This is a genomic window from Archangium lansingense (assembly GCF_026626635.1).
Lineage (GTDB): Bacteria > Myxococcota > Myxococcia > Myxococcales > Myxococcaceae > Archangium > Archangium lansingense.
In genome coordinates this window covers 11,487,975-11,603,317 of sequence record NZ_JAPNKA010000001.1, presented here as the reverse complement: position 1 = coordinate 11,603,317, position 115,343 = coordinate 11,487,975, and the positions used below count along the sequence as shown (strand labels likewise).

Annotated in this window: 82 protein-coding genes (2 of these 82 cut by a window edge); 33 read left to right on the top strand and 49 right to left on the bottom strand. The window is 68.3% G+C overall.

The window, feature by feature from the left end:
• Nucleotides 1-267, top strand: partial view of a signal peptidase I gene (lepB, locus tag OV287_RS46350; protein ID WP_267540478.1) — the 3' portion only. 303 nt of this gene lie to the left of the window's left edge; only the last 267 of its 570 coding nucleotides appear in the window; its start codon lies beyond the left edge, outside the window; its stop codon occupies nt 265-267.
• Between the two features lie 47 nt (nt 268-314).
• Here lepB and OV287_RS46345 read toward each other — a convergent pair whose 3' ends face one another.
• The 7 genes from OV287_RS46345 to OV287_RS46315 form a co-directional block, all read right to left on the bottom strand.
• Nucleotides 315-536 carry a hypothetical protein gene (locus tag OV287_RS46345; RefSeq protein WP_267540477.1) on the bottom strand — a complete coding sequence of 74 codons (222 nt, stop codon included), beginning with the start codon at nt 534-536 and terminating at the stop codon, nt 315-317.
• Nucleotides 537-706: 170 nt separating this feature from the next.
• Nucleotides 707-2,530 (bottom strand): AMP-dependent synthetase/ligase, encoded by a 1,824-nt coding sequence (locus tag OV287_RS46340; RefSeq protein WP_267540476.1) that lies wholly within the window; start codon nt 2,528-2,530, stop codon nt 707-709.
• 34 nt (nt 2,531-2,564) lie between these two features.
• A complete protein-coding gene (locus tag OV287_RS46335; protein WP_267540475.1) occupies nt 2,565-4,046 on the bottom strand; it encodes a hypothetical protein in 1,482 nt (493 codons plus the stop codon).
• Complete coding sequence (locus OV287_RS46330; protein WP_267540474.1) at nt 4,043-4,402, bottom strand: hypothetical protein; 360 nt, start codon at nt 4,400-4,402, stop codon at nt 4,043-4,045. The genes OV287_RS46335 and OV287_RS46330 overlap by 4 nt, the downstream gene beginning before the upstream one ends.
• A complete protein-coding gene (locus OV287_RS46325) occupies nt 4,399-6,864 on the bottom strand; it encodes an Hsp70 family protein (RefSeq protein ID WP_267540473.1) in 2,466 nt (821 codons plus the stop codon). The genes OV287_RS46330 and OV287_RS46325 overlap by 4 nt, the downstream gene beginning before the upstream one ends.
• Nucleotides 6,865-7,175: 311 nt before the next feature.
• Nucleotides 7,176-7,406, bottom strand: a complete 231-nt coding sequence (locus OV287_RS46320) for a hypothetical protein (protein ID WP_267540472.1) — start codon at nt 7,404-7,406, stop codon at nt 7,176-7,178.
• 249 nt (nt 7,407-7,655) lie between these two features.
• A complete protein-coding gene (locus OV287_RS46315) occupies nt 7,656-8,318 on the bottom strand; it encodes a hypothetical protein (protein WP_267540471.1) in 663 nt (220 codons plus the stop codon).
• Nucleotides 8,319-8,449: 131 nt separating this feature from the next.
• On the opposite strand from OV287_RS46315, the gene OV287_RS46310 reads away from it, so the two are divergent.
• The 5 genes from OV287_RS46310 to OV287_RS46290 all read left to right on the top strand — a co-directional run bounded on the left by OV287_RS46310 (nt 8,450) and on the right by OV287_RS46290 (nt 16,761).
• On the top strand, nt 8,450-9,874 hold the full coding sequence (locus tag OV287_RS46310) for a WGR domain-containing protein (protein ID WP_267540470.1): 1,425 nt from the start codon (nt 8,450-8,452) through the stop codon (nt 9,872-9,874).
• Between the two features lies 1 nt (nt 9,875).
• The gene (locus OV287_RS46305; protein ID WP_267540469.1) at nt 9,876-12,953 is read left to right on the top strand and encodes a hypothetical protein; all 3,078 of its coding nucleotides are present in this window, start codon (nt 9,876-9,878) and stop codon (nt 12,951-12,953) included.
• Complete coding sequence (locus OV287_RS46300) at nt 12,943-14,586, top strand: SWIM zinc finger family protein (protein WP_267540468.1); 1,644 nt, start codon at nt 12,943-12,945, stop codon at nt 14,584-14,586. The genes OV287_RS46305 and OV287_RS46300 overlap by 11 nt, the downstream gene beginning before the upstream one ends.
• Nucleotides 14,587-14,865: 279 nt before the next feature.
• Nucleotides 14,866-16,470, top strand: coding sequence for a reverse transcriptase family protein (locus OV287_RS46295; RefSeq protein WP_267540467.1), 1,605 nt, complete (start codon nt 14,866-14,868; stop codon nt 16,468-16,470).
• 27 nt (nt 16,471-16,497) lie between these two features.
• Nucleotides 16,498-16,761, top strand: a complete 264-nt coding sequence (locus OV287_RS46290) for a hypothetical protein (protein ID WP_267540466.1) — start codon at nt 16,498-16,500, stop codon at nt 16,759-16,761.
• A gap of 196 nt (nt 16,762-16,957) precedes the next feature.
• Here the strand turns inward: OV287_RS46290 and OV287_RS46285 are convergent, their stop codons facing one another.
• Entirely contained in the window at nt 16,958-17,545 is a 588-nt protein-coding gene (locus OV287_RS46285) for a GAF domain-containing protein (RefSeq protein ID WP_267540465.1), read from the bottom strand.
• A 363-nt stretch (nt 17,546-17,908) separates the two neighbouring features.
• On the opposite strand from OV287_RS46285, the gene OV287_RS46280 reads away from it, so the two are divergent.
• Entirely contained in the window at nt 17,909-18,538 is a 630-nt protein-coding gene (locus OV287_RS46280) for a hypothetical protein (protein WP_267540464.1), read from the top strand.
• Nucleotides 18,539-18,832: 294 nt separating this feature from the next.
• A complete protein-coding gene (locus OV287_RS46275) occupies nt 18,833-20,008 on the top strand; it encodes a phospholipase D-like domain-containing protein (protein WP_267540463.1) in 1,176 nt (391 codons plus the stop codon).
• 12 nt (nt 20,009-20,020) lie between these two features.
• Here the strand turns inward: OV287_RS46275 and OV287_RS46270 are convergent, their stop codons facing one another.
• On the bottom strand, nt 20,021-20,743 hold the full coding sequence (locus OV287_RS46270) for an endonuclease III domain-containing protein (protein ID WP_267542557.1): 723 nt from the start codon (nt 20,741-20,743) through the stop codon (nt 20,021-20,023).
• A gap of 169 nt (nt 20,744-20,912) precedes the next feature.
• Here OV287_RS46270 and OV287_RS46265 point away from each other — a divergent pair, with 169 nt between their 5' ends.
• Both OV287_RS46265 and OV287_RS46260 read left to right on the top strand, forming a co-directional pair.
• Nucleotides 20,913-21,881: an aldo/keto reductase gene (locus OV287_RS46265; RefSeq protein WP_267540462.1), complete on the top strand. Its 969-nt coding sequence runs from the start codon at nt 20,913-20,915 to the stop codon at nt 21,879-21,881.
• 109 nt (nt 21,882-21,990) lie between these two features.
• On the top strand, nt 21,991-22,554 hold the full coding sequence (locus OV287_RS46260) for a hypothetical protein (RefSeq protein WP_267540461.1): 564 nt from the start codon (nt 21,991-21,993) through the stop codon (nt 22,552-22,554).
• Between the two features lie 6 nt (nt 22,555-22,560).
• Here OV287_RS46260 and OV287_RS46255 read toward each other — a convergent pair whose 3' ends face one another.
• The gene (locus OV287_RS46255) at nt 22,561-23,055 is read right to left on the bottom strand and encodes a GNAT family N-acetyltransferase (protein ID WP_267540460.1); all 495 of its coding nucleotides are present in this window, start codon (nt 23,053-23,055) and stop codon (nt 22,561-22,563) included.
• A 211-nt stretch (nt 23,056-23,266) separates the two neighbouring features.
• Here OV287_RS46255 and argC point away from each other — a divergent pair, with 211 nt between their 5' ends.
• Together argC and argB are read left to right on the top strand one after the other, a co-directional pair.
• Nucleotides 23,267-24,331, top strand: coding sequence for an N-acetyl-gamma-glutamyl-phosphate reductase (argC, locus tag OV287_RS46250; protein ID WP_267540459.1), 1,065 nt, complete (start codon nt 23,267-23,269; stop codon nt 24,329-24,331).
• Nucleotides 24,328-25,176 (top strand): acetylglutamate kinase, encoded by an 849-nt coding sequence (gene argB / locus OV287_RS46245; RefSeq protein ID WP_267540458.1) that lies wholly within the window; start codon nt 24,328-24,330, stop codon nt 25,174-25,176. The genes argC and argB overlap by 4 nt, the downstream gene beginning before the upstream one ends.
• Before the next feature lie 1,055 nt (nt 25,177-26,231).
• On the opposite strand, the gene OV287_RS46240 is transcribed toward argB, so the two are convergent.
• The 5 genes from OV287_RS46240 to OV287_RS46220 all read right to left on the bottom strand — a co-directional run bounded on the left by OV287_RS46240 (nt 26,232) and on the right by OV287_RS46220 (nt 32,580).
• Nucleotides 26,232-28,103: a serine/threonine protein kinase gene (locus OV287_RS46240; protein ID WP_267540457.1), complete on the bottom strand. Its 1,872-nt coding sequence runs from the start codon at nt 28,101-28,103 to the stop codon at nt 26,232-26,234.
• Nucleotides 28,100-28,972 carry a DUF2381 family protein gene (locus OV287_RS46235; RefSeq protein ID WP_267540456.1) on the bottom strand — a complete coding sequence of 291 codons (873 nt, stop codon included), beginning with the start codon at nt 28,970-28,972 and terminating at the stop codon, nt 28,100-28,102. Before OV287_RS46235 ends, OV287_RS46240 begins: the two co-directional genes overlap by 4 nt.
• A gap of 134 nt (nt 28,973-29,106) precedes the next feature.
• Nucleotides 29,107-29,913, bottom strand: coding sequence for a hypothetical protein (locus OV287_RS46230; protein ID WP_267540455.1), 807 nt, complete (start codon nt 29,911-29,913; stop codon nt 29,107-29,109).
• Nucleotides 29,914-29,918: 5 nt separating this feature from the next.
• A complete protein-coding gene (locus OV287_RS46225) occupies nt 29,919-30,671 on the bottom strand; it encodes a hypothetical protein (protein WP_267540454.1) in 753 nt (250 codons plus the stop codon).
• A 325-nt stretch (nt 30,672-30,996) separates the two neighbouring features.
• Complete coding sequence (locus tag OV287_RS46220; protein WP_267540453.1) at nt 30,997-32,580, bottom strand: CotH kinase family protein; 1,584 nt, start codon at nt 32,578-32,580, stop codon at nt 30,997-30,999.
• Between the two features lie 665 nt (nt 32,581-33,245).
• Between OV287_RS46220 and OV287_RS46215 the strand changes: the two genes are divergently transcribed.
• Nucleotides 33,246-38,663, top strand: a complete 5,418-nt coding sequence (locus tag OV287_RS46215) for a hypothetical protein (protein ID WP_267540452.1) — start codon at nt 33,246-33,248, stop codon at nt 38,661-38,663.
• Nucleotide 38,664: 1 nt separating this feature from the next.
• On the opposite strand, the gene OV287_RS46210 is transcribed toward OV287_RS46215, so the two are convergent.
• The 4 genes from OV287_RS46210 to OV287_RS46195 form a co-directional block, all read right to left on the bottom strand.
• Nucleotides 38,665-40,191, bottom strand: coding sequence for a lipopolysaccharide biosynthesis protein (locus tag OV287_RS46210; RefSeq protein WP_267540451.1), 1,527 nt, complete (start codon nt 40,189-40,191; stop codon nt 38,665-38,667).
• Complete coding sequence (locus OV287_RS46205; RefSeq protein ID WP_267540450.1) at nt 40,188-41,396, bottom strand: glycosyltransferase family 4 protein; 1,209 nt, start codon at nt 41,394-41,396, stop codon at nt 40,188-40,190. Before OV287_RS46205 ends, OV287_RS46210 begins: the two co-directional genes overlap by 4 nt.
• A 242-nt stretch (nt 41,397-41,638) precedes the next feature.
• Nucleotides 41,639-43,252: a right-handed parallel beta-helix repeat-containing protein gene (locus tag OV287_RS46200; RefSeq protein WP_267540449.1), complete on the bottom strand. Its 1,614-nt coding sequence runs from the start codon at nt 43,250-43,252 to the stop codon at nt 41,639-41,641.
• A gap of 142 nt (nt 43,253-43,394) precedes the next feature.
• Nucleotides 43,395-44,918: a right-handed parallel beta-helix repeat-containing protein gene (locus OV287_RS46195; RefSeq protein ID WP_267540448.1), complete on the bottom strand. Its 1,524-nt coding sequence runs from the start codon at nt 44,916-44,918 to the stop codon at nt 43,395-43,397.
• A gap of 269 nt (nt 44,919-45,187) precedes the next feature.
• Here OV287_RS46195 and OV287_RS46190 point away from each other — a divergent pair, with 269 nt between their 5' ends.
• From OV287_RS46190 to OV287_RS46175, 4 genes are all read left to right on the top strand, one after another.
• Entirely contained in the window at nt 45,188-46,462 is a 1,275-nt protein-coding gene (locus OV287_RS46190) for an O-antigen ligase family protein (protein ID WP_267540447.1), read from the top strand.
• A gap of 201 nt (nt 46,463-46,663) precedes the next feature.
• Nucleotides 46,664-48,262: a PAS domain-containing sensor histidine kinase gene (locus OV287_RS46185; RefSeq protein WP_267540446.1), complete on the top strand. Its 1,599-nt coding sequence runs from the start codon at nt 46,664-46,666 to the stop codon at nt 48,260-48,262.
• A 204-nt stretch (nt 48,263-48,466) separates the two neighbouring features.
• Nucleotides 48,467-49,144, top strand: coding sequence for an NlpC/P60 family protein (locus OV287_RS46180; RefSeq protein WP_308809796.1), 678 nt, complete (start codon nt 48,467-48,469; stop codon nt 49,142-49,144).
• A gap of 62 nt (nt 49,145-49,206) precedes the next feature.
• Nucleotides 49,207-49,626 (top strand): hypothetical protein, encoded by a 420-nt coding sequence (locus tag OV287_RS46175; RefSeq protein ID WP_267540444.1) that lies wholly within the window; start codon nt 49,207-49,209, stop codon nt 49,624-49,626.
• 31 nt (nt 49,627-49,657) lie between these two features.
• On the opposite strand, the gene OV287_RS46170 is transcribed toward OV287_RS46175, so the two are convergent.
• Nucleotides 49,658-52,324 carry a protein kinase domain-containing protein gene (locus tag OV287_RS46170; RefSeq protein WP_267540443.1) on the bottom strand — a complete coding sequence of 889 codons (2,667 nt, stop codon included), beginning with the start codon at nt 52,322-52,324 and terminating at the stop codon, nt 49,658-49,660.
• Nucleotides 52,325-52,589: 265 nt separating this feature from the next.
• On the opposite strand from OV287_RS46170, the gene OV287_RS46165 reads away from it, so the two are divergent.
• The gene (locus tag OV287_RS46165; protein ID WP_267540442.1) at nt 52,590-52,814 is read left to right on the top strand and encodes a hypothetical protein; all 225 of its coding nucleotides are present in this window, start codon (nt 52,590-52,592) and stop codon (nt 52,812-52,814) included.
• 18 nt (nt 52,815-52,832) lie between these two features.
• On the opposite strand, the gene OV287_RS46160 is transcribed toward OV287_RS46165, so the two are convergent.
• Nucleotides 52,833-53,234, bottom strand: a complete 402-nt coding sequence (locus tag OV287_RS46160; protein WP_267540441.1) for a VOC family protein — start codon at nt 53,232-53,234, stop codon at nt 52,833-52,835.
• A 31-nt stretch (nt 53,235-53,265) separates the two neighbouring features.
• On the bottom strand, nt 53,266-54,084 hold the full coding sequence (locus OV287_RS46155; RefSeq protein ID WP_267540440.1) for a DUF4190 domain-containing protein: 819 nt from the start codon (nt 54,082-54,084) through the stop codon (nt 53,266-53,268).
• 146 nt (nt 54,085-54,230) lie between these two features.
• Here OV287_RS46155 and OV287_RS46150 point away from each other — a divergent pair, with 146 nt between their 5' ends.
• The 5 genes from OV287_RS46150 (at nt 54,231) to OV287_RS46130 (ending at nt 66,986) form a co-directional block, all read left to right on the top strand.
• A complete protein-coding gene (locus tag OV287_RS46150) occupies nt 54,231-63,773 on the top strand; it encodes a flagellar hook-length control protein FliK (protein ID WP_267540439.1) in 9,543 nt (3,180 codons plus the stop codon).
• 14 nt (nt 63,774-63,787) lie between these two features.
• On the top strand, nt 63,788-64,408 hold the full coding sequence (locus OV287_RS46145) for a hypothetical protein (protein ID WP_267540438.1): 621 nt from the start codon (nt 63,788-63,790) through the stop codon (nt 64,406-64,408).
• The gene (queC, locus tag OV287_RS46140; protein WP_267540437.1) at nt 64,395-65,096 is read left to right on the top strand and encodes a 7-cyano-7-deazaguanine synthase QueC; all 702 of its coding nucleotides are present in this window, start codon (nt 64,395-64,397) and stop codon (nt 65,094-65,096) included. Before OV287_RS46145 ends, queC begins: the two co-directional genes overlap by 14 nt.
• Before the next feature lies 1 nt (nt 65,097).
• Nucleotides 65,098-65,739, top strand: a complete 642-nt coding sequence (gene ddpX / locus OV287_RS46135) for a D-alanyl-D-alanine dipeptidase (protein WP_267540436.1) — start codon at nt 65,098-65,100, stop codon at nt 65,737-65,739.
• A 941-nt stretch (nt 65,740-66,680) separates the two neighbouring features.
• Nucleotides 66,681-66,986, top strand: coding sequence for a hypothetical protein (locus OV287_RS46130; RefSeq protein ID WP_267540435.1), 306 nt, complete (start codon nt 66,681-66,683; stop codon nt 66,984-66,986).
• Between the two features lie 56 nt (nt 66,987-67,042).
• Here the strand turns inward: OV287_RS46130 and OV287_RS46125 are convergent, their stop codons facing one another.
• From OV287_RS46125 to OV287_RS46100, 6 genes are all read right to left on the bottom strand, one after another.
• Nucleotides 67,043-68,248, bottom strand: coding sequence for a threonine synthase (locus OV287_RS46125; protein WP_267540434.1), 1,206 nt, complete (start codon nt 68,246-68,248; stop codon nt 67,043-67,045).
• A gap of 9 nt (nt 68,249-68,257) precedes the next feature.
• The gene (locus OV287_RS46120; RefSeq protein WP_267540433.1) at nt 68,258-69,094 is read right to left on the bottom strand and encodes an aldose epimerase family protein; all 837 of its coding nucleotides are present in this window, start codon (nt 69,092-69,094) and stop codon (nt 68,258-68,260) included.
• Between the two features lie 71 nt (nt 69,095-69,165).
• Nucleotides 69,166-69,963 carry an endonuclease/exonuclease/phosphatase family protein gene (locus OV287_RS46115; RefSeq protein WP_267540432.1) on the bottom strand — a complete coding sequence of 266 codons (798 nt, stop codon included), beginning with the start codon at nt 69,961-69,963 and terminating at the stop codon, nt 69,166-69,168.
• Between the two features lie 79 nt (nt 69,964-70,042).
• Nucleotides 70,043-71,650 carry a S8 family peptidase gene (locus tag OV287_RS46110; RefSeq protein ID WP_267540431.1) on the bottom strand — a complete coding sequence of 536 codons (1,608 nt, stop codon included), beginning with the start codon at nt 71,648-71,650 and terminating at the stop codon, nt 70,043-70,045.
• A gap of 116 nt (nt 71,651-71,766) precedes the next feature.
• A complete protein-coding gene (xdhC, locus tag OV287_RS46105) occupies nt 71,767-72,531 on the bottom strand; it encodes a xanthine dehydrogenase accessory protein XdhC (RefSeq protein ID WP_267540430.1) in 765 nt (254 codons plus the stop codon).
• A 29-nt stretch (nt 72,532-72,560) separates the two neighbouring features.
• Nucleotides 72,561-73,598, bottom strand: a complete 1,038-nt coding sequence (locus tag OV287_RS46100) for a 6-phosphofructokinase (RefSeq protein ID WP_267540429.1) — start codon at nt 73,596-73,598, stop codon at nt 72,561-72,563.
• A 236-nt stretch (nt 73,599-73,834) separates the two neighbouring features.
• Between OV287_RS46100 and nagB the strand changes: the two genes are divergently transcribed.
• Nucleotides 73,835-74,575 (top strand): glucosamine-6-phosphate deaminase, encoded by a 741-nt coding sequence (gene nagB / locus OV287_RS46095; protein ID WP_267542556.1) that lies wholly within the window; start codon nt 73,835-73,837, stop codon nt 74,573-74,575.
• 29 nt (nt 74,576-74,604) lie between these two features.
• On the opposite strand, the gene OV287_RS46090 is transcribed toward nagB, so the two are convergent.
• The 5 genes from OV287_RS46090 to OV287_RS46070 all read right to left on the bottom strand — a co-directional run bounded on the left by OV287_RS46090 (nt 74,605) and on the right by OV287_RS46070 (nt 79,564).
• Nucleotides 74,605-75,447, bottom strand: a complete 843-nt coding sequence (locus OV287_RS46090; RefSeq protein WP_267540428.1) for an eCIS core domain-containing protein — start codon at nt 75,445-75,447, stop codon at nt 74,605-74,607.
• The gene (locus OV287_RS46085) at nt 75,444-76,151 is read right to left on the bottom strand and encodes a TIGR02466 family protein (RefSeq protein WP_267540427.1); all 708 of its coding nucleotides are present in this window, start codon (nt 76,149-76,151) and stop codon (nt 75,444-75,446) included. Before OV287_RS46085 ends, OV287_RS46090 begins: the two co-directional genes overlap by 4 nt.
• Before the next feature lie 212 nt (nt 76,152-76,363).
• Nucleotides 76,364-78,061 carry a vWA domain-containing protein gene (locus OV287_RS46080; protein WP_267540426.1) on the bottom strand — a complete coding sequence of 566 codons (1,698 nt, stop codon included), beginning with the start codon at nt 78,059-78,061 and terminating at the stop codon, nt 76,364-76,366.
• Between the two features lie 58 nt (nt 78,062-78,119).
• Nucleotides 78,120-78,806 carry a lytic transglycosylase domain-containing protein gene (locus tag OV287_RS46075; RefSeq protein WP_267540425.1) on the bottom strand — a complete coding sequence of 229 codons (687 nt, stop codon included), beginning with the start codon at nt 78,804-78,806 and terminating at the stop codon, nt 78,120-78,122.
• 11 nt (nt 78,807-78,817) lie between these two features.
• Entirely contained in the window at nt 78,818-79,564 is a 747-nt protein-coding gene (locus OV287_RS46070; protein WP_267540424.1) for a TetR/AcrR family transcriptional regulator, read from the bottom strand.
• A 115-nt stretch (nt 79,565-79,679) separates the two neighbouring features.
• On the opposite strand from OV287_RS46070, the gene OV287_RS46065 reads away from it, so the two are divergent.
• Complete coding sequence (locus tag OV287_RS46065) at nt 79,680-80,177, top strand: sterol desaturase family protein (RefSeq protein ID WP_267540423.1); 498 nt, start codon at nt 79,680-79,682, stop codon at nt 80,175-80,177.
• A 53-nt stretch (nt 80,178-80,230) separates the two neighbouring features.
• Here OV287_RS46065 and OV287_RS46060 read toward each other — a convergent pair whose 3' ends face one another.
• Complete coding sequence (locus OV287_RS46060; protein ID WP_267540422.1) at nt 80,231-80,860, bottom strand: VOC family protein; 630 nt, start codon at nt 80,858-80,860, stop codon at nt 80,231-80,233.
• A 157-nt stretch (nt 80,861-81,017) separates the two neighbouring features.
• On the opposite strand from OV287_RS46060, the gene OV287_RS46055 reads away from it, so the two are divergent.
• Nucleotides 81,018-81,368 carry a hypothetical protein gene (locus tag OV287_RS46055; RefSeq protein WP_267540421.1) on the top strand — a complete coding sequence of 117 codons (351 nt, stop codon included), beginning with the start codon at nt 81,018-81,020 and terminating at the stop codon, nt 81,366-81,368.
• Between the two features lie 35 nt (nt 81,369-81,403).
• Nucleotides 81,404-82,162: a sterol desaturase family protein gene (locus tag OV287_RS46050; RefSeq protein WP_267540420.1), complete on the top strand. Its 759-nt coding sequence runs from the start codon at nt 81,404-81,406 to the stop codon at nt 82,160-82,162.
• Here OV287_RS46050 and OV287_RS46045 read toward each other — a convergent pair.
• The 3 genes from OV287_RS46045 to OV287_RS46035 are packed head-to-tail and all read right to left on the bottom strand — an operon-like array spanning nt 82,102 to nt 85,430.
• Complete coding sequence (locus OV287_RS46045) at nt 82,102-83,259, bottom strand: class-II aminoacyl-tRNA synthetase family protein (RefSeq protein ID WP_267540419.1); 1,158 nt, start codon at nt 83,257-83,259, stop codon at nt 82,102-82,104. The two genes, OV287_RS46050 and OV287_RS46045, sit on opposite strands and share 61 nt — an antisense overlap.
• A 55-nt stretch (nt 83,260-83,314) precedes the next feature.
• Nucleotides 83,315-84,334: a hypothetical protein gene (locus OV287_RS46040; protein ID WP_267540418.1), complete on the bottom strand. Its 1,020-nt coding sequence runs from the start codon at nt 84,332-84,334 to the stop codon at nt 83,315-83,317.
• A gap of 25 nt (nt 84,335-84,359) precedes the next feature.
• A complete protein-coding gene (locus OV287_RS46035; RefSeq protein WP_267540417.1) occupies nt 84,360-85,430 on the bottom strand; it encodes a ketopantoate reductase family protein in 1,071 nt (356 codons plus the stop codon).
• Nucleotides 85,431-85,632: 202 nt separating this feature from the next.
• On the opposite strand from OV287_RS46035, the gene OV287_RS46030 reads away from it, so the two are divergent.
• Entirely contained in the window at nt 85,633-86,706 is a 1,074-nt protein-coding gene (locus tag OV287_RS46030) for a 3-deoxy-7-phosphoheptulonate synthase (protein ID WP_267540416.1), read from the top strand.
• Nucleotides 86,707-86,809: 103 nt separating this feature from the next.
• Here OV287_RS46030 and OV287_RS46025 read toward each other — a convergent pair whose 3' ends face one another.
• From OV287_RS46025 to OV287_RS46005, 5 genes are all read right to left on the bottom strand, one after another.
• Nucleotides 86,810-87,778, bottom strand: coding sequence for an alpha/beta hydrolase (locus tag OV287_RS46025; protein ID WP_267540415.1), 969 nt, complete (start codon nt 87,776-87,778; stop codon nt 86,810-86,812).
• A 106-nt stretch (nt 87,779-87,884) separates the two neighbouring features.
• Nucleotides 87,885-88,958 carry a radical SAM protein gene (locus tag OV287_RS46020; protein WP_267540414.1) on the bottom strand — a complete coding sequence of 358 codons (1,074 nt, stop codon included), beginning with the start codon at nt 88,956-88,958 and terminating at the stop codon, nt 87,885-87,887.
• Nucleotides 88,959-89,797: 839 nt separating this feature from the next.
• Nucleotides 89,798-90,499: a YoaK family protein gene (locus OV287_RS46015; protein WP_267540413.1), complete on the bottom strand. Its 702-nt coding sequence runs from the start codon at nt 90,497-90,499 to the stop codon at nt 89,798-89,800.
• A gap of 67 nt (nt 90,500-90,566) precedes the next feature.
• A complete protein-coding gene (locus OV287_RS46010; protein ID WP_267540412.1) occupies nt 90,567-92,414 on the bottom strand; it encodes an amidohydrolase in 1,848 nt (615 codons plus the stop codon).
• 76 nt (nt 92,415-92,490) lie between these two features.
• Entirely contained in the window at nt 92,491-93,162 is a 672-nt protein-coding gene (locus OV287_RS46005) for a hydrolase (protein WP_267540411.1), read from the bottom strand.
• Nucleotides 93,163-94,436: 1,274 nt separating this feature from the next.
• On the opposite strand from OV287_RS46005, the gene OV287_RS46000 reads away from it, so the two are divergent.
• Together OV287_RS46000 and OV287_RS45995 are read left to right on the top strand one after the other, a co-directional pair.
• A complete protein-coding gene (locus tag OV287_RS46000; RefSeq protein WP_267540410.1) occupies nt 94,437-96,539 on the top strand; it encodes a TonB-dependent receptor plug domain-containing protein in 2,103 nt (700 codons plus the stop codon).
• A gap of 13 nt (nt 96,540-96,552) precedes the next feature.
• Nucleotides 96,553-97,806, top strand: coding sequence for an ABC transporter substrate-binding protein (locus tag OV287_RS45995; RefSeq protein WP_267540409.1), 1,254 nt, complete (start codon nt 96,553-96,555; stop codon nt 97,804-97,806).
• Nucleotides 97,807-97,899: 93 nt separating this feature from the next.
• Here OV287_RS45995 and OV287_RS45990 read toward each other — a convergent pair whose 3' ends face one another.
• From OV287_RS45990 to OV287_RS45970, 5 genes are all read right to left on the bottom strand, one after another.
• The gene (locus tag OV287_RS45990) at nt 97,900-99,006 is read right to left on the bottom strand and encodes a hypothetical protein (RefSeq protein ID WP_267540408.1); all 1,107 of its coding nucleotides are present in this window, start codon (nt 99,004-99,006) and stop codon (nt 97,900-97,902) included.
• A 12-nt stretch (nt 99,007-99,018) separates the two neighbouring features.
• On the bottom strand, nt 99,019-101,220 hold the full coding sequence (locus OV287_RS45985; protein WP_267540407.1) for an amidohydrolase family protein: 2,202 nt from the start codon (nt 101,218-101,220) through the stop codon (nt 99,019-99,021).
• A gap of 45 nt (nt 101,221-101,265) precedes the next feature.
• Nucleotides 101,266-103,755, bottom strand: coding sequence for a type VI secretion system Vgr family protein (locus tag OV287_RS45980; RefSeq protein WP_267540406.1), 2,490 nt, complete (start codon nt 103,753-103,755; stop codon nt 101,266-101,268).
• Between the two features lie 146 nt (nt 103,756-103,901).
• Complete coding sequence (locus OV287_RS45975) at nt 103,902-104,345, bottom strand: proton-conducting transporter transmembrane domain-containing protein (RefSeq protein ID WP_267540405.1); 444 nt, start codon at nt 104,343-104,345, stop codon at nt 103,902-103,904.
• Nucleotides 104,346-104,477: 132 nt separating this feature from the next.
• Nucleotides 104,478-104,918, bottom strand: a complete 441-nt coding sequence (locus OV287_RS45970) for a hypothetical protein (RefSeq protein WP_267540404.1) — start codon at nt 104,916-104,918, stop codon at nt 104,478-104,480.
• Nucleotides 104,919-105,060: 142 nt separating this feature from the next.
• On the opposite strand from OV287_RS45970, the gene OV287_RS45965 reads away from it, so the two are divergent.
• Together OV287_RS45965 and OV287_RS45960 are read left to right on the top strand one after the other, a co-directional pair.
• Nucleotides 105,061-105,897 (top strand): helix-turn-helix transcriptional regulator, encoded by an 837-nt coding sequence (locus OV287_RS45965; protein WP_267540403.1) that lies wholly within the window; start codon nt 105,061-105,063, stop codon nt 105,895-105,897.
• A 101-nt stretch (nt 105,898-105,998) separates the two neighbouring features.
• Entirely contained in the window at nt 105,999-108,095 is a 2,097-nt protein-coding gene (locus OV287_RS45960; RefSeq protein WP_267540402.1) for a sulfatase-like hydrolase/transferase, read from the top strand.
• 710 nt (nt 108,096-108,805) lie between these two features.
• Here the strand turns inward: OV287_RS45960 and OV287_RS45955 are convergent.
• Complete coding sequence (locus tag OV287_RS45955) at nt 108,806-111,907, bottom strand: Ig-like domain-containing protein (protein ID WP_267540401.1); 3,102 nt, start codon at nt 111,905-111,907, stop codon at nt 108,806-108,808.
• Between the two features lie 366 nt (nt 111,908-112,273).
• Between OV287_RS45955 and OV287_RS45950 the strand changes: the two genes are divergently transcribed.
• A complete protein-coding gene (locus tag OV287_RS45950; protein ID WP_267540400.1) occupies nt 112,274-113,206 on the top strand; it encodes a transposase in 933 nt (310 codons plus the stop codon).
• Between the two features lie 22 nt (nt 113,207-113,228).
• On the opposite strand, the gene OV287_RS45945 is transcribed toward OV287_RS45950, so the two are convergent.
• On the bottom strand, nt 113,229-115,343 hold the 3' portion of the coding sequence (locus OV287_RS45945; protein ID WP_267540399.1) for a galactose oxidase-like domain-containing protein. 615 nt of this gene lie beyond the right edge of the window; the window shows 2,115 of its 2,730 coding nt (coding positions 616-2,730); its start codon lies off the right edge, out of view — the gene reads right to left on this strand; the stop codon is at nt 113,229-113,231.

The window sequence follows — 115,343 nt, the reverse complement described above, 5'->3', positions numbered from 1 at the left end:
CGGGTCATCGCTCTACCGGGGCAGGTGGTACGGGTGCACGAGGGACGGGTGCTCATCGATGGGCAGCCGCTCGAGGAGCCCTACGTGGCCGAGGCGCCCGACTACGAGTGGGGACCCACTCGGGTGCCCGAGGACATGCTCTTCGTGTTGGGGGACAACCGAAACGCCAGCGCGGACTCCCATGTCTGGGGATTCCTGCCACGGCGCAACGTGCTCGGCCGGGTGTGTCTGCGATTCTGGCCGCTTGGGCGCGCTGGCAGTCTCTGAAGCGCGGGTGGGGCAGTGGGGCGAGCCCCACCCGGCAGCAACGGAGCTTAGCAGCTAGAGCTGCAGTAGCCCGTGCACCGATCCCACTTGGCCTCGCAGCTCAGCTCGCAGTTGATGTCGCCGCCACAGCCATTGATGCACCGGGTGTACGCGGGATCACAGGACGAGCAGCACGGAGCCGCGGCCGTCTCCTCGACGCCCGTGGTTGCACCCAGCACACCACCCACCGCCACCGCCAGGCCGAACAGCGCGATCTTCAGACCCTTCATGATGTCTTCCTCCAGCATTCAAAGGCACACGGAACGGCAGGAATTGCCGGTCAGCGCTAATCCTATCTTTGTCGGATAAAGCTGACAATAAGTGAAAGCCGTATTATTTTGTATTCCGTGTGTCTGTATTTGTTTGCTGGGGCCGTTCTCGCTGAGCCGGGAGGGCCTCGTCAGTCACCTCCGCCCGCGCGCTCGTACAGGTGCTCGATGAGCTGGGCATAGTGGGTGCTGACGATGTGGCGCCGCACCTTGAGCGAGGGCGTCAGCTCGTTGCGCTCGATGGTGAAGTCCTGCGGGAGGATGGCGAACTTGCGGATGGACTCCGCGCGTGACACCGAGCGGTTGGCGCCCTCGATGGCGTGGCCTACTTCGCTGCGCAACGCAGGGTCCTCCACCAGCGACTCCAGCGGCTGTCCATCGCGGCCGTTCTTCCGGGCCCACAGCTTGAAGGCTCCGGGGTCGAGTGTGACGAGCGCCGCCACGAAGGGCTTGCCCTCGCCCACCACCATGGCCTGGCTGACGAGCGGGTGCTCGCGGATGCGGTCCTCCAGCGGCCCCGGTGCCACGTTCTTTCCCGCGGCGGTGACGATGATCTCCTTCTTGCGGCCGGTGATGTGCAGGAAGCCCTGCTCGTCCAGGCTCCCGAGGTCTCCTGTCTGCAACCACCCGTCCTGGGTGAATGCGCGCCGCGAGGCCTCCTCGTTGTGCCAGTAACCCCGGAAGATTTGGGGCCCCTTCACGAGGATCTCTCCATCCTCCGCGATGCGCACCGTGGTGCCGGGCAGCGGTTGGCCCACCGTGCCAATCCGTAAGGCGTGGTCGACGTTGATGGTCAGCACGGGGCTCGTCTCGGTCATGCCGTAGCCCTCGAGCACCTTCACGCCCATGCCGTTGTAGAAGTGGTTCAGCCGCTCGGGGAGGGGCCCACCGCCCGACACGACGAAGCGCAGCTCGCCGCCGAACACCGCGCGCAGCGTGCGGTACACGAGCCGCTCGAACACCGCATGCTGGAGCCGCGCCACGAGTGAGACGTGGCCCGCGGAGCGCTCGCGCGAGTACCGGATGGCTGCCTCCGCGGCGAGGTTGAACACACGCCCGCGGCCCGCCTGCTCGGCCTTCTGCTGCGCCGTCTGGAACACCTTCTCCAGCACCCGGGGCACCGTGCCGAACCACGTGGGCCGCACCATGGCGAGCTCCTCGGTCAGCCTGCCGGGGCTGGTGGCGAAGGCTACCGGGTTGCCGCGCTCCACGGCCGCGAGGAAGAGCATCTTGGCCAGCGCGTGGGCGAGCGGAAGGAACAGCATCGTCCGGTCCTGCCCGGTGATGATGTTGCCCGCGTAGTCCAGCACCTGCAGGGCGTTCATCCGGATGTTGCCGTGCGTGAGCTCGCAGCCCCGAGGCCGCCCCGTGGTGCCCGAGGTATAGATGAGGGTGGCCAGGTCGCTGGTTCGCAGCCGAGACAGGCGCTCGTCGAGCCGGGCCTCGTCGACCTCGTCCCCGCGCTGCTGGAGGTGCTCGAGCGCTGCCTGGTCGATGACGAAGGTCTGGCGGCAGTTCGGGAGCCGTTCCGCGGCCTGGCGGTAGAGGGCGTGCAGGGCATCGGTCTCGAAGAAGGCCATCACGGCCCCGCTGTCCGAGAGGATCCACTCCACCTGCTCGGCGGAGGAGGTCTCGTAGATGGGCACCGTGGTGGCCCCGGTGGCCAGGATGGCGTAGTCGAGCAGCACCCACTCGACGCGCGTCTTGGACATCAGGGCGATGCGCTGGCCGGGCTCGATACCGAGCGCCATCAACCCCCGGGCGAGCCGGCGCACCGTGCGCGCGATGTCCGCGGCGGTGAGGGGCTCGAACCGATCACCCACGCGGCGCGAGAACAGCGGCTTGTCCGGCGTCTGGCGGGCGTGCTCCAGCAGGGGTTGGAGCAGGTGTGCATCCGGTGCGAGCGTGACCTGACCCTGCCCCACGGCTTCTTTCTTCTGCGTGCTCCCACTCATAGGGAGCCCACCATAATGCTCGAAGCAGGGATTGCTACGGTCCGCAGCCCACGTTGTTCTGGTAACGACGGCAATCCTCGTCGGTGCCCACCGCGCGCGACTCGTCGAGCAGCCACCGGAACATCCCGTTCGCGATGGCCTTCTCCTCGCGCTCGTTGAAGAGCCACACGCCCAGGTTGCACAAGGGAACGTTCACCGCCTCGAAGGCGAGTCGTCGTGCCTCGAGCCCGCCGATGGACGCGGCCTGGGTGCACTGGTGCTGGAGGGCCAGGATGTGTCGCCACTCCTCCTCGCTGGCCAGGGGCCGCCGCTCCGCCAGCCGATTCTCCATGTCCTGGGCCGCGGACTCCACACGTTCGAGGAGCTCGTTGCGCACCCGGTATGCCACGCGCTCGACCATGTCGCTGCCGGGCTCGAGCTGTGCGAGCTTCACCTCCCGGGCCAGGGCCCAGGCCGCCAGCTCCTCGGAGACCTCCACTCCGAGCGCGTCCAGCGCCTCGGTTCCGGTATGGGGCCCCAACCCCTGCGCACGCTCCGCCGTGAGGTCTCTTACCTTCCGAGAGGACAGCGCCTCGTCCCACGCGACCGCCGCGGCGGAGAGCGCCAGCACCTCTTGTCCCACGGGCACCCGAGAGAGGGCCGCGTGCAACTCCAGCGCGCGTCCCAGGGGCTCCGCCGCCTGGGGCTCACCAGCATCCAGCTCTGGGAGAGCGAAACGACGGGGAGGGGGCCGCCACGCGAGCTTCAGCAAGGGCCAGGTGGCCCACCAGCGGCGGGCGAGCACCCACCACACCCCGAGGATGAACCTGCCCGCGCGAGGCTCGGCCAACAGGCGTCGGGCTGCGGCGCGGAAGAAGGCGGCGAACGAGTAGGAGCCGGTGCCACGCTCGGAGAGCTCGAGCACGTCGCGCCACCGTCCCTGCGCGGCGGTGTCGGCGAGGCACCACTCCAACGCCAGCTTCCGGGCGAGCCGGGGCGCGATCCGTTGGTCCAGGATGCTCACGCTGCGGCACAGGACCCGTGCCGTCTCCAGGTCTCCGCGCGCGGCGGCCATCAGCCCGTGGGCGACGATACCGGCGCCCCGTAGCGAGCTGTCCGCCTCCTCCAGCTTCGTCTCGACGAAGGCCCGGTCCTCGGGAGAAGGATTCCGGGTGCGTAGGAGTGCCCAGGCGGCGGCGAGCGCCTGTCCACCCCGAGGGTCCGATCCCCAACTCGCCATGGCCAGGTAGCCGAAGCGGTACGCCGCGCGTGGCCAGCCCAGCGGGATGAACACGCAGCGGGCAATGGTCCAGGGAAAGCACAGGGCGAGTCCCAACAGGAAGAACGGCGCGAAGAACCACACGCCATTGAGGAGCCCGAACAAGGTGAACAGCGTTGCCGGGAGGATGAGGAGGACGGTGAGGGCGAGATAGCCCGCCTTCGTTCCGTAGGGATCCGCCTGCTGCTGCCCGCCCTGGTTCCCGTTCAATAGCCGGAGCGCGATGATGACGCCGATGATGGCTCCGAAGGGGATCATCCCTGTCTCCTCCAGCCGAGCCGCACTGGCGCCTCGGGCCAGGGGGCGGGCTCCTCCCTCGCGGGGGCTTGGGCCGTCGGAGGCGCCGGGGGAAGCTGTGCCCAGAGCGCGTGCTGGAGCCGGGTGGTGGGGTCTCTCAGGGTAGCCATGGCGGCGCGGACGAGCTCGGCGGTGCGCGGCATGCGGCCCACGGGCGTGTCGTAGTGCGCGGCCTCGGAGAGTCTTAGCTCCAGCATGGCGAGCAGCTTCTGGCCCTCTCGCTCCACCTCCATGCGGGTGCAGGAGGGGCGCAGGCCCAGTACGTAGAAGGCGTTCTCCTTGAGCCGGGCGAAGACGTCCTTCTCCGAGAGGCTCATCGGACCCCCGAGTCGTGTGCCAGCCGGCGCTCCTTCGCGTCCTCCGGCAGCAGCCGCCAGAGCTGCTCCACCACCTGGCGCAGCTCGTCGCGGCGTTGCTGCTCCAGGGCGCGCCGGCCCCGCTGCACCAACTCCTCTGCCCGGGCCACGTCGGAGGCCTCGGACACGCGGCTGGCGGCGGAGTCGAACTGCCACTCCCACGCGGACGGATGACGGAAGAAGGCCGCGTTGCCCAGCTTGCGGATGCTGCGCAGGTGCCGCTGCAGCTCCACCGCCTGACGTCCGGCGCGTGCCCGCTCGCAGGCCTTCATGGCCTCGTCGAGCAGCTTCTGCTCCGCGGGGGTGCCGAACTGCGCCACCCAGGAGGATGCGACCGCGAGCTCCTCGCGGACCGTCTCTTCCAACTCCGGCCAGCGCAGGCCCGATTCCGCCTGCTCCAGCTGCGCGTCCAGGTCCAGCAGTCCGCGTCGGGCCTTCTGCCCCGCGTCCGCGTCCCCTCCACGTGCCGCCTCCACGTCTCGCTCGATCTCCGCGAGTGCCAGGTCGGCGTTGGACAGACTGGCCACCACCCTGGGGGAGCCGCGTTGGAAGGCCGAGGAGCGCAGCAGGGACAGCCGCTCGCGGGCGGCGGTGAGGCCCTCCTGGAGCGACTCGGGCGTGGCGTCCGGCACCTGGAGCTGGGCCACCTGCTCGAACACCTGGCCCAAGGCGGGCACCAATGCGCGGGCCGATAGCCGGCCGCCGCGGTCCAGCTCCAGCGTCAGCTCCACCTCGGCGTCGGCGGGCAGCGAGGCTTTGAGCTGGTCTCCGCGAATCTCCAGCGCGCCCACGAGCCGGCACAGGTGGGCCCACTCGAGCTCGCCTTGGATGATGGGGATGCGCAGGACGTTGCCGGTGGAGCCACGAGCCACGGCCTCCACGGTGCGCTGACGGAAGGTGCGGCGAGCGGGGAGGGGAGCGCCGCGCTCGAAGTAGACGCGCACGGCGTTGTTGGCGAGCGCCACGCCGATGCTGCGCGACAGGGGTGGATCGCTCAGGGTGAGGCCCTGGACGATGGTGAACGAGGCGGGCGATAGGGGAACGGGCTTGCCGTCAGCGCCGAGGCCCTCGATGCGGAAGGTGTTGGGCTTGCGCGGGATGAGCTCTACGGAGAGGACGAAGGCGCCTTCGGCGGAGAGCGGGGACTCGGGGCTGCTCCAGGCTCCGTCCGTCCGGACGAGCCGGACCTGGGTGGGCTTGGGGCCGGAGTCTCCCTCTACCAGTCGGCCCACCACGTGCGGTGACAGGTCCGAGCTCATGGCCGGGTACTGGAGCCACACCTTGCGGCCGGAGGGCGGAGGCTGGGCGCTGGAGGCGGCAGGGCGGCCATCGAGCCCGGAAGAGGCAGCGTAGAGAGCGGCGCCCTGGGCCACGAGCGTCATCGGGTCCAGCCCGTTGGCAAAGGGAGCACCCAGCGCGGCCTGCACCTGGGCGCGGAGGAAGGGCATGGCGGTGGGGCCGCCCACCAGCACCACCTTGCCGAGCTGCGAGGGCTCCAGGCCATGCGAGGCCAGCAGCCGCAGGCAGACGTTGATGGAGCGCTGCACCATGGGGGCGCAGGCAGCCTCCACGCGGGAGCGGGTGAGAAGCACGTCCACGTCCACCGGGCCGCTGTCGGTCTCGAAGGCACCGGGCACCAGGAGGGGAAGCTCGTCGGTGCGGGACAGCTCGATCTTCGCTTCCTCCACCGCGCGCTTCAGCTTGCGCAGGGCGGTGGCGTGGCGAGGGTCCGCGCGACGGATGTCGATGCCTTGGGTGCTCAGGAGTTCGGCGAGCACGGCGTCGACGATGGCCTGGTCGAAGTCGCGGCCACCGAGGAAGTTGTCGCCGTCATGGCCGACCACGCGCAGCAGGCCATCGCGCGTCTCGAGGAGGGACACGTCGAAGGTGCCGCCGCCGAGGTCATAGACGAGCCAGCTGCCCTCGTCCGAGTCGGCGCTCCAGCCGGCGGCGAGCGCGGAGGCGACGGGCTCTTGGATGAGCTCCACGCGGGAGAAGCCGGCGAGGCGAGCGGCCTCGGAGGTGGCGGCGCTCTGGGGGAGCTCGAAGAGGGCGGGCACGGAGATGACAGCGCACGAGGGGGCCACGCCGAGCTGCTGCTCCACGTCCTTGCGGAGGGACTTGAGGACCTCGGCGGCGAGCTCCTCGGGCTTCTTGGAGAGCCTGGCGGCGGCGAACTCGAGGGCCTGGGAGGTGCCCATGAGGCGCTTGAACTCGGAGCGGGTGTTCTGCGGGTCCGTGTCGATGAGGCGGCGGGCCCGGTCTCCAACGGTGACAGCGCCCCGCGCGTCGATGCGTACCACCGAGGGCGTCAGATTGGCGCCCTGGGCGTTGCGGATGAGGGTGAGCTTCTCCCCATCGAAGGCCGCCGCGGTGGAGTTGGTGGTCCCGAGATCGATGCCGACGTACAGCGGTGTGGCCATGATGGCGGCCGAGCATACATGGGGGCACCGAGCTGGTGCACCAGGACCGTATACTTATTGGTTCGGTAGGCGGTCTGCGAAGTACCGCCCAAGCAGGCTTGAGGTTACCTCAACTTGCGCGTGACGAGCCCTAACGTGTCGCCTTGGGATGTTCTGTCAAGCTCAGGGCTCAAGACCTGAAGCCCGGCTTCCTCAAGACAACTCTTGAAGAACCAGTCGAGCCAACTAGGGGCTGTGGCAGGCCATATTTTTGCATATACCGCGAGGATGAGTCATGAGACATGGCCTGCTTTCCTCCAGATGAAGTTCCGCTACCGCTTCGAGAGAATACGTCCTTGTCCGTCGATGGCGTACTCCGCTCCCGCATCCGGAACGATGAAGCCGGGAGCACATTTGGATAGATCCGGGGAGAGCAGCACGAAGAAGAGATTCTCGTTGGCCTGCGTCACGACCGTCCGATACGTGTCCCAGCGTGCGAGACACTGGAACTCGGGACCTTGCTGGTCCTCGGCCTTGATGTACGGTGGAAGGTAGTCGTTCATGGCTACCGAGAGAGCCTTCAACATGGCCCCATCGAGGCGGACGCCATCTTGGTAGGTGTTTGGGAATTTGATCTGGGCTGCCTCCTCTGGAGGAGCCATCTCCGCCTTGTGGTATTTGTGATACCCGAATCGTTCGAGCAGCACACAGCCCGAAAGAGCCCAGGAGCACAGGAGGATGCAGGGGAGGAGGCGTTTCATATCATCCCATGTTGAGTAGAATACGAGGCTCGAAGACCGATGAAGGACTGCTCAAGGAAGCCAGTCCTTGCCTTCGTATAGGCGGATGTAGCCCAGTTCATGGTAAACCTCGCCAATGGGCACCCACGTCCCCTTGCGCAAGGCTGAAACGATGCGCGTGGAGTTGTTGTAGCTGTAGGCTCTGCATTCGCCGGTCTTCTCTCTGAAGAAGACCATGAGGTGGCGATCCCACACCTTCCCCGTGCTCGTGTCGAAGAACCTCACGGGTTTCCAGTGTGCGGCGGCACTCAGGTCTCGTGGAGAGAACTCCCGGTTGTTTGGATGGGTATGTGTCCCTCCCAAGAGAACGATGTTCGAGTGGGCTGGGTCGTTGAGACTGTTGGGTAGGGTGCAACTCTTGACCAAGGGATCCCAACTGCCTCGAATGTCGGAGAGGTAGCTGAGGAAGTATGCGTTTTCTTCCCGTGCGTAGTAATACAGGGCACAATACTCGAATCCATAGGGCCCATTGGCGGCACCGGGTTGACGGGTCATGATGTCGCAGGACTTTTCGGCCAACTCCTCCAAGGTGTCGTAAGGGCCCGCTAGCGGGCCATCCACTTGAAGGCGTCCGTCTGGCAGGCGTCGCACCCGGACGTCGGGGTTGTTGCCCGCACATCCCAGGGCGTTTCCGAGCAGCGGTAGCAGGACCAGCCAGTAACACTTGGTGCGCATTCCGCCTCCTCGATGCGGTGGTACCGGCCAGGCGGCGATCCTCTTGTCCGGGCTGGTTCGGAGTCAAGGCTTCCGCGATGTCGGTACCTCGGACTACTCTGCACGTACTGCGTCAGCAGGGGGACCTGAGAATGGCCGAGGAACGGACGTACCTGGAGCTGTCAGAGGATGGTGGCGGCTCGCACAAGTTCTACGAGGTGAAGGTGGAGGGGAACTCCCTCACCGTCCGCTATGGCCGCATCGGCGACAAGGGCCAGACGCAGGTCTCCCAGTTCCCGACCCCGGACAAGGCGCTCGCCGAGGCCCGGAAGAAGATCAACGAGAAGGTCCGCAAGGGCTATGCCCCCGCCGTCATGGGCATGCGCCAGAAGCGCTCGGTCACCCGCCGGGAAATCACCAGCGGCCGCTCCAACGCGACCCAGGCCCCGCTCCTCTGGAAGTTCAACTCTGGCGACCGCGCCTTCGGCATCTTCGTGGACGATTCGCGCTGCTGGGTGGGCAACGAGAGCGGCTCCATCTACTCGGTGGACCACGAGGGCCGCTCGCTCTCCCAGTTCCGCCTCCCCGATGGCGTGAAGTGCATCGTCGCCGATGACCAATGGCTCTACGCCGGGTGCGACGACGGCCGGGTCTATGACCTCGGCGGCAAGGTGCCGCGCGTCGCGTACAACATCTCCGACGACGTGGACATCTACTGGCTGGACATCAAGGACGGTGTCCTCGGCGTGTCCGACGCGGGCGGCAAGCTCACCGCCATCAACCACGAGGACGAGTCCCAGTGGACGAAGCAGAGCGTGGGCACCCACGGGTGGATGGTCCGCTGCGACGAGCTGGGCATGTACCACGGCCATGCGCGCGGCTTGACCATGTACGACTGGGAGGACGGCCGCGAAATCTGGCACCGCCCCACCCAGGGCAACGTCATGTTCGGCTGGCAGGAGGAGTCCTCGCTCTACGCCTGCACCAACCTGGGCTTCGTGCACCGCTTCAGCAAGAAGGGCGACGTGGGGCCCGTCATGCAGTGCGACGCGGCCGTGTTCTCCTGCGCCGCGGTGGATGACGGCCGCTACGTCTTCGCTGGCGACAACATGTCCAGCGTCTACTGCTTCGACGACAAGGGCCAGCGGCTCTGGAAGCTGTCCACCGGGTGCGGCTCGGCCTTCTCCATGCAGTTCTTCCAGGATCGGCTCTACCTCGTCACCACCGAGGGCGTGCTCGCCTGCATCGACGCGAGCGAGAAGGCCATCCAGGCCGCGCAGTCCGGCTCGGTGCCGCAGGCCCGCAGCATCCAGGCCCCCACGCCCGTGGCCGCCGTCCCCACTGGTACCGTGGAGACGACGCGCGAGGCGGGCTCCGGTGTCGTCGTGGAGTGCTACCAGGATGGAGCCAACCTGCGCGTGCGCGTGGTGTCTCCCGGCTACCGCTCCGACTGGTACGTGCAGTTCCCCAAGGACATCCGCGAGGCGGGCGGACGCTACGTCGTGGAAGGCGTCCGTGAGTCCTCGCGCGGTGGCTTCTACCGCGCCTATGGCGACATCCGCAGGCTGGTGAGCTGACGTGAAACTGCTCGAGCAGGTGGCGCTGCTCTTCCAGGAAGGGAAGAGCGACAAGGTGTACGAGGTGGACCTCTTGGAGGTCTCCCCGGGCCAGTGCGTGGTCAACTTCCGCTATGGGCGGAGGGGCACCGCGCTGAAGGATGGCTCGAAGACGCCCGTGCCCGTGCCCCAGGCCGAGGCCAAGCGCGTCTTCGACAAGCTCGTCCAGTCCAAGCTGGACTCGGGTTATGTGCGAGGTGGCGCGCCCGGTACGCCTGTGCCGCCGCTTGCGCCCCGGGCTCCCGCGGCCCCGCCGCCTCCGAGGGTGGAGGCCCCGGCCGGTCTGTCGCCTCGGGAGAGCGCCATCCTGTCGCAGCTTCAGCAGGAGTCCACGGCCCGGCAGTGGTTCCGCCGCGCCAATGTGCGTGCCCAGCCTCGCTCCCTGGAGCGTGTCATCTGGCGCGCGGGTGAGCTGCGGCTGCGCGCCGCCGAGCCTCTGCTGCTGCCCCTGTTGGAGCGCGCCACGCCCCTGCGTGCCTACAGCGTCGCCGCGGCCCTGGGGCGTCTGGGCTCCGAGGCGTCTGTGTCCGCGCTCGGGCGGCTCTATGGGGACGCCTCCACGCCGGACATGGTGCGCCGCATCGCCACCGAGGCGCTGCTGCAACTCTCCGACGAGGCCACCCGCGCTGACTTTCGCCGGGACGTGCTGGAGAAGCTGCCCCCCGCGCTGCGCGAGCCGGTCCAGGCAGGGAACGTGGAGGCTTTCGGCAAGGCGCTCGATGCGCACCTCGCCTCTGGGAAGCCAGACGCGCTCAATGTCCTCGAGCCCCTCTACCTGGTGAACTCGGAGGCAGTGCGGCCTGCCTTCCTGCGCGTGCTGCGCACCGTGCCCTTCAACCTGCAATCGGTGAAGGTGTTGCGCCACCTCTTCAAGGTGGCCGAGTACCGCTACGACGGCGAGGTGTTCGGCCTCATCGCCTGGCGCTACGAGAAGGAGCGCACGCTCGGAAGCAGCCGGCCACGCGCCTACACCCTGGAGACGCGCAAGTACCTCCGGCGCCGGGTGTGGCGCACGCTGCGCCGCCTGGGCGAGTTGGAAAGCCCGGAGTTCGTGAAGATGGCGGTGGGCGTGCTGCTCGCCTTCAGCGACTCGGACGCCGCCAGCCCCCGCACCACCGGCTGGGGCCGCTACGTGCAGCAGTGGGACGCATGGTGGCCCTACTGGGCCTTCAATCACCTGCTGCACCGCCACAGCCAGCGCTACGAGCCGGTGGAGAACCCGCTCCTCTTCCGCTGCAAGGGCTCCTACTACCCCGGAGCGCGGGCGCCCGAGGTTCGCGAGGAGGCCTTCCCCAAGCTGTGGGAGCGCACCCCGGCGGGCCTGCTGCACCTGCTGGACGAGAGCCAGTGCGCCCCGGTGCACGACTTCGCCTCCCGCGCGCTGCGCGCCTGCCCGGACTTCCTCGCGCAGCTGGACGTGGACGCGGTGGCCATGCTGCTGGAGCGCCCCTACGAGTCCACCGCGCGCCTCGGCTTCGAGCTGGCATTGCAGCGGCTGGATGCGCGGCGCGAGCCCCGGGCCCTGCTGCTCGCGGTGGCGCGCTCCTCCTATGCTCCCGCCCGTCAGCAGGCCTTCCGCTGGATGGACGAGCTGCGCCATGTCCTCATTGAGGACTCCGGCTTCGTCGCCGGGCTGGCCACCGCGCGGCACGCGGACACTCGTGCCTACGCCGCCAACCTGGTGCGTGGCTCCGTGCTCTCCGAGCAGGCGTCTCGGACGCTCGTGGGCCGGCTGGTGGCGGCGCTGCTGCAGCTGAAGGCGAAGGAGGATGGCCCCATCGCCTCGGACGTGGCCCGCGTGGTGCTCGCCGCGCTGGGGCCTTCTTCCCGCGCAGTGGGGCTGGACGTGGTGCGCGACCTGCTCGCCCACCCGGTGCCCGAGGTGCAGGAGCTGGGTGGCGAGCTGCTCCTGCGCCGCGACCTGCGCACCGAGCCCGTGCCGGATGAGCTGCTCCTCCTCCTCGTTCAGTCGGAGCATGCGCCGCTCCGGGCCTTGGGCCTGCGGCTGCTCGCGCTCCTCGCCGAGTCCGAGGCCACGCTGCTTGCCCAAGAGGAACTCCTCATCCGCCTGGCCACCAGTCCTGTGCCGGACGTGCGCGCCGCGGTGCGCCCGCTGCTCGGACGGCTCGTGGCCGCGAGCCCCTCCGCAGGGGCCCGAGCCGTGGAGTCCCTGCTGGCTGCCCTGTTGCGCCGCCGTCTGCCGGAGGGCATTCCCGCCCATGTGGCCGCGCTCCTCTCCGGAGAGCTTGCTCCTGCCCTGGCCGCGCTGCCGGTGGAGACGGCGTGGCGGCTGCTCGATTCCGAGGACGGTGACGCGCAGAACGTGGGTGCAGCGCTGCTTGCCCGTCATGGTGCGGTGCTGACGGTGGATGTGCCGCGTGCGGTGAAGCTTGCCGGGCACGACGTGCTGGCCGTGCGTGAGTGGGCCTGGCGCTGGCTGGAGTCCCAGGTCCCCGAGGTGCGCGCGGAGCTGGCCACGGCAGTGGGCCTGCTGGACTCGCGCTGGGACGATGCTCGGGCCTTTGGCTTCCGCTACTTCCGCGAGCGCTTCGCCCCGGAGGATTTCTCCCTGGAGGTGCTCGTCTCCGTGGCGGACAGCATCCGCAAGGACGTGCAGGCCTTCGGGCGGGAGATGCTCACGCGCTCCTTCCGCGAGGAGGACGGTCCCGAGCTGTTGCTGCGGCTGTCCGAGCACCCCACCCCCAGCGTGCAGCTCTTCGCCACCACCTACCTGGACCGCTTCGCGAGCGGCAAGCCGGAGCTGGTGACGCAGCTCGCGCCGTACTTCATCCGCGTGCTGAGCCAGGTGAACAAGGGTCGTGTCGCGCGCCAGCGTGTGCTGGGCTTCCTCCAGCGCGAGGGCCGCGGCAGCGAGGCCAGTGGCCGCGTGGCCCTGGAGGTGCTGCACCGGATGTCAGCTACCATTGCTATAGAGCATCGTGCCGCCGCGCTGGAGGCGATGCTCTCCATCTCCAAGGCGCAGCCGTCGCTCCCCATGCCCTTCCTCGTCCGCCCGGTGGAGGTCCGCCGTGCACTTTGAGTATTCGTACGCGGGCAGCACCACGGTGCAGAACCGGGGAGACAGCACCGCGCTGTCCTTCGCGCCGGACGTCAAGCGGCCGCCCACCTTCTTCTCCGGCGAGCTGCGCCAGAACGTGGCCTTCCGTGAGGCCATCTCCGCCCTCCATGACGTGGTGGTGTCGGACCTGCGCTTCAAGCCCAAGGACAAGACGGCCTACAAGCTCTGGGCGGCGCAGCAGGAGCAGGTGGACCTGGCGGCCATCGCCGCGCAGCGTCAGTCCGTGGCCACCCGTCTCAAGGCCCTGCGCGAGGAGCTCGCCGAGCTGGAGAAGGAGATCTCTCGCCGCATGGGCCCCTTCTATGAGGCCCGCGCGCGCTACTACCGCTACCTCTACGAGAAGAACCGCGACTTCTGGTTCGTGCTGGACCCCGTCATCACCGTCCACCCGGACGAGTGCTTCTTCGAGTGCTTCAGCCAGGACGAGTCCAGCTACGGCCGGCTCGGTGCCAGCTACGAGGTGTTCCAGAACGTTGGCGAGTTCTCCTGCGGCACCACCAACATCGACTACTCGTCGCCGCTGTACGACGAGTTCCAGAAGATTCGGTCCTACAAGCGCACGCGCTTCGAGGTGGACCCGAGCGGCTTCACCACGCAGACGGGCACGGACACGGCGTACAAGGAGGTGAAGATCGACCTCCCGGACTCGTGGGTGCGCGGCTTCCTGCAGGTGAACTCGGCAATGGCGCTGCCAGCGGTGCGCTTCACGCTGCACCCCATGGACGTGCACAACTTCCTCTTCATCCTCAAGCGGCACAAGGAGAAGAAGGGGCCGCGCTCCATGCGCTACAAGCTGGCGCCGGGGCAGCCGGTGAAGGTGGTGTTCGAGCCGTGGGGCACGGAGGTGGTGTGCCGGCGCTCGGTGTACGAAGGCGAGGGCACGCACGACATTCGCGTGTGGGGCCGTCGGCGTCTGGGCGTGCTGGAGCGGCTCATCCCCGTGGCGAAGAACTTCACCGTGCACCTGCTGGGCACGGGGCTGCCGTCCTTCTACGTGGCGGACCTGGGGGACCTGTCCTTTACCCTGGGCCTGTCCGGGTGGACGGCCAACGACTGGTCCACCGCGGGCAACTTCGACCTGCTGGCGCCTCGCGGACAGGTGGATGAGTTCACCCGCCGCCGTGTCTTCGATGCGCTCAAGGAGACGTGGTCCGCGAAGCCCGAGGCGCTGGCCTCGAAGCTGGGGCTGGAGCGGGGCGCGGTGCTCGGCGCGCTGTCGGCCTGGACGCAGGCGGGGCGGGCCATCTGGGACCTGAACAAGGGCGTGTACCGGGCGCGTGAGCTGAGCCGCGAGCCCCTGCCCATGGACAAGCTGCGCTTCTCCAACGAGCGGGAGGAGCGTGCCACGCGCTTCCTGGACGCCCGGGCGGTGGACGTGAAGACCCGGCCCGGGGCGGAGGGCTCGGTGGAATTGAGCGGCACGGTGAAGGATGGCGCGAAGGTGCTTCGTCCCTCTTTGCGGCTCGACGCGGACCAGCGTATGGTTTTCGGTGAGTGCACGTGCAACTTCTTCCAGCAGAACAAGTTGTTCCGGGGGCCGTGCGAGCACCTGCTCGCGCTGCGGCTCCAGCACTCACGGGTGTCTCGTACATGAGAAAGGGGAGGGTTCGCGCACGCGGCGGTCAGGGGGCAGTACCTTGCAACCCGGACGGTGTTTCGCCGTCCATGCCTCATGGCCTGTCATGCATCACTGGCCCGCTCTTTACTGTGCGGTACCTCCCTCCCTGTGGCGGCAGCGCTGTCGACCTCGTAGGTCCTGCGCGCCACAGGGAGGGGGTACCGCTTGAGTTGAGACGGTCCAGTCCCGAGAGCAGTACGAAGGTGCTCTCTGACCGCCGCGTGGACGGACTCTCCCTTTCTCTTCAGGCCCGCCATGTCCTCCCAGCCTCCGCGTAACCGACAGGAGCTGTACGACCGCATCCGCGCTGGTTCCAAGGACGAGGTTGTCCTGGAGGAGATGGTGCGCCTGGGCTTCTGGCCGGCCCGCAGCGGTCAGCCCGGAGACCCGGCGGACGTCATCCACCGCCGCAACGAGCTGCAAGGGGAGATTCGCGCGCTCACCACCGAGCAGACCCGGCTCGGCAACCTGGAGGCGATGAAGCGCGAGCTGCGCAAGCGGCGGCTGGAGGAGAGTCGGCGCAAGCAGCAGGAGACGAAGGAGCGGCGCGAGCGCGAGCGGCTGGCGCGCGCCGCGGCGTGGAAGGAGCGCAAGGGCAAGGAGCTGCTCTTCCTGGGCCGGGGCGTGTCCGGTGGCCTGAGTGAGCGCGCAACGGACGAGGCGAAGCTCACGCGCCTGGGGCTGCCCGTGCTGGCCACCCCGGAGGCGCTGGCGCAGGCGCTGGGATTGAGCGTGGGGAAGGTCCGGGCGCTGTGCTTCACGCGCACCGCGTCCACCACCAGCAACTACGTGCGCTTCCTGCTGCCCAAGAAGACAGGCGGCACCCGGCTCATTTCCGCGCCCCTGCCCCGGCTGAAGGCGGCGCAGGCCTGGGTGTTGGGGAACATCCTCGCGAAGGTGCCCGTGCACGACGCGGCCCACGGCTTCCGTGCGGCCCGCTCCATCGTCACCAACGCCCGGCCCCACGTGGGCGCGGGCGTGGTCGTGAACCTGGATTTGAAGGACTTCTTTCCCTCGGTGCTGTACCCGCGGGTGAAGGGTGTCTTCGCGAAGCTGGGCTACAGCGAGGCCACCGCCACGGTGCTCTCGCTGCTGTGCACCGAGCCCGATGTGGAGGAAGTGGAGCTGGACGGGCAGCGCTACTTCGTCGCCCAGGGCGGGCGGCGGCTGCCCCAGGGCGCGCCCACCTCGCCCGCGCTGACGAACATCCTCTGCCGACGGTTGGACCGGAGGCTCGCGGGTGCGGCGCACAAGCTGGGCTTCGTCTACACGCGCTACGCGGATGACCTCACGTTCTCCGCCCACGGGCCCGGGCCGCACGATGTCGGCGAGTTGCTGCGCTTCGTGCGCTGGCTGGTGAGCGAGGAGGACTTCACCCCGCACCCCGACAAGACGCGCGTGCTGCGCCGCGGCCGGCAGCAGGAAGTGACGGGCGTCGTCGTCAACGACAAGCCCGGCGTGGACCGCGAGACGCTCAAGCGCTTCCGCGCCCTGCTGCACCAGTTGGAGAAGTCAGGGCCCGAGGGCAAGCGCTGGGGCAACAGCGGGGATGTCATCGCCTCCGCCGTGGGCTTTGCCAACTACGTGGCCATGGTGGACCCTGTGAAGGGCAGGGCGCTGCAGCAGAAGGCCCGCGCGCTGGAGGCCCGTTACGGGCGCCGGCCCGCCCCGCCGCCTCGTGGAAAGGGGACGAAGGGGGCCACGCAGGCAGGGGGCGCCGTGTCCGCGCCCGTGTCTCCCGAGGCTTCGGCCCAGGCTCCCGTGGCTCCGGCGGCTGCTCCCGCGGCCCCGGTGGCCAGCCCGGACAGCGAGCAGAAGCCTTCCGAACCGCCGAAGAAGAAGTGGTGGAAGCTGTTCTGAGCCGAGACTCGCGGTAGGGTCCGGCGCGTGAATCAAGAAGTCGTCAACACGGACATCGTCATCCTGGTGGTCGGCGCAGTGCTGTGCCTCGGAGTCCTCTACTGGCTCCTGAGTGGCAACGAGGCCAGCCGACTGAAGGATCAGTACTTCCGCAGCGTCCAACTCCCGCGTGCCCAGGCCGAGGAATCCCTCACGCGCCACGTGGCCCGCCTCCAGGAGAAGCACCCCGGCAAGACCGAGTCCTGGTACCTCCGCCACGTCCTCGCGGACCTGGCTCGCGATCGCCGCTGAACGCGTCCTTCGTACCCAGGGGCTCGACGTGTTCTTCCAAAAAGAAGCGGCCTGGACCGCTCAGGAGTAGCGGTTCCAGGCCGGTCTCGTGGGGCGCTGAGGCCGGGTGGGAACCCGGGGCCTCGATACCCTCACCCCGTCCCTCTCCCGGGGGGAGAGGGGTTGTTGGAGAGGGGTTGTTGGGGAGGAGAGAGGCTTAGCGCGTGCCCGTCGCCGCGCAGCGCTGCATCATGTTCTCCAGCTCCAGCCGCGTCTGTGCCAGCTGCTCGCGCCGCATGTCCTGGCGCAGCGCGTTCGACAGCGAGCGCGACAGCGTCTTGATGACGGTCAACTCATCCGACGACCACCGGCGCTCCTTCGTGCAGTCGTCCAGCCGCAGGAAGCCCCACCACTGGCCGTTGATGTTGCCCACGTTGATGGGGCTCAGCAGCACCGACTGCACTGCCTGCGCCTCCAGGTTCACCTGCAGCGGTCCCTGGATGTTGCGCACCAGATCCCAGACCGGCTGCCCGCGCGAGAGCACCTCCACCCAGCCCGCCATTTGATCCTTCAGCGGGAACGTCTGGATGAGCGGCGTCATCGGCGCCGAACCCCACGCGTGCCGCAGCGGCGCCAGGCGCTTGCCCGGCATCGTCGCCGCGCTGTTCTCGTACACCACCGCCCGGTCCACCCCGAGCGCCCGACCCACCATCTCGATGGCCGACATCACCGCCTGGCCAGAGAATCCGTGCTCCACCAGCAGCTTCGAGGCCTCGGTAACCTTCGTGAATGCTTCGAGCGACATCGCATCCTCCGTGCCGAGGGCAATCCCGGACTTGAAACCAGAAAACCACGACTGAGCCGCTCTCCTAGTGACTCATGGGTTCATTGAACATCAAGTGGATTCGGACTGTCAAGCCTGTCTGGATTTTGGTAGTCATTCTGGAATTACAGGAAATGGGGTGCACGCTTCCACCACGCGCTTCTCGGACTGTCCGGCCGGGAGCGTCTCACTCGGAGTGAGGCTGTGAAGGGTGGCCAGCTGGAGGACACCTTGCTCCGTGCGGGAGGTGGATGGTGGACAGAGACGCGCATCGGGAGCCTGGGCTCGGTTAGCCTCGGGTCATCCGGTGCCGGCCACCAGGCCCGGACAGGAGGTCTCGACGGGATGGAGAGCCTGGACTCACGCCTGGAACTGCTGGAGCGCCGCTGCCGCCGCCTTCAGTCCGCTACCTTCGCCGCGCTCGCGCTCGGAGCGCTCGGCGTGGGCGTGGCCCTGCTGCGGCCGATGGGTGCTTCGGCGGGTGGGGAGCTGGTGGCCTCGCGCCTCACCTTGATGGACGACCAGGGCCGTACGCGCGCCACGCTCTCTGCCCAGGACGGGGGCGAGGGGGGACTGGTGCTGCACGATGCCCAGGGGCGGCCCCGAGCCCTGTTGGGCGTGGATGCCAGCGGCTCGCCCCGGCTCCGCTTCGCCACCGCCGAAGGCTCCATGCTCGCCGAGCTCACCGTGTATTCGGAGGAGGCCCCGCGGCTCGTGCTCGGCAACAACAGTGGCACCGAGTTCTTCTCCGTGGGACTGATGCCCGACGGCTCCTCGCGCCTGGAGCTCGGGGACGAGAACGGGCGCCCGCGCGCCATCCTCGGGGCCGATGAGCATGGCGCCCCCGGGCTGCTGCTCGTGGACCGCAAGGGGCAGCCCCGCGCCGCGCTGCGCGTGTCTCCCAAGGACGATGCGAGCCTCGTGCTCGAGGGCCGGGACGGTGAGGTGTTCCGCGCCCCGTCCTCCGTGCAGTAGTCCTCCCGTGGCTTCGCGGACGATGGGGGGCGGAGGGGCAATCCGCTTACACGTGGCACCCTCACCCCGGGGGGCTTGCCCCCCCCTTTGAACGACGGGGGGCTCCTCTCCCGGAGGGCGAGGGGAGAGGGGCTCGGGAGGGTAGGCAGGCGGGCGGGCTCGGGCCCTTCGGCGAGGACTTCCCCGGGCGGGCAGCATCCCTACCTTCCCACGGTCATGGACGCGCCACCGACGGAAGCAGAGGGCTGGGAGGCACCTGACCCCCTCAACCGCCAGCACGAGATGCGCGGTCCCATGGCGCTGCCGCCTGGTTTCCGGCCCTTCAACCATGCGTTCTACCAGTCCACCCGCGTCCGGCTCGAGCCTGGGCACCGGGTGGAGCTCGTGGAGAACGGGGCCATCTTCGACGAGCTCATCGACGCCATCCGCCAGGCCACCGAGTCCGTCCACATCCTCGTCTTCATCTGGCGTCCCAGCGAGCCCTCCGAGCGCATCCTGGAGGCGCTGTGCGAGCGGGCCCGCGCCGGAGTCGCCTGCCGCGTCATCGTGGACCCCGTGGGCAGCCAGGAGGTTCGCGGCGAGCACGACTTCAATCCGAAGGTGGAGCAGCGGCTGCGCGAGGGCGGTGTCGAGGTGCATTACTTCCGGCCACTCTCGGGACGGTGGCTCGGCCGGCTCTTCGGACGTACCCACCACAAGCTCGTCCTCATCGACGGGACGGTGGGTTTCACCGGGGGCTTCGGCATCTGGAAGTCCTGGCAGGGCGAGGGGGACAGTCCGGAGGAGTGGCGTGACACCAACGTGCGCGTGGAGGGCTCCGCGGTGCGCGAGATGCAGCTGGCCTTCGCGCGCTCGTGGCAGGAGTGTGGCGGGGCGCTGCTCCCGGAGAGCTGTTTCCCCGAGCTGCCCCACGAAGGCGAGGGCCACGCGGCCTTCGTGGAGAGCAGCGGGGTTTCCGGAATCTCCGACGCCGAGCGCATGCTGCGCATGGTGTTCGCCGAGGCGCACGAGCGGCTGTGGATCGCCAATGCCTACTTCACCCCGCCCAAGGCCATCCTCGAGCAGCTCTTGGAGAAGCGGAAGCAGGGCGTGGACGTGAGGGTGCTCGCGGCCGGGCCGGTGCATGACTGGCGCATCGTCCGCGCCTCGCAGCGCTCCACCTATGAGCGGATGCTGAAGGGCGGGGTCCGTATGTGGGAATACCAGCCCTCGATGATGCACTCCAAGACGGTGCTCGTGGACGACTGGCTGAGCGTGGTGGGCTCCACCAACCTGGACGCGCTGTCGCTGCACCGCATGCGCGAGGGCTCGCTGGTGGTGGCCGACCGGAGGCTCGCCTCCAAGCTGGAGACGTGCTGGGAGCGGGACCTTGCGCACTCGAAGGAGGTGACGCTCGCCCGCGGTGGGCGCACCAACCCGTGGCGGCGGTTCGCGCGGCGGGTGACGCAGTGGCTCGCCGTGGACCGGTGAGGCCCGGTGTCCTCATCGTGGGTTGCGCACGCCCACCTGCTGGCACATGGATAGCACCGGGCAGGTGGAGCACTTCGGCTGCGTGCCCGTGCACACGTGTTTGCCAAACGGTACCAACAGCCGGTTGAGCTCCACCCAGTGTGCCTGGGGCAGTACGGCCTCCAGCGCGGCCAGGGTCTGCTCGGGCGTGCGTGTCCTCACGTAACCCCAGCGGTTCGTCACCCGGTGCACGTGGATGTCCACGCTGATGCGGGCCTGGCCGCAGGCGATTCCCAGCGCCAGGTGCGCGCACTTGGGCCCCACGCCCTTGAAGGTCTGCAGCACCTGCGCGTCGCATGGCAGCTCGCCGCCAAACTCCTCCACCGCGCGCGTGGCGATGGTGTGGATTGTTCCTGCCTTCGGCTCATGGAACGTCACCGGGCGGATGAGGGCGTCGATGCGCTCTGGCCCCAGGTGGCGCATCGCCTCGGGTGTGCGGGCCTGGGACAGCAGTCGCAACGCCACGGGCAGCGTCACCTCGTCTCGTGTGCGAATGGACAGGATGCAGCCCACGAGCTGCTCGAAGAGGCTCGCGTGGCCGCGTGCCGCCAAGTCGAACATGGCGGCGTCCGCGAAACCTCGGATGGACTCGCGCACCCGTGCGAGCGCCATGTCGATGTCGAAGGGCTCCTTGTCTGCGCGGGAAGAAGCCTGCTTTCGAGCTGCTGGGGGCAGGGATTTTCCGGAGGGTTTCATCTTCCCCAAGAAGATGGAGATGACCTCGGAAGTTGGCTCCCAGGTGCCGTCGCGCCGCCAGGTGAGCGAACTGCCGGGCGTCGGCATGCTGGATTTCCGAGCAAAGAAAAGCACGCGGGTTTCCCGTCGTGCTGGCACCATCTTACGCGGCCATCAGGAGGGACACGCGGTGATACAGCGAAGACTGGGGCGCTCGGACATCGAGATCTCCGCCATTGGATTGGGGTGCTGGCAGTTCTCCGAGGGCTTCGGCCTGGCGGGTGGCTTCTGGGAAGCACTGCCCTCCCAGACGGTCGAGGAGATCATCGACGCGTCCCTGCGGGGCGGCATCAACTGGTTCGACACCGCTGAGGCCTACGGGGATGGCCGCTCGGAGCGTGCCCTCGCCAGTGCACTCACCCGGCTGGGAAAAAAGCCCGGCGACGTCGTCATCGCCACGAAGTGGTTTCCCTATCCGTTTCGCAGTGCCTCCAGCATCGTCAAGACGATTGGCGATCGGCTCTCGCACCTGAGTCCCTTCGGGATCGACCTGCATCAGATTCACCAGCCCTTCGCGTTCACCACGGTCGCGGCCCAGTCCAACGCGATGGCGGACCTGGTCCAGGCGGGGAAGATTCGCACGGTGGGGGTCAGCAACTTCTCCGCGAAGCGGATGCGCGCGGCGCATGAAGCGCTCGCCCGCCGGGGGGTCCCGCTCGTCTCCAACCAGATGAAATACAGCCTGCTCGACCGGCGGATCGAATCGAACGGGGTGCTCGCCGCCGCCAAGGAGCTGGGCATCACCATCATCGCGTACTCGCCGCTCGCGCAGGGCCTGCTCTCGGGCAAGTTCCACGAGGACCCGTCGCTCGTCCGCACCCGCGTGGGCCCGCGTAAGTTCCTGCCGAGCTTCCGCGCCAAGGGGCTCGAGCGCAGCCGCCCGCTCATCGAGGAGCTCCGGAAGATCGCCACCGCCTACGGCGTCACGCCCTCGCAGGTCGCCCTCAACTGGCTGATCCACTTCCACGGAGACACGGTGGTGGTCATCCCGGGGGCGACGAAGGGGCGCCACGCCGAGGAGAACGTCGGGGCGGGGTCGTTCAAGCTCTCGCCCGACGAACTGCGCCGCATTGACGAGCTGTCGCGACAGTTTCTCTGAGACGGCGAGGGCCCTGGACCGGGGCCCGCTTCCCGGGGGTTGTCACGATGCCTACCCTGTGTGCGTGCGTGAGAGTGGCGTCGAACACAGGGAGCGGGCAGGCAACCTCATGGGGAGCGCGGAGCAGGAGCTCATCCGCAGGCTGGAGCAGCGCTTCCGGCGGATGACCGAGCTGCTCTACGACACGCGCGTTCCTCCCCAGGTCCTGGAGGAGGAAATCCTGCCCTTCATTGGGGAGAACATCACCTTCAAGGACCCATGGCAGCAGGGCACTGGCCGCGAGACCTACCGGCGCGGCGCGGCCGGCTTCCACTGCATGTTCTCCTTCGACTTCGACATCTTCCAGGCCAACGTCCAGCTGGAGGAGGGCCACCGGGGCGGCCGGGCGATTGTCGACGGAGTGATGAACCTGAAGCAGTTCAGCTGGCTGTACACGTACCCGCTCAGGACGATCCTCGTTTACGACTTCACCCTCGTGGGGGCCACGGCTGGGGAGCTCAAGCCCGTCGTCCACGTCCACGAGGAGATGTGGAGCCTGGCGGACATGATCGCCGCCGTGCCCGGGGTGGGCCGGTTCTACACGAACGTCTTCCGCAAGGGATTCAGCCAGGGCTTCCTGGCGGCGTCCGCGCTGTGCCGCCGTGTGCGGGGGGCCGCGGCAACGCGGGGTTGAGGTGTCTCAGCGCAGCTCGAGCGCGTACCAGCGATCGCAGCCGAAGTGGCCCGTGGCTCCCATGGGCGCGCAGAGCGGCTGGAAGCCCATGCGCTGGTACAGCTTCTGCGCCTGCTTCATCCCCTCGAGCGTCTCCAGGTAGCACGTGCGGTAGCCCGCCTCCCGGGCGAATGCGAGGCACTGGCGCAGCAGCCGCTCACCTACGCCGCGTCCGCGCACCTCGGGCAGGAAGTACATCTTCCGCAGCTCGCAGACACCGGGCTCACCGCCCTCCAGCGGAGCGATTCCGCCTCCACCCAGCAAGCGGCCCGTCTCGTCCTCCACCACCCAGTAGGCGCAACCCGGGCGTGCGTAGGCCGCGCTCATTCCATTCACTTCCGGATCGTGGATGGCGAAGCCCTGCCCACCCGCGCCGAACTCGGGCATGACCTGGCGGATGATCGCCGCCACCGTCGCGTCGTCCCGCGGCTCGATGGGGCGCAGCTTCAGTTCCGTGCTCATGGGAGGCCCAACGTTCCACAGCCTCCGCTCCGAGGCCAGCCCCGAGCGGTAGTCCGGACGGGTCATACCCCGAGTGTGTGTGCTTCCCGGGCCGAGTAGAGGAGATGACAGCTCCCCATGGCCCGCCGCGTCAGCGGTTCGGTGAGGTGGATTTCCCTGTCAGGGCGCCCCTATACACCCGCCCGGGAAGTCCCTCACGGAGACAGTGCACATGGCCAACAAGGTCAAGGCAGTCCTCATCGGCGGTACCGGTTACGGCGGAGCCGAGATCCTCCGCCGGCTCCTCTTCAATCCGAACGTGGAGGTGGTCCGCGTCACGGCGGTGGACAACATCGGCAAGAAGGTGGGCGACGTCCACTTCAACCTCGCCGGGCTCACGGACCTGAGCTTCCAGGAGATGCCCCCCGCCCAGGCCGTGGCCGGCGCGGACGTGGCCTTCCTGGCCATGCCTCACAAGACCACCGCCAAGGTGGTGCTGGACATCATCAACACGGGCGTGCGCATCGTGGACCTGTCCGGCGACTTCCGCCTGCGCGACGCGGCTGCCTACGCCAAGTACTACGGCGTGGACCACCCGGCGCCGCAGATGCTCACCGACGGCTCCTTCACCTACGGCATGCCCGAGCTCAACCGCGAGGCCATCCGCAAGGCGCGTTACATCGCCAGCCCCGGCTGCTTCGCCACCACCATCGCGCTCGGCCTCCTGCCGCTGGCCAAGGCGGGCCTGCTCACCGGCCCCATCCACACCGTGGCCGCCACCGGCTCCTCGGGCAGCGGCGCCAACCCGCAGATTACGACCCACCACCCGCTGCGCGCGGCCAACCTGCGCACCTACAAGCCGCTCGAGCACCAGCACATCCCCGAGATTCTCCAGACGCTGCGCATTGCCGGCGGCAAGGAGGACATGTCGCTGGAGTTCGTGCCCGTGTCCGCGCCGCTGCCGCGCGGCATCTTCTCCACCTCGTTCGCCGAGGTGCCCGCCTCCGTCACGCAGGAGCAGCTCACCGCCGCGTGGAAGACGTCCTTCGGCAACGAGCCCTTCATCCGCATTGTGGGCGGCGGCCGTCAGCCCGAGGTGGTGGGCGTGTCCGGCAGCAACTACGTGGAGGTGGGCTTCACGCTCGGCCCCGTGACGGGCAACACCCGCCGCGTGGTGTGCTTCTCCGCGCTCGACAACCTGGTGAAGGGTGGCGCCGGCCAGGCCATCCAGAGCTTCAACATCATGATGGGCTGGGACGAGCGTCTCACCCTCGCTGAGCCGGGGCTGTGGCCGTGAGCGGGCTCTCGGACTTTCGCGGGCGCTGGTTCGTCGTGAAGATTGGCGGCGAGCTGGCCATGGACAAGCCGAAGCTCGCCGCGAGCGTGGGCGCCGCCGTGCGCGCCTTCCTCGACGCGGGCATCCGCGTGGCCGTCATCCACGGCGGCGGGCCCCAGGCCACCGAGATGCAGAAGAAGCTCGGTCTGCAGCCGAAGATGGTGGCCGGCCGCCGCTACACCGACGAGGCCACCCTCGAGGTGATGAAGATGACGCTCGCGGGCCAGGTGTCCGTGGACGTGGCCTCGGCCTTCCGCATCGCCGGCGTGCCCGCCCTGTGCACCACGGGCATGTCCGCCGGGCTCATCGAAGCGAAGCGCCGGCCTCCCAAGGTCATGAGCGGCGCGGGCCCGGAGCCGGTGGATTTGGGACTGGTGGGCGATGTCACGGGCGTGAACACCGAGGCCTTCCAGCGCATCTCGGACGCGGGCTTCGTGCCCGTGCTCGGCTCGCTGTCCGGTGACGCGCAGGGCAACGTCCTCAACATCAACGCGGACACCGTGGCCACCCGCGTGGCCGCGAAGCTGGGGGCGGCCAAGCTGTTCCTGGTGTCCAACGTGCCCGGCGTGCTCGCCAACAAGGACGACCCGTCCACCCGCCTGCCCACCCTCACCCCCGCCGAGGCCCGCGCCAAGATTGCCTCCGGCGTCATCCAGGGCGGCATGATTCCCAAGGTGGAGGAGAGCCTGGAGATGCTGGAGGAGGGCATCGAGGCCATCCACATCGTGGGCATTTCGCCCAACGATGCCGTGCTGCGCGAGGCCGAGAAGCCCGGCAGCCAGGGCACCGCGTTCCTGCGCGGGTAGTGGAAGGGCTCGTGCTCGTGTCCCCTGTGCGGAGGATGCACGGGGGCGCGGGTGTACGGAACTGGTTGAGGCTAGTCCTGCTGTGTCATAAAATTCGTTCTCCCTCGGGAAACGACGTGCTGGCAGAGCCGTTGGAGTAGGGAGTTCCCGAGGGAAAGCCAGATGTTTATGACACAGTAGAACTAGCGATGCCACCCACAGTAGCCACGGCTACCTGGCAAGGCAGGCGTTATGCAATTTCTCTTCTTGCACAATTCGCCATCGCCTTCACTCCACCAAGATGGACCCATGAGTTGTAAGGTGGCCGCCTCTTGGGGATTGGCGACGAGATACGCGTCTCTAGCAACTCCGTCTGGTATTTTGTTGTCTTCCAGCAACTCTCTGATGGACTTGTCAACCTTGTCCACCCGGGCGCAATTGCCTAGGGGTCCTTGTTTTCTCCTGGCAACCAAGTACAGAACACTATCATCAGTTTCGGGAAATCGGCCGGAGCTTCCAACGATAGCGTTGGCACAGCAGAGTGCGTCGTTTCGGTTGAGAGTCGTGACGAACCGTAAGGCAACAGACTCCCAACTGTTTTCTTGGATGCGGTGCGTTGGCGCTTGCGCAACAACCATTGCATGGGTTGATGGGGCTTGCGCAAACTCGTCGTCCTCGAATCTGGCCTTCCAACGCTGACGAAGATGCGTGCTTGTTGCCCCTGCCCGTCCAACGTAAACCTTGATTTGACGAATATCGCATTTCATTACTTCAGGAAGTCCATGAATGGACCTGATGAAATGTCGAATCGTCGATCGGAGATCCCGCGGTCTGGGTGCGTGCTTGATTAAGTCTTGAAGCTCGTGTGATGAGAAATTATTGAGTTCGTTCAAGGGGATGACGCTCCCACTCATATTTACCTCCCAGCATTGATTGATAGCTTACCGAAATGCATCGACCAAGCCAGGGGGCATGCCTTCCGAACACCTCTCCAGGGAAGTATCAGACACTTCATGGGGGCTGGTTGAGTGGGGCACGGCTTCAGGCCGCAGTGCTTCCGTGGCTTCGCTGTAGGCTCAGCGCCGAGGCTGGAACGTGCTGTCCTCGGGACCTTGGACATAGGTGTACACGATGGGGAAGCGGAGGACGGCGGTGTCGGGGCTCCGGTCCACCTTGGCCGGAACGATGTCGAGGCCATCGGCCGGTGGCAGGGCCGCGTGCGTCGTCACGCCAAAGCGGTCCCTGTTGTCATTCAGGGCCACGCCACAGAAGGGGACAGGCGGGCCCTCGGGCGTCGGGTACACCTGATCGAAGGAGATGTAGACCCGATCCGGGAAGACCTTCGCCTCGCCCGTCACTTTCAAGACCTCTTCATTGCTCAGGAGCATGATGCCCACCACGGGCCCCGTCCTGACGTTGATGGCATTGGCACACTCCTGCACCGAATCCTCCGAGCCCGCACAGGTGAAGGTCTCCAGTTCGACCTGCATGACGGGATGGAGACCCAGGCGCCTGGCCGTGGCGCGGGCCTCGGGAGGACACTGCTCGAGGATGAGGCCCATGTCGGGGCGTACTGGCGTGGTCGCGCAGGCTGCGAGGTGTGCCGAGGCGGCGCAGGTGCAGAGTAGTGCGCACAGGCCGCTGAGGGGCCGGGATGGCATGGGCTGGACGGAGGTGTCATCGGCACGGCTGGAGGGAAACATGGGGTGGGGTCCTTTCTCGGGAATAACCGCGCCGGAGCACACCATCTCCACCGTGGATACGCACCCGGCGCGAACGGCCTTTCCCCCTATTCCGAGTAGCACCCAGGCGAGGGCGAGCACCAGGAGCGCCAGCCCGCCATACGCCCACCATCCCGGAGGCTTTCGCGCGTCCTTTGTCTGTCCGGCCGGTAACGGTACCTGCGCCTTTGCCTCCTCGCGAAGTGGCTCGGGGTCCTCATCGGGTCGAGGTGTGGGTTCCTCTGACTGCTGGGTTGGTTCTCCTCTTGCCTCCAGGGCTGTCTCAGGCCTCCCTACCTCGAAGGCATATGACATCCTCCAGTGCTCCGTCTTCCCCTCCGCCTCCAACATTCGTATCAGCTCCTCGTGAACAGCCCGGGCGCTCGGAGGGCGCTGCTCCGGCTTCTTCGCCAGCAGCCGCAGCGTCAGGTCGTTCAGGCCCGGAGGCACTCGCGGATCGAGCCGGAGCGGAGGGGTGGGGGGCAGCAGCTCGATGGCGAGCGCGAGCTCCGCCCGGGGCAGCCGGGGATTGAAGGGGTGGCAGTCCGTGAGAGCCTCGTAGAGCAGGGCTCCGAAGGCGTAGAGGTCCATGGCTGGAGTGGCGGGGAGGCGTGCTCCGGTCTCCCACGCGCCACCGAGCAGGAAGGCCGCACACTCGGGAGGCAGATTGTGGAACGTGCTTGGGGGCAACACCTCCGTCAGCGTGTATGCCCCCGGCAGGTACGCCGAGCCGAAGTCGATGAAGAAGGGCCTCTCGTCGCCGTCCCTGATGAGGATGTTGTCGGCCTTGAGGTCCCGGTGCACCAGGCCTCGCTCGTGTAACTCCGCCAGGACCCGAGCCACCTCGGCCAGCTCGCCCACGAAGCGGTACAGCGAGGACTGCGTCTTCCAACGCCAGGCGTTGAAGGTGCAGCCGGGGATGTGTTCGGTCACGACGAAGAAGAAGCCCGATTCCAGGTCCGGCCAGCGTCCCAGCTCGCGCACCTCGGGCAGGTGGGGGTGGCGGAAATGTCCCAGCGCGACGGCCTCCCGGAAGGCCCGCTCATCCGTGCGCGTCTCGTCCTCCCTGTTCGCTGGTCGCGTGGCCACCTTCATGGAGTATTCACGGCTCTCATGCTCCACGAGCAGGACGGTGGAGAAGCCTCCAGCGCCCAGACGGCGCACCACCCGGTAGTGCCTCACGGTGTCTCCTGGCTGGAGCAGGTCCGGATGCAAGGGGCTCGTCATGGGGATACCTTCAGTTCCCTGAGCCGCAGCGTCCGGGGACCGTCTTCTTCCAGGGTCAGGGAGAGGCAGCCGGTCCCCTCCGGTAGGGGGACGGCGAAGGTGTGGAACTGGTAGTGCCCGGACTCACCCGAGGTCACACGCGTGGGCAGGCTCTTGTCCCCGATTCTTTTTCCTGTATCCCGGCGGCATCCTGCCTCCAGCCGGGCCCGGATGAGCCTCCAGGGAGTGGGGACGTGCCGGGCCTGGATGAGCACCGTCACGAAGAGAAGCCCGTCCATCCGGAGGACGGAGCCCGCCGAGGCCCGAATGCGCCTGGAGTACGTGGTGACCTGCTCGCTGTCCGGAAGTGCGAGGGCCAGCCTGGGACGGAGCGTTCCTGGGTCGTGGCTCACGAGCAGCCCTCTGGCGATCGCGCTCGCCTCGTCCGTGTCCGCCGCATCCGCCCGCAGGGGCAGCATCCGCGCCCTGGACACCCACACTTCGGCGTCCACGGTGTCCTCGCGGGTGACGAGTGCCAGCGTCAGTGTGAGGGACTCGCCAGCCTCCGTGCGTCCCGCTACCGGCAGCAGGAGGCGCTCTCCCTGGGCCAGGTTCTTCACGGGGGAGACGACCAGGGAGCCCTCTCCCAGCGGGGCCACCTCGATGCGCCCCTGGAGCTCGGATCCTGGGCGCGCATGCGGCTCCAAGAGGTCCACGAAGCGCACCCGCGTCACCGTGTCCGCGGCCACGTACAGCAGGGGAGGCGTCTCCGGTCCTCCCGCGACGAGCAGGGTTCCTCGCCGCGATTCCCGTGCGGAGGCATGCGCCTGTGCGGCTGTCGTGGAGACGAAGAGGACCCAGAGCAGGATGTTCCAGTGACGAGGGCTCACGAAGCCTCCGGAAGGAGGCGGCACGGTAGAGGACCCTGCCGGTCCCGGGCAAGGACTGCTCGACTCTTGCGGTCAGTCCGGAGCAGATGACCTGGAGAATAGGGCCTGAATCATGGGCGTGTCGGCGCGAACATCTAATGCACGTCGAGTTGTCTGTCCCATTGATACAATCTCTGGAGCACCCATCCCGGGCGTACTCCAGAGATGCGCTCGAACTCCGAGGCATCCAGTGTGGTGAGGTGCTCGCGCCAGGAGGCGAGATCCGTCACGACTTCCGGGTGATTGAGTTTCTGCCGATCCGCGAACGGGAGAATATGGGGCAGTTGGCGGAGGATGGTCTCGACACAGTCCTCTCTCGTCGCTCGAGCCATGCGCTCCGAGGCCACTTCGAGACGTGAGCGGACGGAGTCTACTCTTTCTGGGCACCACGCATCCATGGCCCAACCGCAAGCAGCGGTCATGAGTTCCTCCAGAGTCAGAAACGTATTCAACTTCTGGTGGAGGTAACGCCCGTGTTGGAGTTCGTCCCAGGAGTGGAGTACCGCCTTGAGGCGCGGTGCCGTGCGCTCCGCGCTATCTGGAGCGGGCCCACAAATCGCGAAGAACAGTGCGCCCCAGGCCGTTTCACGAAAGAACGGCTCGTGCGAGTTGTTGATGTGGCGATAGCTCTTCCCCAATGTGTCGGACAGGCTCGTGAGCACCTCCCAGTACTCATGAAGCCGCCAGGCTGGACGCTCCTCCTGGAAGTCGACGACTTCGTGTGTGAACACGAGTTCATCGGGTGCAATCGTGCGCAACTCACGTGGATGTGGGTAGGAGCCGTTGAGTTGGTACTGCTTTGCACAACGTTGCCCCTCTGCCTTCGCCTTGCGTCTGATTGCACTGAGGGAGCCATAAAGGTAGGACGGCAGCTGGAGCGTGGTTGTCTGGATGGCTTCCATGAAAATCACATGCCCGATGCTTTGGGGAGTTGTACCGGGGTCGCGGTAGGAGCGGGCTTCGCGGGAAAGGGGAGGACCTTTCCTCCATGCGGAGATGCGCCGCGTTCGCTGGCCGTGGCGGTGGAGATGACGATCACCGCCACCTCGCCAACAATGTCGATGGCGACACCGATGGCCCCGCTGAGCGTGGCGAGACGCTCACGCCTATCAACCATTCCCTCGATGGCCTGGGCCACCCATCCGCCGTACTGCTTCAGTTCCTGCTCGGAGATCTCCACCCATTGACCGGCCTGAAATGCCGCCGCGTTCGAGTTGAAACGCTCCTGGCTGCGTGTCCAACGGTACTGAGTGACCCCAGGTGCGGTGGTGCACCATTCCAGGCGCCAGATGTGCTGCCCTTGTGCGAACTGGATCAGAATCTCACCCTCAAATCCCTTGCCGGCCGAGAATTTGTCTGCGAGCGTTACAGTTCGATTCAGCGCGAGCAGGTAGGTCTGGATTTTCTGGATGCCGTCCTGGAGGCCAGTTTCGCTGGAAGGCTTGATTTCAAAAACAACGAGTGCAGTGGTGTCGGTGATGTCCGGGCGCATCTTGAGCTCGTGCTCGGGCAATAGCGACGAGTCCCCCATGCCTGTCCTGTCGAGGATGGGCTTGATGGAGGTGTTGTTGTAGAAAACCACGCTCGTCGGGTATCTCGTGCCGTAGATATATGCAATGAGCCGGTGCGAGGCATTACCCAGGAAGAGGTTCCAGGGCATTTGGGAGTCCGGTTTCCGGCCGGGCACCTTGTAACCCTGGAGAGGCTGGGTGGTGAGGTTGTCGCAGATTGAAGGGCGGCTGCCCGAAGCCGTTTGGCCTGGTGGAGGTCGGGAGGCTGGGGGCTCCGCAGAGGCGAGTCCCGCCCAGGTCGTGACGAGCAAGAGCCCCATCAGACGGAAAAGGTCCCTGGCGCGTGAGCGTCGCCTGACGAGGGGCGCTTCTCCCGAAGGGATGCGGAGGTGACGGTGGGGTGGTTGCATGGAGTGGGGCAGTCCGCCTGATACGAGGACCTGCCTGCTCACGTCAACGACATCGAAGCCATCCTCACGGGGCAGTACGCCAGTCCCAGTGCTCCGCGCCGTCCGGGATGCGCCCGTAGGCCCGGCCTGGGCTCAGTGGGGCGTAGAAGGTGACGTCCACCACGCCCGTCATGCGCTTGCCGTCGAAGAGCCCGAGCTCGCCGCCTCCTGCCTGGAGCTTGAAGGGAAGGTGGGTCGGGCCAGCACCGGGCCTGCCATCCGCATACAGGCGCAGCGTTCCATGCGGTGGCACTTCCAACTTCCGTGGCAGGCGGTGCTTGAACTGCCGGCGGAGGTTGTCCGTGACGGTCATGCCTCCCACTCGCACGGGCTTGTCCTCGCGGTTGTAGAGCTCGATGTAGCCCACCACCTCGCCCGTGGCCTCCACGGCCGTTCCCGGCACGACACCGAAGCCGTTGATGACCACACCGCCTTCTCCGCGACGCCGCTCCAGGGGAATCTGCCTCGCGAGGAAGTCCCGCCGCCCGGCGGCGTAGCGCTCGAGGAACTCCGGCGCGTACCGGGCCACCGGGCGCTGGACATAGGGGTCTCCCTGGAGCAGCTCGCGGATGAGCGCGTGCTGGTCGTCGGCGCGCCGGGCCACCGCCTCCTGCGTGAAGACGGTCTCCAGCAGCTGCTCGAGATGGTCCAGCACCCGGTTTCGCAGGGGCGGGCAGTCCCAGATGCGCTGGCTCAGCACACTGAAGGGCAGGTGCGCTCCGCCGTACTTCCGCTCCTTGTGCTCATAGGTCCTCTCCATGAACGTGTCATAGAGGGTGAAGGCGGGAATGGACCTGTCCACCGAGGGCGAGGTGCCAACCGCTTCGCTGCGCCGCAGTTGCATGGGCGTGTTGTTGAGATCCCAGGGGACGTACAGCCACTTGTCCACGCTCCGGTCGTGGACCAGGTAGCTGCCCGAGTCGTCGATGCCGCCGAGGCTGATGAGCGCGCCGACGGCCATGTACCGCAGGTAGGCGTCGAGCTCGAAGTGCTGGCGGAGGAAGTCCTCGAACTCGTGCTCGGGCGTGCGTGACAGCTTCCAGAGGAAGGTGTGGAGCTCGTCCCAGGGTTGGTCCTCGTTGGTCTTCTTCGACCAGGGCTTCTGGTAGTGCGCGGGCGGAGTGAGCTTCAGCTCGCAGTCCTTGGAGCCGCACCGGTAGACGCTCCCGTCGGAATCGAGCCCATGCGCCTTGAGGAACGGTTTGTCCACCTGCTCCACCAGGGTGAAGATGCCCTCGTACCTGCTGTTCACCGTGAGCAGGGCATAGCGCGCCCGGGGCGAGTAGGCGCCGCTGGCATGCATCAGCTCGTAGGAGAAGGCGTCGGTCAGGTAGCCGGCGTCCAGCCACTCGGCGAGGAAGTTGAGGCGCCGCATCCCGTCGAGCTTCACCCCTTCGGGCAGCTTCACCTTCCAACTCAGCTTGAGGTGAGAGCGGGCCTGATCTCCGCGCAGACGCAAGCCCACCACGTATTCCACCCCGCGCGCCTTGAAGCGGCCGGGAGCGTACTCCCGGGCGGTCCTCGGGTCGTTGATGCGCCGCCAGGTCTCCTTGTCGAACGAGAGCTCGAAGTGCTCCACCTGCGTCTGCAGCGCCGGCCAGCGTGGCACGAAGACTGGAGGTGGGGGGGGTGCTGGGACGGGCTCTTCCGGCTCTTCCGGAGGCACCGAAGGGACCGGAGTGGCGGGCTCGGAGACCGGCTCTGGCTCCATCACGGAGGCCGGACGCTGGGGCGGCTCCTCCCCGGACGACGGCCCTGGACCGCAGGAGACGAGCAGGACCGTACCGATGACTCCCCAAAGGACCGAACGCATCTGTCACCCCCGCCGGCATCGGATGACGGATTCCCGTCTCGACGCGTCGGCAGCGGCATCGCAAGGGATATGCCCCCATGTCGGGGTTTCTCCCTGGTACCCGGGGGTCTGTCATCGTCCAGCGGAGGATGCTCGGAGGGGAGGTGGATTCCCTTTCAGGGAAAGGCCGTGACCTGGAATGAGGACGCGCCTTCCTTCCAGCTCCCGCGGGGCGGAGGCGCCTGGGCACATGCGATGACGGCCCGGGTAGCCCCCGTGTGCTCGTGTCCACTTGTGAAGTACGCTGCACATGGGCTCGGGCGCACTGCGTCACGCGGGTAGCACCGCGGGCTCCAAGTTCCTCATTTCCCTGGGCTTCGTGCCCGGCATGGTCGTTGTAGGGGGCCTCACCCACCATGTACTGCTCGTCCTGCCGGCAGGAGCGCCTCGGCGGCCTGCAATGCGCCGCGTGCGGCAAATCCATGACTCCGCGTCCTCGCGAAGTCCTGGAGAAAGAGCTCGCCCACGTTCACTTCCTCCTCGATGAGCTCCAGCACTGGGACTCCACGTATGTCCCCAAGGGCGCCCGGAATTATCTGACCCAGCGCTACGAGCGCCAGGTCCGCATCCTTCTCTCCGTCCTCGCCGAGGCTCCTGGGGCTTCTGCTGCGGCGTCCGTGTCTGCGCCTGCTCCTGCTCCTGTTCAGGCTGGCGGAGTGGGGGAGGCTGGGGCGGCGCAGGAGGTCGTGAGTGCTCCAGAGGTTGTGAATGCCGCGCCCGCGGCCGAGCCGGTGCCTCCTTCCGCTGTTTCTCAGGTGGCCGAGGCACAGACCCAGGTAGACCCTCACCCCAACCCTCTCCCAGAGGGAGAGGGTGTTGACTCGGGCGCAACCCGGGAGGCTCGATACCCTCACCCCGACCCTCTCCCGAAGGGAGAGGGAGAGGCGGGCGGCGAGGGGGTGGAGGCGCAGCTTCCTCCTGTTGTTACCGAGCCCCTTTTCGATCCTCCTCCTGTTCGTTCCGTTACTGCTCGCATCGTCGAGGAGGCCTCCACCTGGGACACCGTCTGGCGTCCCTTCCTCTATGAGAGCATCGGCTGGTTCATCGGCGCCTTCCTCATCGTCGCCGGTTCTCTCTACCTCGCCTTCGATAGCTGGGCCGGCCTTACCTCTTTCTCGCGCTCGCTCGTCGTCTTCGGCATGACCGCGGGCTACTCCGCCGCCTTCTCCATTTGTGGCGCTCTGCTCGCCCGCCGCGAGGCTCTCTCCAGCGCCGGCCGTATCCTCGGTCTCATCGGCGCCGCCGTTGCTCCCCTCGCTGGTGTCGCCCTCGGGCCCCTCGACAGTCTCAGTCTCGACGGCGTGCCGCTCGCGCTCCTCCTCCCGTTGCTCCTCGGCTGGTCCGTTGGTGCCGCCGCCCTCGTTCGCAAGCCCGCCGAGTCTTTCGACGCTCCCTCGCGCCCCCTCGTCCAGCTCGCACTGCTTGGCTCCACGTTGATGATGGGGCTCGCGCCTCTCTTCGCCCGGGTGGGTGCTCTCGCGTTCTGGTTGGACGTGATGCCCTGCGTCCTCTTCTTCGTGCTGTCGCGCAGGCCCGTTCCCGAGCCCCGCAGCTCCAAGGCGCTCGCCTTTGTTCTCGCCGCGCCCTTCTACCTGCTGCTGCTCTACGCCATCCGCTTGCACCTGGCCCTCGCCGCTGCCGGCGTGCCTCCCGCTTTTGGCAGCTACGCCCCGTTCCTCGCCTTCCTGTTCGCCACCTGTCTCGGCTTCCGCCGCCTCCCTCCCCACGAGGCCGCGGATTCGCTCTCGGTCAGCATCGCCTCGCTCCAGGTGGGCTGCCTCGCGCTCGCCGCTACGGGCTCGCCTCCGGCCTTCTTCCTCACCGCGGCCGTCTTCACCTGGACTGTGTTCGGCCTCTCCCGCGGCGAGCTGCCCCGGGTGCGCTGGGTGTACCTCGCCTATGCCGGTGCGTACTTCTCGTATGCCTCCGCGGGGCAGCTCGTCCCCGGCGCTGTGCAGGCCCTGCTCGACTCGCTCAAGGCCGCGCTTGGTTACCCCGTGGCCGGCAAGCTCCCGTTCCACTACGGGGCGCTCTCGGCCGTGCCCTTCGTCCTCGCGGGCGCCATCCTCGCCGGGTGGTTGCGCTTCCGCTCCGAGCGGACCTCCTCGGCTCGTGATGCGGAATGCTCCGAGGTGCTCCTACGCGCCACTGCCATCGCCAGCCCGCTCTTCGTCCTCCTCGGGCACTTGGGCCCGGACCAGCGCCCGGCCTTCTGGACCGCACTGGGCCTCATCGTCGTCTGCGTGGCCAGCGGCCTGTTCCTCGAGCGCCTCTACCTGTCCATCGTTGGTGCTGCGCTCTCCTTCCTCCTCTCGATCTCCGCTTACGCCCTCTTCGGCGCCGCGGGGGCCTCTCTCATCTGCGGTGGGGTGGCGCTCGCGTTCGCCGCGCTGTCGCTCGTCTGCACCCGCCGCACGTGTCTCGCCTTCAGCGGCGCGGTGGCGTGGCTCTCGTTCATCGGCTTCGTGTTCGCCCTCGGCGCGGGCGCCAGTGCCTCCGCCCTGATAGGCATGGTGCTCGGTGGCATCGCCGCGCTCCTCGTGGCGTGGAACCTCGCCAATCCCTACCTGCTCGCCGTCGCGGCCTTCGGTGCCGCCGCCGTCGTGCCCAAGCTCGCCAGCCTTGTCGACCCGTCGTGGGTGCCTCTGGCGCTCGCCGTCTCGGCGCTGGGGCTCGCAGCCCTGGGCGGGCTCGGAGGTCGTGCGCGGCTGCTCGGCTGGTCCGGCGTCACCTATGCCCTCCTGGCGTTCCTCTGGGGCATCTCCATTCAGGTGCCCTGGTTCGGCTTCACCGTGCTCTTGGCCGCCGCCGCCGTGGCCGTGGCCTCGCGGGTCTCGCCCGAGGTTCGTCCCCTCGCCGTCGTCCTCGCCGGCTTCGCGCTGCTGCCCCGCGTTGGCAACATCTCCGCCTGGCCGTGGATGACGCCGGCCCTGTCCGTCGCCCTCTTCGTCCCCTGGGCCCTGGGGGCCTCGGTGGCCGCCGCGCGCTGGGGCCGGAGTGCGAGCACCCTCACCGCGGGCATCGTGGCGCTCATCTACCCGGTGTTTGCAGTGTCGGCGGCACACGGAGAGCAGCCGTACCCGCTCGTGCTCGCCGTGGCGCTCGCGGCCCTGCTCACCGCGCGTGCGTTGCACCCGTCTGTCAGTGTCGTCGTCTCCTCCCTGTGGGCCGCCGTCTACGTCTTCCAGTCCACCCATGCCCCGCAGGCCTTGGCGCTGGCCACGTTGCTGAGCCTCCTGGCCCTCCTCGAGTCGCATCGCGCTGCCTTCCGGGTCCTCGCTGGGGAGCGCCGCTTCGCGCTTGCGGCGACGCTCTGTGCCCTGTGCTTCCTGTTGTTCGCGTGCGTGGATGCCCACGGGGGCGAGTCACTGGCCGTACTCGCGGGCGCGGTGTTGCTGCCCCTGGTCTGGACGCGCGCCAACCGCCAGCCCTTCTTCGCGGGGCTCGCGCCGCTGTTCTCGCTCTTCCTCGTCCTCGAGACGGATCTGCCCATGCCTTGGGCGGTCTCGCTGCCGCTGCTCGCGCTCGCGGTGGTGCGCGCCGCGGAGCACCTGCCCGCCGTCCGTCACCTCCTGCTCGGCACGTCCGAGGAGAAGACGGTGCGCCAGCTCTCCCTGTGGATGCAGGCCGCGCTGATGCTGGTGGGCGTGGTGCTGGTGCCCGAGACGAATGCCGAGCCCTGGGTGCTCGCTCCCCTCGCGGCCTCCCTCGTGCTGCTGCCCGGGCCGAGGCCTTCGGTGCGCGTGGGACTCGGGGTGAGCCTGCTGCTCTTCTGCTTCCCGCTCCACCTGGGAGGCATCGTCCTGCTGTTGGCGCTCGGCTTCCTCACGCACCACACCCCCGGCGCGCTGTGGGCCTTCTTCCGCTCGCCACCGGACGCGTCGCTGCGGCCCGTCACCGTGGTGGGGGCGCTCGCGCTCTGCGGATGGTCCCTGCTGCTGCAGGCGCCTACTCCGGCAGCCATCGCCCTGCTGGCGGGAGTGCTGCTGGTGGGGACCTTCCTCCTGTCGCAGCGTTGGATGCTGACGGCCTCGGTGCTCGTGTTCGCCGGAGCCTCCCTGGGCAAGACGGCGGAGCACGGCTTCCTCGAGTGGCGCCCGGAAGCGGCGCTGGCCTTCGCGGCGGTGGCGCTCGGTGCGGCCCTGCTGTCGGCCCTGTGCCAGCTGGGAGGCATCCAGCGCGCCCTGACTCGGTTGGCCGAGCGCCTGTCTCCGGGGCTCCCCGACACCTGGAGCGAGCCGCTGTGGATGGCGGGTGCCCTCACCGCGGCGGTGCCCGTGGTGGTGCACCTGGTGGACCGCGGGCCAGGCGCGCTGCCGCTGCCGGTGGCGTTGCTGGCAGGCCTCGCCTCGCTGGTGTTGATGGTGTCGCGCGAGCGGGAGATGGCCAACGTGGCCGCCGGGCTGCTCGCGGGAGTGCTCGTTGCGGCGGTGCCTCCGCTCTGGGCGCCCGCGGTGGTGAGCGTCACGGGGCTCGTGCTGTGCATGGCGGGCACCTGGCTGGATGAGCGTGACGTGGCCGTAGGCGCCGCGCTGCACCACGCGGGCTGGGTGTTGTCGCTCCTCTCCCTCTTCGGGCTCAGGGACTTGAAGCACCCGGGCACGGCGGTCTGCTTCCTCTCCGGCATCACGACGGCCTGGGCGGTGGTGTACCGGCGCCCGGAGCGCGCAGTGGTGGGCTGGGTGGCCTCGTTGGTGGGGCTGCACGCGCTGCTCGCGCACGTGGGCGCGCTGTTCTCCACGGGCAAGGGCGCGGAGTTCATCCTCCCGTTCTTCGGGGCCGTCAGTGCGCTGCTGGCCACGGCCGCGTTGTTCCTCGCGAGCGAGCGCATCCGCCGAGGTGTGGGGCACTCCTTCGCGGTGGTGGCCATGGTGGAGGTGCTCGGCGGCCTGGTGCTGGTGCCCGGGGCAGCCGGGGTGGTGGTGGCGGCGCTCGTCGACTGCGTCTGCCTGGCGGTGCTCTTCTTCGCCCTGGTGCGCCGTGCCGTGCGCGAGAAGGACGAGGGCTCCGCCTTCCTCGCCGTTGGGACGGTCGTGCTCGGCTACCTGTCGGTGCGCCTGCATGCGCTGGCCTCGGGGCTGGGGACGACGGACAGCCTCGCGGCGTTGGTGGGTGGTGCGATCTTCTCCGGCCTCTACGTCTTCGCCATGCGCGAGGGCTCGGGGCTGCCCGTCTTCCGCCGACCGGCCTTGTGGGGAGCCTTCCTCTTCCCCCTGGCGGGTCTGTTCACCGCGCCGTGGAACCAGCCGCTGTACGTGGCGGCGCTGCTGGTGGGCTACGCCGCGCACTTCGCCGCGCTGGCCGCGCACCCCTCGCAGCGTGGCATGGCCTCGCTCGTCTCGGTGGGCGCCTTCAACTCGGCACTCTTCTTCGTGTGGTTGGGCACCGGGGCCGGTGAGCCTCAGTACTACGTCATCCCCGCTGGCCTCTCGCTGCTGGTGCTGCTGCGCGTCTTCCAGGAGGCGCTCGAGCCGGACACGCGGGCGAAGCTGCGCGCAATGGCCATCACCCTCGTCTACGTGGCAGGGGCGTGGAAGCCGCTCATGTTCCAGGACGGCCGGTCCATGCTGCTGTGCGTCCTGCTGTGCGTGGTAGGCGTGGCGGCTGGCATGGCGCTGCGCATCCGCTCCTACGTGTACCTGGGCAGCGCCTTCCTGGTGACGTGCGTGCTCGCCAACCTGGCGCGCTTCGGCATCCGGGACCACCGCATGGGCGCCGCTTTCCTCTCGCTGCTCGGTGTCGGCGTGGTGGGCTTCATGGTGCTCTTCACCGCCAAGCGCGCCGAGCTGCTGGAGCGCTACGAGCGGGTGCGCGCGATGATGAACACCTGGGAGGGGTGACTCAGGCCGCCCGCTGTCCGCGTGGCTGGGTCAGGAGACTGGACACGCGGACACCCGCCATGCGCAGGGCCAGCAGGTAGGCCGTGCCGAACACCAGGCCCAGCACCGCGACCTGGCTCAGGCGCCAGAGGAGGCCACTCGGCGCGAGGTGGGCCCACTCGTTGGCGGCGAATCCCCGCACCGACAGCAGCACGAGGGTGGCGAGGACGGTGGCACCTGTCGTCACCAGCAGCGCGCGCCAGGGGAGCAACTCCCGGTAGGAGAGCAACTCCCCCGTGGGCGACAGCGCTCGCCGCAGGCACAGCATCAGCATCGTCTTTCCCACCAGCTCGGTGATGGCCCAGGAGCCGATGGCCCCCATGAGGCCGAACTGCCGCACGCCGAAGTACACGAGTGGCACCGTCACCGCCGCCTTCACCGCGTTGGAGATGAGGATGTGCCGCGTCTCGTTGCGGGCGCGCAGCACGCCGTCCACCGGCAGGGTGGCCAGGAGCACGCTCACCACTCCCACCCGGAACACCTGGGCAGACGGCAGGAACTTCTCCCCGAAGAGCGCGACGATGAACTCCGGCGCCACCACTACCAGGAAGGCCGCCAGCGGGACGAAGAACCGGCTCAGCTCCAGCACCGCCTGCCGGAAGGTACCCGCCGCCTCCTGCATGAGGCCCGCCCTCTCCAGTTCCCCCAGCCGCACCATCAGCACCTCGCTGGTGGGCGTGTAGAGCAGATCCACGATGGGGAGCTGGAAGCATCCCACCGCATAGAGGGCGAAGACCTCCGGCGCCATCGTACCGGACACCACGAACTGATGCGCGTACTGCTGGGGAATGAGGATCGCCACCGCCAGGCCGAAGGGCAGGGCATAGGTGAGCTGGCGCAGGAAGAGCTGCCGGTCGTAGAGCGGACCGGTGCTCCCCTTGATGAGCACCAGCCACGAGGCCAGGGAGCGCAGCGCCGCGAAGCCCGCCACCGCGTACATCACGCCCAGCAGCTTCATGCCGAGCAGCACCGGTACCACCATGATCACCGCGCGCAGGGTGTCGGACACGAGGTAGCAGATAGCCGCGGCCCGGGTCTTCCCCTGGGAGGTGAGCGACATCTCCAGGGGCTTGCCGCTCATCAAGAAGAGCGCATAGAGCGCCACCGGCACGCGGTACTCACTCAGCGTCGGGTTCGAGAAGAACCTTGGCAGCAGCTCGCCCATCGCGAACCAGAGCCCCGTGGCCGCGAGCACCCCGCCCAGCGTGGTGAACATCATGCTGTGCATGAAGAAGGGCCGCTTGTGCTCGGAGCGGGGCGCGAAGAAGTAGACGCTCTGCGGAAAGCCGAAGGGCAGCACGTACGTCAGCGTCTGCACCACCAGGAAGAGCTGCTTGTACGTGCCGTAGACATGCAGCTCCAGCAACCGGGCGAGCACCATCGGAATCGCGGTGGTCAGCACGGCGGTAATCAGGCGCGCGATCACCAGAGGTTTCGCCTTGCCGAGCAGGAACGAGACGCCCGGTGCCTTCTTGCCCTCGGCTATCAAACGCCGCCTCCCTCTTCCCGTCTCAGCGGCAGCTCCTCACTCCGCTCCGGCTCTGCCGCTGGAGCGGTTGCACCCGCGGCACCGGCCCGCATGGCAGGCTTCCGTCCGGCCACGCCCTGCGGCGAGGCAAGCACCTCCTCGCACCAGTCGACGTGATGGCCGATCGTCTTGCGCACGTCGAAGCGCTCACGCACTCGCTGCATGGCGTTCTGCTCGAGTTTGCGGCGGTACGACGGGTTGCTGAGGAGCATGTCGATGGCTGATGCGAGCCGCTGCTCGTCTCCAGGCGGCACCAGCAGTCCGGATTGGCCGTGCTCGATGAGCTCGGGAATGCCTCCTACCCGGAAGGCGGCCACCGCGCGGCCGCTCGCCATCGCCTCCGCGATGGTCAGCCCGAAGCCCTCTGCCCTCGAGGGGTGCACGAAGAGGTCCGCCTTGTTCATCAGCAGGTGGACGTCATTGCGGATTCCCAGGTACTCCACCTGCGAGGCGACGCCCAGCCTCCGGGCCAGCTCCTGCAGCCGGGGCACCTCGGGCCCGTCTCCCACCAGGGTCAGCTTCACCTCTGGCCGGCGCAGGTACGCCAGCGCACCGATGGCGTGGTGCACGCCCTTGTGGGGTCGCAGGTTGGCCACGGTCAGGATGTTGAAGCCCTGATGCGGCGCGTGGGGCCGGGGCTGGAAACGCTCCACGTCCACCCCGTTGTAGATGGTGCGGCTGCGCGCGGGGTCGAAGCTGAATCGGGCCCGCTGCTTGCTCAGGACGAAGTCGGACACCGCTCCAATCTGTGCCACTCGGAGCAGGGTGAACCGGTCCAGTACATACCGCAGGGCGGGCCGTCCGAAGGGCTCCGGGCCGGGAGGCGGCAGGTCCGAGCGGAACATGAACAGCACCCGGGCCGGCCAGGCCGCATAGGCGATTCTGGACACCAGGCCGCGCGGCGGCAGCAGGTTGAGGTGCAGCACGTCATAACACGAGGCCAGCATGCGGGCCGCGCGCCACGGCTTCTCCTCGAGTCTGTTGAGCAGCTCCCATCCGCAACCGAGGTCCTGGAGGGCTTGCGCGAACTTGGGATGGATGGGCGCCCTGCCAAAGACGTCCACGTGATGGCCCCGCTGGCGTGCCACCTCGCAGAACCCCTTCAGCCACCCCTCGAAGGAGCCGAGCTTCCTGGGCGCCAGTCCCATCATCAGTGCAATTCGCATCACGCCCCTACCGACGCCGTGGCACGAGGCCTCGGACCGAAGGTGTTCCCCCATCCCCAGTGTGGGCGGAAGGATGGGGATGGGAGGCACCCCCGTAAAGGGGTGGGGTGTGCGGGTGCGCGTGCCCGCGGACGCGACCGCTGGCTTTTGCACGCTTGCGTGCCACCCACCGGTGGCGGTGGGTGGGTGCTACGGGGCCTCCCTCCTTACTGATGAGAGGCGGGAGGCCCCCAGGGACAGGCCTAGCAGCCCGTCTCCACGGCACCGAGGTCCGGAGCCTTGCCGCAATAGCTGAGGTTCAGCAGCTCGCCGCGGTCGACGGCGACCGGGCCGGGCACCAGCGTGCTCGTGTTGAGCTGGGCATCGCCCTGCAAGGAGCGGCTGTCAAAACCCAGACTCTTCCACCGGGTGAAGTCCATCTTGGTTCCCGTCCTCACGAAGCTGGCACCGGACTTGTAGAGGTTGGTGTCCACCTTCAGGCCCGGCGCGTAGCTGCCCACGCTCAGGGCCTGGGCGACGTCCACGAGGTTGTTCTTCACCACCAGGTTGGAGGTGGCGCCACCGGTGCCGCCTCCCGCCTTGATGGCCGGTCCGGGCAGCCGCGTGAAGGTGTTGTTGAGTACCTGGGTGCCATCGGAGTTCTCGAGCGCCAGGCCACCACCCGACCAGCCTCCATCCGTGCGCATGTCCCGGAAGCGGTTGCGCCGGATGACGATGCCGGAGGGCACGGGGCCGTAGTGGTTTCCGCCTACGCCCACGCCCACGCCCACGTTGTAGAACTCGTTCTCCTCGATGAGGATGTTCTTGGCGGACATGTGCACGACCATGGCGCCGTTGCCGCGCGTCCAGTTGTCATGCATGCGATTGCGGCGGACGGTCAGGTTGTAGCAGGTCTTGATGTCCAGGGACTGCTCGTAGTTGCCGTACAGGTCATTGCCCTCGATGAGGACATTCGTGGCCGGCTCCGCGGGCATCGAGCCATCCGGGCTGTGGCACTGGATGGCGTCACCCGAGTTGGTATGGATGACATTGTTGCGGATGGTGATGTTCTTGGCCGTTGGCTGAACCATGACGCCGTGGGCGTCCTTGCCCTCGGCGATCCAGATGTGGTGGATGAGATTGTTCTCCAGCGTGCCGCCGTTGGCGTTGCGGTGGAAGCTCACCCCGGCGTTGTAGGCAGCGTGGTGGATCTCCGACTGGGAGAGGACCGTGCCCTGGACGTTCTCGGCGAAGATGACGGCATAGGCCGCCTTGCCCTTCAGGTCGATGTTGAGGCCGCTGATCTTCCAGTACGGACGCTCCAGAATCATCTGGGCGCCGGAGCCCGAGGAGGGCGGGACGAGGGTCGGCTTGCCCTCGCCCCGAAGGGTGATGGGGGCCGTGGTGGTCCCCGCGTACACGGAGCCGTTGAAGTTGAGGCGCTCGGCGTAGGTGCCGGCGAGCACGCGGATGAGGTGGCCCGGGCGGGCCAGCGTGATGGCGCGGCTGATGGTGCGCAGGGGCGCGCTCGCCGTGCCCGACGCTGCGTCATTCCCCGTAGGGCTTACCACCCACTCCTTCACATAGGTGGGCTGCTCCAGCGTCGAGGTCTGGGACGAGGGCGGCGTACCGCTCGGGGCTGGAGTGCCAGGGGTCGGGCTGCCGGGGGACGGTTCGTCCTGCGCGGAACCGCTTTCATCTTCGGCGGGAGGGGCCGGGGCGGGCGCAACTTCCTCTCCTGCGGGGGCGCCCGGAGCGGCGTCCACCACACGGGGAGGTGTGTCATTGGAGGTCTTCGGGGCCTCTCCGCAGGCGGAGGCCAGCCAGGTCAGGGAACAGAGCGTGACGAAGGAGAGAGAGCGGGGCTTCAGCTTCAAAAAGTTCCACCTCTGGTTGGGATGAATTGCGTGCGCCAGACAACCATTGGCGCACAAAATTCCGGAGAGGTGTTGCCTTTTCTTCCTTCGCCCGCGTCTTTATTCCCTGTCTGTGATTGTCTGCCTCTAGGGCAGGCAGGCGTCAGCAGCCTGTTTTTACAGTGCCAATGTCTGGAGCCGTCCCACAATCCCTTTCATTGCCGAGGGGCGCGCCCTGGTCGACAGCGGAGGTGTTGGTGGGAGCCAGAGGGCTCGAGTCGAGCTGGGCGTCCGCCTCCTGGGAGTTGGCGTCCTGCCCCTGGGCCTTCCATTGCTCGAGGTTCAGGGCCTCGCCAATCTGGAAGACGGCGCCGGGCTGGTAGAGGTTGTTGTCCATCTGCAGGCCCGGAGCGTGGCTGCCCACCTTCAAGGCCTGGGGGACGTCCACGAGGTTGTTCTTCACCACCAGGTTGGAGGTGGGGCCACCGGTGCCGCCACCCATCACGAGGGCCGGTCCTGGTAGCCGCGTGAAGGTGTTGTCGAGCACCTGGGTGCCCTCGGAGTTTTCGAGCGCCACGCCGGAGCCGAGCCTGCCGCCATCGGTGCGCATGTCGCGGATGAGGTTGCGCTGGATGACGACGCCGGAGGGCATGGGGCCGTAGCGGTTGCCGCCTACGCCGATGGCCGTGCCCGCGTGGAAGAAGTCATTCTCCTCGATGAGGACGTTGCTGGCGGACATGTGCACGACCATGGCGCCGTTGCCGCGCGGCTGGTTGTCATGCATGCGATTGCGGCGGATGACCAGGTCCCGGCACGTCTTGATGTCCAGGGACTGCTCGTAGTTGCCGTAGAGGTCATTGTCCTCGATGACGATGTGGGTGGCCGGCTCCGCGGGCTCCGCGCCATCCGGGCTGTAGCACTGGATGGCGTCGCCCGAGTTGTCATGGATGACATTGTTGCGGAGGGTGATGTCTCGGACGGTGGGTTGGATGGAGACGCCGTGCGCGTCCTTGCCCTCGCCGAGCCAGATGTGGTGGATGTGGTTGTTCTCCAGCGTCGCGCCGCGAGCGCCCCGATGGATGCTGACCCCGGCCCCGTAGGCAGCGTGGTGGACCTCGGAATCCGCCAGCAGTGAGCCCTCGGTATTGCCGGCGAAGGCCACTCCGAAGAGGGCTCGCCCCTTCAGGTCGATGTTGAAGCCGCGGATGTGCCAATGGGGGCGCTCCAGCGTCACTTGGGCTCCGGGCTCGTTGCTCGGGACGAGGGTCGGCTTGCCCTCTCCCTCCAGGGTGATGGGGGCGTCAGCGGTGCCCGCAGGAGCGGAGTCGTCCAGGAGGATGCGCTCGGCATAGGTGCCGGCGAGTACTCGGATGCGGTGGCCGGGCCGGGCCAGGGCGATGGCGCGGGAGATGGTGCGCAAGGGCGCGGCCTCCGTGCCAGCTGCTGTGTCATTGCCCGTGGGGCTCACCACCCACTCGTGCTCAGGCGACGAGGGCTCGGGGACGGAGGAGGGGACGGGGGGTTGGCTGCTCGGGGATGGAGCAGGAGCAGGAGCAGCGCTCGGCTGCTCGCCAGCCGTGGGGACATCCGGCACGGCAGTGGGAGATGCCCCACCGGGCGAAGTGCCTCCGCAGGCGGCGGTGGCCAGCGCGGCCGAGGTGAGAAGCGCCAGGGTTTTGACTCGCATGGTTGTCCGCACCTTCCGGAGAAAAAGTGAAGTGACTAGGGACAAGAGCTGGACGGGGATGATTCCCCCGAAAGGCAGCCAGGCAGGCGTGGCGCGTGGGGCCTGAAGGCGCCCCCCTGTCCGGCTGGACTGTGCAGAAGCGGTCGGACGTGACCACCTTCGCATAGTGGGCAATGGAGACGCGGAGTGATGGCCTGACGGGTTGGCGGTGCCTAGCTTGCGCGCCGTCGATGAATGCGCCGGCCGGGTGTCGTTCCGGAGGATGGGGGATGGGCCGAACTTCAGTGCAAAGCCGTGACGGCTGGGCCTTTGCCCTGCTCCTCTCATTCCTTGTCTGCATCTACGTCATCCCGGGCGAGTGGATTCCCTGGCTGGCGAGGTGGCGGGTCGCGGTGTTGACCTCGGCCGCCGCCACCGGACTGCTGCTTCTCGGGCGGCTGAGGCGGCGCGAGCGCTTCCTGGTGGATGGCGGACGGGGCGTGACGCTCCTGGTCTTCTGCGGGATGACCTTCGCGTCCATCTCCTGGTCGCTGTACCCGGCGGCCTCCCACTTCACGGCCACCGAGCTGCTCAAGTGGGTCATCCTCTATATGACGATCGTCAACCTGGTGACGACGGAGCGGCGCATGCTCTGGGCGTGCCTCGCGCTCATCCTGGGTTCCATCGTCACCACACATGGGGTCATCGGGTGGCACCGCGCGGGCGTGGACCTGGTGGAGGGCTACCGGGCGCGCTGGCTGGGGGTGTACGCAGACCCCAACCGCATGGCGATGAGCGTGGGAATCGTGGTGCCCCTGGCGCTGGCCATCACCGCGCGCCGGCAGAACCCGAGGTGGATGCGATTGGCGTGTGTCGTCGCCGGGGTGATGGCGGTGACCGCCATGGTGCTGAGCTACTCGCGCGGCGGCTTCCTCGGGTTGGTGGCGGCCGGAGTGACCTGGTTGGTGTTGGAGCGCCGTCCGGGCCGTATCGTGCTCGTCGGGCTGGTGGCGGTGGGGATGCTGGTGCTCTCTCCGCAGAACTTCTGGACGCGCACCCAGTCGGTATCGAGCTTCGAGCAGGATGCCTCGGCGATGAGCCGGGTCGAGGCGTGGAAGGTGGCCTCCCGCACGAGCATGGAGCACCCGCTGCTGGGACTGGGGGCGGGCACCTTCCGCTACGCGTGGCACCTCTATGGGCCTGAAGCGGGCTCGGGGCGGGTGTACGCCGCGCACAACATCTTCCTCCAGGTCATCTCGGACTTGGGCTTCTTGGGGCTGGTGCTTTTCTTGGGGTTCATCGGGGCGGTGCTCGGCCCCTTGATGGAGGCTGCCCGAGAGCGGGAGCGGGGCTGGCTGGCGCGCGCGCTCGCCGCGTCGGTGGTGGGCTACCTGGTGACGTGCCTCTTCGCGGGCTTCCTGGTGGCGGTCCACTTCTACGTGCTGTTTGCCCTGGCGGCGTGCGCGGAGCGGCTGTTGCGCCAGCCCGAGGGTGCGAACGCGGTCGTGCCCCTCGTGCCCTCGTGCGAGGACGAGGCGCCGGAGAGCGAGGCCCGCTCCGCCTGAGGAGAGGGAGGCTCGCGGGCCTTGGGTTCCCGTCCCGCCGACGCTGAGATACCTGTCCTTGGGCAGGTTGCAATGTCGTGGGCCAGCGCAGGCGCTTTCCTGGCGTCCAGCGGCGAACACCTTGGGCGGCTCCTTCCCGACGTCCTCCGACAGGCCGTTATGTTCGAGCTGACCCTGCTCTCAGGGCTGGGGGGAGGAACCATGCGGGCGCGTGAAGCCTTCGTGCAGGCACCGGTGCAGGAGGAGGCCGCGCTGTTCCGGCGCATCCTCGACGCGCTGCCGTACCCCATCTTCTGGAAGGGGAGAGATCTGCGCTACCTCGGGTGCAACGCTGCCTTCGCGAGCATCACCGGCCTGGCCTCCCCGGACGTGGTGGTGGGGCTCACCGACTACGAGCTGCCCTGGCGCAAGGAGGACGCGGACTTCTACCGTGCGTGCGACCAGCAGGTGCTGCAATCGGGGCAGCCGCTGCCCGAGTGCGAGGAGCCCGTGCGGGGCAGTGACGGCCAACAGCGGTGGACGCAGACGAGCAAGGTGCCCCTGCGGGATGGGGAGGGCGCCATCTGCGGAGTGCTTGGCATCCTCATTGATGTCACCGAGCGGCGCGAGGCGCAGGCGCAGTTCCAGGTGGCGCTCACCGCGGGCGAGGCGGCCAATCGCATGTTGAGGGCGCAGGTGGCTGAGCGCGAGACCGTGCAGCGCGCCCTGGCCCTCAGTGAGATGCGGTTGCGCACGGCGATTCGCGGCGCGCAGATGACCCTCTGGTCGCTGGATACGCAAGGCATCATCACCTTCTCGGATGGAGGAGCGCTGGCCCCGCTGGGACTCGAGCCGGGGTGGCTGGTGGGCCACTCCATCTTTGAGCTCTACGCCGACCAACCGGACATCCTCGCGCAGACCCGGCGGGCTTTGTCCGGTGAGTCCTTCACGAGCCACATCTCGTTTGACGGCATTCACTACGAGACACGTTTCTCGCCGGTGTTCGACGAGTCCGGCACGCTCACGGGGGCGATGGGCCTCGCCCAGGATGTCACCGAGCGCGTGCGCTACCGCGAGATGTTGGAAGCGGAGCTGGAGCGGACGCGCAACCAGTTGCTGCAGGTGGAGCGACTGGCGACGTTGGGCACGCTGGCGGCCGGCGTGGGGCATGAGCTGCGCAATATCTCCACCGTGCTCAATAGCCTGAGGACCTCCTTCCACGAGTGCGCGCGGCGCGGCCTGCCGCCAGACGCCGAGGAGCTGGAGGAGCTGGGCTGGGCGTGCGAGCACGTGGCCACGCACGGACGGCACTTGATGGACCTGGGCCGGCCGGGGCGGATGACGGTGGAGCGGATGGATCTGCGCGAGCTGGTGTCGGGCGCGTTGGCCATGTTGCGCACGGCGGGTATCACCAAGCACCTGAAGGTGTCGGCCTTGGTGCTCGAGTCCCCCCTCTGGGTGGAGGCGAGCCGGACGCGCGTGGAACAGGTATTGCTCAACCTGGTGAGCAATGCCGCCGATGCGGTGGAGTCGGTGCGCGACCGGCCCGCGGAGGTGCGGGTGCGGCTCTTCGAGGACAGCGTGTCGGGCTTCGCTTGCTGCTGCGTGGAGGACACCGGGGTCGGCATCCCCGAGGAGAAGCTCTCCAGCATCTTCGAGCCGTGGTTCACCACCAAGCCTCCGGGCCGGGGGACGGGCCTGGGCCTCCCGGTGGTGCGCAATATTCTGAAGGAGTACGGAGGGGACCTCTCGGTGGAGAGCAAGGTGGGCAGCGGCAGCGCCTTCACCTTCCGGCTGCCTTTGGCGGCCAAGGTTGGCTGAGGGGCGGGCGAGGCAGCACACACGCTTGGACGCAGAGGGTGCAGGCGGAGGCAGAGGTGGATAATGTCGCCCCCTTTCGTTTCCAGGGAACTCCGCATGCGCTGTGTGCTTCTCGTTTCAGTGTGTCTCCTCGCCGCTTGTGCTGGCACTTCGCCCGCTCGCCATCCGGCTGCTCCGGCTTCGTCCTCTCCGGGGGGCTCCGAGTTGGCTCCCCGGGCCGAAGCGGTGTCGTCTGGCGACGCCTCGATGGAAGAGGTGGCGCGGGCGCTGAGCACCACGGTGGAGGTTGCACGGCTTGTGTCCGGAGCCACCAGCCTGCGCTCCTCGCGTCTGGGGTTCACAGGGGCGCCCTCGCGCGCCGCGGCCCTCATCGTCGAGCGCGCGGTTCAGCTCGTGGGGGTGAAGCAGCTCGGCCGTGTGGACCGCAGTGTCCCGGATGACTGCTCCGGCTTCGTACGGCTCGCCTACCAGAAGGGAGGCATCGACCTGGTCAACCACGGCTTCCTCAACGGGGAGAACGCCGTCTCCGCCATCTACCGCCGCGCGCAGGACCGGGGCGCCATTCACAGCCGCCGCCCCCGTCCAGGCGACCTCGTCTTCTTCCGCGAGACCTACGATCGCAACCGCGACGGCAAGCGCAACGACGGCATGACTCACATCGCCGTCGTGGAGACCGTTGAGCTGGACGGCACCGTCACCTTCATCCACCGGGGCAGCAAGGGCATCGCCCGCTCGCGCATGAACCTCCTCTTCCCGCGCACCCATCGCGCTGGCCAGAGCGGGCCCGTCCTCAACGATTTCCTGCGTGCCGCGGCCAAGGGCCAGCGCGCCTGGCTCACCGGAGAGCTCTTTGTCAGCTTCGCTTCACCCACCGCGCTGTAGGTAGGAAGCGCGGTGCCCGTGTGGGTTTGAAGCGAAGCGCCCCTCGTGCGTTATGAGGAGGCATGCGAACCGCTTTGCTCCTCGGATTGCTCTGCCTCACACCCGGCTGCCTCGTACGGGGGTACTACCCCCATCACCCCTCACCGCGTCCGCCGCCCCCTCGTGCCATGTCGTACGACGAGGCCGTGTCGCTGGGGTTCTCGGAGTGCCGCGGTCGTGGCTATCGGTGCGACCTCAAGGAGGCCCACCTCAAGGGCAATGACGTGTGGAAGGTGAAGTTCCAGGCCTACGCCCCGAGTGCCAAAGGCCACCTGCACATCGACTACCACGCCTATACCCGCGAGCTCCTGCGCATCGACGAGAAGGTCAAGGACCGGGACAAGGGCCGGGACTGGGATGACGACGATGACGGCCGCGGGCATGGCCGTGGAAAAAAGAAGAAGGGCCACTCCAAGCATCATGATGACGATGATGATGACTGACAGGAGTTGAGGCCCCGGGAGCGGGGGACGCTCACTTCTTGGACAGCGTCTCGAGGGCGTCCTTTGCCTCGTCCTGGCCGCAGTTCTTCGAGCCGACCACGGCCTTCTCCTTGGGCAGCTTGCTGAGCTGCTCCAGGGCGGGCACTGCCTCCGGGTCTCCCAGTCCCGCCAGCCGCCGCGCCGAGCGCGCCCGCACGCCGCAGTTCTTCGACTCGAGCGAGCGCGTGTACAGCTTCACCAGGTCCAGCCCGTCGGTGGATTGCACGGCCTCGAGGTAGCGCAGCGCGCCCCACTGCCTCGCAGAGGGCTCCTCCTCCGCCAGCTCCTCGAAGCGCTTCTTCACCGGCTCCTTGGGGAGCGAGGACAGCAGCTTGCGCAGGCCCTTGTCCGCTTCGTCCTCCCCGAAGTCCGAGGCCAGCCCGTCCAGCACCGGCTCCGCGATGGACTCGCGTGGCTCAGCGGCCAGCGTGGCGAGCACCGTGTGCTCCTCCTCGTGCCGCTCCAGCGCGTGCAGCGCCTGCGCGCGCACCTCGAGCATCGGGGCGTTCTTCTTCGCGTCCGCGGGCACCTCCGCCAGGCGCTTCAGAGCATCCGCCGGTTTGCCCGCCTCCAGCAGCTCCCGCGCCTGGTACTCGGGCTCGGCGCGACGCGCCATCTCGAGCGTGCCCAGGGACAGCACCGCCACCAGTCCCAAGGCTCCACCCAGCGTCTGGCGCGGGTAGGCCTTCGCGAGCGTCACTGCCCGCTCGGCCAGCGTGCGTGCCAGGTCCGCCACCGCCCGCGCCGGCCTCATCACCGGGCCGAGCTGCTCCTCGATGGGCGGACTGAGGGATACCTCGTCCTGGCCTCCGAAGGGCAGGCCCTCCGGGGCGCGGCGGCACCGGTGGAGGCGCAGCGGCTCGCCATTGCCCGGCATCGGCACGCTGCCGCAGGGCTCGGCATCTCCCTCCACCCGGTTGCGCGCGAGGTTCACCGACTCGGTGAAGACGACTTCGCCGGCCTCGGCCACCTGCTCCACCGCCTTCACCACCTCCACCGGCTCACCGAGCACGGCGTCGCGCGAGACGAGCACTTCGCCCGTGTGGAGGCAGATGCGCACGGGCAGCTGCTCGTCCGGGCCGCACGTCTGGTTGTGCCGCCACAGCCGATCCTGCATGGCCATGCCGCACAGCACCGAGTGGGTGGGCGAGGTGAAGACGACCAGCAGCGAGTCTCCCCGCTTCTGCACCACGCGCCCACCGTACTGGCGCACCAGCGGCAGCAGCAGCCCGTCGTGCGTCTCCAGCATCCGCGCGTTCTGCTCGTGCGTCTGCCGCGAGGTGCGCTCGGTGAAGCCCTGCAGGTCGGTGAGCATCACCGTCAGGTTCTGCGGCTTGCTGCCCGAGAGCGTCCCGCTGCCAATGGGGGCCACGGTGCCCGCGGGCTTCGGGGCGGGCACGACCGTACCGGCGCGCGCCACGTGCTTCTCGTACACCACGGCCGCCACGGCTGACTGCGAGGGACGGGTCGGTGCCCGTGAGGGCGAGGAAGCCCCCTCGGGCAGCGCCATGTGTCGGGCCTGGAGGGTCGGCGCTTGGGAGGACGCGCGGCCATTGCTCGCGGGGGCCGGTGCGGGTGCTGCCACGGGGGCCGGCACGGGCGCTGCCACGGGGGCCGCTACCGGAGGGGGAGGGCCGAAGACGGCCGTGCCCGAGGAAGGGGACTCGGCCGGCTTCTCCTGGAGGACGGAGAAGGGGGCCGTTCCGCTCCCAACCGGGTCAGACGCGTCGGGGACGAGGAAGGCGGAGATGCTCGGGGAGGCAGCGCCCACCGCCATCGCCACGGGCACGCCCACCATCCCCTGGGCTCCCGCGGCCGCCAGTGCTCCGAGCGCATCCACCAGCGCGGTGGCGCTCGGCAACCGGTGGGTGGGCGCCTTCTGCAGCAGCTGCATCACCAGCGAGACGAGCGTGGGGTGACCCACGAGCGTGGGCGCGGCCTCGATAAGGGGCATGGGCGTCGCGGCGGCATGCTGGGCGACGTACTGCGTTGGCCCGGGACCGGGGAAGGGGAGCTGGCCCGAGAGCATGCGGTAGGCGAGCACCCCGAAGGAGTACAGGTCGCTGCGCGTGTCCACCGGCGCGCCCACCGCCTGCTCCGGCGAGAGGTACTCCGGCGTGCCCACCACCAGTCCTACCTGGCTGAGGTTGCTGCTCGAGGCGTCCGGCTCCACCAGTCGGGCGATGCCGAAGTCCAGCAGCCGCGCCTGCTCTCCGCGCAGCCCCTTGGTGAGGAGCACGTTCTCCGGCTTGAGGTCGCGGTGGATGATGCCCTTGTCGTGGATGGCCGCCAGGCCTTCGGCGAGCTGGTACAGCAGGGGCAGCGCGCGCGACGGCGCCATGGCTCCCAGCTGCAGCACGTCATAGAGGTTCTCGCCCTCCACGTACTCCATCACCAGGCAGGCGCCGACCTCTGCCTGGCCGTAGTCGATGACGTGCACCACGGCGGGGTGCTCCACCGCGGACAGCATGCGCGCCTCGCGCTTGAAGCGCTCAATCATGCTCGGGTGCACCATCAGGTCCGCGTGCAGCACCTTGATGGCCACCCTACGTCCCAGCGACACCTGCTCACCGAGGTACACCTCACCCATGCCGCCTGCGCCGAGGAGCTGGAGCACACGGAAGCGGCCATCGAGGACAAGGGTACCGGTATCGATCACGGGCGCTGCATCTTCGCCGGAAATGGGGGTCGCGGGCAGGGGCCTTGCGTGAAGCGGGGTTGCTACTCTGCCCTCCCTGCGAGCAGCGGAACAGGAAAACTCGCATGGTCCTGTCCCGATAGGGGCTTGTAGAGGACTCCCAGTGAACCTCATATGCCGCGGTGCGGCGGGGAGGCAGCGAATCCACGGGGGTCCAAGCAGGCGAGCCTCTCCTCCGCGGTCCGGGGGCACGACCTTCCAACAGGCCTATGAGCGGGAGCTGCGCATGGGGGCGGCTTTCATCTCCACCTCCAAGCAGTTACCCCGGGACACGCAGGTCATCCTGAGCCTGGTCCTGGAGTTCTGCGGGCGTGTGGTGGAGCTGGAGGCGCAGGTGGCCCAGGTGTTCCCGCCCCAGGAGGGACCCGCGGCGGTGGTGGGGTTGGCGCTGCTGTTCACCGACAGGGCGCGGGCCGAAGCCCTGTTGCGCCCCTGGCTGGTCCAGGCCTGATGCCAGGGGCGAGCCCGCTCAGGCGTTCGTCAGACTGAGCTGCCACGACACGCCGTACCGGTCGGCGAGCCAGATGAACTTCCGGGCGAACGGATACTCGCCCAGCGGCATGAGCACCTGCCCCCCTTCGGACAGCTTTGCCGCCACCGTGTCGATCTCTGCCTCCGACTCACAATCGACGAAGATCGAGGTGGCGGGCGTGAAGGTGAACGCGTGCTTCACGCTGCTGTCGATGCACATGAATCGCTGGCCGTTGAGGGAGAACGAAGCCATCATCACCGAACCCTCGGTGCCAGGCTCTCCCGGGCCATAGCGTTTGATGCTGGTGACGCTCGCGTCCTTGAACAGCGACACGTAGAACGTCATCGCCTCTTCGGCCTTGCCTTCGAACATCAGAAACGTCGAAACCCTCGAAGCCATCTTGTGGAGCCTCCTCCTTCGGTGCCCGGGCTCAGTGCGCCTGCCCGAACTGGTTGAGCCTGGTGACTACCCAAAATGCGGTCCACCCTAGCGTGCTCACCGCGCCGAGCACGATGCCCGCGATGGCCTGCCCCTTGCGTCCGATGGGCGGGGTCGCCGTGGGGTCCACGCGCCGCAGGCCGATGATGGAGCACAACAGCGCCACCGGCGCCAACGGGAAGGCGAGCAGCCCGACGAGGCCGAGCAGGAAACCGGTGCGCGCCACGGCGTTGTTGGCGTAGAGGTTCCACGCCTTCTCGAGTGCCTCGCGCGAGACCTCCTCCTTGAAGAAGAGCTTGTTGCGCGTGTTCTGGTAGATGGAGAGGGTGACGATGATGGGCCAGATGCCACTGCTTATCGCCCCTGGCCCCACCGTGAAGGCCGAGGTCACCATGGCGACGATGGGCACGAAGCACAGCGCCAGTCGGGCGAACGGCAGCCCCAGCCAGAAGCACACGCCCACGGTGCCCCCCGCCAGGGAGATCAGGCCGACCATCAACCCGGAGTCCCTCAGGCCCTCCCGCATCAGCAGACGGGCCCCAGCGGCGAGGTAGATGAGGGCGCTGAACCCGACGAACCACGCCCACGAGTCGCGCTTGCCCCAGTGCTTGAGCCGGAACGCCTCCAGGTAGTCCACCTCGGGGCGCGTGGCGCAGGTGGTGCAGTAGTCCTTGTCGTTGACGGTCTCTCGGTCCAACGCGCAGAAGAAGGTCCCGCAGCGGGTGCACGTGCCGAGCACGGCCTGGTCGGGGTGGGATTGGCAGCGGGCCTCGTCCGCGGCGGGCGGTGGGGCCAGGGACGGGGACTCCATGGAACGGCCTCCTGGGAGGCCGGACTCTGGCACAGTCGGGTCTGGCGTGAGCGGGTCCGCTGCCTGCCCTCCGGGCGGGGGATCAGCAAAAATTCCGGGGGCTTAGGCCACGTGGTACCTTCCGGTGCTCCTCTGCAGCCCCCGCGATGGCCACCGACAGCGACTCCCCCAAGCCCGCGTCCGAAGCGCAAGCCGCCGCCCCCGAGCTGCGCCTGTTGGACAGGCGCGCCTTCGTGGGGTTTCCGTCCCTCGAGCTGGCGCCCGGCCTGTCTATCGCCGACTTCGCGCTGCAGATTCCCGACGTCACCTTCCCCTTCAACGTCAGCGCAGGGGCCTCGCGCTACCAGCGCAAGAAGCTCCTCTTCGGCTTCCTGGAGCTGCACGTCGACGCGGACCTGGTGACGCGCAAGGTGACGGAGCTGGCCGGACGCGTGGCCGGCCTCGAGGGCCTCAAGCTGCACTTCCGCCCCGGCTACCTCGAGGGCCAGGCCTTCCTTCAGGCCCCGGAGCGCACCCCGCTCACCTTCAAGGTGGCCTTCGACGCGGATGGGGAGCGGCTCGCTCTCTACCTCTACGACGTGCGCCTGTACGGCTTAGCCTCCACGCCGTCGGTGCAGGTGCCCGGCCTCCTCGCCGCCACCGTGGCCGAGCTGGGCCTCCTGCCCGATGTGGAGGTGCGCGGCGCCACCGGCTTCTCCACCCGCGTGCTGCCCGCGCTCTGTCAGAAGGCCGCCGTCAGCCGGGGCTTCAAGATGCCCGTGCTGGACACCGCGCGCCTGTCCTCCGCTGAGGTGAGCAGCGCGGGCCTGCGTCTGCGCTTCTCCTCTGGCGGGCTGCCTCCTCCGGCCCCGCCCGATGAGGAGCTGCTGCTGGCCCTCGAGGGCGCCCGCGCCTTCGCCGACGCCGAGGCGCTCCTTGCCCAGGGCAAGCTCGCCGAGGCCCGTGATGCGTACCTCCAGGCCGGGGACGCCCAGGACGCCCACCCCTTCGCCGCTGAGCGCCTGCTGTCGCTCCTCGTAGCGGACCCGCAGGCACACGACCTGGCCCTGGACGTGGCCGCCACCCTGCTGCGTCGCCGCGAGAAGAGTCCCGCCGCCCTCTGGGGTGAGGCCGTGGTGCGCGAGCGCCGCAACGAGCACGCCCGCGCCGCCGAGCGCTACCTCGCCCTGTGCAGCCTGGCGCGCCGCGCCTCCGAGGAGGCCGCTGCCTTCTTCTCCGCCGAGGCCGCCGCCCGCGCCGCGCGGGACCATGCGCCTCAGGTGGCGGTGAAGGCGCTGCATGAGGTGCTCGGCCTCAAGCCGGACCACCTGCCTTCCCTCAAGGCCCTCGCGCGCGCCTCGGACCAGAGCCGCGACCGCGCTGGAGCCGTGCGCGCCTACCGCCGCATTGCCGCGCTCGCCCGGGACCCCGCCGAGGCCGCGGATGCCCACGTGCACCTCGCGCGGCTGTGCGCTCAGACGGAGGACGATGTCGCTGGCGCCCGCCTGCACTGTGAGGCCGCGCTGCGCCTCGCGCCGGACCAGCCGGATGCCTTGCTGCTGCTGGGCGAGCTGTGCCACCGCGGCGGCGAGCACTTGCGCGCCCTCAAGGCCCTGGACCGCCTGCGCGAAGTCGCCATGGCCCGCCATGAGCTGGACCGAGTGGGCCGCGCCAACCTCCTCGCTGGCCGCATCTGGGAAGACGGCCTCCAGCAGCCAGACAATGCGCTGCTGCGCTATCGCGAGGCTACGACCCTGTTGCCCGGCGAGCCCGAGCCCCTCTTCTCCACCGCGCGCGTGGCTGAGAAGCTGGGCAAGCTGCAGGAGGCGCTCGCCGGCTACCAGCAAGCGCTGGAGCTGGCCGGCCCCGCGCCGCGCTCCGAGCCCATCCGCCAGGCCGCGCACCAGAGCCACCACGCCCTGGCGCGCCTGTACCGCACGAAGCTCGGCGACCCCGCCCGCGCCCGCGAGCACCTGGAGGCCGCGCTTGCGTTGGACCCGCGCGACTCCGCCGCGCTTGATGAGCTGATTCCCTACTTCCGCGCCACCGGCCGCACCCAGGAGCTTGCCGAGTCGCTGGAGAAGGCCGCCGCTGTCCACGAGGAGCCTGGCCGTCGCGCCGCCCTCTGGGCCGAGGCCGGAGAGCTGTACCGCGGTCGCCTGCAGCAGCCCGAGAAGGCCGAGCGCCTCCTCACCTCCGCGTTGGAGGCCGACCCCGACCACAAGCCCGCGCTGGAGTCCATGCTGGCGCTCGCTGAGGCGCGCCGCGACGGAGGGTTGCTCACCCGTTGCCTCTCCGCCCTCGCGCGCCTCACGCCCGAGCCCAAGGAGCGCGCGCAGAAGTACCGCCGCCTCTCCGTGGCCGCGCGCGACCTGGCTTTCGATTTGGACCTCGCCGCCACGGCCCTCCAGGAGGTGCTGAAGGCGGAGCCGGATGACCTGCCCACGCTGGGCGAGCTGTGCGCCCTCCAGCGCAAGCGCTCGGACATGGCGGGCCTGGCCACTGCCCTGGAGGAGCGGGCGCGTGTGGCCGAGGCGCAGGGAGACAAGCGGCTCGCGGCGGCAGCGCTGCGCGAGCTGGCCAATGTGCTGGAGGCCCGGCTGGGCCGTCTGGGCGAGGCGCTGGTGGCCCTGGAGAAGGCCGCGCGTCTGTCTCCGGACCAGGCCGTGCTGCTGGAGCTGGCGGACCTCTCGCTGCGCTGCGAGCGCCCCGAGCATGCCCGGCGCGCGCTGGAGACGCTGCTGTCCACGCTGCCGCGCACCACCGCCCCCGAGCGCCTCGCGGACATCCGTTCGCGCCTGGGCCGCGCGTGCGAGCTGATCGGAGACCGCGAGGCAGCCATCGCCGCCTACGCCCAGGCCTTCCCGCTGCGCCGCCTGGACGACGCGCTCGCCTCCCGGTTGGAGGCCCTCTACACCGAGGCCGGTGAGACGCGAGAGCTGGCCGAGCTGTGGGCCTCGCGTGCCCAGGCCCTCGTCGCTGCTGAGCGCGCCGCCGAGGCCGCGCCTCTCTTCCTGCAGAGCGCCCGCGTCCTCTTGGAGCGCGGGGAGAAGGGCCCCGCTCTTCTGCGCCTGTCCGCCGCGCTCGATGCGAGCCCCACCGGCCCCTTGGCTGCCGAAGCCCTCGATGCGCTCGCCGAGCTGGAGCTGGAGCGCGGCGAGAAGCTGGAGGCCGCTCGCCTCTTCGCGCGCAAGGCTGCTCTCGTGACGGAGCCCCGCGCCGGCGCGAAGTTGCTCTTCCGCGCCTCCGTGCTCGCCATGGGCACCAGTCGCGAGGAGGCCTTCCTCGCCGAGGCCCTGGAGCGTGAGGCCTCCTTTGCTCCGGCGCGCATGCGCCGCGGTGAGCTGCGGATGCAGGCGGACCCCCGCGCCGCCCTGGAGGACTTCGAGGCGGTGCTGGCCCTGCCCGCGGCGGACCCGGACGCGCCCCGCGAGGACGAGCTGCTGGACCTCACCCGCCGTGCCTCCGCCGCCGCCGTGCGCGCTGGTCGCCCGGACTCCGCCCGCCGCCTGCTCGCGCAGTACTGTGCCCTTGCTCCCGAGGACCTCGAGGCCCAGGTGGAGCTTGCTGGCCTCCACCGCAAGGCCGGGGCGCGCGAGCCCCTGGCGGACCTGCTCGCCACGCTGTGGCCGCGCCTCTCCGGAGATGCCCGCCGCAACGCACGCCGCGAGCTGGCGGACCTGTCGCTCGCCCTGGGCCGCCCCGCCGAGGCCGCCGATGCCCTGCGCAGCCTCCTCGCCGAGGAGCCCCACGACACCTGGGCCACCCAGGCCCTGCTGGAGTTGCTGCCCCCGCCGGGCACCGGCACCGCGCAGGAAGAGGCCGAGCGCCTCGCCCTGCTGGGTACCCTCATCACCGCCGCCTCGGGGGATGCCCGCGCCGAGCTGCTCGCCCGCCGCGCTGCCCTCCACCGCAACGCTGGCCGCTCCGAGTCCGCGCGCGATGACTTCCTCGCCGCCACGAAGCTCTCCCACCGGCCCGCGCCCCTGTGGCTCGCCATCGCCGCGCTCGCCCGCGAGGCTGGCGACGACGTGGACGAGCTGGAGGCCTGGCGTCAGGTGGTGGCTTCCGAGCCGGAGCTCGCCGAGCGTGCCCGCACGCGGCTCCTCTCGCTCGCTTCCGTGCTGGTGGAGAAGGATGCGCGTGCCCCGGCTCGCGAGGCCCTGCTCGCCGCCGTGGCGCTGCCGCTGTCTCCGGCTGAGCGCTGTGATGCCTTTTTTGCCCTCGCCACGCTCGCACGCCGCGACGGGCAGCCGGATGCCGAGGCGGAGGCTCTCTCCGAGGCTTCGCGCCAGGGGCCCGTGCCCCGCCGGGTGGAGGCACAACTGGCGCGCGCGAGCCTGCTCGAGAAGACGGGCAAGCTCTCGGAGGCCGCGGACAGCCTGGAGGCGGCGCTCTCCCTCGCTCCGCGCCACGCTGGGGCCACCGCCGCGCTCCAGCGCGTGCTGCGTGACCTGGAGGACTGGACGCGCCTCGCTGGCCTGCTCGCCGCCGAGGCCTCGCACGCGCCTCCCGCTGAGGCCGCCGCTCTCTACGCCGAGCTGGGCACCCTCCACCTGGAGCGCCTGGAGCAGCCCGAGGCCGCCGAGGCCGCGCTGCGGCAGGCGGTGCGCCTGGCTCCCGAGAACATCGACGTGCGCCGTCGGCTGGTGGCCCTCGTCGCCGACAGGGGAGACTCCGCCGAGGCCGCGAAGCTCCTCGACGTTGGCACCAGCCATCTTCCCCCGGCCGAGGCCGCTACCCTCCTGCGCGAGGGCGCCGTCCATGCGCGCGCCGCGGGGGATATGGCCCGGGCCCTGGAGTTTGCTCGCCGCGCCCATGCCCTGGTGCCTGCCCGCGACGCGCAGCTTGCCGAGCTGGCCGAGCTTCTCTTCCTGCAAGGCGACGTGAAGGAAGCGCTGCCCTTGCAGGAGCAGCTCGCCGCCGCCGCGGACTTCTCCGCCGAGCCCGAGCGCGCCGAGAAGGCCTGGCTGCGCCTGGGGGCGCTCGCTGAGAAGCTCGGGGACTCGCGGCGCGCGGTGTCGGCCTACAAGCGCCTGCTTGCCGAGAGCCCGCTGAATGAGGTGGCGGTCCATCGGCTCGCCGCGCTGCTGGAGAAGGACGAGCCCCGCGCTGCCTTCGACGTGCTCGTCGCCCATGCGCGCGCTCTGCCTCCCTCTGAGAAGACCGCGGAGCGTCTCGTCTCGCTGTCGGAGCGCGCTCGAGACTCGCTGGCTGACTCCGCGCTCGCCGCTTCCCTGCTGACGCGCGCGGCGGAGATGGCGGAGGAGCCGCTGCCGCTGCACCAGTCGCTCGCCACGCTCTACCGCGAAGCGGGCCGTGTCCCCGAGCTGATGGCCCAGCTCCAGGTGGTGGCCTCGCTCAGCCAGGAAGAGGGAGACCTCGACGGCGCCATCTCCGCCTGCGCGGAGCACGCGCGCCTGGCCGAGGAGGCGGGCCGGGTAGACGAGTCCCTGCGCTCGCTGGAGGCGCTGCGCTTCCTCCTGGAGAAGGAGGAGCGGACGGACGAGGCCGCGGACTGCGAACGTCACCGCGCGGAGATGCTGCGCGACGCGAAGCTGGACCTGCCCGCTGCCGAGGTGGCGCTGGAGCGGGCCTTCACGCTGTCCGAGCAGCTCGACACGGCACGCATGGGCATCGAGCTGGCCGTGCGTCGGGACGACACCGCCGCCGAGGCCCGCTGGCTGGAGCGTGCTCTGCCGCTGTTGCCCGGCACGCGTGAGAAGGCCCCTGCGCTGCTGCGGCTCGCGAAGCTCCACCTCGGCGTCCTGGGCGACTCCGAGAAGGCCGAGGGCTTCCTGCGCGAGGCGCTCCGCCAGGACCGCTCCCTCCAGGAGGCCGAGACGCTCCTGTGCGAGTTGCTGGAGCGCGAGGGCCGGGTGGTCGAGCTGGCCGCCTGGTTCGAGGAGTCCGCCTCCCTCGAGGAGGACGCCGCCCGCCGTGCGCAGTTGCTGCTGCGTGCCGCCACCCTCTACCGGGAGCGTGCCGGGCGTCCGGATGCCGCCGCCATTGCGCTGCTCGCCGCTCGTTCCGCGCTTCCTGATGATCTGGGCCTTACCCGCCAGGCGGCGGATCTGCTCCACGAGATGGGGCGCGAGGCGGACGCCGCCGAGTTCGACGCCCTGCTGCTGGACGCAGACGCCTTCCAGGAGCCGCTCTACTCGCGTCACCGCGCGTGGCTGACGGAGACGGGCGACACGCAGTCGCTCGCAGCGCTGATGTTGCGCCGGGCCCAGAAGCAGCCGCCCGCGCAGGCCGCGGAGAGCTACCTTGCCGCCGCGAAGGCCTTCCGCGAGGCCGGTGCGCTGGAGCGCGCGCTGCTGTGCGAGGACCAGGCCTTCGAGCTCGCGCCCTCCAGTGCCGAGGCCTTCCATGTGCTGCGCGCCCGCGCCGCCGGGGACGTGCGCCGGCTGGCGGAGCTGCTCTCCCTGCGTGCTGCCGCCGTGCCTCCCGAGCAGGCGCTGCCGCTGCTGCGCGAGCGCGCGGACAGCCTGTTGAAGGCGGGAGAGGTGCTGCTCGCCGCCCAGGCCTTCGACGACTATCTGTCCAAGGCGGGCAACGATGTGGATGCGCTCGCTACGCGCGCGGAGCTGGCCGCAGAAGGTGGTGGCCCAGGTGCGGCCCAGCCCTATGACCGACGCCTGCTCGCCGCCGGAGGCGAGTCTCTGCCCGTGCCGGTGCGCGTGCGTACACACCTGCGGCTCGGTCACGCTTCGCTGGCTTCGGGCGCGTACCGGGACGCTGCGGAGTCCTTCGAGGCCGTGGTGGCGCTCGAACCCGAGGGCGCACGTGGCCAGGAGGCCCTGTCGCTCCTCACCGAGGTGTACGGCCGGACGAGTGACTCCAAGGGCCTGTACCGCGCCTCCCTGAAGCTCGCGCGCAAGGCGGACGCCGCCACCGCCGAGGTGCTGTACCGCCGCGCGGCGGACCTCTTCGAGGATCCAAAGGACTCCATCGACGCGCTGCTGCACCTGGCGCGCCTGCGTCCCGCGGATGTCAGCATCATCGACCGGGCGGTGCTGGGCCTGCGTACCCTGCGCCGTCCCGCGGACCTGCTCGCCGTCTACGAGGCGGGAGCGCAGGCCGCTGGTGGCTCTCGCGCCGCGGAGCTGTTGCTGGCCGCCGCCGATGTCGCCGCGGGTCAGCTCGACGACCCTCAGCGCGCGGAGGCTCTCCGGGAGCGTGCCGCTGAGGCCGATCCGACCAACGTCGAGGCGCTCCGGGCCCGTGTGGTGGGCCTGCGCAAGCGGGGCGAGCAGGCCGCGCTGCTGGAGACGCTGGAGCGGCTGGTGCCCGCGACGGAGGACGCCGACGAGGCCTCCCTGCTGCGACTGGAGCTGGCGTCCCTGGCAGTTGCCGCCGGCCGTCAGCCACTCGCCTGCGAGATGCTGGAGGCGGTGGTGGCTCGGGGCACCTCGGGTGCTGGCTACGCCGAGGCGCTGGAGGCGCTGGAGCCGCTGCTCTCCGAGGAGCCGGGGCGTCTCGCCGAGGTGCGTCTGGCTCGGGCGGAGCTTGTCTCCAACGCGGAGCGCCGGGAGCTGCTGCTGTCCGCGGCGCGCGAATTCGAGTCCGCGGGCCGTATCTCGGAGGCGCTGCGCGCGGCTCGTGACGCTGTCTCCATCGCGCCCGATGTGGAGTCGCTGCAACGGGTGGCGGCTCTGCACCAGGCCGTGGAAGAGCCCGGACGCGCGGCCCAGGCGTTGTTGCAGGCGGCCCGTCTCGCGTACTCCGCCCAGCGGCCGGCGCTGCTGCTGGAGGCGGTGGGCCTGTGGGAGTCCGCAGGCGAGCGCGCCGAGGCCCTCGAGGTGCTCGAGCGTGTGGCCACGGAGGCTCCGGGCACGCTGAACCCCGAGGAGCTGGCCGAGCGTTTCCAGCGGTTGGGGGCTCCCGCGCGCGCCGTCGAGGTGGGCTTCGGGCCCGCGCTCGAGTCGGGCGACCTCACGGGTGCACTGGCGCTGGCCGAGCGTGCCGGCGACGCGGCCCGTGTCCGCGAAGCGCTGTGGGCGCTGGCGTCGCGGCCGGACGCGGATGCCGCGCACGTCACGGACCTGGCCACCGGCCTGCGAGCGGAGGGTGACTGGGAAGGGCTGCTGCGGCTGGCGGACCTGCTCACGCAGTGGGACGTGGCGCTGGCCACGGAGCTGCGGGGCGAGGTGCTGCGCGCGGACAGCGCCTCGGCCGAGTCCCGTCTGCGTGCGATGGATTGGCTCGCGACGGTGCCGGGCTTCACCGAGCGCCTGCGGGGCTTGCTGTCGGGCATGGGTGGCTTCCCCGAGGCGCTGGCCGAGGCGGTGCTCGCCCATGTCCGGGCGCTGCCGCTGGAGGAGCGCATCGAGGCGCTGGCCGAGGCGGCGGACAACTGGGCGGAGCGGCGGGGCAAGCTGCTGCGCGAGCGCTTCCGGCTGCAGCGTGACGCGGGGCTCACCGCGGACGCGGCGGACACGCTGGGCCTGCTCATCCTGCTGGAGACGGACCCCAAGGCTCGCGGGAGCCTCCATGTGGAGCATGGCGACATGCTGATGTGGGCGGGCGACAAGGTGCGTGCGCTGGAGGCCTTCGAGAAGGCGCTCGAGGACGCGCCCGGCACGGTGCGCGCGCTGGAATTCCTACTGCCCATCTACGACGAGACGAAGAACCACGCGCGCTTCGTGGTGGTGGCGGAGCAGCTCGCGGCCATCCTCGCGGGCCCGGCGGCGATGGGGCTGTGGCGCGAGCGGCTCGCGGAGGCGTACGAGGCCCTGGGCCGGTTGCCGGAGGCCGCCGAGCAGCTCAAGCTGTTGCCGGAGACGCCGGAGCGGCTGGAGCGGCGCGTGCGGCTCGCCGAGGCGCAGGGCTTCACGGGCGAGGCCCTGCAGCTCCGCGAGCGGCTCACGGAAGACCCGGCGCAACTGGAGGACATCCTCCGCCAGTACCTGGACGCGCAGCTCGTGGTGTTCGCGGTGCGCCTGGCCGAGCGACTCTTCCAGGCTGGGCAGCTCTCTCCGCAGGCGAAGCGTCTGGTGGCGGAGCGGCTCTCGCCGACCTACGAGGGCGCGGCGCTGGCCATCCACCTCTGGCCCGAGCTGCTGCGGGAGCAGCCGGTGGACGCGGATGCGTGGACGCTGTACGCCGAGGCGCTGGTGGCCTGCGACGACGTGCCCATGGAGGTGGCGCGCGTGGACGGCTTCGGCGCGGCGCTCGTCTCCAGCACGGCGAGCGCCTCGGCCGCGACGATCTCCCCGGTGACGCTGTCCGAGGGCTTCCGCCACGTGCTGCCTTCGAGCGCGGTGCCGGTGACGGATGAGAGCATGCCGCGTCTGCACGCGGCCCTGCGGCCTACGCTGAAGGAGCTGGGGGCGGGAGCGGTGCGCGTCTTCCTGAGCCCGGCGGGCGGCGTGGAGGCGTACCTCGCCTCGCCGGACGAGCTGGTGCTGGGAGTGGGGACGCTGGCCTGCTTCGGGCCAGTGGAGCTGGGCTACCTCTGTGCGTTGGCCCTGTGCCTGGGTGCGAAGGGCGAGGCGCTGAGCCGACCCGGTTCGGCGGAGGGGCTCGACGAGGCGGCGGTGGCGGCTTTCCAGGCGGTGCCGGCCTCGCTCGCGGCGTCGCGTGTGCTGGCCCACCTGTCGCCCGAGGTGCGTGGCTCCGACCCATCCAAGGTGGACGTGGGCACGGCGCTGCGCACCAGCACTGCGTTCCGCGCGGTGGCCCTCGTGGCCCTGGAGACCGTGTAACTTTCCGAGACCTTATGCCCACCTCTCGACGTCTGTTGCTCGTGTCGCTCCCCGTGCTCGCCCTGGTCGCCGCATGCGTGTCCGAGACGGTGTTCCCGGGGGACCTGACCATCGGAACGTTCGACTTCCATGCCCAGGCCAACTGGACGCGGACGGACTGCAAGGCGGACGGAGGGGATTTCAACCGGCTCGTAGATGGCGGCTTCGACTTCGCGGGTACCTTCTCGCGCGACAGCACGGACGGTGGGGTGTGGTTCACCGTCGACGGCTTCTCGCGCACGGCCTCCTTCGATGCTCCGGTGCAGCGCTACGCGTCGAGGCACAAGGCCGCGGCCCAGCTCGTGAGCTGTGGCGAGGGCTGTGAGGGTGCGGAGATCGACGAGACGCTGTCGGTGGTGGTGCTGAGCGACAGCCAGGACCGGGCCATCAGCAGCAGGTGCGGAAACATGCCGGACGCAGGCCTGCCGGATGGCTCGGTGCCGGGCCCCACCGCGAATGGCTACGACGCGGAGCGGGCGTGTGGTGAGCTGAGGGTGACCTTCCTCCCGGGGAAGAGCGCCCAGTGCAAATGCACGGTGTCGTGCACAGCGGTGTACGGCCTGGAAGGGAAGCGGCGCTTCAATGGCGGCCAATAGCAAGAAGGCAGTGGTGCTGCTGTCGGGAGGGCTGGACTCGACGACGTGTCTGGCGATGGCGAAGGCGGATGGCTTCGAGCCGGTGTGCCTGGCGGTGTCCTACGGGCAGCGGCACTCGGTGGAGCTGGAGCGGGCGCGCAAGGTGGCGCAGTCCATGGGGGTGAAGGACTTCCGGGTGGTGACGGTGGACCTGCGGCAGGTGGGTGGCTCGGCCCTGACGGCGGACATCGAGGTGCCCAAGGACCGGTCCGAGGACGAGCTGTCGCACGGCATCCCCATCACGTACGTGCCGGCGCGCAACGCGCTGTTCCTCTCGATGGCGCTGGGGCTGGCGGAGGTGGTGGGCGCGAGCGTCATCTACATTGGTGTGAACGCGGTGGACTACAGCGGCTATCCGGACTGCCGGCCCGAGTTCATCCGGGCCTTCGAGCAGATGGCGACGCTGGCGACGAAGGCGGGGGTGGAGGGAACGCGCTTCGAGGTGCGGGCGCCGCTGTCGGGGATGAGCAAGGCGGACATCATCCGGGCGGGGGTGAAGCTGGGCGTGGACTATTCGATGACGCACTCGTGCTACGACCCGGACCCGGAGGGGAGGGCGTGTGGGCGGTGCGACAGCTGCGTGCTGCGGCGCCGGGGATTCGAGCAGGCGGGGGTCGCGGACCCGACGCCCTACGTGAAGGGAGCCTGAGATGGCAGGAGTGGCAAGCGTGGCGCTGGGGCTGTGGCTGGCGGCGGGGAGCGCGCCGGTGGTGGACGCCACCGAGGTGGTGAAGGACCTGGTGGTGGACATGAAGTACGCCACGCCGGACAACTTCCTGAAGCAGAAGGTGTACCCGGACGGGGCGCGCTGCATGCTGCGGAACGATGCGGCCGAGATGCTGGCGAAGGCGGCGGAGACGCTGCGAGCGCAGGGCTACCGGCTGAAGGTATACGACTGCTATCGGCCGATCGCGGTGCAGTGGCAGATGTGGAAGATCCTCCCGAAGCCCGGCTACGTGGCGAACCCGAAGAAGGGGGGCAACCACAACCGTGGGGCGGCGGTGGATCTGACGCTGACGACGATGGACGGACAGGAAGTGGAGATGCCGACGGAGTTCGACTCGTTCGAACCGAAGGCGCACCACAGTTACAAGGGAGGGACGGAGGCCTCGCGCAAGCACCGCGAAATCCTGCGGGCGGCGATGGAGGGAGCGGGCTTCAAGAAGAACGCGATGGAGTGGTGGCACTACGACTTGCCGGGAGCGACGAAGCTGCCGGTGTTGGACGTGCCGTTCACGAAGCAGGAGGAGACCGCCGCTCCCAAGTCCAGCCCCTCTGTCGAGCCCAAATAGCGGAAGCGCTAGGCTAGAGATTTGAGCGCTGATGGCAAGGTCGCTCATGCCATGTCGAGGTGTTGTGGATGCGTCTCTGCCTCACTGTATTGATGCTGCTGGCGCTGGGGTGTAGTTCTCCCCCACCCAAGGGCGTCGTCCGATTCCGGGCCGGTGAAGCCCCAACCCATATTGATGGTCCAATGCCTGACTTCGGGCCATTCTCGACATATTCGGACGCGCTACTTGCTGCATGCCCGCTCATCCTGTCCCTACCTAATGCAGTAACGCCCCCGCCCAGCAATCCGAACTTCCCATTATATTGGGAGTTGTCTACGGAATACTGTGCTTGGATCTACTCAACTCCAGGCAATCAGTACGAAATGAGCATGGTCGCCACGAATATGGCTCAGGGCGACTCCAGGATGCGGACGTGTGACCTTCCTTCGTATGTTCGCGACTCCCGATACTCGGACAACAGTCTTGGCTATGTCTTCGTTGTACACAATCATCCCGTCGGGGATGTGTTGTCTCGTAGAGACATTCGATACATCTTCAATCAGGGGATGATTCACGGGTTCGCGTTCAAGACAGGGGAGCGGGAAATCCCTATTGGCATCATCGCGTTCTTCTCGAAAGGTGGACCTGGAAATCCATCTTGCGACGGCTTCTTTCAATACACTCCTCTCTCGGGCGAACTGTTGAGGTGGACTGTGGATGCGCAGTCAGGGCTGAAACGCGAGCAGTATGGTGTGGTCAGGTGGTTGGATTCCGAGAATTTCGAAATCGAATATCGGTAGCTCTTGGCGCGCTGCTTCTGAAGAGGTGGTATGAATTCAAGGTTGATCCTCCTGCTCTGCAGCGTGGCCCTCACGGGCTGTGCTCATCGGCCATGCCAGGTTCTGGGGGACCTGTTCGGTTGCAACTGCGTCCCCAAGAGGCCGCAGCCGGAGTACCAGGACATGAGTGTCCAGCTTCCAGTGTTCGATCACTCCTTGACGCCAGATGTGGATGTGGACGGCTACACGTTGCAGGCCATTCGCATCGCGGCGGATGATCTCCTGAAAGCGGAGCCGGCGGATCTTCCGTGTGGCGAGAAGCAGGTCTCCTACAGGTACCGGGCACTGCGGAGGGGTGACATCATTTTTGTCCGGATTGAGTTCAAGCCTGAGAATTGTGGAAGGACCGTCGGCATGCTCGACGATGGAGCAACTTATGCCATTGGGGTAGACGGTCGAATCCTGAGAAGAGATCTGGATGGTGGTTGAGACTGGCGATTACACAGGAACGAAGCGAGTGAGTCCGTTCCTGCACAATCCCATGCTCACAGAGTGGCGTTGAGCTCGAGCACAGGCAGCTTCGGGCTCATGACATCCGGGTATTTGATACCCGCGCCGGTATTGAGCAGCAGCACTCTCTGCCCGGCATTCAGCCACCCATCGCGCAGCAGCATCCGAGCCGCTCCTACGAGCGCTGCACCTTCGGGGCAGATGAACGCCCCCTCCATGCGGCTGATGCGCTCCAGGCCCCACATCGTGTCCGCATCAGGCACTGCCACACAGGTGCCGCCGGTCTCGCGCACGGCCTGGAGCACGAGGAAGTCTCCGAGTGCCTTGGGCACGCGAATCCCCTGGGCGACAGTGGACGCGTTCTCCCACTTCTCGGAGACCTCCTTGCCCTCGCGGAAGGCCTTCACGATGGGCTGGCAGCCCTCGGCCTGGACGGCGACGAGCTTGGGGAAGCGGACGTTCTCCGGCAACCAACCCAGCTCGCGCATCTCCAGCAGAGCCTTGTAGATGCCGATGATGCCCACGCCGCCGCCGGTGGGGTAGAGGATGACGTCCGGCAGGCTCCAGCCGAGCTGCTCGGCGATCTCATACCCCATCGTCTTCTTACCCTCGATGCGGTACGGCTCCTTGAGGGTGGCGGCCTCGAACCAACCGTGTGCCTTGGCCGAGCGGCCGACGATGGCACCGGCGTCCGTAATCTGCCCGCGAACCATGTACGCGTTGGCGCCGACGGCGGTGGCCTCCAGGACGCTCATAGCGGGAGCATCGGTGGGCATCACCAGGGTGACGGAGATACCAGCGCGAGCGCCGTAGCTGGCCCAAGCGCCGCCAGCATTCCCATTGGTGGGCATGGCGAGCGCTTTGATGCCCAGCTCACGAGCGCGGCTCACACCCGTGGCGGCGCCGCGCGCCTTGAAGGAGGCGGTGGGATTCAGTCCCTCGTCCTTCAGCCAGAGGTCAGGCAGGCCAATCTCGGCGCCCAGCCGAGGAAGGGGAAAGAGCGGCGTCATGCCCTCGCCGAGCGTGACGAGGTTCTTGTCATCGCGGAGGGGGAGCACCTCGCGGTAGCGCCACAGGGAGGAGACGCGGCCGGCGAGGTCGGAGGGGCGCACGGCCTTGGCAACGGCCTTCAGGTCATAGCGCACGAGCAGCGGGCCGCCGCAGTCACACAGGTTCTGGACCCGGTCCGCGTCGTGCGTCTTCCGGCAGCGCGAGCACTCGAGGTGGGAGAGGAAGGGCATGGCTGCCTTTTAGCGGACGAAGCGGGCCATTGGCTCGACGCTGATCTCGAACTCGGAGGCGAAGGTGTCTCCGGGTGCCACGGTGAGCAGGCCCTGGTGCGTCTGGAGGGCACCACCGGGGGCCGTCCAGGGCTCCACGCAGACGAAGTCGCGGCCCTTGAGTGTCCACACCACCAGCGTGGTGAAGGAGGGGCTCCAGGCGAGCTCCACCGGACGCAGGCCGGGCCCGCGTTCGAGCGTGGTGCCCTTCAGCGAGTGGTCGAGCAGGTGCATGTCCACCTCGGGCCCGGTGAGGTCCAATCCGGAGAAGCGCACCTGTGCACCCTGCCGGTTGTCCCAGGCGCGCGAGGCATCCGTCTCGACGCTGGCAGCGGCCTTGTTGGCCTGGGGGACGTAGAAGTACGGGTGGTAGCCGAGGTGCAGGGGCATGGGCCGCGAGTCGCGGTTCTCGGCGCTGAAGGACAGGTGGAGGGCAGTCCCCAGGAGTGTTACGGCGAGGCGTGCCTCGAAGCGCCAGGGGAATTCGCGCAGCGTCTGCTCCGAATGCCCGAGCGCGAGCACCACGCGCGAGGTCTCCCGGGTGCGCACTTCCCAGGGCAGGTCGCGGGCGAAGCCATGGCGGCGCATGGGGTACTCGCGGCCCTCCGCTGTGTACTTGTTGCCGGGAAGGACGCCGGGCGCGGGGAAGAGCACGGGGATGCCGCCGCGCACGTTCTTGGTGGGGTCCGCGAGGGTGCTCTCGTCGAGGAAGAGGATGGGCTCGCCCTCGACGAGGAAGCGGCTGATGAGCGCCCCCCTCTCGGGGACAATCTCCACGCGAGAGCCTTCATCCGTGAGGACCACCATGTTCTCCTCCAGGCCAGCCGCGCCGGACGTGGCGCACGGGGCGGCTTGTAGCAGGGGGTGGAAGGCCAGGGCTAGGCGTCGCGGGTGCGGAACGTCGCCACCACTGCGTTGTGGTCGGTGGCCTCTCCCACGTCGATGACCTCCGCGCGGATGAGCCGCTCGGCCATGCGGGGGGACGCGTAGATGTAGTCCGTGCGGTAGTCGATCATCACGCCGTTGCGGACGCGGTGCGCGGTCACCCACGCGGGTGAGGCGGGCCGGTGGCGCAGGGTATCTACCCAGCCGAAGCCCTCCAGGTCATCGATGACGTCGAAGCGCGGCGGGTGGCCGTACTTGTCCACGCCCGCATGGCGCACCCGGTCGGCGAGGTCCACGGGATACGGGTCCCTGCGAGACAGGGCGTTGAGGTCCCCGGCCAGCAGGTAGAGGCCCTCGCGGAAGGCGTCGGGGTCCAGCAGCGAGCGCAGGTAGCGCGCCTCGACGAAGCGCAGCGACTCGTGGTGCGCGTCGTAGTGCGTGCCGAAGAAGGTCAGCGGGCCGCCTGCGTCGAGCTCGCACTGCACCAGGGCGTGCCCGATGAAGTGCGGGTTGTTGTGCACGCGGATGGAGCGCGGGGGCAGCCGGCTGAGGACGGACACGTGGTAGCAGTTGCCGCTGCCTCGCGGGCGGGCGGCTCCCAGGTGGGCATGGACGCTGCCCTCAGGCCCCAGTGCGGCGGCCACCTGGCGCAGGCGCTCGCCGTCGTCCCAGCCCAGACACTCTTGCAGCACCAGCAGGTCCGGGCTCTCCCGCGTCAGCAGGGCGAGCAGGGCCTCGAACCGGTCCTGCCCTCCGAAGAGGACATTGAGCGTCATCACCTTCAGCTCCATGGCGCCTCTTTACCCCACTGACGCGAGGACTGTTGCGGGAACCCTCGGGGCACGTCTCCCCGAGGGCCCGCGGCACCGCTCAGTAGCTGCCGGAGATGACCTTGGGGAGCACCTTGCGCAGGTCCGGCAGGACGCCGATGTTCCGCGAGTCCGCGGCCTGTGCCGTGCCGTTGGTGCTCAGCACGCCACGCATCTGCTTGGAGGTCAGCCGGCGGCCGTTGGCGAGTGCCACACCCTGGGCGCTGGCCGCCGCGCCGGTGATGACGGGCGAGGCGCTGGAGGTACCGCTGAAGGTGGAGGTGTAGAACTGGTCCTCGCCGTAGCTGGAGCCGAACAGGGTGCCGTAGCCCATGGAGTAGACCTTCTCACCCCAGCCGTGCACGTCCACGCGGCTGCCGTAGTTGGTCCAGCACATGGGGGCGCGCGTGGTGGAGGTGCTGCCGCCCACGACGATGGCGCCCGAGTCACGCACGGTGCGGTTGAAGGCGGTGCCGTACGCCGAGCTGTCCAGGTTGGCGCTGCCGTTGCCAGCCGCTTCCACGACGATGACGCCGTTGGCGGTGGCCGTGGCGATGGCGTCGTAGTTGGCCTGCCAGTACTCCATGGCGATGTAGTTGCACTGGGTGGTGTTGCAGGTGCACGCAGTGCCATCGGACGGGCCCTGAGCGTGCAGCTCGATGAGGATGACGCCGCCCAGGCCCGCTGCGTTGGCCGCGTTGGTGATGGCGCTCGCGGTGCTCTGGCTGGCGACGCCCGAGATGCCTGCCTGCGCCTGATTCGCGATGCCCGTCACGCCGTAGGCGTTGCCCACGCCGACAATCTCCCCGAGCACCGCGGTGCCGTGGTTGCGCCAGCTCAGGTCGTTGTACTGGGAGCCAATCTGCGTGAAGAGGGCGGGCATGTCCTCGTGGGTGGTGCGCCAGCCGCCCTCGATGTCCACCACCTTGACGTTGAGGCCCTTGCCGCCCGTCACCGTCCACGCGTACTTCGCGTCGATACCGCCGGGCGCGGCGTTGAGGTAGCCCTGGTTGGACTCGTACAGGGGCGTGGTGGGCGCGATGTCCGAGGCGGCCAGCATCGTGCGCAGCGCCGCGTCCATGGCGAAGTTCACCATGGCGGGCTCGGGAGGCGGCTCGGCGTAGGCCACCTCCACGCCCTCCAGGGCGTTGAGCGAGGCCACCAGGTCCGCCACCCGCTCGGCGGTGGTGCCCGGCAGCAGGGGCACCTCATAGTAGAGGTTCAGGTCCGCGAGCTGCTGGCCGCTCAGCTCCTCACCGGAGAGCTTGCGCGCCTCCAGGGTGGACTCATCCTCCTCGAAGAGGCGCGAGAGGGCGCCGATGCGCGGGGCACGCTCCAGCAGGGACTGCACGGTGGCGGCGTCGGCCACCACGCGCTCGGCACGCAGGCCACGCGCGGACAGCAGCGCGCGCTCGGCCGAGCCGCGCTCCGAGGCCAGGGCCACCAGCGAATTGCCACGCAGGCGGACCCGGCTTCCCTCGTGGAACTTCACCACCAGGCGCTCCACGTAGGTGTTGGCGGGCAGCTCCCGGCCGGTGTGCTTGGCGGCCATGGCGCGCGGCGCCAGCGACTTGGGCGCGGCCTCGGCCTCGGGTGCCACGGACAATAGGGACAGGCCCAGCAGGGCGTGGAGCATCGGACGGCCGGACAGACGGCTCGGCTTCGACATGGGGGTTTTTCTCCGGAAGGCAGTACGGGGGTGTGAGGCGCGGCCCGCCGGAGGTTTTCCGGATAACCGCGTTTCACATGCTCAACATGCCATACCGGTCTGTCACGTTTTGGAAACTACCGTTGTCCACTTCTGCGCACTCGGATGAGCTCGCCCACGATGGAGACGGCAATCTCCTCTGGGGTGAGTGCGCCGATCTCCACCCCCATGGGGGAGTGCAGCCGGGCCACGGCTTCCTCGGAGAAGCCCGCGGCGCGCAGCCGCATCCGGAAGCGCTCGGCCTTGCGCCGGCTTCCAATCACGCCGAGGTACGCCGAGGGCTTGTCCAACAGCGCCTCCACCACGGCCTGGTCCAGCGGGTGGTCGTGCGTCGTGATGCAGAAGCAGTGCTCGGGGCCCCCGCTCAGCGTTCGCGCGTGGTCCGCCGGGTCCTTCAGCACCAGCTCGATGCCAGGGAAGCGCTCGGGGGTGGCCCATTCGGGCCGGGCGTCTACCACCGTCACCCGGAAGCCCACCCGGTGCGCCAGCAAGGCCAGCTCGCGCGCCACGTGCCCCGCGCCGAACACCGTGAGCCGTGGCGGGGCGCCGTGCTTCTCCAGGAACACCTTCATCCGCCCTCCGCAGCACATGCCCAGCTCGTGCGTGAGGTGCGTCTCGATGATGCGCGTGTGCTCCGCTGACTCCAGCAGGGCCCGCGCGGCCTGGATGATCTGGTGCTCGATGGCGCCGCCGCCTACGGTGCCCCGCAGGCCTCCGTCCCCGAGCACCACCATCTTCGAGCCCGGCTTCTGCGGCGTGCTGCCGGCGCTCTCGATGACGGTGGCCAGTACGAACGGACGGCCCTCGGCGACCAGGGCCGCCATCTCCGCGTAAAGGTCCATGGCAGGGGACACTCTATCCCCGCCTCGGGCTAACCGAAGAAGACCTGGGCGACCTCGAAGAACTCCCGGGGCACCTTCTTGAGCTCCCGGGTGGCCTCCGCCAGGTCCACGCTCACAATCTCGTTGCCCCGCAGCGCGGCCATCTTGCCGAACTCGCCCCGGGCCACCATGTCACACGCATGGACGCCGAAGCGCGTGGCCAGCACGCGGTCATGCGCGGTGGGCGCGCCGCCGCGCTGGATGTGGCCCAGCACCGACACGCGTGTCTCGTAGCCCGTGCGCGTCTCAATCTCGTTGGCCACGATGGCGCCCACGCCGCCCAGTCGGGGCCGGCCTGCCTCGTCCAGTGCTCCCGAGGTGACGAGCTGCTCCTGCTGCTCGGCGGACAGCTTGATGCGCGTGCCCTCGGCCACCACCACGATGGAGAAGGAGCGCCCGGTGGAGTGCCGGTGCTTGATGTGCTCGGCCACCGCGGCCAGGTCCGCGGGGACCTCGGGCACCAGAATCACGTCCGCGCCACCGGCCATGCCCGCGTAGGTGGCGATCCACCCCACGTGCCGTCCCATCACCTCGCACACGATGACGCGCTTGTGCGACTCGGCGGTGGAGTGCAGCCGATCAATGGCCTCGGTGGCGATGGTCACCGCGGTGTCGAAGCCGAAGGTGAAGTCCGTACCGTTGAGATCGTTGTCGATCGTCTTCGGCACGCCGACGATGCGCAGGCCCTCCTTGGCCATGCGCGTGGCGGCCGAGAGCGTGCCCTCGCCGCCGATGGCGATGACGGCGTGGATGTCATGCCGCTCGATGGCGCGCTTGACCTTCTCCAGGCCGTTCTCGACCTTGAAGGGATTGACGCGGGAGGTGCCCAGGATGGTGCCTCCGCGGTGGAGGATGCCGGAGGTAGTCTCACGCGTGAGGCGGAAGTGGTTGTCATCGAGGAGACCCTTCCACCCATCGCGCAGACCCATCATCTCGAAGCCATGGGCGGAGGCCCGGCGGACGACGGCGCGAATGACCGCATTGAGGCCGGGGCAGTCACCCCCGCCTGTAAGAACGGCGACTTTCATGAGGTAGCCTTCTAACGCACCTCGGGCGCGATTCATCCGCGAAGTTGGCGGAGACCGCCCGCCAGCAACGGTGGCATCCGGCCGGAAGGACCGGGCCGGTGGTTGGAGCGGGGGCGAGCAGGCAGGGCCTCCCAGGGCCGTGGACCCTACTCGGGCTACCTTCTGGGTCGGGCCCGATGCAACGGGTGACGTACGGCTTTGTCAGCAGAGAAGCTTTGGCTATGCTGACCGGTGCCTTGAACGTTCGCGTCTTCGCCTCCGAGCAGGAAGCCGTCGCTGCGTGCGCGGCCCTCGTCGCCGCTGCGGTTCGTGAGAAGCCTTCCCTGGTTCTCGGACTGCCCACGGGCCGGACGCCGCTCAACGTGTATCGAGAGTTGGTGGTGCTGCACCGGAACGGGCAGTTGGACTTCTCCAAGGTGACCACCTTCAACCTGGACGAGTTCCTCGGCCTGGGGCCTGACGACCCGAGCAGCTTCCGGGCGTACATGGAGCGGCACCTCTTCCAGCACGTCAACCTGGCGCCCGTGCGCATCCACTTCCTCGATGGGAGCGCGGAGCGGGCCGAGCGGGAATGTGCCCGCTACGACGTCCAGCTGGCGGCGGCGGGAGGGTTGGACCTGGTGCTGCTGGGCATCGGGCCCAACGGGCACGTGGCCTTCGTGGAGCCGGGGGAGAGCCTCCAGGCGGGGAGCCACCGGGTGCGCCTGTCGCGGGAGTCACGCCAGGCGGTGGCCTCGCTCTTCGGGGATGACGTCTGGAAGGTGCCCCTGGCGGCGCTCACGCTGGGCATGTCGGCGCTGCTTCAGGCGCGTCGCGTCATCCTGCTGGCCTTTGGGGTGAGCAAGGCGGCGGCGGTGACGGCCATGGTGCGCGGTCCCATCACCACCCTGTGCCCGGCCTCGTTCCTTCAGCTCCACGGCAATGTGGAAGTCTGGGTGGACGCGGAGGCCGGGCGGGGCATGGACGGCTCGCGCTAGCCGGGGAGTGGGGTCTCACCCCTCGGGGGTCACGTCTTCTTCTTCTTGGTGGCCTTGGCGGCTGCGGCTGCGGCTGCTTGTTCTTGTCTTCTTGCGGCCAACTCTTGATTTCCCTGCTGTCTATCCAAAGCCTTCGCCGCGCTCCGCGCCGTGTACTTCGCTGCCTTGGTCTTGCCGAGCTGCTTGGCCCTGGTACCCGAATCGATTTTGTGGTGGTTGTCCTTCTGGCTCGCCGCGAATTTCGCGGCATCCGCCTTGGCCTTTTCGTCCTTCCCCTGGCACTGGATGACGCCGCCTCCGCCCGTGACGGCTTTGCGCTGCACGCCGCTCCCGACGCCGCGCACCGTCGCCTCCAGCCTCTGGGCTGCCCTCGCGCCTTGCCGATCGGCCTCGGCCTCGAGCCCGGGGTTGGCGTTGATCGGCGCTCCCTTGCCCTGGGGGATGGCGACATTGCCCGCGCGCTGCTGCACGACATGGGTCAGCTCGTGCCCGATGAGCGCCTGCCCAGACTGCGTCCCGGGCTGGTATCGGCCGGGGGCGAAATGGAGGTCGTGGCCGCGGGTGTAGGCCGTGGCGCCGAGCGCGGCTGCGTTTCCGTCCTCATGGACGCGCACCTGCGCGAAGTCATGGCCGAAGGCCGTCTCCATCTTGGCGCGCACCGGCTCTGGCAGGGGCCGGCCCTTCTTGCCCATGGCGGGCGGTGGGGCGTGCGTCGGTGTCTGCTCGAGTCGATGGCCCAGGCTGGCGGTGCGCTCGAGGTCGGCGAAGCTCCCCGTCGCGGGTTGCGCGACCTGTGGGGCCGTGGCTGCCGAGGGCGTCGTCACTGTCGCAGGGGCGGCGGTCTTCCGTTGCACGGGCACCTGTCTGCTCATGTTTTGCTCTCCTGGAGATACGCATTGAAGGCGACGGTGATGCGTGCGCCTGGGCCCGTATAGGGATGCACCGAGTGGCCGAGGTAGCCGGGAAAGAGGACGAGCATCCCCGTCTCGGGGAGCACGTCGAAGTCCTCGGCGAAGCCGAGGAGACGGCTGTGGAGCATGGCGCCGCCAGCGCGCGGCTCGTAGAAGCAGAGCTTGCCACTGTGTGGGTTGCCCGGGTCGGGGCGGCCGGCGTTCACGTAGTAGGAGCCGGCCAGGTGGCTGCCGGGGTGGACGTGATGGGTGTGATAGCCGCCGCGAGGGAGGACGTTGGCGAAGGCGGAGAGCTGGGTGCGGAGGCGGGTGACGGCGCCTTCGGGCATCACGGCGCTCAGGCAATCGAGTAGCGCGCGGTGGATGAGCGCGCGCAGTTCCTGGAACTCTGGCGCGAGCTCGCCTCCGTGGACGTCAGACTCGAAGAGATCGTCGCTCGACTGCCATCCCCCGTAGTTGCTGCGCTGCCGGCCAGGGTCGCTCGCCTGCCGCTCGCGGATGCGCCGCTCGAGGGCCGCGTTCCAGGGAGGAGGCGGCGCCAGGCGGCGGATGAAGATGGGCGTTGCCCAGAGCAGACGCAGATCATCACGGGAGTGGAGCGTGGGGGGAGACTCCTCGCGTGCGCGAACACGCCTGGGCGCCGCGCGCCGGGAGCGGGAGGGCATCCGAGCAGTATACGCGCGGGAAGAGGTCTCGTGGAGTGGACGAGGCCGCGGTGATGGTCATGGTGCGCGGCCCCATCGCCCCCGGACGGCACGCGCTAATCCCTTTCAGATAGGTCCGCGAAGGAGTGCCCCTGGGGCACTGGCTCCTTTCCCGCGGCCATTTCCCCTCTCCCCTCGGGAGAGGGGACAGTCGGTCACTTCTCTGAAGAAGATTAGTAGGGTCCGCCGGCCACGGACGTGGCTCGGCGCTCGCGCACCGTGCGCAGCAGGCTGAGGAACTCGGCGCGGTCGCTCATGTCGTCCACGGCGCCCTCGGCGAGCGCCTCGGCGGTGGCCAGGCTCCAGTCTCCGGCCTGGGGCGCGCCCCGGAGAATGTCCGCGGTGCCGGCCACGGCGGCGGCGAAGCGCAGGTTGGCGGAGGCCTCGCGCAGCGAGCCATGCAGCTGCGTGCGCGCCAGGGAGAAGCGCTGCTCGGCGGCCTCCACGCCTCCGGGCCGCTTGGCTCGCACGCGCACCATGGCTACGTTCGCGCCCTCGCCGGCGAGCTCCACCTCGTAGAGGGCGGTGACGGTGTGGCCGGCGCCAATCTCGCCCGCGTCCACCTTGTCGTTGCGGAAGTCGCGGTCGGCGATGGCGCGGTTCTCGTAGCCCAGCAGCCGGTAGCCGCGCACGGTGGCGGGGTCGAACTCCACCTGCACCTTCACGTCCTGGGCGATGACCTCCAGCGTGCCGGCGAGCCGCTCCTGGAAGACGCGGCGGGCCTCGCGCTCGCTGTCGATGTAGAAGCAGTTGCCGTTGCCCTTGTTGGCCAGCCGCTCCATCAGGTCATCGCGGTAGTTGCCCATGCCCAGGCCGATGGTGGACAGGGTGACGCCCTCCTGCACGTAGCCCTGGACGTTGGCGAGCATGGCGTCGGCGGTGAGGTTGCGGCCGAGGTTGGTGTCGCCATCGGTGAGGACGACGACGCGGGAGACGCTGTAGGGGTTGGCCTTCTTCGCGGCATGACGGTAGGCGAGCTCCAGGCCATCGCCCATGGCGGTGCCGCCGCCGCTGGTGAGCGCGTCGATGGCGGCGAAGATCTCCGAGCGCTCGATGGCGTGGGTGGGGGGCAGCACGTCGCGCACGCTGCCGGCGTAGGTGACGAGCGCCACGGTGTCCGTCTCGTTGAGGCCGTCCACCATCAGCTTCATGGCCTTCTGGGCGAGCGGCAGCTTGTCCGGGGAGGACATGGAGCCGCTGGTGTCCACGAGGAAAACGAGGTGGGTGGGCTTGCGCTGGCTCTTGGCGATGACGCGGCCCTGCAGGCCCACCTTCACGAGGTGGCGGCCGGGGGTGAAGGGCGAGGGCGCGCCCTCGAGGTCCACCCGGAAGTCCCCTTCCTCGGGGGAGGGGTAGCGGTAGCGGAAGTAGTTCACCCACTCCTCGACGCGGATGGAGTCATCCGGCGGCAGGCCCCCCTCGGTGACGTAGCGGCGGAAGAGGGTGTAGGAGGCGGTGTCCACGTCCACCGCGAAGGTGGAGAAGCGATCCTCGCTCGTGAGGGTGAAGGGGTTGGGGCGCTCCTCGGCGTGGGTGTTGCCGGTGGTGACGGGCTCGGCGCGCTCGGCCAATTGCGCGACCTGCTTCCTCGCCGCCACGCTCCTGGGTGCCGGGGCCGCGGCCGGTGCCGGGGCCGCGTACGAGTCCCCATCGGCGGAGTTGTCCCCGAAGGTCTTCAGCGACTTGCGCTGGAACTGTCGGCTCGCCAGGGCGCCGCCGTTCCCGGAGTACTCACTGCCGACGAGCGCTTCCGCCTGCGCACCAAAGAGCTTGCGGATGTTGTTGCCGAACAGACTGACGGTGGCCACCAGGAGCGCCACGACGCCCAGGGTGACGAGGGCGAGCTTCGAGAGGCCGGTGAGTCGTTTCATGCGTGCGGGAATCGCACGGTCTTCGGGGCTCGCGCGTCCGTCATCCGGCGGAGGTCGGTCATCCGGCGGAGGGTCGGTCAACGGGCGGATGGCGAGGAGGGGCGCTCACGGGTCGGGCCTGGCGCTTCGCGGCGGGAGCGGGCTTCGAGGGCCTCGGAGGAGGAGGGCGGGGCCTGAGGCGCTCGTAGTGGTTGAGCACCTTCTCCACGTAGAACTCGGTCTCGCCGTTGCGGGGAACGCGGCCATTCACGTTGCCAGGCCCGGCGTTGTAGGCGGCCACGGCGAGGCGCACGTTGCCCCGGAAGCGCTCGAGCTGCTCGGCGAGGTAGCGCGCGCTGCCATCGAGTGCGGGCGCCGGGTCGAAGGGGTCCGCCACGCGCAGCAGGCTGGCGGTGCCAGGCATGAGCTGGCCGGGGCCCATGGCGCCCGCGGGGGAGATGCGGTGCGGCTGGGTGTTGGACTCCACCTCGACGAGCGCCTCCAGCAGGCCGGTGGGGATGCGGTGGCGGCGCTCGCTGTCGCGGATGAGGGGGGCGAGCTCCGGGTGCCCCTCGAGCAGGCAGGAGGGCCGGTGGCGCGCGTAGGTGGCGAGGGCGTGTGCCTTCTGCTCCAGGAAGGACAGGGAGAAGGGGGAGACGACGGTGTCGCCGAAGAAGGCCACCGCCAGGTTGAGCAACACGAGCGGCAGCAGGGCGCACAGCGCCACCTTCACCCAAGGAAACCCGCTGTCCCGTCTCCGCCGCACGGCCTCCTTCCTTACGGGCGACCGGGCTTCCCGTCCAACTTCCGGCGGGCGGGCCGGGGGCCCGGCGGGGGCAGGCGCAGGCCATCGAGGATGAGGGTGGTGAGGGCGTCGGGCAGCTCCAGGGGGTTGCCAACGTCCTCTTCCTCGCTGAGGACGGCGAGCAGCAGGCGCTCCACCGCTCCCACCACGGCCAGCCCGCTGACAGAGGGGCGGATGGGGCGCAGCAGCCCGTGGGTATGGGCCCGGCGCGTCATGTCCACCGCGTGGTGGGAGATGAGGTGGGCCACCTCGATGAGCTTCACCCGGGCGCCCACGGCGGGCCCTCGGCATTCCTGGAGGTAGAGCCGTACCACGCCTGGGTGCTGGAGGATGGCACCGGCGATGACGGCGGCCACGGCGCGGTAGGCCTCGAACATGGCCTCCACGTCGCGTGCGGCCTCCAGGGCCTCGCCGCATGCCACCAGCCCCTGGAGCAGCTCGCGGCGCACAGGCTCGAGCAGGAAGTCCACCAGCGCCGCCTTGTCCCCGAAGTACCGGTAGAAGGTGCCCTTGGCCACGCCGGCCGCGTGGGTGATGTCGTCAATGGTGACGCCGTCCAGCCCGCGTGCCACGAAGAGCTGGAGGGCCGCGTCGCTGAGCGCCTTCTCTCGCTCGCGGCGGTTGGTGTCGCGGACACCGCCCTGGGTGCCGGGACGCCGGGGCGTGGAGGCGGGCGGGCTCTCCTTCGCAGGACGCTCTGGGGGCTTCCTGGGGCTCATGGGCTCGCTCAACCTCACAAATCATGACTGGATGGTCATTCTTTACGTGACCAGGTGGTCATCATTTCATGCGGGGGGTCTCGGGGGCCGGGGCTTTCCGCGAGGAGCAGGGGAGATGATTGGTATCCCACTGGGCCTGGCGTACTCCAACTTCGGGGAGTGGCTGCTGCACCGTTACGTGCTGCACGGGCTGGGCAAGAGACACAAGAGCTTCTGGAGCTTCCACTGGCACGAGCACCACCAGCGCTCGCGTCGCCACGAGATGGTGGACGAGCAGTACAGGGGGCCGCTGTGGAGCTGGTCGCCGCAGAGCAAGGAGGTGCTGGGGCTGGCGGCCGTCGTGGTGGGCCACATCCCGCTGCTCAAGCGGGCGCCGTGGTTCGTGATGACGGTCTGGGCCTCGACGGTGCTGTACTACGTGGTGCACCGGCGGGCGCACCTGGATGAGAACTGGGCGCGCGAGCACCTGCCGTGGCACTACGACCATCACATGGGGAAGGACCAGAACGCGAACTGGTGCGTGACGTACCCGCTCTTCGACTACGTGATGGGAACGCGCCGCAAGTACCTGGGAGTTCCGGCCCTGGCCGAGGCTCGGGTTCCCGCGGCCTGACAACCCTCTCCCGCGGATAGGGGGAGAGGGTCTCGAGGCCTCTGGGGGGCGCTTCAGGCCGTCGGAGTCGACGAAGCCTCGGGAGCGGGAGGCGCCGGAGGCGGGGCGCTCATGGCGGCCGCGGCGCGGCGGGCCATCTCCTTCGGGGTGAGGTCCTCCTTGTGGGTGGCGATCTGCCACTGGTGGCCGAAGGGATCGACGACGACGCCGTAGCGATCGCCCCAGAACATGTCGGCGATGGGCATCGCGACCTTCGCGCCCGCGGCCAGCGCCTGCTTGTACAGCGCGTCCGCGTCACGCGTGTAGATGAGCAGGCTTGACGAGGTGCCGCCGACGCTCAGAGGCGAGCGGGAGCCCATGTTGGGGAACTCGTCCGAGTACATCACGATGGAGTCGCCGATCCGGAACTCTCCGTGGAGGATCTGCCCGTCCGGCGTCGTCATCGCCTTGCCGACTTCCTTCGCGCCGAAGGCCTTCTTGTAGAACTCGACGGCCTCCTTCGCGCCCTTCACCACGATGCTCGGCGTGAGGATGTGGTAGCCCTTCGGAATCGGCTGCGCCTTCGCGCGAGCCTTCTTCGCGGTCGCCTTCTTGGCCGCCATCTTGGTGGACACCTTCTTGGCCACCTTCTTGGCCGCTGTCCGAATCTTCTCCGCTGCTTTCTTGGCCTTCTTCATCGCCATGGTTCACCCCTTGGGGACTTCATGCCGCCGCAATGGGCCGGTGGCGGAAACCATGGAACGAAATCCGGGCTCCCTTCAATGAGAACCTCGCAAGGCTTGTACGTCGCGGCCCGCATGCGTTGACCTCAGACAGTGCGGCGGGAGAGCATCTCCCCCCATGGACACCCCTTCTCCGGCGCGGTCCCATCCCGTGGTGCTCAAGGTTCTCTCGGTGACGGTGGCGCTCGGCTTCCTCGGCACGGTCATGTGCACCGCGGGCGGCAGTGGCCCTGGCGCCCCTCAGCCCGTAGCCGCCCGCCCCCCTGCGAGCGACGGTGGTTCCGCCGATTCGGGCACCGCGGCGGTGAACACGAAGGACGGGAAGGCGCCCAAGCCGGAGCGGTTCTTCCCGGCGACCAAGTCGGGCGCGCTCGAGGTGCTCGACGAAGCGCCTCCCCCCGAGCAGCAGGAGGCCCCGCAGCGGGAAGCCCCTCAGCAGGATGCCTCTCAGCAGGGTGTGCCGAGGTAGCGCCCCGGATGCTCTCCGTCCTATGGGGGACCGCCGTGGCGTTCGCGCTCCTGGCCGCGGTGTTCTGGCCGCTGGAGCGCCTCTTTTCCGCTCGTGCTGGCCAGCCATGGCTCCGTCCCGCCTGGTGGACGGACGTACTCTTCTTTTTCGGGCAGTACCTCGTCTGGAGCGGGGCGGCGCTCTTCGTGCTCGAGCAGGTGCGGCTGGCCGTCGGACTGGTCATGCCCGTGGCCGTGCGCGAGGGGTTCTCCGCCCAGCCGTTCTGGCTCCAGGCCCTGGAGGTCATCGCGCTCGGGGACCTCGCGGTGTACGGGTTCCACCGGGCCTGCCATTCGGTGCCGTGGCTGTGGCGCTTTCACGCGGTGCATCACAGCGCCGAGCACCTCGACTGGCTCGCCGCGCACCGGGAGCACCCCGTGGACGGCCTCCTCACGCAGTTGAGCGTCAACCTGCCGGCCATCCTGCTCGGCTTTTCGCTGGGGCAGGTCGCATGGCTCATCGCCTTGCGCGGCATGTGGGCCATCTTCATTCACTCCAATGTGCGCCTGTCTCTGGGACCCCTGCGCGTCCTGCTCGGCGCGCCCGAGCTTCACCACTGGCACCACCTGGCGACCGAGCGCGCGCAGAACTTCGCCAACCTCGCGCCGTGGACGGACCTCCTCTTTGGCACGTACCACCGGCCGGAGGGCGGGGAGGACTGGCCACTCGGCCTCACCCAGCCCTTCCCACGCAGCTATTGGGGCATGCTCCTCGCGCCGTTCCGGAGAGGAGAGGCAGGGCGGAACACGTGGTAGAGGAACTCGGTCCCCAGGGCGCCGGTCAGCAGCCGCTCCTTGCGGTCATTGAGGAGTGACTGCATCCAGGTCGTGAAGCCACCATCACCCACGGGCAACTCTCGGCCATCGGGGTGGCGCAGTATGACGTGGACGGTGGGCCCTTCGTAGTAGTTGACGCCGTGGAGTCGGGCGAAGTCGAAGCGCCCCTCCATGCCGGGGAAGCGCGCCGCTAGCGGCTCCAGCACCCCGGTGCGCAGGCGCTCCATCCGCTCACCGAGGCGGCGCAAATCGCCGTCCAACACCTTCAGCGGCTCGGTCACCGGGCCGGGGAGGCTCAGCCCGCGGCGCTTCAGCTCCTCGTCGAACTTCATGGGGCTGACGTGCCCGCGCAGGGACTCCAGCGGCACGCCCGCCGACTCCAGCAGTGCGCGCATGACGCGGGTGTCACTCAGCTCGATGCGCACGTTGGGGATGTTCCAGCCCGCGGCGCGCAGGGACTCCACCAGGGTGAGCCAGACGGAGAGCTGCTCCCGCAGGGCCTCCTGCTCGAAGCGCTCGTCCCCGGTGTCGCGGCCCGCCGTCACCAGCGCGAAGAGGCGGAAGTGGCGCGAGAAGCCCGGGTCATCGAACGGCTGCATGCGAATGAGTCGCTGGCTGGCCGCCAGACGCACCACTCCGGCTCGGCCGTCCCGCTTGCGTCGGCGCGCGCACTCCAGCGCCATGGCGATGGTGGGATCCGCCAGCACTTCGGTGCCTCGGGTGGCCGTCAGCACGTTGTTCTGGTCGATGCCGGTCAGCGCGTTCACACCAAAGGGTGCCACCGGAGAGAGCTCCACCGCGTCGAAGCCCTCCGCCGCGGCGAAGGCGTGCGCGTCCAGCTGTGTCATGACGCGGGCGTCCACGATGTCGGCCCGCACCAGGCCGTTGCGTTCGACGAGGCGGAGGGCGTCCACCCAGGTCACCGAGCGGCTGCGCTCGCGCATCACGTGCAGCAGCAGGGAGGCCAGCTCGGAGCCGGGCAGCTCATCGACGAGGAGCCGGGTGAGCTCCTCGCTGCCCGCGCGCCGTGCGATGGCTTCAGCGATCTGCCGCGTGGACGGACGGTCTTTTCCCATGCCCACACCCTAATTCGCGCGGTGTCGGGCTGTCACATCCCCAGGCACGTCTGGCTCAGCGTGCCGTCCACTCGAGCCGCAGCCTCTTCCCTCCCGGTGTCAGCAGCGCGAGCGACTGGCCCTCCGTGAGGGCCCGCAGCAGGGCCGTCCAGGACGCGTGGGTGAGCATCCACGCGAAACCGTCTTCCACGAGCATCTCCTGGTCCGCCTTCTGTCCGGGGAGGAACGCGAGGAAACATCCGCCGATCCGTTCACCCCTGCTGCCCGGGGGCGTGATGGCGCCGGGCGTGCGTTGGCCTGGCTCCCATACGAGCCACGCGTCCGCGGTCGGGTCGAAGCCCGTGAGCAATCCGAATCCCTCTGTTTCCACGCCCGGCGCCGCTTCGACAAGCTGGCGGAAGTTCTTCTCGGCGCCCGGCTCGATACGCAGGACGAGCTCTCCATCGAGCTGAAGGACACGTGCGCTCCTATCGCGTACGTGTGCCATCTTGGAGAGGATGCTCGCCTCCCGCATCGCATTGGCCGGCAGCTCGGGGCGCTCGGGCTCGGACCACGGCGGGTAGGGATAGTGGGAGTACGCCTTCCCGAGCGCGGCCATCAACCGCATCGCTCCGTTCTCTTCGACCAGCGTCAGCTCGGCGTCCGTGACGAGGATGGCGGCGAGCGCGCCTGCTGGTACCGGTACGCCGGCCAGGGGCGACGCGGGCAGGTAGAGCAGGTGCCGCCCGAGGAACTTTCGCTGTCCGAAGCGCGTCACCCCGCCCTCATTCACCGTCCGCCCCTGGCTGGCGAACTGCTGGATGGTGGCGAAGAGTTGGAACACCTGGTGGGCGGAGGAGGACGGTTCCAGGCCCGGGCCCTCGCTCAGCGTGAGCACCAGCTCCTTCTGCCCATGTGTGGCCAGTCCCTCGGTCACATAGGACCAGCACGTGAGCCCCCCTTCAGGCCGTTCGATGACGTGACGGAAGACGGAGACCACGAGCCCGGGCGCTACCTCGACCCGCTGCGACGCGGCCGGCGCAGGCGCACGGGCGGGGCTGAACCACCGATTCTTCAATGATTCCCAATGCGACATGGCGGGTCTGCTCCTTGGAGTTGCGTCAGTGGCCCTGCGGCCGTGTCTGCTCGTAGATGCGGCGGAGCGTCTCCACGCCAGGCGTCAGTTCGCGCCGGGACATGGCGTGGACGGCCTGGAGCAGGTGCTCGTTCACTGGCACCGGAATGCCATGGGCCTTCCCGCGCTGGACCACCTCGCCGTTGAGGAAGTCCACAGGCGGCTCGCGCCCCCGCTCGATCGCCGCCAGCATGGACGAGCGCAGCCGCCGGTACCTCGCACCGATGGCCAGGAGCATCGCGTGCCGGCCCACGAGCGAGAGGGAGCCCCGTGAATGCTGCTCGGACTCCTTCAGCGTGAGCCACTCCAGGTCCACCGTGGAGGCCACCTTCTCCAGCTTCACGTTCTCGGCCTGGGCCACGCGGAAGACCTCGGTGAACACCTCCATCGCGAGCCTCCGGATGAAGCGGTGCCTGAGCAGCGGTCCTACCCTGCTTCCTCCCACGGTGCCCAGGGTGGAGATGGCGCAGTTGATTGCCAGCTTGCTCCAGCGCGCGCCGCGCAGGTTCTCGGTGAAGGCCACCTGGCTCACCGCGCTCAGCAGCTCGGCCAGCCGGGTCAGTCGCGGATCCTGCTTGCTGGAGAGCGCGCCCAGCGCGAAGCCCCCCGAGGAGGTCCGCTCATAGATGCCGGTCTCCGGGGAGGACGCTCCCCAGGCCACGATGGCGCCGAGCACCTTGTCCTCGCCCACCACCCGGGCCACCAGCTCCTCGCACAGCCCGTTTTGGAGCACCACCATGGCTCCCCCGGGGGCCAGGAGGTGGGCTGTGTCCCGGGCCGCTGCCTCTACCCCGTTCGGTGGCGTGGCGAGCAGGATGAAGTCGTAGGCCCCCTCAGGGGGCGGCTGGACGAAGACCTCCAGCTCTCCGCGGACCGTGCGCTCGCCCTTCTCGTCGCGCAGCACCGGGCCACGCGTCCGAAGCACCTGGGCGATCTCCTCCCGGCGTGCCACCGCGGCCACCCTCCAGCCGCCCTCCAGCAAGCGGGACAGGATGACGCCGCCGATTCCACCACAGCCGACAACGAGGACTCGGGGAGCTGTCTGTGCAGGGTCCATTCCGCCGTTGCCTACCACGAGCCGCCTCCGGATACGTGGGCGCTTCGGCGGGAAGGGGAGGGAGGTGGCGAGGGTTGTTCCCCGTCCGCTCACGTCGCCGGGGAGCGGGCTCTATTAGACGAGGAGTCCGTCACCCTCCCGGGTTAATATCCGGGAATTCCGTGGCCCCACCCCCCCCGCACAACCTCCACGGCGCTCGCCCATGACCGCTCGCACTGAAAACCTGAATGTTGTTGGCATCGATCAGATGCCCTCTCCCGCCGAGATCAAGACGCGAGTGCCGCTGTCCGAGCGTGCAGCCGAGACCGTGCTCGCTGGCCGGCGCGCGTTGATGGACATCCTGGATCGCAAGGACCCGCGCATGTTCGTCATCGTGGGCCCGTGCTCCATTCACGATCCCATGGCGGGGGTGGACTACGCGCGCCGGTTGCGTCAGCTCGCCGACAAGGTGAAGGACACCTTCCACGTGGTGATGCGGGTGTATTTCGAGAAGCCGCGCACCTCCACCGGCTGGAAGGGCTTCATCAACGACCCGCGGATGGATGACTCCTTCCGGATCGAAGAAGGCATGGAGCGGGGCCGCCGCTTCCTGCTGGACGTGGCCGAGCTTGGCCTGCCGGCGGCGACCGAGGCGCTCGATCCGATCGCTCCGCAGTACTACGGCGATTTGATCTCCTGGACCGCGATTGGCGCGCGCACCGCGGAGTCCCAGACGCACCGCGAGATGGCCTCGGGTCTCTCGACGCCAGTGGGATTCAAGAACAGCACCGACGGTTCCCTGGACGCGGGGGTCAACGGCGTCCTCTCCGCCTCGCGCCCGCATAGCTTCCTGGGGCTCAACGAGCGCGGTGAGTCGGCCATCATCCGGACTCGCGGCAACGGCTACGGCCACCTGGTGCTGCGGGGCGGTGGTGGACGGCCCAACTACGACACGGTGTCCGTCTCGCTCGCCGAGCAGGCGCTCGCCAAGGCGAAGCTGCCGGGCAACATCGTGGTCGATTGCTCGCACTCCAACTCGTGGAAGAAGCCGGAGCTGCAGCCGCTGGTGCTGCGCGACGTGATGCATCAGGTCCGCGAGGGCAACCGCTCGGTGGTCGGCGTGATGATCGAGAGCTTCCTCGAAGCCGGTACCCAGCCCATCCCCGCGGACCTCTCACAGCTGCGCTACGGCTGCTCGGTGACGGACGCCTGCGTGAGCTGGGACACCACCGAGGAGATGCTGCTGAAGGCCCACGAGGTGCTGCGCGGCGCGCTGCCGAGTCGCCGCGCGGCGTGAGCCAGTCACCTCTTGATGGGGTGAGTGCGTGGCGTTGATGCTCAGCGTCCGCCACGCTTGCGCGTGGGATGCCTCAACAGGCCTTCTATTCGCCCTATGCGTCTCACCGTGTCAGCAGGCGCTCGAGCCACGCTTCCCTTGCGGCAATGCAGGAGCGCGCGAGCTCGGAGTTCGGAGCGATGGCGTAGAAGCCGTGGAAGGCACCTCCCCACACGTGGAGCTCCGCGTCGCCGCCGGCTGCCCAGATGGCGCTCGCGTACGCGACCGCCTCGTCACGAAACACCTCGGCGGCCCCTGCGTCGATGAACGTTGGCGGCAGGCCACCCAGCTCCGTGGCTCGAGCGGGCGCCGCGTAGATGGAGACATCGTCGGTCCCTCGGCGATCACCGAGTACCGCCGTCCACGCCGTCAAGTTGCTTGTCCGATCCCAGACCCCCACCCCATCGTATTGGTAGGACGAGATCGTCTCGTTGCGGTCATCGAGCATCGGGCACTGAAGGATCTGGCCGATGAGCTTCGGCCCCTTGCGATCTCGCGCCAGGAGGGTGGTTCCTGCGGACAGCCCACCTCCACCACTCCCCCCGAAGATCACCAGACGCTCGGGATCGAAGCGGAGCTCCTCGGCATGCGAGTCCATCCACTGGAGCCCGGCGTAGCAGTCCTCGACCGGGATGGGATCCGGCGACTCCGGCGCGAGTCGGTATTCGACCGTGACGCACACGGCGTCGTGTTTCATCGCCCAGTCGACCAGGACAGACGCCTCGGCGAACCGATTGGCCATGACCATCCCGCCTCCATGGATGTGGTAGATGCCGGGACCCGGCTTCACGTGGTCCTTTCGAGAGATCACCGACACCTGGAGCTCGAACCCGCCATACCCCGGGATCGTGTAGTCCACGCATTGCACGGGACGGTCGCCGATCTGCTCGGCGAGTGAGGGCATCGGCATCTTGCGGAACTCGTTGATCCGGTCGGTCGTCATGTTGACCGGCACGTAGCCCTCCAGGCGAGGCAGGAGCTCGGCGAGCTTCGGATCGAACGGCGGGCGCTGGAGCTTCGACTTGTCTTGCATGGACTTCACCTCTGGGTGTTCGAACATCGATGGATGAGACAGCGGCTCTTCGTTGCAGCAGCTGGAGCCCCCTCGTGGGCAGCCGCGGAGTCCACGGGGGCTGACGTCACCTGGCGGTCGTGGGCGCGGACAGGGCCGTACGCGCATGGAGCTGGCCGCATGCGGCATCGATGGACGAACCGAATTGCTGTCTGCGCGTCGCGTGAACCCCGCTGGCCTGGAGCTGCGCCACGAACCCGGTCACGTGCTCCAACGTCGGCGCTCGGTAGGAGGGAGCCGCGCCGAAGGCGTCGTTGTATCGAATGACGCTGACGTGAAAGAGCTCCGGACGTGAGCGAGCCTCGACAAGCCGGGCGAGCGCCTTCAGGTGGTCGACGGAGTCGTTGACGCCTGCGATGAGCAGGTACGCCAGATAGATTTTTCGACGCACGTCGACCACGTGCTTGTCGAGTATCGAGAGGTTCTCCTCCAGGGAGTAGCGGCGTTCGAGCGGAATGAGCTCCGCGCGCTGCGCTGCGAATGGCGAGTGGACAGACAGGGTGATCGTGACCTGGGGATGCTCGCGCGTGAGCCGCTCCAGGTTGGGTGCGACCCCCACGGTCGAGACAGTGATGCGTCTCGGTGAAAGACCGCCGAACCCCTCGCTCGTGAGCACCTGCAGCGCGGTGAAGACACTCGGGTTCGCCAATGCCTCACCCATGCCCATGAAGGCGACGCTATCGGGCACCGTCGACGCCTCCGTCCTCCAGCGCCGGTGAACGACCTGTGCGCAGATCTCGTCGGAGCTCAGATTCCGCACGAAGCCCATGGCGCCCGTGGCGCAGAAGGTGCAGCCGAGCCCGCATCCCGCCTGGGAGGACACACAGACCGACGACCACCCGGCGCGATAACGCGAGTGCACCGTCTCGAGTCGCGCACCTGCTTGCGTTTCGAACAGGACCTTCTCGACCTGCTCCTCGGATTGCACAGACATGATCCTGAGGGGCAGGATCGTCCGGCCGAAGTGTGCGCTCAGGTCCTGCCGCAGGGGCTCGGGCAGCTCTCGCACCTCGTCGAAGCTCTCGGCTCCCTGTTGCAAGGCGAGGACGAGCTGGCGGAACCGGTACGAGGGGACGCCTGTCCTCGCCAGGTGCTCATGGATGTTTGCCAGGATCGTCCCGGACGGCGGGCTCGGCAGCACATTGACGCGTGAGGCAGGGTGCTTGGCATTTCGATGTGCTCTTGAACTCGATTGACTCGGCATCGATGGATTCCTCTGGGTGGAGGTCGTGGACTCGAGCGCGCCGTCGCCAGACAGAGGGCGTGCGGAGTCGGCGCGATCGCAGCGAGGCCCCCGAGCAGAAGGCAGCAACGGACGTGGCCGATGCACGCATCCCCGAAGGAACGGGGTGCTCGAGGTTGAAGACAGACGGATGGCGTCAGAGGCTCGTCGTGGACGACTGGACGAAGGCCTCCGCCTCCCCGACACGTTCGACTCCGGGTCGAGGGCAGGCCGGGCTGGATCGCCCCGACCGCGGGTTCAGCCCGCTCGCACGAACCCGGAGCGCGTGATCACGCGGGAGGTCCAGCGCCTCGCGGACGCACGCGCGAAGGACGCCTGCTCGGCGAGCAAAACCCAAGGCCCAGGGTGTGGGAGGACAGCGACGACATGCGGGAACTCCGGAATCCGGTTCCGAGCGCGAAAGTGGAGCACGCGGAAAGAAGGAACTGCTCAGGGCCGAGGATTCAGGAGTTCAGGCGCAATGGTCCTCCAAGGAGGAAATCGACTGCGCCATCGTAAGAACGAGACGCAGAGCGCGCAAGGGATCTTTCAATTTGGCTTGTCGCGGTCGAGGGCTCGCAGTTCTGCCGCTGCCCTGGAGCGTCCGAACCGCTTGCCCTTGCCGCCCAGCCACGCGCACAGCTCGTCCCTCATCTCACCGCCACTCTGGTAGCGCTCGTCCGGGTTGCCGCGCAGGGCTGAGGAAGGGAGGGTCCTGCGAATCCCCTCCGATACGCTTTCGGCGACATTTGACCCGCTCAGCCGATCGGCTGCGTCGATGCCGGATGCAGCGCGCAGACGGCCGTCCCGGCCAGCACGAGGAACCCGGCCAGAATCAGCGGGGCGACCAGCCCGACATGGAATACCAGCGCGGCGCCGAGCGACGCGCCCGCGAAGATCGCAATGACACTGCCCAGCCGGCGTGCCCAGTTGAGATTGGTCCCGCCCGCCAGCGTCGAATCCGCCGCAAGGCCCGTCAGGGTCAGCGTGAGGACGGTGGTGGTGACCTCGGGGATCTTGAGCTGGCGAATCGTGGCATTGCGGAAGCCCATGGCGAGCGCCGTCAGCGTGATGATCGCGTAGAGGGCGGCGCTGGGCGACTGCGACGCGATGTCGAACCCGGTGGCGATGATGGCCGCGAGCCAGAGCGCCAGGGTCTCAATCATCGCCGCGAGCAGCAGCCAGCGCCGCAGCGGCTTGCCGCGCTGCGCCCTCCCGGTTTGCCCGGCGATCAATGCGCCGATCAGGAAGAACAGCATCGCGGCGAGATAGGGCGGGAAGTGGAAGCCCGGCGTTCCGACGACCGCGAAGCCCAGGAACACGACATTGCCGGTCATGTTAGCGGTGAAGACCTTGCCGAGCCCGAGCACGCTGATTGCGTCGACCAGGCCGGTCGTCACCGACAGCAGCAGGGCCAGCCACGTCAGCGGCGGCGCGGAGGTGCGAGCGGGCGGGGTCATGTCCAGTGCCTCTCGGAAACGCAAACGGCTCTCGAGACTGCTCGACCGCTACAGCGCATGTGGCCTCTCACACAGCCCAGCAGCCGCAGCCGAGCGCACCCCAGAAGCTCTGGAGGTCGGCGGCCGGAACACGGGCCCCCAGGGCAGCGGCATGATCATGGCCATGGAGCGTGCATGCGCTCTGACAGCCGCAGACCGAGGCCCGCTTCGTGTGGGCCTGGGGCGCCCGCCAATAGCCCCCGAAGCTCGTGACCGGCGACCAGTCGGGCATTGGCTTGGGCAGCGGCGGCGCGAGCTTCGCATCATCGCCCTCCGCGAAGACGACCTTCCCACCGAGAATGGTCAGCACCGAGCGCAGCGTCGCGATCTTGTCCTCGGGCACCGAGAAGTAGTCGTCGGACAGCAGCGCCAGGTCCGCGAGCTGGCCGGCTTTGATCTGGCCCTTCTTGCCCTGCTCGTTCGAGAACCAGGTGTTGGCCTCGGTCCACAGGCGCAGCGCGGTCTCACGGTCGAGCCGGTTGGCTACGGGGGAGAGGCGCAGACCACCCACCGTCTTCGAGGTGACGAGCCAGGAGAGCGATACCCAGGGATTGTAGCTCGCGACACGGGTCGCGTCGGTGCCCGCGCCGACCGGCAGGCCGGCCGCCAGCATCCGCTGGATCGGCGGGGTCACCTCGGCGGCCCTGGCGCCATAGCGCTCGACGAAATATTCGCCCTGATAGGCCATGCGATGCTGGACGGCGATGCCGCCGCCGAGCGCTGCGATCCGGTCGATATTGCGCTCGCTGATCGTCTCGGCATGGTCGAAGAACCAGTGGAGGCCGGCGAGCGGGATGTCGCGGTTGACCTTCTCGAAGACATCGAGCGCGCGTCCGATCGTCTGGTCGTAGGTGGCATGGAGCCGCCAGGGCCAGCGTCGCTCGGCCAGCAGTCGGACGACGGGCTCGAGCTCGGCCTCCATGCTGGGCGGCATGTCGGGCCGGGCGACCCGGAAGTCCTCGAAGTCGGCCGCCGAATAGACGAGCATCTCGCCCGCGCCGTTATGACGATAGGTGTCGTCGCCGTCGCCGGGCTTCACCTTCGTTGACCAGGTCGTGAAGTCCTTGAGCTCGTCCTTCGGCTTCTGCGTGAACAGGTTGTAGGCGATGCGCAGGGTCAGCTCGCCGTCCCGGTGAAGCTTCTCGATGATCTGATAATCCTCGGGGTAGTTCTGAAAGCCGCCGCCCGCGTCGATCACGCTGGTGACGCCAAGGCTGTTCAGCTCGCGCATGAAGTGCCGGGTCGAGTTGAGCTGATACTCGGGCGGAAGCTTGGGGCCCTTGGCGAGCGTCGCATAGAGGATCATCGCGTTCGGCTGGGCGAGCAACAGGCCAGTGGGGTTGCCCGCACCATCTCGAACGATCTCGCCGCCGGGAGGGTTGGGCGTATCCTTGGTATAGCCCACGGCGCGCAGCGCCGCGGCGTTGAGCAGGGCGCGGTCATAGAGGTGCAGGATGAACACCGGCGTCTCGGGCGCGGCGGCGTTGAGTTCCTCGAGCGTCGGCAGGCGCTTCTCGGCGAACTGATGCTCGGTGAAGCCGCCCACGACGCGCACCCATTGCGGAGGCGGGGTGTTCTCGGCCTGCCTCTTGAGCATGGCCATCGCGTCGGCCAGCGTCGGCACGCCGTCCCAGCGCAGCTCCATATTGTAGTTGAGCCCGCCACGGATGACGTGGAGGTGGCTGTCGATCAGCCCGGGGATCAGCCGGCGTCCCTTGGCGTCGATCACGATCGCCCGCGGGCCGGCCGCGGCTCGAGCCGTCGCCTCGTCTCCCACCACCAGGAATTTGTCGTCGCGGATCGCGACTGCCTCGGCCGTGGGATTGGCGCGATCGAGCGTTGTGATCTTCGCATTGATGATCAGGGTGTCAGGCATGGCGGGCTTCCTCTGAAGTGACGCAGGCCGGCCGCCGGAGCTCGGGCGGGAGCGCGGGCGGCCTGCGGAGCAGCGGTCAGGACGCCTTGGGGTGGCCACCTTCCGAGGCACCGAACATCGTCTTGGCGTAGATGATGCCCAGGCCGTAGGCGCCGCCATACTTCTTGGCGATGCCGGTGGTCAGGTCATAGGTCTCGGCGCGCGCCCAGTCGCGCTGCAGCTCGAGCATGTACTGGAGCGAGGTCATGGGCCGGACACCCGCCTGGAGCATCCGCTCCATCGCGCGCGCATGCGCCTCGGCCGAGACGTCGCCGCAGGCATCGGCGATCACATAGACCTCATAGCCCTGATCGAGCGCCGACAGGGTCGGGCCGACGATGCAGACCGACGTCCACAGGCCCGCGAATACCAGCCGGTCCTTGCCGATCGCGTTGACGCGCTTGATCACATTGGCGTCCTCCCAGGTGTTCATCGAGGTGCGATCGGTGACCTCGGCGCGAGGGAAGGCCTCGGTGATCTCGGAGAAGATCGGGCCCGAGAAGCTCTTCTCGGCGACCGTCGTCAGGATGGTCGAGACCCCAAAGCCAGCGGCGGCATGCGCCACGAGAGCGGTGTTGGTGCGCAGCTCGGTGGCAGAGATCGAGTGGGTCGCGAACGCCATCTGCGACTGATGATCGATCAGGATCAGCGTATGGTCCTTGGGGGAGAGCAGGCTCTTGGCGGGCGTCGGTTTGGCGGTGATTGGCATTGTCTTCGGTCTTCTTCGATGTGGACTGACGAGGGTTCTTGCAGGGGGGCCTCTGCCGCACTCCAAGACGTCTCGCTTAAATAAAGCCGAACCAGACGCCCCGCCAGGGGGGGCACCTCTCAGGGCTCTACTGGCGTCATGCACCGCACTCATCCTCCTCGGAGCGTCCGATGAGCGTCTCCCCCATGTGCCTTGCCCGCGGGCCATGCCGTCGCCTGTGCCGGCTGCTCACCCTCCTCGCCGCCTCGCTGGTGACGCTCCCCGCGCTGGCACAGACCTCTCCCCGACATTGTCCTGGGTGAGGTGCTGGCCAAGTACATTCCATGGAATGGACCGACTCCGATCGTTGCCTTTCGTGTTGGTGTGCATCGCCTCGACGGCCTTCACCACGTCCTGCGCTAGCTTGAAGGCCCAAGCCAACGAGTGTGACCCGGGCCCTGGTGGATCGCCAGCGCAGCTCAAGACTCTCATTGCGTCCACAGAAGGCCCGAGGATCGACGCCCCGCTATTCTGCGGCAAGAAGGACACTGACTCGAGCGCCTACATCCGCGTGCATGGGCGAGGTGGCGGACGGCGAATTGTCCTGGGGCGTTCGACTCCGTCTGGCTGGGGCGAGCCCGAGTGTGTCCCTACAGCCGACGATGGCCCAGAGGTATGCCCCGAGGTGGGCGCTACGCTGGTTGGGTTGATGGTTGCAGCGGAACTGAAGAAGCAGGGGATTCTCGTGATTGGTATTGGGATGGGTGTTTGCGGTGACCTCAGGGACGATTACGAGTCGCTTCGGATGTCAGTGAAAGTCGCCCACTGGAAGGATGTCGACGCAGCCATCGCCACCGTGGATCGGGTGCTTCAAAAGCTGGGTATTGGCCACCACTTTACGGAGCAACCCCATGGGGGCCCCCAACCCTGGCCGCCCACGCATGAGGAGAGAGGCAGGGAGTTGGGGCGTGTTGAGAGCGGCTGCGGTTCGAGTTGCTGCTCATGACTCCGGCCCCGGGACGTTCGAGGCGAGGCTCTCGGTCGGGTGTCCGAAGTACGGGAGTGAACGACGCCGTCCTCCGACCCGGGGGCTGATTGCTGTTCCCGTGAAGCCGCCACACCGTTCCGTTCGTGTGCGGTCAACCTCGGCCATCACTCATTGCCAGCTGCTGGGGTGTCTGCGGGCCTCCGTAGCGGGGGCAGAGGCCCCCCATCCGAGTGGGTCGAAGGCGGTGGGCGGAAGGCGTGACGAGTCTCTCCGTCCGTCGTGGGGGGGTTGGAGCATGAGCTGCTTCATGAAGAGGTGGGCACGGAGCCGCCGCGTCAGAAGCTCCCGGTTCCAATCCGTCCTTCCCCTGCTCGCGGTGGCCTTGGGAATGGTGGCGGCTCCAGGAGCGGCGGAGGAGCCTTCAGAGGCGGAGAAGAAGCCCATTGACATAGAGGAGTTGTCCCTCGAGGACTTGATGAACCTCGAGGTGGAGACGCCGACGAAGAAGCCGACCACCGTGCGCGAGGTGCCGTCCATCGTGTCGGTCATCACCCGCGAGGACATCCGCAGCTGGGGATTCAACTCGGTGGGCGAGGCGCTCACGATGGTGCCGGGCATCTATTGCATCGACGACTATCTGACCGCCGACTGTGGGGTACGGGGCATCACCGGGGGGCAGCGCGGGTACAGCAAGATTCTCAAGGTGATGATTGACGGGCAGCAGGTGTCATTCCGCTCCGACACCACCAATCTCCTGGGGCCGCAGCTGATTCCCATCGAACTGGTGGAGCGCATCGAGGTGGTGCGGGGTCCGGTGTCCGCGCTCTATGGCGCCAACGCCTTTTTCGGCGTGGTGAACATCATCAGCCGCCAGAGCCGAACAGAGACCACGGGTGGCGCGCGGGTGAGAGTGAACGACGACCTGGGAGTAGGACTGAGCGGCGCCTTCATCGGTGGAGGAGAGTGGTGGAGCGCGACCCTGGGCGCCTCCGGCCTGTACAGCGACTACAACGGAAGAAGACTTCCGCGCTCGTCGCCCAGGTTCGAAACCTTCCAGTCCGCGGACAACCTCGAATCGCGCAAGGCGATCACCCGGGATGTCAGCGCGTACGGCAATGTCCGGCTGCGCAAGGGGAGGGTGGAGGGCGAGCTGTCGGGGCGCTATGGCGAGCTCGATTCGATTGCCGAGTTCCTGGACTTTGGCACGCTCACCCATGAGAACCGCGTCGCGCTGCGCACCGTCGATGCACGGGCCAGGGCCAACGTGACCCCCGTGGAGCGGCTTTCGCTGACCGGGAGCCTCGCCTTCGCCAGTGGTGGCCCCAGCAAGGACGAGCGGCTGAGCACCGGCGCGCCCCAGACGTTTCCGCGCAGGAAGTTCGGCTACGACGCCTGGGACGCGGTGCTCGAAGGGCGGTGGCGCATCTTCACGGACGACTCGCTGACCCTGGGCGTGGACTGGACCCGGGACAATGAAGATTTGATCGAGATCTTCACCGTCGACCGAGAGACCGGGCAGGAGACGCGCACGAGCGCCGAAGCAGGGCACAAGCTCTTCATCAACACCGGAGTCTATGCGCAGGGGATCGTTCATCCCCTGGACGTGCTGGGAGTGACGGCCAACATCCGCTATGACCAACACAACATCTACGGAGGGTCCACCAACTACCGGCTGGGCGCGGTCTGGACACCGAGCGAGCGGATGACCGCCAAGTTGTTGTATGGAACCTCGTTCAAGGCCCCAGCGGCACTGCAGCTCTATTCCCAACCGCTCTTCCCGGGAGAAGTGATTGGCAACCCGGACCTGCGTCCCGAGACGGCCCGCCTGCTCGAGGCGGAGGTGCATTGGCGACCGGTTTCGGAGCTGGCCTTCACGGTGGACGCGTTCCTCGGCAGGGTCAGCGACAAGGTGGAGCTCGTGCCGACGGGCGCCAATCTCCAGGCCAGGAACATCGCACACCAGGATGGCATGGGCCTGGAGGCCGAGGCGAAGTGGTTTCGCGGCCGGCACATCCTGAGCGCGAACGCCGCGTATCAGCACACCGACACGGTGGTCTCCGACGTCTTTCTCGGTGAGGTTTCCAATCCCTCGGAGCGCTTTCCACGGCTGTCCGCGCAACTTCGCTGGCAGTACCGGCACCTGGTCTGGGGAAACCTGGCGACCGCGCTGCGCTTCGCCTCACAGCGCCGCGCCTCTGTTTCCAACATCCGAGACAACCTCCTGCTCCCCTACGAGCTGCCCGCGTACGTGTCGCTCGATCTCGCCTATTACAAGTCGTGGGGGCCACACACGCTGCAGCTCAGGCTCGACAACCTGCTGGATACCCGAAGCGCCGAGCCTGGGTTCGGAGGGGTCGATCTACCGGCCTGGGGTCGACATGCCATCATCAGCTATAGCTTCGAGCTGTAGAAAGGTCTCAGGGATGCGGCTGGCATCAGTGGTTGCTCTGCTCTTCCTCGGGTGCGACCTTTCGGTGGCCCCCCCACCCCCCCCGCCCGATCCAAATACGATACACCTCGGGTTCCTGGCGCCCTTCAGCGGTCCGTCGGCGTTCATTGGCCTCGGGGCCGAAAAGTCGGCACGACTGGCGCTCAAGGAGATCAACGAGGCCGGAGGGGTCAACGGCAAGAAGCTGGACCTCATCCTGCGCGACACCAGGACGGGGTTGCCCGAGAGCCCGAGCATCTCGGTTGCCGCCGTGAACGAGCTCGCCGATGCCGGCGTCGTGGCCATCATCGGTCCGGATGCCAGCGCCAATGTCGTCGCGGTCAAGGATACCGTCGTGGCGCGTGGCGTCCCTCTCATTGCCACGGGGGCCACCTCCCCAGCCATCACCGGTCTTGCCGACAACGACTTGATCTGGCGTACGCCCCCCTCGGATGCTGTACAGGGCCTCGTGCTGGCCAATCTCATCCGGAGGGATGGCATGGATGGACTCGCCATCATCCACCGTGACGATCCCTATGGCAACGGCCTGGCCTCCGTGCTCCGGACCGGCTTCGAGCAAACGGGAGGGCAGGTTCTGGCCTACGTTTCCTATCCGGTGGGGAAGTTCGAAGGATTCGAGCAAGAGGTGGAACAACTCCTGGCCAGTGGTTCCCCGCCAGCCATTGCCATCATCGGATTCGGGCAGGACACGGCCGGTATCCTCAGGGCGCTTCAGGTTCGCAATCCCGTACCCAGGCCCGCGCTCTACGGCGGCGATGCCAACAGCGGTCAACTCCTCATTGATAACACGCCGCCCGAAATCCTCGTCGGGATGCGGAGCACCGCTCCCAGCTTTCCCCTCGACAGCCCCAACTACGTCAAATTCGCCGAATCCTACCGCCGCACGGTGGGCGAGGAGCCAGAGTATGAGTTTGTTTACGACGCTGTCTATCTGGCGGCGCTCGCCATGGTCCAGGGGCGCGAGAACAGCGCAGCCGCCGTTCGCGCGCATCTGCGCGACGTGTCACGACCCGACTCGGCGACGCCTGTGATGGTGGGGGTCGGCGCCGACGAATTCATGCGGGCCGCGCAGAACGCCGGCGCCGACCTGGACTTCCAAGGCGCCAGTGGCGACATTGACTTCGACATGGCGGGTGACGTCACTCATGCCACCTACGTCGTCCGGGAGATGGTCGCTACGCCAGAGGGGCTTCAGTCCATGGTGCTCGAACGCGTCTCATTCCCCTGAGCCCCCTGGCCCCCGTCGCGTATAGGCGGGATAGAAGCAATCCACCCGCGCCATCTCGTGGGGTGGCGGAGCGCCCGCCACGTGCCCGGCCCCTCACTTCGTGGGCGGCCTGGCGTCTGCCCCCTTCGCGGCGGGCAGTCGGGCAAAGCTCCAGCGGGTGACGGTCTGGGTATCGGGCGCCAGGGCGGCCAGGGCCAGGGGGGCACGTGTCCAACACAGCAGGTCCACGTTCTCGACGGAGCCCATCGCCAAGGGGGGACCCGGCGTCTCCTCCACCTGTTGGACGTAGAAGCGCGTGAGGCCCTTGGACGTGCTGCTGTACGCCAGCCAGCCGCCCTCGGGGGCGAACTCGCCCAGGCGGACGCTCTCGAGCGGGGAGAAGCCCGCCAGCGGCACCAGCTTCGCCTTGCCCTCGGCCCAGGTGGCTCGCCAGAGCGAGCATGCGTCCTTGCCGGAGGGGTCGTTTCCTCGGACGGTGAAGACGGCCAGGGGTTGGGTGGGATGAAGCCGCAGCTCATCCAGCTGGAGGCTTGCCGACACCAAACCTCCGAGCGCGGCCAGCAGCGGGTGCTCGATGGGGCCCGCCAGGTCCGGCCCGTAGGCTCGCACCTGCTTGTCCCGCCACAACACCAGCACCCCATTGCCGGCATCCCACTCGAAGTCCCCGGAGGTGCCCAGGTCGAGCTCGCCGAGCTTCTTCGCCTCCGGCCCGCTCACGTCGAGCACGCGCAGGCGGAACTGCACCCTGTCGGTGTCGAGGTAGTTCGTCATATCCCGGAACTGGACGGCGATCCGCCGGGGCTCCACCGACAACCAGCGGCCCCAGGTGGCGCTCTCGTCCAGCGAGTGCGTGATCATGAACAACTGGGGCTGCTTCCGGGCGAGGTTGTAGAGGATGAGCGAGCGGGACTGGAGATAGACGCACGTGTCTGGCAGTACCGCGGGCGAGACGCTCTCCAGGTTTCCCGCGGACACCATGGGGATGTAGTTCTTGGCGACCCTGGTGAGGTTGGCCTCGGTGTCGCCGAGCTGAAGCAGCCGCAGCGTGTCATCCAGCAGGATGGCGGCGACCGCGCCGGGCTGGGGCGTGGGGATGAGGACGGCCAGCATGTCCGGGTCCACCGGTAGCGGGTAGCTCCTGGCGGGCACGGGGAAGGGCTGGCTCTTGCTGAGGACGGCAAGCTCGGAGGGAGAAGACATGGAAGTCCCGGTTCAAGAGTCGGCGAGCACGTTCACGAAACGCACCTGGTCCTCATAGAGCAGGGCGCCATCCTCTCCCGCTTCCTTCTCCAACGTGTCGAGGACCGCCGCGAGGTTCTTGAGGATGGTGTAGTTGCGCTGGAGCTTCTCCGGCGTGTCCTGGAAGTGTTTCTTCTTCATGCGCTTGTCCACCTCGGGGCCGTTCATGAAGGTCTCGATCCCCTTCTTGAGGTTGTCGGCGATCTTCCCCAAGCCGTAGAAGCGCATCGGGTTGACGATGGCGAACTGGTAGAAGAGGTTGACCTTGCGAGGCAGCTTCAACTCCGCCTCCACCAGCGCCAGCCCTTCCATGGCCTCCTTGAACCAGTCCTGATAGCCCATGGGCTCGGCGAGGATCATGTACCAGTCGGTGCCGAACATGATCTTCTTGAGCATGTGCTCGTGCTTGCACACCTTCGCCAGGGCGCTCCAGTAGCGCACGGCGTCCGCCTTCTTCTCGTATCGCTTCTGCTCCTTCCCGGACATGTCGTACGACGTGATGGAGCGCATGAGCGGCAGGTACGAGAGGTCCGTGTAGAAGTGCTTGTACTTCTCGCAGAGCTCGACGATGGCGCTGACCCAGTTGCGGTCGTACGTGACGCCATCCCCGTCCCGGCACGGCCCACCGGGGTTGTCGTGGTAGCCCCACCAGATGTGCTTGTCGGAGGCGAAGTGCGCCAGGCACAGGCGCAGTGTGGGGTTCTTCTGCATGAGCAGAGCCCACGCGTCCGGGTGCAGATACTTCTCCTTGAAGTACTTGAGGCGCTTGGGATCGGACCGGGTGAGGCGGAGCTCACGCGCGAGCTCGTCGTAGGCCTCCTGGGCCTCGTCGTTGGCCGAGAGCGCCGTCTGGTACTCGTCGTAGGCCTTCCAGTACTCGGGATCGCTGGGAAGCGTCGCGGGCATCATCGGAGTGAGCTCGCCCTGCATGCCCCAGGCATAGGCGTCCTGGGGTAGCCCGTACTGGCGCATGTAGCCGTCGAACTTCTTTTCCGCCTTCGCGAGGTGCTCCTTGGCATCGAGGTACTTCTCGCGCTTGTTCGAGGCCTCCTTGTAGGCGTCCTTGTCCTCCTGGCTGAGCCCCTCCGCCGCCGCCGGGTCGAGGTCGATGAAGAGCTTGCGGTCGTGCGTGTAGTGCCCGCTGGGAGTGCAGTGCGTCATGATGGGGATGTCATCGCTGGCGCATCGGGCGAAGAATTTCTCCAGGCTGGGGACGAGCTCGTCGGTGGGCGTGTACCCCTGGGGCGTGTACATCTTGAAGCCGGCGAAGAGGCCCTCCTTCTTCTGGGTGGCCACGTGCTTGAAGGGGACGTCCCAGTTCGCGGCGAGCGTCGCGCTCTTGCCCGTCCACTGGATGAAGCGGCGCGGCTCGTAGTGGTACATGGGGATGAGCCGCAGGGGCTTGGAGCTGCACGCCAGCTTCGTCTCCAGCACCTGCTCGGACCACTTCTGATAGGCGCGCCACTCGAGGGGGTGGGCGTAGATCTTGTCCTCGCGCTCGTCGAGGCGCCCGGTGAGCCGGACGTTGAAGGTGTAGCGCGGATCTCCATCGGGCTGGGGCTCTACTTCGTAGACGCTCCTGCCCTTGTAGCCATCGAGGTGGCAGAGGTCCATGTCCATGGGAAGCGCGATGGAGATGCCCAGGAAGGAGTTCTGCCCGTCGCGCAGGTGCTTGGTAGAGGGGGTCTTGCGAATGGTGGAAGGGAGGCTGTCGTTGCTCTTGACGGTGTCGTGGCCGATCTTCAGCGTCGAGCGGTGGGACCAGCCGGCGATGCGCAGCATGGGGAGGAAGCTGAAGAGATTGCCTACCGTATTGAGGGTCCGGCGCGAGCCACTGGGGTTGGCCATGAAGCGGGCCTTGACCTCGAGCTGGGTGTAGTTGAGCACCGGGAACGGCAGGCAGTTGCCGCTCATGATGTGCATGTGCGCGTCGATGACGACCGGTGGCAGGGACACCAGCTCCGAGGCCTGGAGCTGGGCGCTCGAACCGCTCATCACCTCGGCATAGGCGTCGGGGATGCTGACCGTGTCCCCCGTCTTCAGCTCGTTGGGGCCGCGCTGGCCACGGAGCTTCTCATTGGCCTTGTGCTCGTAGATGTTGCTCCATTGCTTGAAGCCAAACAGGGAGGCGATGGCCTGGGGGGTATCACCGTCCTGGACGATATAGGTCTTCATGGCGTAGGGAAGAGGAGGAAGAAGGGGAGGTAAGGGGAGGGAGCGTCAGCTCTTGAAGACGCCCGCCTCGAGGTCCGGGAAGGAGATGCGGCACTGGCCGGGGGGGACGTCCTCCAGCTTCGCGCGCCCACTGCCATCGAGCCGGCCCTTCTTGAGGGTGCCATCTGGCAGCTCTACTTCATAGGCGACGTTCGCGAGGGCCTTGCCATCAGGTCCCTTGAGCTGGAACTCCATGGGGCCGGGCTTGGCGTCCTCCAGCTTCTCGATGTCCTTGAGGCTGGCGGATTTGTCCTTGAGGGAGCCGGCGGCCAGCATCTGAATCTTGGCACCCTTCATCTTGATGTCCGTGCCCTCCAGGGTGAGCGACTGGGCGAAGAGCTGGACGTTGCCGGACTTCTCGATGGAGAGGATGAGCTTCTCGTTGACGATGAGCGAGAACTTGTCGGCCTTGAGGGAGAACGTCTTGGCCAGCCAGGCCACAGCCTCGGTCACCTCCAGCTGGGACTCGGCTCCGACGTCTTGCTTCTGGTCCTTGCCCACCGTCTGGGTGAGCTGTCCCTTCACCTCCGTCGCATACCCCTTGGAGACCTTGCGCTCACTGTCCTTGGAGACGCTCTCCTGGCGGCTGCCAATGACATACTCGGTGTGCGCTCCAGCAATCTGCTCGGACTTGAGGCCGCCAACAGCCTCGTTGAAGGCCAACGCCACGTTGACGATGTAGCCCGCGCCAATGGTGAGGGCCTTGGCGGCCCCCACCGACTCCGAGGCCGCCTGCGTGACGATCGCCGTGAAGTTCTTCGCTACGGTGATGGTCTGGTTTCCTTCCACCGTCTCGCTGTGACTCCCGCTGGTGTTGGTGGTGCGGTTCTCGAGCACCTTCAGCGATTGGTTACCCTCCACGAGGCTGTCATCCTCGAGGGCAACGAAGAGGAACTGGTTGCCCTCCACCGTGCGGGCGCGCTCCTTCTTCACCAGCAAATCCTCGTAGCCCATCACCTGCTGGTCCTTGTCGTCCTCGGTGACGAGGTCCTCGTCCTTCTGCCCGTGGACGAAGAGCTCCTCCTCTCCGGCCGAGTCCTCTATCCGGAACTCGTTGAAGCCGTCACTGCCCAGGCTGGAGGCGCTCTTGAGGGTGGACTTCGTCTTGTCGTCCGGCAGCGCGTAGGGCGTCGGGTTGCTTCCGTTGTACACGGTGCCGGCAATCAGCGGCCTGTCCGGGTTGCCCTCCAGGAAGCGCACCACCACCTCCTGCCCCATTCTCGGCAGGTACAGCGCGCCCCACGCCGGGCCACCCCACGCCTGTCCCACGCGCACCCAGCACGAGGCCTTGTCGTCCCGCTGGCCCTCCCGGTCCCAGTGGAACTGCACCTTGATGCGCCCATGCTCGTCCGTGTGGATTTCTTCGCCCCCCGGCCCCACCACCGTCGCCGTCTGCAATCCGGGGATGTGCGGCAGGGGCGTCGTACGCCTGGGCCGGAAGGGCACGCTGGACGGCATGCACTTGAAGCTGTTGCGGTACAGGTTGCCCAGCGCTTCCCTGCTCCCCCGCGTCTCCGGCTGCTGGCCCGAGTGCACCACCTCCACCACCACGTACTCGCCGGCGTGGACGCCCGCGTCCTCCACCTCGAAGCGATAGCCCGGTGTCAGCCGCGGGCACACGCCCTCGCCCTCCAGCGTGCGGGCCGCCTGCACCGCCTCTTCCAGCCGCACCTTCGCCGCGCCCTTGCCCACCGCGGGCGCCACGTACTCGCCCGGATAGTCGTACACCTCCAGCGCATCCTGTCCGTTGCTGGAGTCCTGCGTCTTGCCCGACACGTCCAGTGAGGGCTTCTCGAAGTCGTAGTCCTTCAGGTGCACCTTGCCCGGCCTCAACCGGTGCACCCGCTGCAGCGAGGAGAGGTACTCCTTGTCCTCGGCCAGGCCCTCGTTCTCTCGCAGTGGCAGCTTGGCCCCGCCCGGCAGCGCCTCGTGCACGTTGGGCTTGTCTCCCACCACCAGCACATGCCCGTCCTCCGTGTGCTGGAAGAAGTAGAAGAGGCCCTCCCACTCCATGAGCCGGCTCACGAAGGCGAAGTCCGTCTCCCGGTACTGCGTGCAGTACTCACGCGCCTCGTGGCTGCCGCTCAGCGACAGCTTCACCTCCACGCCCCCCTCCTCCAGCACCGCCTTCACTATCTGCGGCACCGTCTTGCCCTGGAAGATGCGGCTGCGCTTCACCCGCGTGAGCCACCAGGCCCTGGGCACCACCGAGGCCTGGTACCGCCAACGCCCTCCCTGCTGGCTCAGCGTGTCCACCGCGCGCACCCGCCCGTGGACATGACGCGTCCTCCCCTCGGGCAGAAGCACCGTCAGGAGCGCTTCGGCTCCCAACAGCTCCTGCGCTTCCAGGGGCTCGTCCTCCAGTGGATGGAAATCCACCTGGAACTCGTAGAGGCGGTTGAGCCCCTCACGTCCCGAGATGTGGCTGACTGACAGGCTCTCCGCCTCGTAGGACCCCACCTTGAAGGAAAAGGCGGGCGCTCGGGTCTCGCTCATGGACCCCCTCTTTCTGGGACTTGAGCGGAACAATACTGGGAGTGAATGCTTTCCAACAGTCCCAGTCCGGGAATCATAAGGTGCGAGGGGCGCACACCTTGGGAACAGCGGGCATCGAACCCGCCGCCAGGAGGGTTGCTCCGACCTCAGGGAAGGGGCAGACCGCCGATGATGACCTGGGGCGCCATGCCCAGCACGAGCAGCGCCGTGATGATTCCCACGACGACGACGCGCTCTCGCAGGAGCAGGTCCGGCGCAACGGAGCGGACCGGCGCCCCGAGGAACACTCGCGTGTAGCCCCGGAGTGTGGCGATCGCGAGCAGGACGCTGGCGAGGATCAACGCCGCGGTCGCGACGATGCTCTCCTCCCAGGCCGCATGAAGGAGGAGGTCATCGGCGACAAACCCCGCTGTGGCGGGCAGGCCTACCCCTGCCGCACCGAGCACGGCGAACGCACCCGCGAGGTGTGGGAAGGCGCCCACCCGTCCACCGTACCCATCGAGGGACACGCTTCCGCAACGCGCCTCGAGCGCCGTGACCACCATGCCGAGACCACCGACAGCCAGGAGCCGCGTCAGCACGGAGAACACGGCCGCCGCATCAATCCACCCGCGCCATCCTCTGCTTCCTCGGCTCCTCCACCGTCGCGGCCAAGCAGAGGCTCTCCTTCTGGGGGCCCGCCTCCGTCCCCGCTTGAGGGAGTCACCGGCTCAAGCCCAGGCTTACGGCGAGGGTGGCAGGAGCTCCGGTGGGATGGGGTGCTCCGCGTCCTCGTCCTGCCAGACCACGCTTGCGATCCACCAGCGCTGACCGTCGAAATAGAGCTGGATGTAATTGACGCCTCGAGTATACCGGCTGCCATCCGAGCGCCTGAGCAGCTCATAGCTGGACGCCACATGGGCAATGTTGCCATAGCGGTGCACGATGCGGCGGAGCTCCGGCTCACGGAAACCCTCGCGCATCAGCGGCTCCGCTTGTGCCACGAAGGACGGATGATCGAACACCGTCAGCTTGCTCCCAATCGCGACGAAGTGGATCCACGGAGCGTAGAGCGTCCTGTCCCTGGCCCACTGCCGCGGTGCGTCCGGGGCTACATTCACGACCTCGTAGAAGGCGCGTATCACCCCGTCAATGGTGCTGACATCTTCCGGATTGGCGGGCACCGTCTCAACATGGACGGAAGGAGGGGTTGTCTCTGGGGCATGGGCGCCTGCGGCCACGAGCAGAAGTTCGTTGACAGGAACGGTTCGCATGGCCGCCAATATGGAACCTGGCCGGCACGGCCGCTGTCAGAATCTTGCTCGAATGAACTGGGAACTCGCCTTTCCAATGCGCACGCTGCTCCACGGGCGTGAGTTCTTCGTGGGTGAATGGCATTGCGCTGGCGGCTCGCCGCGTCCTCCCTGCTGGCGGGAGAGAGCCCTCTATTACGAGGTGGATCTCCTCCAGACTGGAACGCACGTGCGTGACCTGGGGCATCAACGCAACGTGGTGGATCCGACGACGGCCGCGCTCCATGCACCATCGGATGAGTATTGGATGGCCGCTCCCACGGAACGTCCTCAGCGGGGCACGCTGCTCCTGCTCCGGGGCGCACTGGCCGAGGAGCTGATTCCTCGTCTGCCCACGCGAAGCTGTTCCATTTCACCGCAAGCCGCGCGCCTTCATGCCCAGCTCTTGCACTCCGAGGATCCACTGGCCCGGGAGGAGACTGCGTTGTCGCTGGTACGGTGTGTGTTGTCGGATGCGGGGGCTCAACCGGAACGGGCTCGGAGCGTTTCCCGCGCATGGCGCCGCTTGAGCGAGGAACTGCAACACGTGATGGCCACTCGCTTCAAGGAGCGTTTGTCTTTGGAGGTCATGGCCTTCGCGTGCCGCACCTCTCCCTTTCACGCGAGCCGTGTCTTCCGGGCCGTGACGGGTGAGACCCTGCACCGGCACCTCACCCGAGTGAGGCTTCGCGCGGCCCTCTTCGAGCTCCCGGGCGCTGCCGGACGTTTGACCGAGCTTGCCCTTGCCATGGGCTTTTCATCCCACAGTCATTTCACGCAGGCCTTCCGGGAGGAATTCGGCTGTGCGCCCTCCTCTCTGGTGGGCGGGCCTGCTCGTGGACGGAAAATCCCTTCACTGGAGAAGGATTGAGACAGGGTGGTGACCTTCTCCACGACAGCACGGTGCCAGGCGTGTGGCGTCCCTGGTGCCCCCACCCAAGCTGAACCTCACCCGCCCACACAGGAGGCACCATGACCGACGAGCCCACCGAGAGCCCCGACAAGCCCATCGAAGCGCTCTTCTCGAAGCTACCGAACATCCTCATGATTATGGTCGATCAGCTCCGCTACCCCGAGCCGGGGGATGGAGGCTTCGCCAACCCGATGAAGGAGATCCTTTCGTTCCTGGGCAGCCTCGAGGGGAACGCATACGCCGAGCACTTCCCCGGCTTCTGCAAGCTGCGGGAGCACGCGGTCGTCTTCACCGACCACATGATCGCGGAGAGCGCCTGCATCCCGAGCCGCGCCTCCATCTTCACCGGCCAGTACGGCCCGCGCACCGGGGTCACGCAGACGGACGGTCTGTTCAAGAGCGGCAACGCGAGCAACTTCCCCTGGCTCCGCCACGACGGAGCGCCCACGATCGGCGACTGGTTCCGCGAGCTGGGCTACAGCACCCACTACTTCGGCAAGTGGCACGTCAGCGACCCGCTCGACCACACGCTGCGCGCGTACGGCTTCGAAGACTGGGAGCTGTCGTGGCCCGAGCCGCATGGCGCGTCGACCAACAACATGGGCGCCTACCGGGACTTCCAGTTCGCCGACCTGGCCTGCTCCTTCTTGCAGGCGCGGGGCCTCGGCGTGCCGTTCGACCGCACTTCGGCGCAGCTCTCCGTCGACTTCCCGAACAGCAGCACGACGCCGCCCACCCGCCCCTTCCTCGCGGTTTGCTCGTTCACCAACCCCCACGACATCGCGGTGTACCCGTCGCTCACCCGTGCGCTCAGGCCGGCGACCTACGACGCCCCGACGCGCACCTGGCTCCCGCAGGAACTCGTCGGCCCCGGCGGCTCGGTGCCCGTCCCGACCCAGGGCACCTACAGCGCCGAGCCGACCCAGGGCACCTTCCGGATCCCGCTGAACCCGACGGGCTTCCCCCAGGACTGCGCGACCCCCTCGCCGACCCAGGACGAGGACCTGCTCGAGAACAACAAGCCCAGCGCGCAGTACGACTACTCGTTGAAGTGCGGCATCGGCCTCGCCGCCAAGGTGGGCCTGGCCGCCGCGCAGGCGATCGTCGGCGACAAAGATGATGAAGAGACGATCCTCGAGCGCGCCGTCGAAGCGACCCTGGCCAGCGCCATCCCCTTCCAGCTCCAGAAGGACGCGGCCGGCGCCGCCCTCGGCTTCCTCCAGTACTATGGGTTCGCGATCGCGATGGTGGACCGGCACATCCTTCGCGTCCTCGAGACCCTCGAGCGCTCCGGGCTCAAGGACGACACCCTCGTCGTCTTCACCGCGGACCACGGCGAGTACGGCGCGAGCCACGGGATGATGATGGAGAAGTGGCACGGCGCCTACCGGGAAACGGTGCACGTCCCCTTCCTCGTGAGCAACCCCAAGATCAACGAGAGCCCGAGGCCGGTGGCGATCCACGCGCAGACGAGCCACGTCGACATTCTCCCGACCCTGCTCGGGCTCGCCACGGGGACCCTCGCCAAGGAAGCGGGCAAGGAGGTGCTCGATCTCGCTGGCGTCCGCCGCCGCCTCTCGAAGACCCACCTCGCCGCGCCGCTGCCGGGGATCGACCTGTCGCCCGTGATCGCTCAGCGCGGAGGCCCGGTGCTGTGGCCCGATGGCACGCCGCGCGAGGGGACGCTCTTCGTGACCGACGACATGATCACCGAGCCGTTGCCCAAGGACGACGACCCCCACAACGAGCAGGGCTGGGACCAGTACCGCGTGTTCAAGGCGACGGTCGACCACGTGCGCAAGACGTACACGGCGCTCACGCCCGGGCCGGTCGTGCAGCCGGCCCACGTGCGGGCGCTGCGCTCGGGGCCGTGGAAGCTGGTGCGCTACTGCGACCCGTGGAGCGAGAAGCCCGTCGCGGACCAGTGGGAGCTCTACAACCTCGAGGTGGACCCGACCGAGAAGACGAACCTGGTCGTGGCCCAGGCGGCGGTGCCGACCGTCATCCCCGAGGGGCAGCTCCCGCCGGGGCTCACTCGCGCCGGGATTGAGGCGCAGTTGAAGACCATGACGCCCGAGCTCGCGCGGCAGGAGGCGGCGTTCCTCTCGCCGTACCCGAGCAGCTACCCGACCGCCGGCATCGACGCCGAGCGTTGACCTGACATGCCGCCGGCGCTTCGCGCACCATCGCGCGGCGAGAGGTGTCAAAGAACTCGTTCCGACACCTCGCGCCGGCGAGAGGTGTCAAAGAACTCGTTCCGACACCTCTCGCTCCCCGAGTCGTCCCTACGAGTCGTCTGACACCCTCTCTGACACCCTCTCTGGCCTCTCGGCGTTGCCCTTTCGGGCACGAGGCGAGCTCTCCCCGGGTAAGAACATCAACATTCACCGCACGAGCGCCGGCTTTACGTCACCTCGCCTTGGTCACCGGAGCTTCGCGGTCATTGGCCCGCTCGCTCCGCTCGGTGCCGCCTCACAGCCGGTTCCTGTTCGTCGCCCCGCGGTTTCGTTCCCCGCTTCCTTCACGTCGGCCTCACGGTCCGGCGCTCTGCGGTTCCCTTCGTTCGCGGTGACCTGCTTCCGGGAGGACTTCCACCTCCATGTCGATGCCCATGCCGGGCGCACCAAAGCGGAAGGGGAAGGACCCGGGTGGATCCTTCCCCTTCCGCTGACGGACGCGCTCCCTCGGGGAGAACGTCGGGGCGGGGGCATCTTGCTTGGCCACCCCTCTCGATTCATGGATTGCTGTCCCTGCGAGCCGGGCTGCTGCTTTCGGCGGCAGGTGTTCCCTAGCTACCCGACCCACCCGCGGGCCGCTGTGAAGCGGCCCACAGGCGTCCTGTGAAGCATTTCACTCCGGACCGCGCCTAGTAATAGGCCCTGAAGACCAGGTCATCGCGGTCATCGGGGGCGAACCAATCATTCGAGCACACCGTCCCGCTGTACGAGGCCCGCAGCACGGTCCGGATGGCGATGTTGCTCGCCCACGGCAGGGTGATCGTCCCAGTCTTCACCTGCGAGCCAGTGGTGCTGATGGAGAAGGACAACCCGGTGTAGGTCCAGCTCGGGGACTCGGGAGTCGAGGTGATGTAGAACTCCAGCCGGTCCGCTGAGGAAGAGGCCCGGATGGTGGCCTCGATCTGCACCGTCTTCCCATAGGTGATGGGCCCGCCGTCCAGGCTGGAGACCTTCACACGCTCCACCGACAGCCCGGTGTCGTAATAGTTCTCGATGCAGGCGTCGCCGAGCGTATTGGGCGCATTGGGCTCGATGCCGCTGCCCTTGCCGGTGAGGAGCGAGCCGGAGTCGCAGCTCGACCCCGAAATGCTACACCGGGGCGCACGCAGCGTGCTGTCGTACTGCGCCAGGACCGGCCCGTTCGAGGGAATGGTGACCGTCACGCCCGCGCTCGTCCCCACGTTGCCCGCGGAGTCATACGCCTTGGTGCTCAGCGTGTGCGAGCCCACGGTCGAGGTGGTGGTGTTCCAGCTCAGGCTGTAGGGCGAGGTCGTGTCGGTGCCGAGCAGCGTGGTGCCATCGTAGAACTCGACGCGGGTGACGATCTGGTTGTCCGAGGCGCTCGCCGTCAGGGTCACCGTCCCGGTCACCGTCGCCCCCGAGGCCGGAGAGGTGAGTGCCGTGGTGGGCGCGGTGTAGTCGTGGCGCACCGTCACGTTGAGGCCCCACGCGGAGGTCTGCCCCGCCGTGTCGTAGGCCCTGGCCGACAGGTGGTGCGTGCCATCCAGCACCGTGGCGCTGTTCCAGCTCACGGTGTAGGGCGGCGCCGTCAGGGTGGCGATGACCGTGCTGTCGACCTGGAACTCGACCCGGGCCACGCCCACGTCGTCCGAGGCCGTGGCCGCGAGGGTGATCACGCCGCTCACCGTGCTGTTCGCCGCGGGTGAGGTCATCTGGACGGTGGGGTTCTTGTCGTTGGCGACCGTCACCGCCACGCCCGCCGAGACGGTGCTGCGACCCGCCACATCATGGGCCCTGGCGGTCAGCGTATGCGTGCCGTTGTCCACGATGCGGGTGTTCCAGGTCAGGGTGTACGGCGGGGTGCTCACCGTGCCGATGAGGGTGGTGCCGTCATAGAACTCGACCCGGGCCACGCCCACGTCGTCCGAGGCCGTGGCGGTGAGCGTCACGGACATCCCGCTGACGGTCGCACCGGCCGTCGGAGAGGTCAGCGCCACGGTGGGCGGAGCGGAGTCCACCGGACCCGAGACGGGGAAGACCAGGTCGTCGCGGTCGTTGTACGAGCCCGTGTCACACGTCGAGGCCGCGCCGCTGTAGCGGAACACCCCTCGGACGGCCTGCAGGGAGGAGACCGCGGGCAGCGTGTAGGTGGCCGAGAGCGTCTGCGCTCCGGAGGCGGTCGGCGTTAGCGTCGCGAGGAAGGTCCAGGTCGGGCTGTTCGCGTTACCGGTGTAGTAGAGGTCCACCTTGTTGGAGGAGGCCGAGTACACCCAGGCGGTGGCGTCGACCCGCACCGTCTTGCCCGTGGCCATGGGCGTCCCATCCACCGTGGACACCCGGAGCCGATCGAGTGACTCGTCCGTGTGGTAGGTCCCCGACGTCCCGTCGGCGCACGAGCCACCCAGGGTGTTCGGGTGGTTGGGCTCGGGCCCCAGGGGACCCCGGCCGTTGAGCAGCGCGCCGGAATCACAGACCGCTCCGGCCTCGGTGCACCGGGGGGCACGCAGGGTGGTGTCGAAGACGGCCGCCCCCGGAGTGATGCACACGTTGCTCGCGGAGCACGTCTGATCACCCGGGCAGGTGCCGCACGAGAGGGAGCCGCCACAGCCGTCGGAGACCGTGCCGCAGGTCTTCCCCTGCGCCGCGCAGGTGGTGGGGACGCAGGAGGACGTGTCGGTGTACAGCTCCGCGGTGGCGAGGGGATTGGAGCCATCGTGCCCGCCAGCGACGAGGACCTGGCCCCCGTCGAGCGGCACCGCCACGAAGCCGCTCCGCGCGACCGTCAGGGGGCTCGCCGGGCTCCACGTCGCCGTGGTCGGGTTGAAGCGCTCCGCGCTCGGGGTCGGACCACCACCGCTGTCGATGCCCCCCAGCACGACGACCTCTCCCGACGGAGTCACGTACGCCCGATGCTGGGTCCGAGCCAAGGACAGGGAGCCGGCGAGGCTCCAGGTGTTCGTGGAGGGCTCGTAGAGCTCGGTGGCCGAGGTCGTGGTTCCGCCCCCCAGGCCGCCAGCGATGAGCACCCGGCCGTCCGCGAGCCGCGTGGCCGTGTGGTTGCTATGCGCGGCGTACATGTTGCCGGCGGAGCTCCAGGTGCCCGTGGAAGGATCGAACAGCTCCGCGGAGAAGAGCTGCGTCCCCGAGCTGTCCGTACCACCCGCCACCAGGACCTTGCCATCGGACAGCAGCGTCGCGGAGTGGCCGTAGCGCGCGGCCGTCATGGGGGGCACGGTGCTACCATTGCCGCCCACCGGATCGATGATCCGGGCGCTGGCCAGGGAATAGCCGCTCTCATCCACGCCGCCGCTCATCAGCACGCGACCGTCGGCGAGCGCGACCGCCGCCGCGAAGTAGCGGGACACATCCGAGCCCACGGTGGTCCACGTCCCGGTGGCCGGGTCGTAGAGCTCGTTGGACACGGTCGGCAGATCGTTCTTGCCCGCCACCACCAGGACCTTGCCGTCGGACAGCAGTGTCGCGGTGTGGCCATAGCGCCCGTCCGCGAGCTGCCCGGTGGCGCTCCAGGTGCCCGTGGCCGGATTGTAGAGCTCGGCCTTGGCTCGGGGCGGCTGAAGCAGGTTGTTGTTACCGCCGACCACCAGTACGCGGCCATCCCCCAGGCGGGTGCCCGTGAAGTGGACGCGTGCGTCCGCCATCGAGCCCGTGGCCGTGGAGAGCTCGGAGCGCTTCACCTCGACGTCGGACGACGGCTCGACCTCGTGGCAGCCCGTGATGCAGGCCAGGACACTCCACACGACGAAAGACAATCTGAATCGGTTTCTTACTGACATGGTGACCCCCTCGAAAAGAAAAAGCGTGGGCACGCTACCTGCCGGGTCTGACAGGAGTTGGACAGGACGAAGAGGAAGAACGGGCCTGACACGGACAACGGCCTTGCTCAAGTCGAGTCGGATACCTGTCACGCAGGAGCGACGGCGCCCACGGGGGCGCGCCGCTCCTGTCAGGACAGGACCAGGACCCAGAGACGGTGTCAAAGGACTCGAAATGAAGGAGGCGAGCGAGAACGAGACCTGGCGTGGACGGGTGAACCCACCGGCCTGCGAGTCTTTCTGAGGAGTTGTGATTGGCCCGAGGGGTGCATCGACCTCGCGGACTGTACGGAGGGGAAGGGGATGGGCTGGCCGCTGAGGATGTTCCAAGAGGAGGGCTACTACTTCGTGACGTCCAGGTGTTTCCAGGGACGGCTGCTGCTGCGTCCCAGCGCGAAGGTGAACGAGGTGGTGGGTGGCGTGCTGGCGCGAGCCGTCCAGCAGAGCGCCGGCAACGTACGGCTGCATGCCTTCACCTTCGCGTCCAACCATTTCCACCTGCTGGTGTGGACCCGAGGCGTGGCGCTCGCCTCCTTCATGCAATACCTGCGCGCCAACCTCTCCAAGAAGGTGGGACGGTTGGCGGACTGGAGTGGAGGCTTCTGGGAGCGACGCTACTCAGCGGAGCCGGTGCTGGACGACACGGCGCTGGTGGGGCGGTTGCGCTACGTGCTGGCCCATGGAGTGAAGGAGGGACTGGTGGAGAGGAGTGCCGAGTGGCCGGGACTCACGTGTCTACCGCAGCTGCTGGGGCCGGCGAGGCGGCTGTTCCAGTGGTTCAACTGGACGAAGCGCTGGAGCAAGAGGGGGAGCGAGGACACGGCAGAGGGGGAGGGGCGCTTCGCCGAGGAAATCGCCGAGCCAGTGGAGTTGGAGGTGGCGCCACTGCCGTGCTGGGAAGGACTGGGGGAGGAGGAGCGGCAGCGAGAGGTGAGGGGACTGGTGGAGCAGGTGGAAGCCGAGGCGCGTGCACGGAACACGCCTGTGTTGGGGGCCCGGGCCGTGCGGGCACAGCACCCGCATACCCGGCCCGAGCACCTCGAGCGCAGCCCGCGGCCGTTGGGGCATGCCTCGACGCGCCAGGCCTTGAAGGAGTTGCGTGAGCAGTACCGGGCCTTCGTCGCGGCGTTCCGAGAGGCGGCGGCGCGGTGGATGCGCGGGGATTTCTCGGCCAGCTTTCCGCTCTTCTCTTTTCCGCCGCGTGTCGTGCCGGGTCGCGTCACTCGAATTCTCTGACACCCTTTCGGCAACACGCCCTTCAGGGCCGGGTGATGCGCAGCTCCAGGTCGAAGGACACATCACTCGAATCGGCCGAGCGCTGCTTCACCATCACCGCGAGCGTGTTCTCCCCGGCCACGAACGCGGAGGCGTCGATGTCCGCCTCGTACAGCGAGTTCTCCCCGCTGGCCGTGGCGTAGGCGGAATGCGCGGTGCTCCCCACGTTGCGCGAGGTGACGGGCCTGCCGTTCACCCAGAGCACGAAGCCATCGTCGTGGAGCACCTTGAGCCGGGCACCCACCGCCGTGTCAGGCAGGGTGAGCTTCTTGCGGAAATACACGCTGGGCTGGGCTGGCCGGGTGCGGCGCAGGACGGTGTGCTCGTCCGAGTCCCCATAGCCGAGCTGGCCCGGTCCGCTGCGCCAGGCCGAGTCGTCGAACGACGCACTCGTCCACGCCGGACCCGGGTCCACATTGCCGTCGTCGAAGCGCCAGGAGCCACCGAAGGCAATCGCCACATAGGTGGCCGCGTTGGACAGGGTGAAGGGCGCATCGCTCACGTCGCGCACCTCGGACATCCGCGAGTCGGTGATGCGCACCAGCGCGTTCGTGGAGGCCTCGGCCGGCACGAGCCAGTCGTAGCTCCCCGTATCCGCCACTCCACGGGCGATGCTCTTCCAGGTGCCACCGCCATCCGTCGAGTACTCCAGGTCGACACTTTCGCTCCCCTCCCCGTGGCCCAGCCATTGGATGCGCTCCGCCGTTCCCGCCTGGAAGCGCTCACCACCGTTGGGCCGCTCCACCTTCAGTGACGCCGTGGGGTCATCCCCTCCAGAGACGCTCAGCGACAGCTCGAGGTCGAAGGACACATCGCTCGAGCTCGAGCTGGACTGCTTCACCATCACCGCGAGGGTGTTGGTGCCCTTCACGAAGGCATCGGGCGGGAGGCTGGCCTCGGCCCGCGAGTTCTCCCCGCTGGCCGTGGCATAGGCGGAATGCGCGGTGCTCCCCACGTTGCGCGAGTACACCTGCCTCCCGTTGACCCAGACAGCGAGACCATCATCGAAGAGCACCTCGAGCGCCGCCGCCTCCACCACTCCATCCACGACGAACGTCTTGCGGAAGTAGACGCTGGGTTGGAGCGGGACGGTCTTGCGCAGCACCGTCTTCTCGTCCCCATCGCCATAGCCGAGCTGGGCGGCACCCACGCGCCAGCCCGAGTCGTCATAGCCGGGCGACACCCACGCGGCGCCCGGGTCCACGTTCCGGTCGTCGTACTTCCAGGAGGAGCCGAAGCCCACCACCACCTTTTCACCGGGAGGTGGAGGGGGTGGCGGCGGAGGCGGCGTGACGGGGCCCCCGAGCCGGATGATCTTCGCCACGGACGGTACGCCCCTGCCGTCCACCAGGAACATCATGTAGTGGCCCGGAGGCGCCACGTTGGGGCTGGAGGGCGCGGTGACGGAGAGGTTGCCGCTGCCCGCCCGGAAGGCCATCCGCAGGAAGCGCTGGTTCTCGTCGAAGGCGTGCGTCACAGAGGGCAGACGCACCAACGTCACCTGGGTAATGGACTCGGCCCGGTTGGTGGAGACGGTGAAGCCCTGCCCGTAGCCGAACGTCTCGGGGGCGGAGAGGATGACGGGGCGCTCGCCCTTGAAGAGGTAGGGCGGAGAGAACACCTGCATCGTCTTCACCCGCCGGCTGCCCGCGGAGAGCACACGCCCATCCGGCAGCAGCACCGTCACCCCGTGGTAGCCGCGGTAGGCACCCATCGAGGCGAGCTGGCTCCAGGTCTCGGTGCGCGGATTCCACAGCTCCGTCTCGTAGCGGGGGGAGCCCGGGTCATCGAGCACCGCGCCGCTGTGCCCGCCAGTCACCAGCACCGTGCCGTCGGGTAGGAGGGTGGTGTTGTGCTGCCGGCGCACGTAGCTCATGGGTGCCACCGCACGCCAGGCGGGAGTGGCCTGGTTGAGGTCGATGACCTCGGCGCTGTTGGTAGGAGGAGAATCCCCGCCGATGATCATCACCTTGCCCACGTCGTACATCACCGCCGAGCCGTAGCCGCGCTTGTGGCCGTAGCGCGACCTTGGCCCGGGGCTCCAGGCCCCCGTGCCGCTCGTCGACAGCCACTGCGAGGTCGCTTCCGCGCCGACCAT

What these genes read in the sequence shown, in the direction of transcription:
- OV287_RS46345 (WP_267540477.1), bottom strand. Translation starts at nt 536, where the DNA reads ATGAAGGGTCTGAAGATCGCGCTGTTCGGCCTGGCGGTGGCGGTGGGT.
- OV287_RS46340 (WP_267540476.1), bottom strand. Translation starts at nt 2,530, where the DNA reads ATGAGTGGGAGCACGCAGAAGAAAGAAGCCGTGGGGCAGGGTCAGGTC.
- OV287_RS46335 (WP_267540475.1), bottom strand. Translation starts at nt 4,046, where the DNA reads ATGATCCCCTTCGGAGCCATCATCGGCGTCATCATCGCGCTCCGGCTA.
- OV287_RS46330 (WP_267540474.1), bottom strand. Translation starts at nt 4,402, where the DNA reads ATGAGCCTCTCGGAGAAGGACGTCTTCGCCCGGCTCAAGGAGAACGCC.
- OV287_RS46325 (WP_267540473.1), bottom strand. Translation starts at nt 6,864, where the DNA reads ATGGCCACACCGCTGTACGTCGGCATCGATCTCGGGACCACCAACTCC.
- OV287_RS46320 (WP_267540472.1), bottom strand. Translation starts at nt 7,406, where the DNA reads ATGAACGACTACCTTCCACCGTACATCAAGGCCGAGGACCAGCAAGGT.
- OV287_RS46315 (WP_267540471.1), bottom strand. Translation starts at nt 8,318, where the DNA reads ATGCGCACCAAGTGTTACTGGCTGGTCCTGCTACCGCTGCTCGGAAAC.
- OV287_RS46310 (WP_267540470.1), top strand. Translation starts at nt 8,450, where the DNA reads ATGGCCGAGGAACGGACGTACCTGGAGCTGTCAGAGGATGGTGGCGGC.
- OV287_RS46295 (WP_267540467.1), top strand. Translation starts at nt 14,866, where the DNA reads ATGTCCTCCCAGCCTCCGCGTAACCGACAGGAGCTGTACGACCGCATC.
- OV287_RS46285 (WP_267540465.1), bottom strand. Translation starts at nt 17,545, where the DNA reads ATGTCGCTCGAAGCATTCACGAAGGTTACCGAGGCCTCGAAGCTGCTG.
- OV287_RS46280 (WP_267540464.1), top strand. Translation starts at nt 17,909, where the DNA reads ATGGAGAGCCTGGACTCACGCCTGGAACTGCTGGAGCGCCGCTGCCGC.
- OV287_RS46275 (WP_267540463.1), top strand. Translation starts at nt 18,833, where the DNA reads ATGGCGCTGCCGCCTGGTTTCCGGCCCTTCAACCATGCGTTCTACCAG.
- OV287_RS46270 (WP_267542557.1), bottom strand. Translation starts at nt 20,743, where the DNA reads ATGAAACCCTCCGGAAAATCCCTGCCCCCAGCAGCTCGAAAGCAGGCT.
- OV287_RS46260 (WP_267540461.1), top strand. Translation starts at nt 21,991, where the DNA reads ATGGGGAGCGCGGAGCAGGAGCTCATCCGCAGGCTGGAGCAGCGCTTC.
- OV287_RS46255 (WP_267540460.1), bottom strand. Translation starts at nt 23,055, where the DNA reads ATGAGCACGGAACTGAAGCTGCGCCCCATCGAGCCGCGGGACGACGCG.
- argC (WP_267540459.1), top strand. Translation starts at nt 23,267, where the DNA reads ATGGCCAACAAGGTCAAGGCAGTCCTCATCGGCGGTACCGGTTACGGC.
- OV287_RS46240 (WP_267540457.1), bottom strand. Translation starts at nt 28,103, where the DNA reads ATGACGAGCCCCTTGCATCCGGACCTGCTCCAGCCAGGAGACACCGTG.
- OV287_RS46230 (WP_267540455.1), bottom strand. Translation starts at nt 29,913, where the DNA reads ATGGAAGCCATCCAGACAACCACGCTCCAGCTGCCGTCCTACCTTTAT.
- OV287_RS46225 (WP_267540454.1), bottom strand. Translation starts at nt 30,671, where the DNA reads ATGCCCTGGAACCTCTTCCTGGGTAATGCCTCGCACCGGCTCATTGCA.
- OV287_RS46215 (WP_267540452.1), top strand. Translation starts at nt 33,246, where the DNA reads ATGACTCCGCGTCCTCGCGAAGTCCTGGAGAAAGAGCTCGCCCACGTT.
- OV287_RS46205 (WP_267540450.1), bottom strand. Translation starts at nt 41,396, where the DNA reads ATGCGAATTGCACTGATGATGGGACTGGCGCCCAGGAAGCTCGGCTCC.
- OV287_RS46195 (WP_267540448.1), bottom strand. Translation starts at nt 44,918, where the DNA reads ATGCGAGTCAAAACCCTGGCGCTTCTCACCTCGGCCGCGCTGGCCACC.
- OV287_RS46190 (WP_267540447.1), top strand. Translation starts at nt 45,188, where the DNA reads ATGGGCCGAACTTCAGTGCAAAGCCGTGACGGCTGGGCCTTTGCCCTG.
- OV287_RS46185 (WP_267540446.1), top strand. Translation starts at nt 46,664, where the DNA reads ATGCGGGCGCGTGAAGCCTTCGTGCAGGCACCGGTGCAGGAGGAGGCC.
- OV287_RS46175 (WP_267540444.1), top strand. Translation starts at nt 49,207, where the DNA reads ATGCGAACCGCTTTGCTCCTCGGATTGCTCTGCCTCACACCCGGCTGC.
- OV287_RS46165 (WP_267540442.1), top strand. Translation starts at nt 52,590, where the DNA reads ATGGGGGCGGCTTTCATCTCCACCTCCAAGCAGTTACCCCGGGACACG.
- OV287_RS46160 (WP_267540441.1), bottom strand. Translation starts at nt 53,234, where the DNA reads ATGGCTTCGAGGGTTTCGACGTTTCTGATGTTCGAAGGCAAGGCCGAA.
- OV287_RS46155 (WP_267540440.1), bottom strand. Translation starts at nt 54,084, where the DNA reads ATGGAGTCCCCGTCCCTGGCCCCACCGCCCGCCGCGGACGAGGCCCGC.
- OV287_RS46150 (WP_267540439.1), top strand. Translation starts at nt 54,231, where the DNA reads ATGGCCACCGACAGCGACTCCCCCAAGCCCGCGTCCGAAGCGCAAGCC.
- OV287_RS46145 (WP_267540438.1), top strand. Translation starts at nt 63,788, where the DNA reads ATGCCCACCTCTCGACGTCTGTTGCTCGTGTCGCTCCCCGTGCTCGCC.
- queC (WP_267540437.1), top strand. Translation starts at nt 64,395, where the DNA reads ATGGCGGCCAATAGCAAGAAGGCAGTGGTGCTGCTGTCGGGAGGGCTG.
- ddpX (WP_267540436.1), top strand. Translation starts at nt 65,098, where the DNA reads ATGGCAGGAGTGGCAAGCGTGGCGCTGGGGCTGTGGCTGGCGGCGGGG.
- OV287_RS46130 (WP_267540435.1), top strand. Translation starts at nt 66,681, where the DNA reads ATGAGTGTCCAGCTTCCAGTGTTCGATCACTCCTTGACGCCAGATGTG.
- OV287_RS46125 (WP_267540434.1), bottom strand. Translation starts at nt 68,248, where the DNA reads ATGCCCTTCCTCTCCCACCTCGAGTGCTCGCGCTGCCGGAAGACGCAC.
- OV287_RS46120 (WP_267540433.1), bottom strand. Translation starts at nt 69,094, where the DNA reads ATGGTGGTCCTCACGGATGAAGGCTCTCGCGTGGAGATTGTCCCCGAG.
- OV287_RS46115 (WP_267540432.1), bottom strand. Translation starts at nt 69,963, where the DNA reads ATGGAGCTGAAGGTGATGACGCTCAATGTCCTCTTCGGAGGGCAGGAC.
- OV287_RS46110 (WP_267540431.1), bottom strand. Translation starts at nt 71,650, where the DNA reads ATGTCGAAGCCGAGCCGTCTGTCCGGCCGTCCGATGCTCCACGCCCTG.
- xdhC (WP_267540430.1), bottom strand. Translation starts at nt 72,531, where the DNA reads ATGGACCTTTACGCGGAGATGGCGGCCCTGGTCGCCGAGGGCCGTCCG.
- OV287_RS46100 (WP_267540429.1), bottom strand. Translation starts at nt 73,598, where the DNA reads ATGAAAGTCGCCGTTCTTACAGGCGGGGGTGACTGCCCCGGCCTCAAT.
- OV287_RS46090 (WP_267540428.1), bottom strand. Translation starts at nt 75,447, where the DNA reads ATGAGCAGACAGGTGCCCGTGCAACGGAAGACCGCCGCCCCTGCGACA.
- OV287_RS46085 (WP_267540427.1), bottom strand. Translation starts at nt 76,151, where the DNA reads ATGCCCTCCCGCTCCCGGCGCGCGGCGCCCAGGCGTGTTCGCGCACGC.
- OV287_RS46080 (WP_267540426.1), bottom strand. Translation starts at nt 78,061, where the DNA reads ATGAAACGACTCACCGGCCTCTCGAAGCTCGCCCTCGTCACCCTGGGC.
- OV287_RS46070 (WP_267540424.1), bottom strand. Translation starts at nt 79,564, where the DNA reads ATGAGCCCCAGGAAGCCCCCAGAGCGTCCTGCGAAGGAGAGCCCGCCC.
- OV287_RS46065 (WP_267540423.1), top strand. Translation starts at nt 79,680, where the DNA reads ATGATTGGTATCCCACTGGGCCTGGCGTACTCCAACTTCGGGGAGTGG.
- OV287_RS46060 (WP_267540422.1), bottom strand. Translation starts at nt 80,860, where the DNA reads ATGGCGATGAAGAAGGCCAAGAAAGCAGCGGAGAAGATTCGGACAGCG.
- OV287_RS46055 (WP_267540421.1), top strand. Translation starts at nt 81,018, where the DNA reads ATGGACACCCCTTCTCCGGCGCGGTCCCATCCCGTGGTGCTCAAGGTT.
- OV287_RS46045 (WP_267540419.1), bottom strand. Translation starts at nt 83,259, where the DNA reads ATGGGAAAAGACCGTCCGTCCACGCGGCAGATCGCTGAAGCCATCGCA.
- OV287_RS46040 (WP_267540418.1), bottom strand. Translation starts at nt 84,334, where the DNA reads ATGTCGCATTGGGAATCATTGAAGAATCGGTGGTTCAGCCCCGCCCGT.
- OV287_RS46035 (WP_267540417.1), bottom strand. Translation starts at nt 85,430, where the DNA reads ATGGACCCTGCACAGACAGCTCCCCGAGTCCTCGTTGTCGGCTGTGGT.
- OV287_RS46030 (WP_267540416.1), top strand. Translation starts at nt 85,633, where the DNA reads ATGACCGCTCGCACTGAAAACCTGAATGTTGTTGGCATCGATCAGATG.
- OV287_RS46025 (WP_267540415.1), bottom strand. Translation starts at nt 87,778, where the DNA reads ATGCAAGACAAGTCGAAGCTCCAGCGCCCGCCGTTCGATCCGAAGCTC.
- OV287_RS46015 (WP_267540413.1), bottom strand. Translation starts at nt 90,499, where the DNA reads ATGACCCCGCCCGCTCGCACCTCCGCGCCGCCGCTGACGTGGCTGGCC.
- OV287_RS46010 (WP_267540412.1), bottom strand. Translation starts at nt 92,414, where the DNA reads ATGCCTGACACCCTGATCATCAATGCGAAGATCACAACGCTCGATCGC.
- OV287_RS46005 (WP_267540411.1), bottom strand. Translation starts at nt 93,162, where the DNA reads ATGCCAATCACCGCCAAACCGACGCCCGCCAAGAGCCTGCTCTCCCCC.
- OV287_RS46000 (WP_267540410.1), top strand. Translation starts at nt 94,437, where the DNA reads ATGAAGAGGTGGGCACGGAGCCGCCGCGTCAGAAGCTCCCGGTTCCAA.
- OV287_RS45995 (WP_267540409.1), top strand. Translation starts at nt 96,553, where the DNA reads ATGCGGCTGGCATCAGTGGTTGCTCTGCTCTTCCTCGGGTGCGACCTT.
- OV287_RS45990 (WP_267540408.1), bottom strand. Translation starts at nt 99,006, where the DNA reads ATGTCTTCTCCCTCCGAGCTTGCCGTCCTCAGCAAGAGCCAGCCCTTC.
- OV287_RS45985 (WP_267540407.1), bottom strand. Translation starts at nt 101,220, where the DNA reads ATGAAGACCTATATCGTCCAGGACGGTGATACCCCCCAGGCCATCGCC.
- OV287_RS45980 (WP_267540406.1), bottom strand. Translation starts at nt 103,755, where the DNA reads ATGAGCGAGACCCGAGCGCCCGCCTTTTCCTTCAAGGTGGGGTCCTAC.
- OV287_RS45965 (WP_267540403.1), top strand. Translation starts at nt 105,061, where the DNA reads ATGAACTGGGAACTCGCCTTTCCAATGCGCACGCTGCTCCACGGGCGT.
- OV287_RS45960 (WP_267540402.1), top strand. Translation starts at nt 105,999, where the DNA reads ATGACCGACGAGCCCACCGAGAGCCCCGACAAGCCCATCGAAGCGCTC.
- OV287_RS45950 (WP_267540400.1), top strand. Translation starts at nt 112,274, where the DNA reads ATGGGCTGGCCGCTGAGGATGTTCCAAGAGGAGGGCTACTACTTCGTG.